Origin of the sequence: Pseudomonas syringae group sp. 26L6, assembly GCF_032587815.1 — a bacterium.
GTDB lineage: Bacteria > Pseudomonadota > Gammaproteobacteria > Pseudomonadales > Pseudomonadaceae > Aquipseudomonas > Aquipseudomonas amygdali.
In genome coordinates this window covers 385,956-498,308 of record NZ_JAWHPJ010000053.1, presented here as the reverse complement: position 1 = coordinate 498,308, position 112,353 = coordinate 385,956, and the positions used below count along the sequence as shown (strand labels likewise).

At 54.8% G+C, this 112,353-nt stretch carries 116 protein-coding genes, 2 tRNA genes, 6 pseudogenes and 1 riboswitch (2 of these 125 running past the window's edge); of the genes and pseudogenes, 92 read left to right on the top strand and 32 right to left on the bottom strand.

Translation table 11 applies throughout. The annotated features are described in order from the left end of the window. Window positions 1–1,173, top strand: partial view of a M48 family metalloprotease gene (locus RYA97_RS22615; RefSeq protein WP_005732870.1) — the 3' portion only. 261 nt of this gene lie to the left of the window's left edge; only the last 1,173 of its 1,434 coding nucleotides appear in the window; its start codon lies off the left edge, out of view; the stop codon is at window positions 1,171–1,173. Window positions 1,174–1,224: 51 nt separating this feature from the next. Here the strand turns inward: RYA97_RS22615 and nadA are convergent, their stop codons facing one another. Beyond that, window positions 1,225–2,283, bottom strand: a complete 1,059-nt coding sequence (gene nadA / locus RYA97_RS22610; RefSeq protein ID WP_316893131.1) for a quinolinate synthase NadA — start codon at window positions 2,281–2,283, stop codon at window positions 1,225–1,227. Between the two features lie 394 nt (window positions 2,284–2,677). Between nadA and RYA97_RS22605 the strand changes: the two genes are divergently transcribed. Beyond that, window positions 2,678–4,276: a glycoside hydrolase family 28 protein gene (locus tag RYA97_RS22605; protein ID WP_316893129.1), complete on the top strand. Its 1,599-nt coding sequence runs from the start codon at window positions 2,678–2,680 to the stop codon at window positions 4,274–4,276. A 178-nt stretch (window positions 4,277–4,454) separates the two neighbouring features. Here the strand turns inward: RYA97_RS22605 and RYA97_RS22600 are convergent. After that, window positions 4,455–4,529: transfer RNA gene (locus RYA97_RS22600), tRNA-Lys, on the bottom strand. A 63-nt stretch (window positions 4,530–4,592) separates the two neighbouring features. On the opposite strand from RYA97_RS22600, the gene RYA97_RS22595 reads away from it, so the two are divergent. The 30 genes and pseudogenes from RYA97_RS22595 (at window position 4,593) to pilM (ending at window position 31,725) form a co-directional block, all read left to right on the top strand. Next, a complete protein-coding gene (locus RYA97_RS22595; protein WP_017682938.1) occupies window positions 4,593–5,453 on the top strand; it encodes a ParA family protein in 861 nt (286 codons plus the stop codon). 1 nt (window position 5,454) lies between these two features. Beyond that, a complete protein-coding gene (locus tag RYA97_RS22590) occupies window positions 5,455–6,210 on the top strand; it encodes a hypothetical protein (protein WP_085741175.1) in 756 nt (251 codons plus the stop codon). Next, on the top strand, window positions 6,207–6,905 hold the full coding sequence (locus RYA97_RS22585) for a DUF2786 domain-containing protein (RefSeq protein ID WP_085741174.1): 699 nt from the start codon (window positions 6,207–6,209) through the stop codon (window positions 6,903–6,905). The genes RYA97_RS22590 and RYA97_RS22585 overlap by 4 nt, the downstream gene beginning before the upstream one ends. Further along, window positions 6,905–8,251: a replicative DNA helicase gene (gene dnaB, locus RYA97_RS22580; RefSeq protein WP_031313643.1), complete on the top strand. Its 1,347-nt coding sequence runs from the start codon at window positions 6,905–6,907 to the stop codon at window positions 8,249–8,251. The genes RYA97_RS22585 and dnaB overlap by 1 nt, the downstream gene beginning before the upstream one ends. Continuing rightward, a complete protein-coding gene (locus tag RYA97_RS22575; RefSeq protein ID WP_017682934.1) occupies window positions 8,248–8,589 on the top strand; it encodes a hypothetical protein in 342 nt (113 codons plus the stop codon). The genes dnaB and RYA97_RS22575 overlap by 4 nt, the downstream gene beginning before the upstream one ends. 1 nt (window position 8,590) lies before the next feature. Further along, window positions 8,591–8,992, top strand: a complete 402-nt coding sequence (locus tag RYA97_RS22570) for a hypothetical protein (RefSeq protein ID WP_085741173.1) — start codon at window positions 8,591–8,593, stop codon at window positions 8,990–8,992. Next, window positions 8,989–9,234: a hypothetical protein gene (locus tag RYA97_RS22565; RefSeq protein WP_074454535.1), complete on the top strand. Its 246-nt coding sequence runs from the start codon at window positions 8,989–8,991 to the stop codon at window positions 9,232–9,234. Before RYA97_RS22570 ends, RYA97_RS22565 begins: the two co-directional genes overlap by 4 nt. Continuing rightward, on the top strand, window positions 9,224–9,487 hold the full coding sequence (locus RYA97_RS22560) for an Arc family DNA-binding protein (protein WP_069143907.1): 264 nt from the start codon (window positions 9,224–9,226) through the stop codon (window positions 9,485–9,487). Before RYA97_RS22565 ends, RYA97_RS22560 begins: the two co-directional genes overlap by 11 nt. A 2-nt stretch (window positions 9,488–9,489) precedes the next feature. Continuing rightward, the gene (locus tag RYA97_RS22555; RefSeq protein WP_085741172.1) at window positions 9,490–11,238 is read left to right on the top strand and encodes a ParB family protein; all 1,749 of its coding nucleotides are present in this window, start codon (window positions 9,490–9,492) and stop codon (window positions 11,236–11,238) included. Between the two features lie 36 nt (window positions 11,239–11,274). After that, window positions 11,275–12,012, top strand: a complete 738-nt coding sequence (locus RYA97_RS22550; RefSeq protein ID WP_003368224.1) for a DUF2857 domain-containing protein — start codon at window positions 11,275–11,277, stop codon at window positions 12,010–12,012. Continuing rightward, complete coding sequence (locus RYA97_RS22545) at window positions 12,009–13,382, top strand: STY4528 family pathogenicity island replication protein (protein WP_179155689.1); 1,374 nt, start codon at window positions 12,009–12,011, stop codon at window positions 13,380–13,382. The genes RYA97_RS22550 and RYA97_RS22545 overlap by 4 nt, the downstream gene beginning before the upstream one ends. Then, a complete protein-coding gene (locus RYA97_RS22540; protein ID WP_158101960.1) occupies window positions 13,379–13,732 on the top strand; it encodes a hypothetical protein in 354 nt (117 codons plus the stop codon). The genes RYA97_RS22545 and RYA97_RS22540 overlap by 4 nt, the downstream gene beginning before the upstream one ends. A gap of 58 nt (window positions 13,733–13,790) precedes the next feature. Beyond that, the gene (locus tag RYA97_RS22535) at window positions 13,791–14,570 is read left to right on the top strand and encodes a PFL_4669 family integrating conjugative element protein (RefSeq protein WP_069143904.1); all 780 of its coding nucleotides are present in this window, start codon (window positions 13,791–13,793) and stop codon (window positions 14,568–14,570) included. After that, a complete protein-coding gene (locus tag RYA97_RS22530) occupies window positions 14,570–15,142 on the top strand; it encodes a DUF3158 family protein (protein WP_017682926.1) in 573 nt (190 codons plus the stop codon). Before RYA97_RS22535 ends, RYA97_RS22530 begins: the two co-directional genes overlap by 1 nt. A 1-nt stretch (window position 15,143) precedes the next feature. Further along, complete coding sequence (locus RYA97_RS22525) at window positions 15,144–15,614, top strand: single-stranded DNA-binding protein (RefSeq protein ID WP_085741170.1); 471 nt, start codon at window positions 15,144–15,146, stop codon at window positions 15,612–15,614. A 205-nt stretch (window positions 15,615–15,819) separates the two neighbouring features. Then, window positions 15,820–16,064, top strand: a pseudogene (locus RYA97_RS22520) (hypothetical protein). 62 nt (window positions 16,065–16,126) lie between these two features. After that, window positions 16,127–16,327, top strand: coding sequence for a CrpP family ICE-associated protein (locus RYA97_RS22515; protein WP_074294741.1), 201 nt, complete (start codon window positions 16,127–16,129; stop codon window positions 16,325–16,327). A gap of 104 nt (window positions 16,328–16,431) precedes the next feature. Then, the gene (locus RYA97_RS22510) at window positions 16,432–18,318 is read left to right on the top strand and encodes a hypothetical protein (RefSeq protein WP_085741169.1); all 1,887 of its coding nucleotides are present in this window, start codon (window positions 16,432–16,434) and stop codon (window positions 18,316–18,318) included. 2 nt (window positions 18,319–18,320) lie between these two features. After that, on the top strand, window positions 18,321–20,273 hold the full coding sequence (locus RYA97_RS22505) for a DEAD/DEAH box helicase (RefSeq protein WP_085741168.1): 1,953 nt from the start codon (window positions 18,321–18,323) through the stop codon (window positions 20,271–20,273). Between the two features lie 99 nt (window positions 20,274–20,372). Beyond that, the gene (locus RYA97_RS22500) at window positions 20,373–20,621 is read left to right on the top strand and encodes a hypothetical protein (protein WP_085741167.1); all 249 of its coding nucleotides are present in this window, start codon (window positions 20,373–20,375) and stop codon (window positions 20,619–20,621) included. Window positions 20,622–20,824: 203 nt separating this feature from the next. Next, the gene (locus RYA97_RS22495; RefSeq protein ID WP_004409808.1) at window positions 20,825–21,958 is read left to right on the top strand and encodes a TcpQ domain-containing protein; all 1,134 of its coding nucleotides are present in this window, start codon (window positions 20,825–20,827) and stop codon (window positions 21,956–21,958) included. Beyond that, the gene (locus tag RYA97_RS22490; protein WP_011267069.1) at window positions 21,955–23,691 is read left to right on the top strand and encodes a PilN family type IVB pilus formation outer membrane protein; all 1,737 of its coding nucleotides are present in this window, start codon (window positions 21,955–21,957) and stop codon (window positions 23,689–23,691) included. Before RYA97_RS22495 ends, RYA97_RS22490 begins: the two co-directional genes overlap by 4 nt. A 1-nt stretch (window position 23,692) precedes the next feature. After that, window positions 23,693–25,051 carry a type 4b pilus protein PilO2 gene (pilO2, locus tag RYA97_RS22485; RefSeq protein WP_316893118.1) on the top strand — a complete coding sequence of 453 codons (1,359 nt, stop codon included), beginning with the start codon at window positions 23,693–23,695 and terminating at the stop codon, window positions 25,049–25,051. Further along, the gene (gene pilP / locus RYA97_RS22480) at window positions 25,041–25,643 is read left to right on the top strand and encodes a type IV pilus biogenesis protein PilP (protein ID WP_085741165.1); all 603 of its coding nucleotides are present in this window, start codon (window positions 25,041–25,043) and stop codon (window positions 25,641–25,643) included. Before pilO2 ends, pilP begins: the two co-directional genes overlap by 11 nt. Continuing rightward, window positions 25,640–27,271, top strand: coding sequence for a GspE/PulE family protein (locus RYA97_RS22475; protein WP_011267067.1), 1,632 nt, complete (start codon window positions 25,640–25,642; stop codon window positions 27,269–27,271). Before pilP ends, RYA97_RS22475 begins: the two co-directional genes overlap by 4 nt. Beyond that, the gene (locus RYA97_RS22470) at window positions 27,261–28,352 is read left to right on the top strand and encodes a type II secretion system F family protein (RefSeq protein WP_003317567.1); all 1,092 of its coding nucleotides are present in this window, start codon (window positions 27,261–27,263) and stop codon (window positions 28,350–28,352) included. Before RYA97_RS22475 ends, RYA97_RS22470 begins: the two co-directional genes overlap by 11 nt. Window positions 28,353–28,390: 38 nt before the next feature. Further along, a complete protein-coding gene (locus RYA97_RS22465; protein ID WP_003317566.1) occupies window positions 28,391–28,915 on the top strand; it encodes a type 4 pilus major pilin in 525 nt (174 codons plus the stop codon). Window positions 28,916–28,917: 2 nt separating this feature from the next. Then, window positions 28,918–29,850: an ATPase, T2SS/T4P/T4SS family gene (locus RYA97_RS22460; protein WP_085741164.1), complete on the top strand. Its 933-nt coding sequence runs from the start codon at window positions 28,918–28,920 to the stop codon at window positions 29,848–29,850. Then, window positions 29,847–31,253, top strand: coding sequence for a shufflon system plasmid conjugative transfer pilus tip adhesin PilV (gene pilV, locus RYA97_RS22455; protein ID WP_074996481.1), 1,407 nt, complete (start codon window positions 29,847–29,849; stop codon window positions 31,251–31,253). Before RYA97_RS22460 ends, pilV begins: the two co-directional genes overlap by 4 nt. A gap of 31 nt (window positions 31,254–31,284) precedes the next feature. Next, window positions 31,285–31,725 (top strand): type IV pilus biogenesis protein PilM, encoded by a 441-nt coding sequence (gene pilM / locus RYA97_RS22450; RefSeq protein ID WP_003425016.1) that lies wholly within the window; start codon window positions 31,285–31,287, stop codon window positions 31,723–31,725. A 558-nt stretch (window positions 31,726–32,283) separates the two neighbouring features. On the opposite strand, the gene RYA97_RS22445 is transcribed toward pilM, so the two are convergent. Next, the gene (locus RYA97_RS22445; protein ID WP_058444032.1) at window positions 32,284–33,243 is read right to left on the bottom strand and encodes a tyrosine-type recombinase/integrase; all 960 of its coding nucleotides are present in this window, start codon (window positions 33,241–33,243) and stop codon (window positions 32,284–32,286) included. Continuing rightward, entirely contained in the window at window positions 33,228–33,788 is a 561-nt protein-coding gene (locus tag RYA97_RS22440) for a GNAT family N-acetyltransferase (protein WP_003425019.1), read from the bottom strand. The genes RYA97_RS22445 and RYA97_RS22440 overlap by 16 nt, the downstream gene beginning before the upstream one ends. 192 nt (window positions 33,789–33,980) lie before the next feature. Here RYA97_RS22440 and RYA97_RS26645 point away from each other — a divergent pair. Together RYA97_RS26645 and RYA97_RS26640 are read left to right on the top strand one after the other, a co-directional pair. Then, window positions 33,981–34,742 (top strand): annotated as a pseudogene (locus RYA97_RS26645) (MCP four helix bundle domain-containing protein); the annotation flags it as partial. Further along, entirely contained in the window at window positions 34,737–35,600 is an 864-nt protein-coding gene (locus RYA97_RS26640; protein ID WP_407316741.1) for a methyl-accepting chemotaxis protein, read from the top strand. The pseudogene RYA97_RS26645 and the gene RYA97_RS26640, both read left to right, overlap by 6 nt. Before the next feature lie 125 nt (window positions 35,601–35,725). Here the strand turns inward: RYA97_RS26640 and RYA97_RS22430 are convergent. Further along, window positions 35,726–36,061: pseudogene (locus RYA97_RS22430) on the bottom strand (DUF1264 domain-containing protein); the annotation flags it as partial. Between the two features lie 222 nt (window positions 36,062–36,283). Between RYA97_RS22430 and RYA97_RS22425 the strand changes: the two are divergent. Continuing rightward, window positions 36,284–36,508: a DUF6555 family protein gene (locus tag RYA97_RS22425; RefSeq protein ID WP_003425025.1), complete on the top strand. Its 225-nt coding sequence runs from the start codon at window positions 36,284–36,286 to the stop codon at window positions 36,506–36,508. 87 nt (window positions 36,509–36,595) lie between these two features. Here the strand turns inward: RYA97_RS22425 and RYA97_RS22420 are convergent. Next, window positions 36,596–36,804: pseudogene (locus RYA97_RS22420) on the bottom strand (hybrid sensor histidine kinase/response regulator); the annotation flags it as partial. 137 nt (window positions 36,805–36,941) lie between these two features. Further along, window positions 36,942–37,376 carry a MerR family transcriptional regulator gene (locus tag RYA97_RS22415; protein WP_003425026.1) on the bottom strand — a complete coding sequence of 145 codons (435 nt, stop codon included), beginning with the start codon at window positions 37,374–37,376 and terminating at the stop codon, window positions 36,942–36,944. Between the two features lie 91 nt (window positions 37,377–37,467). Here RYA97_RS22415 and RYA97_RS22410 point away from each other — a divergent pair. The 10 genes and pseudogenes from RYA97_RS22410 to RYA97_RS22365 form a co-directional block, all read left to right on the top strand. Further along, window positions 37,468–38,106: pseudogene (locus RYA97_RS22410) on the top strand (arsenic resistance protein); the annotation flags it as partial. A gap of 115 nt (window positions 38,107–38,221) precedes the next feature. Further along, the gene (locus RYA97_RS22405) at window positions 38,222–38,545 is read left to right on the top strand and encodes a DUF190 domain-containing protein (protein ID WP_003425054.1); all 324 of its coding nucleotides are present in this window, start codon (window positions 38,222–38,224) and stop codon (window positions 38,543–38,545) included. Between the two features lie 95 nt (window positions 38,546–38,640). Continuing rightward, window positions 38,641–38,713, top strand: a riboswitch (Fluoride riboswitch). A gap of 80 nt (window positions 38,714–38,793) precedes the next feature. Beyond that, a complete protein-coding gene (locus RYA97_RS22400; protein ID WP_011267047.1) occupies window positions 38,794–40,140 on the top strand; it encodes a voltage-gated chloride channel family protein in 1,347 nt (448 codons plus the stop codon). Beyond that, entirely contained in the window at window positions 40,137–40,502 is a 366-nt protein-coding gene (locus tag RYA97_RS22395) for a hypothetical protein (protein ID WP_003317538.1), read from the top strand. The genes RYA97_RS22400 and RYA97_RS22395 overlap by 4 nt, the downstream gene beginning before the upstream one ends. 80 nt (window positions 40,503–40,582) lie before the next feature. Continuing rightward, window positions 40,583–40,906, top strand: coding sequence for a DUF190 domain-containing protein (locus tag RYA97_RS22390; RefSeq protein WP_003425060.1), 324 nt, complete (start codon window positions 40,583–40,585; stop codon window positions 40,904–40,906). 42 nt (window positions 40,907–40,948) lie between these two features. Next, a complete protein-coding gene (locus RYA97_RS22385; protein ID WP_003317536.1) occupies window positions 40,949–41,215 on the top strand; it encodes a hypothetical protein in 267 nt (88 codons plus the stop codon). Between the two features lie 94 nt (window positions 41,216–41,309). Then, a complete protein-coding gene (locus tag RYA97_RS22380) occupies window positions 41,310–41,651 on the top strand; it encodes a hypothetical protein (protein WP_003317535.1) in 342 nt (113 codons plus the stop codon). 73 nt (window positions 41,652–41,724) lie between these two features. Next, window positions 41,725–43,008, top strand: a complete 1,284-nt coding sequence (eno, locus tag RYA97_RS22375; protein WP_003317534.1) for a phosphopyruvate hydratase — start codon at window positions 41,725–41,727, stop codon at window positions 43,006–43,008. A gap of 115 nt (window positions 43,009–43,123) precedes the next feature. Further along, window positions 43,124–43,669: an inorganic diphosphatase gene (ppa, locus tag RYA97_RS22370; protein ID WP_003317533.1), complete on the top strand. Its 546-nt coding sequence runs from the start codon at window positions 43,124–43,126 to the stop codon at window positions 43,667–43,669. Then, window positions 43,669–44,271, top strand: a complete 603-nt coding sequence (locus RYA97_RS22365; protein ID WP_003317532.1) for a uracil-DNA glycosylase — start codon at window positions 43,669–43,671, stop codon at window positions 44,269–44,271. Before ppa ends, RYA97_RS22365 begins: the two co-directional genes overlap by 1 nt. An 8-nt stretch (window positions 44,272–44,279) precedes the next feature. Here RYA97_RS22365 and RYA97_RS22360 read toward each other — a convergent pair whose 3' ends face one another. Beyond that, the gene (locus RYA97_RS22360; protein WP_010428856.1) at window positions 44,280–45,449 is read right to left on the bottom strand and encodes a TDT family transporter; all 1,170 of its coding nucleotides are present in this window, start codon (window positions 45,447–45,449) and stop codon (window positions 44,280–44,282) included. Between the two features lie 117 nt (window positions 45,450–45,566). Between RYA97_RS22360 and RYA97_RS22355 the strand changes: the two genes are divergently transcribed. From RYA97_RS22355 to RYA97_RS22345, 3 genes are all read left to right on the top strand, one after another. Continuing rightward, on the top strand, window positions 45,567–46,463 hold the full coding sequence (locus tag RYA97_RS22355; protein ID WP_003317531.1) for a LysR family transcriptional regulator: 897 nt from the start codon (window positions 45,567–45,569) through the stop codon (window positions 46,461–46,463). Window positions 46,464–46,620: 157 nt separating this feature from the next. Beyond that, window positions 46,621–47,613, top strand: coding sequence for a beta-propeller fold lactonase family protein (locus RYA97_RS22350; RefSeq protein WP_003317529.1), 993 nt, complete (start codon window positions 46,621–46,623; stop codon window positions 47,611–47,613). Window positions 47,614–47,942: 329 nt separating this feature from the next. Next, window positions 47,943–48,323: a hypothetical protein gene (locus RYA97_RS22345; RefSeq protein ID WP_003317528.1), complete on the top strand. Its 381-nt coding sequence runs from the start codon at window positions 47,943–47,945 to the stop codon at window positions 48,321–48,323. 714 nt (window positions 48,324–49,037) lie between these two features. Here the strand turns inward: RYA97_RS22345 and RYA97_RS22340 are convergent. Further along, complete coding sequence (locus RYA97_RS22340; RefSeq protein WP_003425065.1) at window positions 49,038–50,000, bottom strand: tyrosine-type recombinase/integrase; 963 nt, start codon at window positions 49,998–50,000, stop codon at window positions 49,038–49,040. 266 nt (window positions 50,001–50,266) lie between these two features. Here RYA97_RS22340 and RYA97_RS22335 point away from each other — a divergent pair, with 266 nt between their 5' ends. The 14 genes and pseudogenes from RYA97_RS22335 to RYA97_RS22270 all read left to right on the top strand — a co-directional run bounded on the left by RYA97_RS22335 (window position 50,267) and on the right by RYA97_RS22270 (window position 63,528). Further along, window positions 50,267–50,761 carry a hypothetical protein gene (locus RYA97_RS22335; protein WP_003425067.1) on the top strand — a complete coding sequence of 165 codons (495 nt, stop codon included), beginning with the start codon at window positions 50,267–50,269 and terminating at the stop codon, window positions 50,759–50,761. Window positions 50,762–50,893: 132 nt separating this feature from the next. After that, window positions 50,894–52,915, top strand: a complete 2,022-nt coding sequence (locus RYA97_RS22330) for a DNA topoisomerase III (RefSeq protein WP_003425069.1) — start codon at window positions 50,894–50,896, stop codon at window positions 52,913–52,915. 819 nt (window positions 52,916–53,734) lie between these two features. Next, a complete protein-coding gene (locus RYA97_RS22325; protein WP_017699420.1) occupies window positions 53,735–54,001 on the top strand; it encodes a hypothetical protein in 267 nt (88 codons plus the stop codon). A gap of 348 nt (window positions 54,002–54,349) precedes the next feature. Further along, window positions 54,350–54,898, top strand: coding sequence for a hypothetical protein (locus RYA97_RS22320; RefSeq protein ID WP_003425071.1), 549 nt, complete (start codon window positions 54,350–54,352; stop codon window positions 54,896–54,898). Between the two features lie 307 nt (window positions 54,899–55,205). Continuing rightward, window positions 55,206–55,448, top strand: a complete 243-nt coding sequence (locus RYA97_RS22315) for a hypothetical protein (protein WP_003317521.1) — start codon at window positions 55,206–55,208, stop codon at window positions 55,446–55,448. A gap of 304 nt (window positions 55,449–55,752) precedes the next feature. Continuing rightward, window positions 55,753–55,983, top strand: a pseudogene (locus tag RYA97_RS22310) (hypothetical protein). Between the two features lie 96 nt (window positions 55,984–56,079). Further along, the gene (locus tag RYA97_RS22305; RefSeq protein ID WP_004409789.1) at window positions 56,080–56,652 is read left to right on the top strand and encodes an STY4534 family ICE replication protein; all 573 of its coding nucleotides are present in this window, start codon (window positions 56,080–56,082) and stop codon (window positions 56,650–56,652) included. 70 nt (window positions 56,653–56,722) lie between these two features. Then, on the top strand, window positions 56,723–56,878 hold the full coding sequence (locus RYA97_RS22300) for a hypothetical protein (RefSeq protein ID WP_003317518.1): 156 nt from the start codon (window positions 56,723–56,725) through the stop codon (window positions 56,876–56,878). Between the two features lie 476 nt (window positions 56,879–57,354). Then, window positions 57,355–57,690, top strand: coding sequence for a hypothetical protein (locus RYA97_RS22295; RefSeq protein ID WP_005895441.1), 336 nt, complete (start codon window positions 57,355–57,357; stop codon window positions 57,688–57,690). Between the two features lie 95 nt (window positions 57,691–57,785). Next, window positions 57,786–58,397: a DUF3275 family protein gene (locus tag RYA97_RS22290; protein WP_085741162.1), complete on the top strand. Its 612-nt coding sequence runs from the start codon at window positions 57,786–57,788 to the stop codon at window positions 58,395–58,397. 88 nt (window positions 58,398–58,485) lie between these two features. Continuing rightward, complete coding sequence (locus RYA97_RS22285; protein ID WP_085741161.1) at window positions 58,486–59,010, top strand: hypothetical protein; 525 nt, start codon at window positions 58,486–58,488, stop codon at window positions 59,008–59,010. Between the two features lie 66 nt (window positions 59,011–59,076). Continuing rightward, complete coding sequence (locus RYA97_RS22280; protein ID WP_085741160.1) at window positions 59,077–59,676, top strand: hypothetical protein; 600 nt, start codon at window positions 59,077–59,079, stop codon at window positions 59,674–59,676. Window positions 59,677–59,705: 29 nt separating this feature from the next. Then, a complete protein-coding gene (locus RYA97_RS22275; RefSeq protein ID WP_003317513.1) occupies window positions 59,706–61,157 on the top strand; it encodes a DUF6094 domain-containing protein in 1,452 nt (483 codons plus the stop codon). A gap of 106 nt (window positions 61,158–61,263) precedes the next feature. Continuing rightward, window positions 61,264–63,528 (top strand): DEAD/DEAH box helicase, encoded by a 2,265-nt coding sequence (locus RYA97_RS22270; protein ID WP_085741159.1) that lies wholly within the window; start codon window positions 61,264–61,266, stop codon window positions 63,526–63,528. Window positions 63,529–63,866: 338 nt separating this feature from the next. On the opposite strand, the gene RYA97_RS22265 is transcribed toward RYA97_RS22270, so the two are convergent. Continuing rightward, on the bottom strand, window positions 63,867–64,316 hold the full coding sequence (locus tag RYA97_RS22265) for a hypothetical protein (RefSeq protein WP_017699419.1): 450 nt from the start codon (window positions 64,314–64,316) through the stop codon (window positions 63,867–63,869). A 234-nt stretch (window positions 64,317–64,550) separates the two neighbouring features. On the opposite strand from RYA97_RS22265, the gene RYA97_RS22260 reads away from it, so the two are divergent. From RYA97_RS22260 to RYA97_RS22230, 7 genes are read left to right on the top strand one after another with little or no spacing between them, the layout of a single operon-like run. Next, window positions 64,551–65,261, top strand: a complete 711-nt coding sequence (locus tag RYA97_RS22260) for a hypothetical protein (RefSeq protein ID WP_003425091.1) — start codon at window positions 64,551–64,553, stop codon at window positions 65,259–65,261. Window positions 65,262–65,269: 8 nt separating this feature from the next. After that, window positions 65,270–66,016 (top strand): TIGR03759 family integrating conjugative element protein, encoded by a 747-nt coding sequence (locus tag RYA97_RS22255; protein ID WP_003425092.1) that lies wholly within the window; start codon window positions 65,270–65,272, stop codon window positions 66,014–66,016. Further along, window positions 66,001–66,558, top strand: a complete 558-nt coding sequence (locus RYA97_RS22250) for a hypothetical protein (protein WP_003425094.1) — start codon at window positions 66,001–66,003, stop codon at window positions 66,556–66,558. The genes RYA97_RS22255 and RYA97_RS22250 overlap by 16 nt, the downstream gene beginning before the upstream one ends. After that, entirely contained in the window at window positions 66,555–67,061 is a 507-nt protein-coding gene (locus RYA97_RS22245) for an integrating conjugative element protein (protein WP_085741158.1), read from the top strand. Before RYA97_RS22250 ends, RYA97_RS22245 begins: the two co-directional genes overlap by 4 nt. Window positions 67,062–67,072: 11 nt before the next feature. Beyond that, window positions 67,073–69,232 carry a type IV conjugative transfer system coupling protein TraD gene (gene traD / locus RYA97_RS22240; RefSeq protein ID WP_003425099.1) on the top strand — a complete coding sequence of 720 codons (2,160 nt, stop codon included), beginning with the start codon at window positions 67,073–67,075 and terminating at the stop codon, window positions 69,230–69,232. A 39-nt stretch (window positions 69,233–69,271) separates the two neighbouring features. After that, window positions 69,272–70,021 carry a TIGR03747 family integrating conjugative element membrane protein gene (locus RYA97_RS22235; RefSeq protein ID WP_003317503.1) on the top strand — a complete coding sequence of 250 codons (750 nt, stop codon included), beginning with the start codon at window positions 69,272–69,274 and terminating at the stop codon, window positions 70,019–70,021. A 9-nt stretch (window positions 70,022–70,030) separates the two neighbouring features. After that, a complete protein-coding gene (locus tag RYA97_RS22230; RefSeq protein WP_085741157.1) occupies window positions 70,031–71,488 on the top strand; it encodes a UvrD-helicase domain-containing protein in 1,458 nt (485 codons plus the stop codon). Between the two features lie 23 nt (window positions 71,489–71,511). On the opposite strand, the gene RYA97_RS22225 is transcribed toward RYA97_RS22230, so the two are convergent. Beyond that, complete coding sequence (locus tag RYA97_RS22225) at window positions 71,512–71,943, bottom strand: hypothetical protein (RefSeq protein ID WP_017699417.1); 432 nt, start codon at window positions 71,941–71,943, stop codon at window positions 71,512–71,514. Between the two features lie 167 nt (window positions 71,944–72,110). Here RYA97_RS22225 and RYA97_RS22220 point away from each other — a divergent pair, with 167 nt between their 5' ends. Then, window positions 72,111–72,425: a DUF4177 domain-containing protein gene (locus RYA97_RS22220; protein ID WP_004409778.1), complete on the top strand. Its 315-nt coding sequence runs from the start codon at window positions 72,111–72,113 to the stop codon at window positions 72,423–72,425. A 57-nt stretch (window positions 72,426–72,482) separates the two neighbouring features. Here RYA97_RS22220 and RYA97_RS22215 read toward each other — a convergent pair whose 3' ends face one another. Then, entirely contained in the window at window positions 72,483–73,430 is a 948-nt protein-coding gene (locus RYA97_RS22215) for a DUF2971 domain-containing protein (RefSeq protein WP_237249609.1), read from the bottom strand. Window positions 73,431–73,680: 250 nt separating this feature from the next. On the opposite strand from RYA97_RS22215, the gene RYA97_RS22210 reads away from it, so the two are divergent. The 13 genes from RYA97_RS22210 (at window position 73,681) to RYA97_RS22150 (ending at window position 84,720) form a co-directional block, all read left to right on the top strand. After that, window positions 73,681–74,043, top strand: a complete 363-nt coding sequence (locus RYA97_RS22210; protein WP_025987077.1) for an RAQPRD family integrative conjugative element protein — start codon at window positions 73,681–73,683, stop codon at window positions 74,041–74,043. Beyond that, window positions 74,040–74,279 carry a TIGR03758 family integrating conjugative element protein gene (locus tag RYA97_RS22205; protein WP_085741155.1) on the top strand — a complete coding sequence of 80 codons (240 nt, stop codon included), beginning with the start codon at window positions 74,040–74,042 and terminating at the stop codon, window positions 74,277–74,279. Before RYA97_RS22210 ends, RYA97_RS22205 begins: the two co-directional genes overlap by 4 nt. A gap of 19 nt (window positions 74,280–74,298) precedes the next feature. Continuing rightward, complete coding sequence (locus RYA97_RS22200) at window positions 74,299–74,667, top strand: TIGR03745 family integrating conjugative element membrane protein (protein ID WP_085741154.1); 369 nt, start codon at window positions 74,299–74,301, stop codon at window positions 74,665–74,667. A 15-nt stretch (window positions 74,668–74,682) separates the two neighbouring features. Next, window positions 74,683–75,075 (top strand): TIGR03750 family conjugal transfer protein, encoded by a 393-nt coding sequence (locus tag RYA97_RS22195; protein ID WP_074845322.1) that lies wholly within the window; start codon window positions 74,683–74,685, stop codon window positions 75,073–75,075. Beyond that, window positions 75,072–75,740 (top strand): PFL_4703 family integrating conjugative element protein, encoded by a 669-nt coding sequence (locus RYA97_RS22190; protein WP_024960171.1) that lies wholly within the window; start codon window positions 75,072–75,074, stop codon window positions 75,738–75,740. The genes RYA97_RS22195 and RYA97_RS22190 overlap by 4 nt, the downstream gene beginning before the upstream one ends. Beyond that, the gene (locus tag RYA97_RS22185; protein ID WP_085741153.1) at window positions 75,737–76,660 is read left to right on the top strand and encodes a TIGR03749 family integrating conjugative element protein; all 924 of its coding nucleotides are present in this window, start codon (window positions 75,737–75,739) and stop codon (window positions 76,658–76,660) included. Before RYA97_RS22190 ends, RYA97_RS22185 begins: the two co-directional genes overlap by 4 nt. Next, entirely contained in the window at window positions 76,650–78,134 is a 1,485-nt protein-coding gene (locus RYA97_RS22180) for a TIGR03752 family integrating conjugative element protein (protein WP_003425118.1), read from the top strand. Before RYA97_RS22185 ends, RYA97_RS22180 begins: the two co-directional genes overlap by 11 nt. Further along, window positions 78,112–78,567: a TIGR03751 family conjugal transfer lipoprotein gene (locus tag RYA97_RS22175; protein WP_003425120.1), complete on the top strand. Its 456-nt coding sequence runs from the start codon at window positions 78,112–78,114 to the stop codon at window positions 78,565–78,567. The genes RYA97_RS22180 and RYA97_RS22175 overlap by 23 nt, the downstream gene beginning before the upstream one ends. Then, on the top strand, window positions 78,567–81,575 hold the full coding sequence (locus RYA97_RS22170) for a conjugative transfer ATPase (RefSeq protein ID WP_020342653.1): 3,009 nt from the start codon (window positions 78,567–78,569) through the stop codon (window positions 81,573–81,575). Before RYA97_RS22175 ends, RYA97_RS22170 begins: the two co-directional genes overlap by 1 nt. After that, on the top strand, window positions 81,572–81,871 hold the full coding sequence (locus RYA97_RS22165) for a hypothetical protein (protein WP_020342652.1): 300 nt from the start codon (window positions 81,572–81,574) through the stop codon (window positions 81,869–81,871). Before RYA97_RS22170 ends, RYA97_RS22165 begins: the two co-directional genes overlap by 4 nt. Next, window positions 81,868–82,566: a DsbA family protein gene (locus tag RYA97_RS22160; protein WP_085741152.1), complete on the top strand. Its 699-nt coding sequence runs from the start codon at window positions 81,868–81,870 to the stop codon at window positions 82,564–82,566. Before RYA97_RS22165 ends, RYA97_RS22160 begins: the two co-directional genes overlap by 4 nt. Then, window positions 82,563–82,979 (top strand): hypothetical protein, encoded by a 417-nt coding sequence (locus RYA97_RS22155; RefSeq protein WP_179155688.1) that lies wholly within the window; start codon window positions 82,563–82,565, stop codon window positions 82,977–82,979. The genes RYA97_RS22160 and RYA97_RS22155 overlap by 4 nt, the downstream gene beginning before the upstream one ends. Before the next feature lie 325 nt (window positions 82,980–83,304). Beyond that, window positions 83,305–84,720, top strand: coding sequence for a DNA cytosine methyltransferase (locus tag RYA97_RS22150; RefSeq protein WP_020342650.1), 1,416 nt, complete (start codon window positions 83,305–83,307; stop codon window positions 84,718–84,720). 274 nt (window positions 84,721–84,994) lie between these two features. On the opposite strand, the gene RYA97_RS22145 is transcribed toward RYA97_RS22150, so the two are convergent. From RYA97_RS22145 to RYA97_RS22120, 6 genes are all read right to left on the bottom strand, one after another. Next, a complete protein-coding gene (locus RYA97_RS22145; RefSeq protein ID WP_003317487.1) occupies window positions 84,995–85,246 on the bottom strand; it encodes a hypothetical protein in 252 nt (83 codons plus the stop codon). A gap of 53 nt (window positions 85,247–85,299) precedes the next feature. Next, on the bottom strand, window positions 85,300–85,524 hold the full coding sequence (locus RYA97_RS22140) for a hypothetical protein (RefSeq protein WP_083181167.1): 225 nt from the start codon (window positions 85,522–85,524) through the stop codon (window positions 85,300–85,302). A gap of 63 nt (window positions 85,525–85,587) precedes the next feature. Further along, on the bottom strand, window positions 85,588–85,776 hold the full coding sequence (locus RYA97_RS22135; protein WP_003317484.1) for a hypothetical protein: 189 nt from the start codon (window positions 85,774–85,776) through the stop codon (window positions 85,588–85,590). A gap of 134 nt (window positions 85,777–85,910) precedes the next feature. After that, entirely contained in the window at window positions 85,911–86,174 is a 264-nt protein-coding gene (locus RYA97_RS22130; RefSeq protein WP_003317483.1) for a hypothetical protein, read from the bottom strand. 102 nt (window positions 86,175–86,276) lie between these two features. Further along, window positions 86,277–86,468 (bottom strand): hypothetical protein, encoded by a 192-nt coding sequence (locus RYA97_RS22125; RefSeq protein WP_085741151.1) that lies wholly within the window; start codon window positions 86,466–86,468, stop codon window positions 86,277–86,279. 76 nt (window positions 86,469–86,544) lie between these two features. Then, window positions 86,545–86,796 carry a PapB/FocB family fimbrial expression transcriptional regulator gene (locus RYA97_RS22120; protein ID WP_005783306.1) on the bottom strand — a complete coding sequence of 84 codons (252 nt, stop codon included), beginning with the start codon at window positions 86,794–86,796 and terminating at the stop codon, window positions 86,545–86,547. A 289-nt stretch (window positions 86,797–87,085) separates the two neighbouring features. Between RYA97_RS22120 and RYA97_RS22115 the strand changes: the two genes are divergently transcribed. Genes RYA97_RS22115 through RYA97_RS22095 form a run of 5 tightly spaced genes read left to right on the top strand, consistent with a single transcriptional unit; the run spans window position 87,086 to window position 91,794 of the window. Next, window positions 87,086–87,559, top strand: a complete 474-nt coding sequence (locus RYA97_RS22115; protein WP_080337793.1) for a TIGR03757 family integrating conjugative element protein — start codon at window positions 87,086–87,088, stop codon at window positions 87,557–87,559. Continuing rightward, window positions 87,556–88,494 carry a TIGR03756 family integrating conjugative element protein gene (locus RYA97_RS22110; RefSeq protein ID WP_024960184.1) on the top strand — a complete coding sequence of 313 codons (939 nt, stop codon included), beginning with the start codon at window positions 87,556–87,558 and terminating at the stop codon, window positions 88,492–88,494. Before RYA97_RS22115 ends, RYA97_RS22110 begins: the two co-directional genes overlap by 4 nt. Next, window positions 88,491–89,882: an integrating conjugative element protein gene (locus tag RYA97_RS22105; protein WP_167377827.1), complete on the top strand. Its 1,392-nt coding sequence runs from the start codon at window positions 88,491–88,493 to the stop codon at window positions 89,880–89,882. The genes RYA97_RS22110 and RYA97_RS22105 overlap by 4 nt, the downstream gene beginning before the upstream one ends. A gap of 2 nt (window positions 89,883–89,884) precedes the next feature. Further along, window positions 89,885–90,259, top strand: coding sequence for a hypothetical protein (locus RYA97_RS22100; RefSeq protein WP_083181168.1), 375 nt, complete (start codon window positions 89,885–89,887; stop codon window positions 90,257–90,259). After that, window positions 90,256–91,794, top strand: a complete 1,539-nt coding sequence (locus tag RYA97_RS22095) for a conjugal transfer protein TraG N-terminal domain-containing protein (RefSeq protein ID WP_017682860.1) — start codon at window positions 90,256–90,258, stop codon at window positions 91,792–91,794. The genes RYA97_RS22100 and RYA97_RS22095 overlap by 4 nt, the downstream gene beginning before the upstream one ends. 48 nt (window positions 91,795–91,842) lie before the next feature. Here RYA97_RS22095 and RYA97_RS22090 read toward each other — a convergent pair whose 3' ends face one another. The 5 genes from RYA97_RS22090 to RYA97_RS22070 form a co-directional block, all read right to left on the bottom strand. After that, complete coding sequence (locus tag RYA97_RS22090) at window positions 91,843–92,223, bottom strand: DUF3742 family protein (RefSeq protein WP_017682859.1); 381 nt, start codon at window positions 92,221–92,223, stop codon at window positions 91,843–91,845. 158 nt (window positions 92,224–92,381) lie between these two features. Next, window positions 92,382–92,630 (bottom strand): hypothetical protein, encoded by a 249-nt coding sequence (locus RYA97_RS22085; protein WP_017682858.1) that lies wholly within the window; start codon window positions 92,628–92,630, stop codon window positions 92,382–92,384. Between the two features lie 153 nt (window positions 92,631–92,783). Continuing rightward, window positions 92,784–93,143 (bottom strand): hypothetical protein, encoded by a 360-nt coding sequence (locus RYA97_RS22080; protein WP_017682857.1) that lies wholly within the window; start codon window positions 93,141–93,143, stop codon window positions 92,784–92,786. A gap of 500 nt (window positions 93,144–93,643) precedes the next feature. After that, window positions 93,644–94,924: a translesion error-prone DNA polymerase V subunit UmuC gene (gene umuC, locus RYA97_RS22075; RefSeq protein ID WP_017682855.1), complete on the bottom strand. Its 1,281-nt coding sequence runs from the start codon at window positions 94,922–94,924 to the stop codon at window positions 93,644–93,646. Beyond that, window positions 94,911–95,345 (bottom strand): LexA family protein, encoded by a 435-nt coding sequence (locus tag RYA97_RS22070; protein WP_017682854.1) that lies wholly within the window; start codon window positions 95,343–95,345, stop codon window positions 94,911–94,913. The genes umuC and RYA97_RS22070 overlap by 14 nt, the downstream gene beginning before the upstream one ends. A gap of 113 nt (window positions 95,346–95,458) precedes the next feature. On the opposite strand from RYA97_RS22070, the gene RYA97_RS22065 reads away from it, so the two are divergent. Together RYA97_RS22065 and RYA97_RS22060 are read left to right on the top strand one after the other, a co-directional pair. After that, the gene (locus tag RYA97_RS22065) at window positions 95,459–96,151 is read left to right on the top strand and encodes an SOS response-associated peptidase family protein (protein ID WP_085741150.1); all 693 of its coding nucleotides are present in this window, start codon (window positions 95,459–95,461) and stop codon (window positions 96,149–96,151) included. Window positions 96,152–96,258: 107 nt separating this feature from the next. Beyond that, window positions 96,259–96,720 (top strand): hypothetical protein, encoded by a 462-nt coding sequence (locus RYA97_RS22060; protein WP_017682852.1) that lies wholly within the window; start codon window positions 96,259–96,261, stop codon window positions 96,718–96,720. A gap of 125 nt (window positions 96,721–96,845) precedes the next feature. Here the strand turns inward: RYA97_RS22060 and arsH are convergent, their stop codons facing one another. The 4 genes from arsH to RYA97_RS22040 form a co-directional block, all read right to left on the bottom strand. Beyond that, window positions 96,846–97,547 carry an arsenical resistance protein ArsH gene (arsH, locus tag RYA97_RS22055; protein WP_085741149.1) on the bottom strand — a complete coding sequence of 234 codons (702 nt, stop codon included), beginning with the start codon at window positions 97,545–97,547 and terminating at the stop codon, window positions 96,846–96,848. An 11-nt stretch (window positions 97,548–97,558) separates the two neighbouring features. Continuing rightward, a complete protein-coding gene (locus RYA97_RS22050; RefSeq protein WP_017682850.1) occupies window positions 97,559–98,029 on the bottom strand; it encodes an arsenate reductase ArsC in 471 nt (156 codons plus the stop codon). Between the two features lie 56 nt (window positions 98,030–98,085). Then, window positions 98,086–98,433 carry a metalloregulator ArsR/SmtB family transcription factor gene (locus tag RYA97_RS22045; RefSeq protein ID WP_017682849.1) on the bottom strand — a complete coding sequence of 116 codons (348 nt, stop codon included), beginning with the start codon at window positions 98,431–98,433 and terminating at the stop codon, window positions 98,086–98,088. 518 nt (window positions 98,434–98,951) lie between these two features. Further along, window positions 98,952–105,380: a hypothetical protein gene (locus RYA97_RS22040; protein ID WP_237249608.1), complete on the bottom strand. Its 6,429-nt coding sequence runs from the start codon at window positions 105,378–105,380 to the stop codon at window positions 98,952–98,954. Between the two features lie 573 nt (window positions 105,381–105,953). On the opposite strand from RYA97_RS22040, the gene mobH reads away from it, so the two are divergent. Next, window positions 105,954–107,891 carry a MobH family relaxase gene (gene mobH / locus RYA97_RS22035; RefSeq protein ID WP_085741147.1) on the top strand — a complete coding sequence of 646 codons (1,938 nt, stop codon included), beginning with the start codon at window positions 105,954–105,956 and terminating at the stop codon, window positions 107,889–107,891. After that, window positions 107,888–109,309 carry a tyrosine recombinase XerC gene (gene xerC, locus RYA97_RS22030; RefSeq protein ID WP_017682846.1) on the top strand — a complete coding sequence of 474 codons (1,422 nt, stop codon included), beginning with the start codon at window positions 107,888–107,890 and terminating at the stop codon, window positions 109,307–109,309. Before mobH ends, xerC begins: the two co-directional genes overlap by 4 nt. 394 nt (window positions 109,310–109,703) lie before the next feature. Here the strand turns inward: xerC and RYA97_RS22025 are convergent. From RYA97_RS22025 to pal, 5 genes are all read right to left on the bottom strand, one after another. Next, window positions 109,704–109,779 (bottom strand) — tRNA-Lys (locus RYA97_RS22025). A gap of 63 nt (window positions 109,780–109,842) precedes the next feature. Then, the gene (gene queC, locus RYA97_RS22020; RefSeq protein WP_002554648.1) at window positions 109,843–110,532 is read right to left on the bottom strand and encodes a 7-cyano-7-deazaguanine synthase QueC; all 690 of its coding nucleotides are present in this window, start codon (window positions 110,530–110,532) and stop codon (window positions 109,843–109,845) included. 1 nt (window position 110,533) lies between these two features. After that, complete coding sequence (queE, locus tag RYA97_RS22015) at window positions 110,534–111,181, bottom strand: 7-carboxy-7-deazaguanine synthase QueE (RefSeq protein WP_002554649.1); 648 nt, start codon at window positions 111,179–111,181, stop codon at window positions 110,534–110,536. A 171-nt stretch (window positions 111,182–111,352) separates the two neighbouring features. Next, entirely contained in the window at window positions 111,353–112,171 is an 819-nt protein-coding gene (gene ybgF, locus RYA97_RS22010; RefSeq protein WP_054991767.1) for a tol-pal system protein YbgF, read from the bottom strand. 6 nt (window positions 112,172–112,177) lie between these two features. Continuing rightward, window positions 112,178–112,353: the 3' end of a peptidoglycan-associated lipoprotein Pal gene (gene pal / locus RYA97_RS22005; protein WP_002554651.1), read on the bottom strand. It continues 325 nt past the right edge of the window; only the last 176 of its 501 coding nucleotides appear in the window; its start codon lies off the right edge, out of view; the stop codon is at window positions 112,178–112,180.

Sequence of the window (112,353 nt, the reverse complement as noted above, 5' to 3'; positions counted from 1 at the left end):
ATCCTGATCAACAGCCCGCAACTCAACGCCTTTGCCGCACCCGGCGGGATCATCGGTGTCAACGGCGGCCTGTTCCTCAACGCCCAGACCGAGGGCGAATACGCGTCGGTACTGGCCCACGAGCTGGCTCACTTGTCGCAACGCCACTTCGCCAGAGGCATGGAGGCCCAGCAGCGTATGCAGGTGCCGGTAATGGCCGCGATGCTGGCGGGTATTGTCATGGCTGCCGCAGGTGCCGGTGATGCCGGTATCGCCACCATCGCCGGCTCACAGGCGGCTGCAATCCAGGAGCAACGTCGCTTTTCGCGCCAGAACGAGCAGGAGGCCGACCGCATCGGCATTCTCAACCTGGAGAAGGCCGGTTATGACCCGCGTAACATGCCGACCATGTTCGAGCGCCTCATGCGCCAATATCGATTCGACGCCAGACCTCCGGAGTTTCTGCTGACTCACCCGGTCAGCGAATCGCGGATCGCCGACACACGCAACCGCGCCGAGCAGGCCAAGCCTGGCGGCAAGGAAGACAGTCTGCTGTATCAACTGATGCGTGCCCGCGTTGCGTTGATATACGAAGAAACACCAGGTATTGCCGCCAAGCGTTTTCGTGCGCAACTGGTTGAAAACCCGAAATCCGATCCGGCTCGCTATGGCCTGGCCATCGCGCAGATCAAGGGTGGGCAACTGAACGAAGCCAGAGAAACCCTCAAGCCATTACTCGAAAAAGCGCCAAACGACATCACCTACAATCTGACGCAGATCGACCTGGACATCACCAATAACCGCTTGGCCGATGCCCAGCAACGGGTCGATCGCATGCTGACGCTGTACCCCGGCAGCTACCCGCTCAATGACGTGCGCATTGACGTGCTGCTCAAGCAGAACCGCACCGCGGAAGCTGAAAAAAGCCTTGAAGCGCTGCTCAAGACCCGCCCGGATGATCCCGACATCTGGTACGTCGTGGCGGAAACCCGTGGCCTGAACGGCAACACCATAGGCCTGCATCAGGCGCGCGCCGAATATTTCGCACTGGTCGGCGATTTCCGTCAGGCAATCCAGCAACTGGACTTTGCCAAACGCCGTGCGGCCAACAACTTCCAGTTGGCGTCACGCATCGATGCACGGCAAAAGGATCTGATTGAACAAGAGCGGATGGTCAAGGACATGATGAACTGATGTCCGAATGAGAAAGCCCGACGCAAGCGTCGGGCTTTTTCATTACGGCTGTCAGGCATTGCCCGCTTGTCGCAAGCGCGCCGCCTGGGTGAAGTCCAGCATGCGCTGCAACGGGCGTACGGCGTTGGGGATCAGCGCCGGGTCAACGAATATCTCATTGCTACCCTCGCGCAGGCACTGCAAGGTGCGCTCAAGCGTATTCATCGCCATCCACGGACAATGTGCACAGCTTCGGCATGCAGCGCCATTACCGGCCGTAGGCGCCTCGATGAAGATCTTGTCCGGGCACAGCTGCTGCATCTTGTAGAAGATGCCCCGGTCGGTGGCCACAATGAACGTCTTGTTGGGCAAGCGCTGCGCGGCGGCAATCATCTGACTGGTGGAGCCGACCACGTCAGCCAGCTCGATCACTGCTTCCGGCGATTCCGGGTGAACCAGAATCGCAGCCTCGGGATACAAGGCTTTTATGTCTTCAAGCTGCTTGGATTTGAATTCTTCGTGGACAATGCAGGCACCGTCCCACAGCAACATATCGGCACCGGTTTCACGCTGGATATAGCGGCCCAGATGCTTGTCTGGAGCCCAGATGATTTTCTCGCCGTTGTCCATCAGGCTTTCGACGATCTCCAGCGCACAACCAGAGGTCACTACCCAGTCCGCACGGGCTTTGACCGCTGCCGAGGTGTTGGCATACACCACCACGGTACGCTCCGGGTGCTGATCGCAGAACGCGGAAAACTCATCGACCGGGCACCCTACGTCAAGCGAACAGGTGGCTTCGAGCGTGGGCATGAATACGCGTTTTTCCGGGTTGAGAATCTTCGCGGTTTCGCCCATGAAACGCACGCCTGCGACCAATACAGTACTGGCAGCGTGGTTATTGCTGAAGCGGGCCATTTCCAGAGAGTCGGCCACGCAACCGCCGGTTTCCTCGGCCAGGGCCTGAATGACCGGGTCGCAATAATAGTGAGCGACCAGCACGGCATCCTGCTTCTTGAGTTCGGCAGCAATGTCGGCTCGGTAACGCGCCTGCTCTGCCGGGCTCAGCGCTTTGGGCTGCTTCGCATCGAGATGAGCCTGCACCAGGAAACGTTCGGAGATCTGTGTCATGTTCGCGGGACCTGAAGGCGCTAGAGCGCGAAAGGCAAGTTTACACCCGAAATACAGGCAATAAAAAAGCCGGAAACCCTTATCAACCAAGGCCCTCCAGCTTTACGCATACATCGCCTGACAAAGGCTGCGCCATGTGCAATCAAGCATATGGCTGATATTCAGTAAATATCGGCCCGACTTCTGAAGGCGCGCCGATTCTAACGCCAAAAAACCGATTTACCAGAAGTTTCTGGCTTGCCCATAGCCGATGAGAATCGTTCTTGAAACCGTCTAGAGATCCATTAATAACGAAACATGACAAAGAAATAATTTGTAGCGACTTTCTATTTGACACATCTCTAAAATATCTTGGCCGACCCAACATGGTTACTCACTATCACAGGTCTCATAGATGCCAGGTCCCCTACACTTCGCCATGAACACTTTTCGGCAGACCTCCTGGATGGCCGCTTCCGCGGCTATGTCACTGACCCTCATACTGCCCGCGCAGGCGGCCAGTGAGGCAGCCGTGGTGACGCCATGGGGCACTATAAGCGAGCCAACCAGCCCACCAGTCTGTAAGCAACTTCAAGCGCACCTGACTCCCAGAGACGGCTCGCTGGACAGCGCTGACGGTTCGGCGCTCGACTCCAGGCCTGACCAGGAGAATATCCAGAATGCAATCAATGGGTGTGCTGCCGGACAAGCCGTAAAGCTTGTAAAAGGTGACGGCGACAACTCGGCATTCCTCAGCGGGCCGCTGCAATTGAAATCCGGCGTCACGCTCTGGATAGACGAGGGCGTAACGTTGTTTGCGTCACGTAACCCCAAGGACTACGACAACGGCAAAGGCACTTGCGGCGTGACTACAGTTGCCAATCAGGATGCCTGCAGTTCACTGATTTCGGCCAAAAACACCCACTCCAGCGGCGTCATAGGCAAAGGCGTTATCGATGGTCGCGGCGGCAGTCTGCTTACCGCCGGGGCGAATGCCAATCTGCGCAGCTGGTGGGACCTTGTTTATCAGAAGACCTTGTCCAACGTTTATCAACAAAAGCCGCGCCTTATACAGGTCAGTGGCGGAACGGACTTCGTTATCCAGGGGCTGACGCTGCAAAACGCTCCGGACTTCAACATTGTGACTGACGGCGTGACCGGGGTGACTGTATGGGGGATCAAGATTCTGAATCCAAGCCGGGTCTACAGCGTAGAGGGCTACCACTGCCCAAGCGGCTCGACGCCCGACCAGAAGACCCCAGGGACCTGCTTTACCCCGGAAACCGTGAAGAACACCGACGGCTTCGACCCCGGTCAATCGAACAAAGTATTGCTGGCCTATTCCTACATCAGCACAGGTGATGACAACGTAGCGATAAAGTCCAGCCGAATCTCCGGCAGTCGGGACCTGATGTTCGCGCACAATCATTTTTATTATGGCCACGGCCTGTCCATCGGCAGTGAAACCAACGGTGGCGTACACAATGTCAGCGTTGTGGATTTGGCGGCGGATGGTAGAGACAGCCAGGACGGCATCGGGCTGAGAATAAAGACGAGTGCCAAGAACGGTGGAAAGGTAGACGGTATCCGTTACGAAAACATATGCATGCGCAACGTCAAATTCCCGCTGGTGTTCGACACCAACTACGGCAGTGCCAGCGGAACCTCGTACCCCGATCTCAGCGACATCACCGTGAAGGGCTTCCACTACCTGAACAGTCCGCGATTCGGTGGCGGCAAGACGACCTTCGCCGGCTACAGCGACAATGGCCAGAAACGGCCGATTCTGATCACGCTGGATAACGTTGTCTTTGACGGCACTCAACCAGCCTTCACAGCGCTTACCGCCACCCACTTCACAATTGGCCCAGGGCCGTTAAGCTTCTTCAACAAACTGGTGCCTTCGATAAAAGACGACGTCACGGTGTCCGGCAGTCCAGGCGACGGCGCGCCAGTCGATTGCACGGCAGCGTTTGTACCGATGAAATCAGTAGTGCCTTGGGCTCCGTTTTAACGGGCGTTTGTTGTCGGACAGCACTGCGGGGGCTTGGAGTTCCCCGCAGATGGCTGCCCACTTAAAGGCACGGGATGGCGGGTCATTCCGGCTCGCGCTGATCTGGATACCTGAATAAAAGACAGGCAAAAAAAAACCTGGAAATCCGCATTTTCATGGGCCTTCCAGATTTTCGAAATGGTGGGTCGTGTGGGATTCGAACCTACGACCAATTGGTTAAAAGCCAATTGGTCGGAGAGCTGAACCAGGACCCCGCTTGAGATCGTTTCGTATCCCAAACCGCAGTCTCTAATGTCCCCATTAGAGGCTTAATATCATGTTTGTAACTTCGCTTTTGTCCACCAAAGGTGGTGTCGGGAAGACCACATTGGCCGCCAATCTGGGTGGTTTCTGCGCCGATTCCGGCTTGAAGGTTCTACTCATAGACATGGACCCGGTCCAGCCTTCGCTCTCGTCCTACTACCCCATGGCCGAGGAGGTCAGCGGGGGTATTTTTGATCTGATAGCACACAACCAGACAGATCCTGAAAAAATCGTCTCTCGGACCAGTATCCCCAACTTATCGCTGATCCTGTCGAACGACCCCAACAATCAGTTGATCAACCTCCTGCTCCAGGCACCGGACGGTCGGCTTCGACTGGCTCACTTGCTGAAAGCATTTTCGGATCAGTTTGACCTGATACTCATCGACACCCAAGGCGCTCGTAGTGTCATGCTGGAGATGGTGGTCCTGGCATCAGATCTGGCGGTCTCTCCTTTGCAGCCCAATATGCTGAGCGCCCGTGAGTTCAATCGTGGCACCTTGCACATGCTGGAAGGTCTCCGGCCTTACTCACGCCTCGGCCTGAACATACCGCCCATCAAAGTCGTGGTGAACTGCCTCGATCAGACTAATGACGCGCGGGCGATCCACAGCGCGATCAGGCAAACATTTGCCGAAAGCGATGAGATAGAGGTGATTCAAAGCACTGTTCCCGCCTCTGTAATTTTCCGTCAAGCGTCTACCTCGGGCATGTCCGCGCACAGGGTCGAGTACAAGCAGCCCAGCAACCGTCGCGCGCCAAGCGCCTTGCAGATAATCCGTGAGCTCGCTATCGAGCTACTTCCACAGTGGTCCGCACGATTCCAGGATATGACCGAGAGCGCGGTAGAAGCGCTCGTGAAAGGAGGCCAGTGAGATGGGAAAACCGAATCTCACCGAGGCAACCGGGATCACTCCTGAATTGGTGCGGAAGCTCAACGAGCAGTACAACTCAGCGCAGCTGCGCGCCGCGCAGACCAAGCTTACGAACACGTCACGTGAGCTCCGCAATTTGAGCTCCGGCCATAAGATGGGTCGCGGCTTGATTAGCCGACTGGGTGATTACCTGAGTGTGGAACAGCGTGAACTGCTCACACAGGCCGCGCAGCTCCTTGAGTCTGTGAATTGTCAGGTGGAGCACGCCAAAGAAAAACGTGTCCGTGATGAGAAAGCGGCCAAACGTCGGCAGGATGCTCGGAACGCAAGAGCAAAACAACTGATTGCTGCCACATATCCTCTGCCCACTGAGAGCCTGGACCAGAAACTTGATGTCCTCAAAACAGTGCTGTTATTCAACCGCATCGGCGCACATGACAGTTTCTACTCCGCAGTCGAGCTTAATAGCGAGATCCGAAGCACCTTACTGACGCCGTTCAGCAGACTGATAGGTTGGGGAAGCCTGACCGCTTATCGAGTCAGTTGCCTAGGCTCACTTCGTATCCGGCTCGTTGAGGCACTGACTAATGACATCTCTAACGACGATGGATCTGAGGTCGAGGATCGGCTAGCCGCTCTGCAGTCGAAAGTCCGTGAGGAGAATGCTAAAGCCGCGCTCACATCTGATGAACATGAAACCCTCAGGCTCTGGAAAGAGGCTCTGTCAGTTGAGGCAGCACCGGAGGTACGGCCATGACCATTGACCGCCAACGGATAATCGACAAAGTCATCAAATGCTTCGCTCTGGCACGCTCTGCGGGCGCATCGCCTAACGAGGCTGAGACCGCGTTGCGTCAGGGTCGCAAGCTCATGGAGCAGTACCAGCTCGATGAGCTGGAGGTCGACGCTCACTTGGCCTGCGAAGCCTCGGTTCCGACGGGTACGAAGCGAGCACCTCCCACCTGGCTACACAACCTGGCCAGCACATGCGCGAGCGCTTTCGACTGCGACTGCATCGCTGTGGGCTACTCAGCTGAGTGGCGATTCAAATTCATTGGCTTGGGCGTATCGCCAGATCTGGCCACCTATGCCTATTCGGCGCTTCATCAGCAACTGATTCTTGCTCGTCGACAACACGTGTCGAAGCTCAAACGCTGCAATCCGACCACAAAGAGACGTCGTGGCCGGATCTTTGCCGAAGCATGGGTCGAAGCAGTCGCAAGTAATGTCTATCAATTCGCGGGTAAACAAGACGACCAAACCCGTCAAACCATCAGTGCCTACCTCGACTTACATCACCCCACCGTGATCGAAAAAGAGCTTGAGCCGACCTCGGCCAAGGGTCATGACGTGAAATCGAAACACCAGGGATGGGAGCAAGGATCATCAGCCGCCCTGCACAGAGGGGTTAGTCAGCATGCAGCCTCCGCAGCAAGAATTGGAAGGGCATGATGAATATTTCAGACATGTCCCCGCCGCATTCGGTTGAGGCCGAGCAGGCGGTACTGGGCGGCCTCATGCTGGATAATGAAGCCTGGGACCTGATCGCGGATCGTGTCCACGCGGACGATTTTTTCAAACGCGAACACAAGCTGATATTTCAAAGCATCTCGGTGCTGGCCGAGGCGAACAAGCCGTTTGATGTGGTCACAGTCGCCGACTCAATGCCCAGCATCGAGGAGGCCGGTGGTTTGGCTTACTTGAGTGACATCGCCAGGAACACCCCATCGGTAGCCAATATCAAGACCTACTCCGATATCGTGAGCAATCGTGCTCACCTTCGGCGGCTGATCTCGCACGGCTATGCATGCGCTCGGGAGGCGTCTGACCCTCAAGCGGTTGCGTCCGTTGTCCAGGACGTCATCGAGCAGAACCTGTTTGCTTTGGGACAAGGCCAACAGACATCCGACTTTGTCGACGTCAACAAGATGCTTTTGCAGGTGGTCGACAAGATCGATCTGCGTTTCAACGCTGGCGAGTCGGTCGTTGGAGTACCTACAGGAATCGATGATCTCGACGAATTGACGGGCGGATTACAACCTGCGGACCTGATTATCGTTGCTGCCAGGCCATCGATGGGTAAGACCAGCTTGGCGCTGAACTTCGTCGATCCGGCGCTGCAGAAAGACGAACGTTCTACCGTCCAGATTTACAGCCTCGAAATGCCTGCTGAAGCGCTGATCTACCGCCTCTTGTCGATCCTTGGGCATCTGAACCTAGAGAAACTGATACGTGGTCAACTCGAAGATGAGGACTGGCCGAAACTTGCGATGGCGGTAGCCAAGCTCAATTCCTACGGTGACCGCCTTGTCATCGACGATCAAGCGGGGCTGACCCCGTCAGCCATACGAGCGCGTGCCCGCAGAGGCGCAAGACGGTTTGGGAAACCGGCTCTGATTTTGATCGACTATCTGCAGATGATGCAGTGCCCAGGCAGAGAAAACCGGGCCAATGAAATCAGCGAGATATCTCGGTCACTCAAAGCGCTGGCCAAGGAATTCCAGTGCCCGGTCGTAGCGCTCTCTCAACTCAATAGGGAACTTGAGAGGCGTCCGAACAAGCGGCCAATCAACGCAGACCTCCGCGATTCAGGTGCGATTGAGCAGGATGCAGATCTGATTCTGTTTGTGTACCGCGATGAGGTCTACAACAACGACACCGAGCACAAAGGCATCGCCGAGCTGATTCTTGGCAAGCACAGGAATGGCTCGCTCGGCACAGTCAGAACCGCCTTCATCCCCCAACACACCCGTTTTGCAAACCTGTCGGCCAGCACGTGGCAAGGAGCTCGAGTATGAGCACCCATAACACCCCTTTTTTGATCACCCATCAATGCTGCAACTGCGGCCACCACCTGCCTCGCACTGCGGTGCTCGCGACGCCAGGACACCAACCTGAGTGCCCGCGATGCCACTCCGGCGAGATCATTGAGTTGGAGCCGTTGGACGCAGAGTGGCGCGTCACTTCAATCAACAAAGCACCCCGCAGTAACGAATACACAGTGGTGTTTCGCATAAAACCGGCAGGTTCACAAAAAGCGTTCATGAAGATGCTGACAGACACATTCGTTGATCACGAGGTTGAAATCGTCGAGATGCAGTCAGGCAACAAGCTCACCGCGTCTGGAGGGAAGTGAAATGGAGTACTACCACCGCACCGATGAGGACCTTCCATTGCAGTCTGACCGTGAGCGCGAGCGGCTTCGTATTGAGCAGGCCATGGCCGAATTTCTCAGCCGTGGGGGCTCGATCCACACAGTCGCCCCCAACCAGCGTTCCACTGAGCCCAACTTCATCATCAACGCTGAGAAGACGGCTCAGCTGAAGGCAAATCCTGCATCCCAGGCAAAAAAGAAAGCCGATGTTTTCACTGATACCGAGCTGGCTCGCTTGTTGAGAGCCCACTGCACTGCGGGTGCGTCTCTCCAGTCCGCAGCCGGGACACTCAGTCAGACAATAAAACGCTGCGAGGTCATTGCCCGCAGGTATCAGATCCCCTTTCGTTCAGCCGCCTTCAGCAAATCGAGGGCACACAAATGAGCAATCCGAGCATCTCTTTGAAAGGGACCAAAAAGTCGTTACAGGAATTGGCTGTGTTCGCCATATCACAGGGATGGGCGATTCATCGCACTGGAAGCGGGCACATCAAGTTCACCAAGGGTGGATGCCCACCTATCTACACATCTTTCACACCCAGCGACCACAGGGCCAGCCTCAACGCTCGCGCTCAACTGCGCCGCGCACAATCCCTCAGCCTCGATGGAGAACACCATGCTGAATAAAGACGCTGTGAGTCTTAATGACGACGACAAAGACGAGAAATTCGTTATCCGCCTACCCACTGGAATGCGTGGTCGTGTACGCGGTGCTGCGAAACTCAACCGTCGCTCAATGAACTCCGAAATCGTGAGTAGGATTGAAGCGACTCTGCGTCACGAGCAGGAAATTGCGCGGCTGACGGCTGTGATCGATGTGTTGCTCAAAGGCGGCACTCCTGCCAGCAACGTGATTCAACTTCCTGAGGCGGGACAATAGACATGGCGACCAAACTCACTGCGGAAGAGATATCCGGCAAGTTGCTAACCGGTTCCTTCAGCCGGTCAGGCCCTAGCGTTGATCGTCTCCCCGATCCAATCGCAGATACTCCTATGGTTTTGACGCTGGATGAATTGTCGGCTTACGAGCGTAACCCTCGCACAGTTGCCAACGCCAAGTACCAGGAGATCAAGGACTCCATTCGAGTCAGGGGCCTGGATCAGCCACCCCAGGTGACACGTCGTCCGGGTGAGAAGAACTTCATCATCCGTAATGGCGGCAATACGCGGTTATCGATTCTGCGAGAGCTGTACAGCGAAACCGGGGACGAGCGTTTTTACAGGATCAGCGTGCTGTTCCGACCTTGGGATGGCGAGCGTGGGGAAATCATTGCCCTCACCGGCCACCTAGCAGAGAACGATCTGCGCGGTAACCTGATGTTCATCGAGCGAGCCGTGGGCATTGAAAACGCTCGTACGATCTATGAGCAAGAAATCGGCGAATCTATTTCTCAACGGGAATTGGCGAGGAGGCTTAAAGCAGATGGTTACCCAGTATCGCAGTCCCATATCAGTCGCATGCAGGAGACCGTACGTTGTCTTCTGCCGGTGATCCCCGCAGCACTCTATTCCGGTCTTGGCAAACATCAGGTTGAACGTTTGCTGGCTCTTCGCAAAGCCGCCGCTCAGACATGGCAGACGCATACTGAAGGGAGAGCGAACGTTACCGACTTCGAGGTGCTGTTTCAGGACGTGCTGTCATTGTTTGACGGCGATGCCAGCGAATTCGTCTTTGAGCGGGTTCAGGATGAACTCATCAGCCACATGAAGGACGGTACGGGACTGACGTACGAGCAGATTCTGCTTACCGTCAACGAAAACCAGACGCTGGCACGTCGCTCATCGGTGATCGAAACGCCACTGACATTACCTTCAACAATGCAGATACCCACCGGCGATGACCCAAGCCCGCCTCCGGGGGAGTTAGAGCAAACATCCCTGCCCCCCGACTCGCCCCCCCAGTCAACCACAATACGCGGCACAGGGAAAAGCACTCTATCTGCGCCGCCGACGGCGGACCAGAAAAGTGACCTAGCACTGCCACCGGAGCTCTCTGATGAAGACCGTGTCGCGCGGCTGGAAGGACATGTGGTCACTCCGGTTTCAACCACTGAACGTGTCTTGGAGATGAAGCGGCAGGTGGCTGCACTGGACGGCGAGGAGCTGCCGGATTTCAAGGCCAACGCCTTAGTATCAATTCCCGTACAAGCCGGTGGTCTTCATCCGATATCGGATGTTTGGTACATCGAGCGAATCATCGACCAACCCGATGAATTACGCCATGTCATTGCTCAGCTTGCTCATGAAGTGGCGCTCATCTGCGGCTTGAACCTCGACACTGTGGCAGAGGTGCCGGGAGGTCTGGGATTTCTGTGTCAGGAGCCTCCGGTGGACATCGAGCTTACAGAGCTTGCCAACAACACGTTGACCCTGCTCCAGGCCATCAGTGGGGTATACGCCATCGCCCTGACCAAACAGACCCCCGAAACACCATTAGACGTAGCGGAATTTCAATTCACGGCAGCACTGGGCCATTTGCTTCTGGGCAGCCCCAGATATGAAGACCGTGACGCAGTGCTTGAGGGACGCATGGACGATGCCTGCATCGTGAAGCTTTTCCGACTTATTCGACTCGGCCGCCGATTGGTTGAACTTGAGCTGGGGAGAGTGAGAGAGGTTCAGACCTCATGAGGCTTTTTTCCGACGTTGTTAGACAGGAGTTTGGTCATGTCGAAAAAACATAACCCCCTCAACGAAGCCATGGTTGCTCAGATCCTGCATCACCTGCGCAACGGAGAGTTTAGGCGTTGCATCGATATGGGTCTGGATCCGGAGATATTGGTCATGCTCCAACACCCTTCCTCTCAAAGCGTCCTGCTGAATTCTGCGGTGACTTGGTGCCGCGTGGCCGTCGATCCGGACATGGTCAAGCGCTTGCTTTCAAATAAGGAGCGCACGGATGAAGAAAATCGCATCGTTCAGCGTGCGCTTCGACTGGGAGCGACCACGCCCATGCTTCAAGAGTTTTTCGGGATGTCCCCACAAGAAGTGTCCCTTCAACGAGTGCTGGTAGGTGTTCCGGGCCGTCCAGGGCGATTCCGGGACATACCGGATGACGCTCCCTTATGGCACCGGTTCGTCCAACTGATGGATGAGTACCATGTCGATCACACCGACGGGGTGTCTTTGCTTGATATCGCGATGATGCTGACTGAGGAGGTCAACATTCCCCCCGAGGAGCCACAAAGTCAGCCATCAGATCCGATCACCTTGGGACTTGTGTGGAACAAGATTCAAAGCTGGTTGGCTCAGGACCTTTACCCCACTGGCCAGCAACGCAAGGCCTCCAGCCTTGTACTCCTAGGGGAGTCTCGTCAACAGTCGAAAGCCAACGCTAGCCGCAGAGCATCGACTCACAGTCAGACGGGTAAACCGGTAGGCAAGGTAGAAGGCGATCGGATGTGATGAGATCCAACCGGCGCCCCTCATTGGGGGGAGCAATCAACGCCGCTGCCGGGGCATTGCAAAACCACTTACTGCTCCAGCAGATGAGACTGGCGCAACAGCAGAACGCTGGCTCAAGTTCGATGCCTCCAGACACTGGGTCGTTACGCGATGAGCACTACGACGGCATCGTCTTCAGTGGCAATCCACACGAGACCGTGCCGCGCGGCCTGCTGCTCGATGATCGGCTGTCCCCGCTCGAACGTAATGCCTGGCAAATCTTCAGACTGCTCATCAATGGTGATGGCGTCACGGCCTTCCCGAGCTACGAAAAACTACGCCCCTACCTCGGTTCGTCACCAGGTAAATCTGCATCTAAAGAAACTGTGGCCAAGGCGTTGACCGTCCTTAGACTGACGCGCTGGCTCAGCCTGGGGCAACGGGTACGCGACTCGGCCAACGGTCGCGTTCAAGGCAACATCTACATTCTGCACGACGAACCTGTGGGATGTGCGGAGGCGATGGAAATCGACCGCAACTATATGCAACTCGTCGGCCACGCTCTTGAGCATGCCAACAAAGCCGTCAGAGTCGTCGCAGAGCATGCGTTCAAGGAATTTGCAGTCGACCCAAATTATTCGACAGGCGCTCTGCCCTCGCGGCTGGAAGTCATCGAGGATAGATGGCGGCAACAGGGCTGGCATGACGCCCCACAAGCGGTCGAGCACAGACAGGCTGAACCTGAGTTCGGATTCCGAACCAAGGGGTCAGACGAGTCAAATTCACTGAGTTCGGAATCCGAACTCAGTGAAAAAAGCACCGGAGCGAATTTAAAAACACCGAGTTCGGATTCCGAACTCAGTCTGAATTCGGCCTCTTTTGGCTCAGTTCGGATTCCGAACTCATATAGTACGTATACCAATACAAATACATCTGTATGTAAAAGCTCTGTACCGCGCGAAGGTCAGGACATTGCGCCGGACCTGCCCCCCGGGTTTGAACGGTTCACACAGGATCAACGTGAAAAGGCGATGATCGCCTTGCAGCGCGTAGAAGCTGAATTACGAAAACCCGTGCTCGATCAGTGGCAACATCGATGCAAAAGCGGATCCGTGAAGAACCCGTTCGGCTACCTGCTGAGTTGCACGCAGAAAGCCCTGAGTGGTGAATTCAACGCACAGTGGCAGGCCCCCTCAGCGCACGCCCAGAATCCGCAAGTTCCCACAAGTCACTCACGATCACCGAACAACCTCGCTAACCCACCAGCACAGGATCCCCCTCCTCCTGTCCCAAGGACTTCGCCGCAGGATCGAGATGTGTCATTACTCGCGACCGGGCGCAGCTCCATGCTCAGCATCAAGCAGCTGGTTCGACCGAGGACCCAGCGTTGAGCTCGTCCAATCATCCCGACCGCTTAGGCGTCAATCGGGACGTTGAACTGAGTGTTGCCCCGGGCATCACTGCGGACGCAGATCTGAGTGATGCCCCGGGCATCACTTCGAACACCGATCTGGGTGATGCCCCGGGCATCACTACGAGCACCGATCTGGGTGTGGCCCCGGGCAACACTCCAGACAAAGAACAGGTTGATTCCACCGGAATCATTTCAGGCACCGATCAGAGTGATGCCCCGGGCATCGCTCCGAACACCGATCTGGGTGATTCCCCGGGAATCACTCCCAGTACAGATCAGGCAAAACCCAATCGACCAAGAAACGGTTTGTTACTGACCGCACCTTAAGCGCGCGGGCAGTCTTGCTTCGCCTATTCAATTTCTTCTTATAAAGGAAGCGCTCAGCATGGCTGACAACTTTCAGCTCAACATCGGTTCGTTGCGTTCCAGTGTCAACTTGACCCTGCACACTCACCACGCGTCACGTCTGTGGTTCGGTCGTCAACGCACCGAGGGCAAACCGGGCATGATCGGCCTGAGCGGGTTTGCAAACATCCTCAATCGCATCAAGCGCGGGTGCGAGCAGGATGATCCATATTCAGACTGGTTCCTCCTGCTTATAGAAGAAAAGATCGAAAGCTCCGAGCAAGAGATGACGGACATCGACAACAGGCTGGACGAGGTAATGGCCTCGTTACCCGCGATGCTATCGATAGGCCAGAACCTTTCAGTCCAGCCGGTCACCCTGCCCCTCTTTCTCTCCACGCCTTTGGCTTTCAAAGCCGTGTACCTGCTAACCGCTTACGACGAGCTGGTACGACGCATCCTTTTGGCGAGCCACGTGGGCTTGATCGACAACCACGCAAAAGGGCAATGGCTGGATGAAGGCGCTGCCATTCTGCGCCGTCTGTTCGGCCTGAGCCAGCGCTACAAATTCTCAGGCGCAAGCCGAGGCGACTTCGCAGCGAAAAATGCCCGCTCTGAACTTGCACGCGAGATGTACGCACCTTTCGGTGAGATCCCACAGGACATCCTTGAAGGTACGCGCAAATCCAAGTTCGCCCCAGCGCTGAGCACAGGTCCGGCCTCGACTTTCAACGAGGATGATCAGGACGAGGGAGAGGATTTCATCTCGATGGACAAGGCTCCTGCAGCACCATTGCCGCGTACAGAGCCTGAAGAGTGATGCTCAATCCCAGTCACTCGGTCACGGGAGCCCATACCCTGCAACAGGGTGCCTTCCAGCCCCTACAACAGGATGCCTTCGCAGGGCTGCAACACGCGCCCTTCCTAAAAGGCCTTTTAAAACCTTTTAAAGGTAAGGGGGGGATGCTCCAGTTGGCCGAGCTTTGCCGTTCCCTTGAAGGTGATTTGAATGCGCTGGCAGAGGATCAAGTGCTGGCCCAGGCAAACCGACATCCATACACCCTCTTACCTGTTCGGATGGTTCGACAACGCACAAGCGCTGGCACAGTGTTTCTTCGCTGGCAAGAAATGGGGACGCGGCAGATGGGCGTCAACGTCTGGTCCAATTTGTTGACGGACCCCCGAACTCCAGAATCGCTGCTCCGGGACCTGCACTCCATGGAACAGCAACGCGTTGCACTGAACATGCAAATAAGTCTGGTACATACGATCGGCCGCCAGGCCGTGGATTGTGCCGAGAAGATGGCCCAGGCAGATGCCGTTTATGCAGAACGGCTGCAACAGATCTCACATTCCAGCGGCATAAACCCGCACACCGAGAAGGAGTCCTAATATGGGCACATCAGTAGATTGGGAAGGTAACATCGGCTCTGCTCCAGAATTCAAAGAGTTCCCCAATGGGAACAAGGATCCGCGTCGCCTGCTTCGGCTGAACGTGTACTTCGATAACTCCATTCCCAAAAGCGATGGCACGGGTTTTGAGGACAGGGGTGGGTTCTGGGCCAACGTCGAATATTGGCACCGCGATGCAGAACACTATGCCAACTTATTCCAAAAAGGCATGCGGGTCATGATCCAAGGTCGAGCGATCATTGATAACTGGACCAAGGACGAAAAAGAGTTCTCTGCGTTAAAGGTGCAGGCATCGCGGGTGGCCATTCTTCCGCACAGGGTGGAAATGGTCCAATTGGCCCCATCTAGGGTGACCAACCAGCAGCAGAACGATCAGGGTTCAAGTCAGAGCTACCAGGGATCAACCCAGAGTGATCCTGCTCTGGATTTTGACGACGACATTCCTGTGTAGCCAAACCCTCTGAAAAATCGCGCCCTCTGCGTGATGCTGCTGGTGGAAACGACACTGATCTTCGTTGTTCTCCATCAGCAGGCGGGTAATTCTGAATTGCTCAACCGCTGGAGCAAAAAAACGCCCTTCTCGTGGATCTACTGGTGAAATGAATCTACGAATCGGGAAGCTAACTTCACGACTATTCTCTTACAGGTCGAATCCAATGAGTGACATCAACAACTTCGTTACCTATGTCATCCGCATGCCGGACGACACCGCATCAAGGACCGCCCTGACTACTGAATTGAATGAGGCGGTTATCAGGAATGGTGGGGAGATGACAGGACATCACTAGAGGATGAAATCACGCTCAATGAGCTGTTTGAAGCACGTATGAACGACCTGGATGTCCAAGAAGCCCGGCGGGAAGCTAGGGAGCTGGCGGCAGCTGAATACCTTGAAGATTGAAAAATTCGCCTCGTTCGTGAAGCCTTGGATGTATCCGATCTACTCCACGGGAATCCTCAGTTGTGAGAACAGCCCCTACGGTGACGCACGAGACTTCGGATCGGCGTCGCCACAACAACCCTCACCGTGCCGTGATGCTCGCCGGGGCTGAAGCAGCGCGTAAGAGCATCCCTCTCCACGAATGCCCCTACCGGCATCCAGCCATGCGCGCATCGTGGCTAAAGGGGTTTGCCCAGGAGCAACAGCAAAGCTTCAAGTTTTGACTCAGGGCGATTAACCCACTCCCCCCACATTTACGGTTACGCATGGCGAGCGCACATCAGGTCTAGGACAGTGCTGCCTCAAGTCACTTTGAGCTCATTGATTCATGACTGCCGAGCCTATTTGCGAAACAACTTTCGTCCAAACTCTTCTCGACATTGCGAAATTCCCAGAGCGGCACCGGGCCGTTGCCAACACTTGGGCTGATCATTTCGACGTACCGGCGGAAGGACGTGACGAGTTCATACTGCACTACCTGACTCACACCTCATCAACTCGATGCTGGTGCGTTGCTCTCCATAACGATGACTCCGTTGCACGTCCAACTGTGGCGCGGCTCGGCAGGCAGCTGCAATACTTCGATGGCCAGCTGATTTCAGCTGTGCGATTTGATGAGAAGAGAAAAGTCCCCGGCCACGCACCAACTCCGAGCCAAGCTTTGAAGCTGGCTCATGAACTGATTACTCATGATAGTGCGAATGCACTTCTGACATCATTCTGCAAACCAGCACGGGACCTGGCGCGGGATGAAGCGGAACTTAGTATAAGACCGCTGGTGAAATTCAATATGGGCGCGCTTAGTTCAGAGGGCCGGAACAAACGTTTTTACGCGCCACGCGGCCGCTTTTACATCACCTGTATCGGCGCGGCAGTGAAGAGGTTTTGTCAGAGCCTCGACCAGGAGCTGTTGCATGCAGTGCGTTCCGTGCAGTGCCCTTCCGCCAAACTTTACAACTGGCTCGCTCAAGGCGATCGCACACGTCGACTACAGGCCTTGAAAGCACAACCGGTGTTGGTGCCGGTGTTGATCGTTGGGGTTGGAATGCCGTGGCCCATGATTGCAGGTGGACTGCTGGTGGAATGCCCATGGTTCGAACTTCAGGAGTTTTGCTGCTCCTGGGAGGGTGAAACCATCATGGACGGGGCCGGGTTCGTGGGAAGGGCAGTCGACACTGGCTTGCCGCTCAACAGGGTTCTGGCATGGCTGTTCTCGGTACCGACGTCCTCGATCCGTTTCCTTGGCCACCAGCGGGTCTACGACACCGGCAGCGCGCTCAGTCGTTTGAATTCCGAGGGCCTTGAGGCAGGCTGGGAGCATCTGATCGCGGGCTCTGTGCTAGGCAATCGTCGCCCGAGAACCAAAGCAGAATGGCGTTTTTTCTATGCGTTCAGATCAGCGATTCCATGGGATTTACTCCGCCCCTTGCGTGATATGAACAATCTTTTGGTGGGCTGCCCTACTGACTGGGCAGACCCTGCCTGGTCCGGCATGGCGGCCAAACTTGTTGATTTAAGAGAGCTGTTCGACAACCTAGAACGGGCTGGTAGTTGCGAGGCTCGTAACACCAAGCGGCGCCTGTACGCGTTTGTAAGCGATTTGAACTTCCGCCAAATATCAAATGTGGTCGATGCATTCCATGGAGCTCTCGCAGACATCAGAGCGGGGCTGGAGCGGGATTTCCCGCCTGAGCCATCTGATTGTTTCACAAGGTGGCCGGGGCTGCTGCTGGGCAGTGATCCAATCACCTGCAGTACGACCGGTTTGCAGATCTTCGAATTACGCTGCCCAGCAGACTTAGACCAGGAGCATCGCTCTCTGGGTCACTGCATCGACACATACGACTTCCGTGCATATTCGGGCAACTGCCGACTCTTATCCATCCGATCTGAAGGGCTGCCGCTGGCATCGGTCGAGCTCACACTCAGAACAGGCCGCAATGAGCGAGTGACTGGCGATTTTACACCTCAGCATTTGCATATCGCTCAGATTAGAGACCACGAAAACAAAACCCCAGATGCTCACTCGGCAGTGATGAACGCTTTTGAGTTATTCATGGCCGCAGTCAGAAGCGGTCGTATGCCCGTGCTCCTGGAATGGCCAAATATGGCGATGAAGATGGCGCGTTACGCTGATGAAAAATCGATGTTCAACATCCGCTTTGGGGAAGAGATCGTGGGCTGGGCTAACAGTTTGTTGGACAAGGGGCTCTGAAGATGGCATCGGCCCAATTGATGAACAAGCGTCCGGTATTGCTTCGCAAAGCCATTTTCGATGGCTACGACTTCGGGCTGTCCCTCAGTTACCTACAAGGTGCAAACAAGCTTTTGCTTCGCCGGAGGGGCTTTTTCATACGCAGGTCTGATCACCCACTGAACCAGTTTTGGCGTGTGCCCAAAGACAAGCTACTCGATGACCTCGATGTGCTCTATCGGGAGCTGGCAGAGCTCGCGGATGGCAAACACATCGAAAGCTGGCAAGCATTCAGAGACAGGATTACCTCTGCCCAGTCCGACGTGCACCGTGACGCATTCACCTGGGGGATGAAGTTCAGGCTCGCGCCGCTGGCGGAAGGCGGTGTGATCCTGTCGGGAGATTTTCATCCTGGTGCTGTAGCAATCGCCAAGCGCATGCGTGGGGTGTTCCTCTCGGCGGGCAAAGCCTGGCGAGTGCAGGGCACACCAGAATTGGTTCGTAGTAACCTGATTCTGGAACTGGGATTGGACGAAGATCAGTTCGAAATTCTGGACACGCTGCAGGAGTTGCTCGCTGACGGGTCGGTCAATGCGGTGAATGAGGTCACCAGTATCAGTCTGGGTGGCCACTCTCCGGAGTCGACCAAAAGCGAAGAGGAAGTTTCAGATTCAGGTATCTACCTGGCATCTGTCCCATCCATCAGAAACACCGAGTTGACCAGTGCCGATATCGATAAGGCGCTGGAAGAATTCTCGCTGATGGATCATCAGCCAGCAGGAATCAAGCACCTGCTGCAGCGCACGAGCGCGCTTTTGGCCGACGACATGGGACTGGGCAAAACTCGCCAGGCTGTGATCGCCGCTGGCATACGCGCGCAAGGTAAACCGGTTCTGGTGATTGTGCTCAACAGCCTGATCATCAACTGGCAGCGTGAGATCCTGATGGTGTTTCCTCAGGCTCAAATCGCAATGCAAACTTTTGATGCGAACGCTGGCTGGATCATCGTGAACTACGAGAGGCTGGGTGATTTTGTCATGCACGCGAATCGTTTCGCGGTGATGGTCATTGACGAGGCTCACCGACTCAAGGAACCCACTGCTGCATGGACACGCCACGGTTTCGACATCGCGGCTCAGGTACAAAACCGCTACTTGTTGACGGGCACGCCTGTGCTCAATCGCGAAGCCGAGCTGCACACACTCCTCAGGCTTTCAGGCCATCCAATCGGACAACTGCCCCTCAATGAGTTCTGCGAGCGATTCGCCGGCAGTCCTGAGTTTCGCAAGACGCTTAGAGATGAGATATCCGACTGGATGCTTCGTCGCCGCAAGGATGTGCTGCCCAACCTGAAGGGGAAGCAGCGGCAGACTGTGCCGGTGATACTCAGCCAGGTAGAACGTGACGAGTACAATCAGATCATGCGCAGCGACCAGCACCGATTCGCAAGGCTGGGCGCACTGCGTCAGCTGCTCGAGCGCGTGAAGGTAAGGATCCTTGCGGATCTGATGGCCGAGCTGGACGTCGACGACAAGGTGATCCTCTTCTGCGAGTATCAGGAATCCGTCGCCACGTTGCGCGAGCACTGCCTCAAGTTGGGCGTCGGGTGCGTGACGTTGGTGGGAAGTGACTCGCCCAAGAAGCGCCAGAAGGCGATTGATGCTTTCCAGCAGGACCCGGACTGCAGGGTGTTCATCGGGACCAGGTCGGCCGCCGGCACAGGTTACAACCTCACTGCTGCGAACTATGTCTTTTTTCTGGGGCTTCCATGGACACCGGGGCTGCAGGACCAAGCTGAGGATCGAGCCTATCGCAACGGGCAGTTGCGCATGGTTGTCGTCAAAATCCCTCTAGCTGAGGACACCATCGACCAGCAGCTGTGGCAGATGCTCATGGACAAGCGCGCCCTGGCCAGCGATCTGATCGATCCTGAAGCAGAAGAGTCCAGCAAGAAGGCTCTCGCTGAGATCATCTGAGTGATTCGTGCGGCACCATGACGGGCAATTCCAAAGCAGCTACGATTGCTTTAATCTTCGCCATTATGCCAATAGGTCAAGCTGCCGAGGGAGCTCCTCATGCTCAAATCGATTGTTTCAAATCTGGAACCTGTACTGCTCAGAATCTCTAGAGTTGGTAATGGATGCGGCTTTCTGCTCATCGTTGGTTACGTCCTGCTTTCCATGGTTTCGCTGATGCAGGACCCGAACTTCGACCAACCACGGTTGGCTCAAGAGTTCGCGCCCCTCATAGTTTGCGCATTTGGTGCCGGTACACTGAGCATGGTTCTGCAGATGATGATCAGATCAAACGCTCGTTCAAGCTGAAGCCTGGACCTCGTTGAAGAGCGTTGTGCTCTGATCAACTGACGGCCTGAACGATCAGGAGGGTTGCTACTGCTGCCCTCCCCACCTCCCTTATCCCCACGCCTGCTCGAATAACCTGAATCGATCCGTTAAGGGTTTAGCAGTGCTTTGCAACCTTAGCGCTGGCACCTTGGCCACCATCAAGAAATGGGGTCAAGGCACACATGATCAGGCAGCTTTCCACACTTTCCATACTCGCGCTGTTCGCCGGATGCACGTCTGTAGCGGACAAACCGGTTGGACCTGCTTTCGACAGCAGCCAGAATCCTGAGCTGCTCTCGCCAGACCTGTACTCAAGTGGCGCAAAGTCCGGTCAGGAGCCAATGGTCCGCTATGGTCGCTACGCCCTGGTGAATACCGCTCCGGAAGCGGAGCAACGCGATCTGATGGCCCAGATCATCGATGTCAGCATTCCCGCCAACATGCATCCGTCCGTCCAGGACGCGATGCAGTATGTGGTCAGCCGCTCAGGCTACACGTTGTGCCCACCGAGCACCGGTCACGTAAACATCTTGTTCACACGTCCTCTTCCGGCTGCCCAGTACAAGCTCGGCCCAATGAGCCTGCGCAACACGCTGCAGGTACTGGCCGGTCCGGCATGGCAGGTCAAGGTCAACGAAGTAACGCGCGGTGTGTGTTTTGTACTGCGGCCAGGTTACCAACTGCCAGAGACGTCTAAGCCCGTGGCACTGGCTCAACCTGCGCAACCGGCCAGCACTGGATCAACCTCGGTAGCCAGCACCTCCTCTGCCGTTACTGTTGTAACTGCCCCGGCAACCGGAACCCCATTCAGCAAGGACACATCGCCTGCAGGGCAACCGCAAACCACGGTCGTCACGCAGGCAAAAGCGCAACCAGCTGCATCCATCAGCACCCCAGCCAAGGAAGGCACCCCTACACAGCAAAAGCCGACTCCTGTGAGCGCGGCTCCGGCGAAGGCCACATCTCAGACCACCGTCACCAAGAGCATCGTTTCGACCAGCCAGGCTCCTATGAAGCCTGAACCAGCAGCGAAACCCGTAGCAACCGCTGCGCCACAGCAAACGTGGAATGCACCTGTGGGCAGTACCTTGCGTCAATCGGTTGAAGACTGGGCCAAGCGGGCCGGCTGGCAGGTTATCTGGGTACCGGAGGACCTGGACTACCCCATCGAAGCACCGCTGAGTTTTACAGGCTCCTTCAGTTCGGCGGTCAGGCAGATATTCCCGCTGTACGACAACGCCAAACGGTCCTTTGTGGTGGACGGTAATGAGGGCAATGGTCAGCAGGTTCTGCACGTATCGGAGAGGAAAAAATGAGCATGCCCTTCATGCGTCAGACCGCTCTGAGTCTCGCTGTTCTAACGGCATCAGCATGCTCAGTGCAACGGGTGGATGAAGCCGCTGCGCGGGCAGAGGCTACCGCCGATTCTGCCGGCCGTTACGCGGCTATCCAGCGTAACAAGCAGCAACAGGAACGTCGGGACACAGTGATATTCAGCGACAAACCCTGGGTTTCAACGCAGCCAGTTGTTGCGAGACGAGGCATCCCCACCAAGTATGACTGTGAGGTCGCATATAGGCCTGCTGGCAGTGTCGGAATTGCTGAAATTGCCCAGTACATTTCCAGACAGTGCGGGATCCCTGTCCTGGTCTCGCCGGATGCGCTCAATCCTGGCCTGCTGAACGCTAATGCACCTGCACAGGGCAACAATGCGCCTCCAATCAGCACGGCCCCCAACCCTGATAGCCTGGCCGGGTTGCTGCCTGCAGGTATTACGGGCGGCTCCAACCTGGCGCAGGCCTCTCAGGGGAGAAGTTCTGACTTCGCATCCATGCTGACACCGAACCTCGTCAGTGGGTTGCGCTTCACAGGGAAAGCCTCGGGTCTGCTGGATGAGGTCACCGCGCGGCTGGGACTCACCTATCGATTCAATCCCACCTCACGGTCAGTGCAGGTCAGCTATTTCGACACCAAGGTGTTTGACGTCTACGCATTTGGAGACGTGCAGGAAATCAAAAGCACCGTCAGATCCGGTATGACCACCTCCTCAGGTTCGGGAAGTGGTTCGTCGAGCGGATCATCGTCAGGTAGCAGTTCCTCAGGCGTTTCGGGTGACTCGGGCAGCAACCAGAGCACTACAGTCACTCTCAACACATCGATCCTGACTGACATCCAGAGCAACGTGAGGGCAATGCTGAGTACCTCGCCGCCTGGTCGCATGTATCTGTCACCGTCGACCGGGACGTTGACCGTGACTGACCGGCCCGACGTGCTTTCGAACGTTGAGACCTATCTGGCCAAGACCAACCACGCGATCACCCAACAAGTGCTGTTCAATGTGAAGGTGTTTGAGGCGACGCTGACCGACACCGATCAGCTGGCTTTGAACTGGGCGGCCGTCTACAACTCGCTGAGCACAAAGTGGGGCCTGTCTCTCTCGAATACTGTGCCAGGCATCAGCTCGAGCGCAATCTCGGGCTCTGTTGGCATTGTCGATACGGCCAACTCTGCCTGGGCAGGTTCGAACGCGATCATCCAGGCAATCGCAGAGCAGGCCCGGATCTCGAATGTTCGATCGCCGTCTGTGACCACATTGAATCTGCAGCCTGCTCCGCTGCAGATCGGCAACGTCCAAGGCTACATCCCATCGGTTCAGACCAACACCACGGCGTCAGTGGGCTCCAGCACGGCAATTACTCCGGGCACTATCACCTCCGGCTTCAACATGACACTGCAGCCTCGCTTGATGGACGATGACGAGATGTTGCTCATGGTATCGATCAATATGAGCTCCAAACCTACCTTCGAGCCATTCACGAGCAACGGCTCCAGCGTCCAGATCCCCAACTACGATGCGAAAAGTTTGTCACCGAAGGTGAAGCTGCGCAGCGGTCAGACATTGATCCTGTCGGGCTTTGAGGAGCTCAGCGACAACACGGACAAGATCGGCACAGGTTCCCCCGGATTCTTCGGGCTTGGAGGTGGGCGTAAGCGCACCTCGTCAAAAAGCGTTCTGGTAGTGCTGATCACCCCGATTGTGACCAACTGACATGGCGAACCTGTTCTCTCTGATACGAAAGCGCGCTACTCGCCCCCCAACGCCCAGCGATGGCAAAGTTCAGATTCTGACTTATCACGGACGATCTTTCGTTACAGGCCTGCTGTGGCACCCGTTGGGTAGCCTTACCGGCTACATGAAGGAAGCACGCCAGTTTGGTCGCACCCAGCAAATGGACATCGTGGCCATCAGGCATACCGAGTCGGTGATTCAGGCTGGATTTGTTTCGCAGAATGACGGTGCAGTCAAAGGTATGTATTCCCTTGCAGCTGCACTCGCCGGGCAGCTGGGCGCATCGTGGCTGGCTGCCTGGAAGATCGAGGACGCCGAGGATAGATACGCCTTGGTCGCAGTGTACCGAGGTGCGGTCATACCCGGTGCAGACCTGGTAGGCAGCAGTGAGGAAATAAAAAAGAAGGTGGCTCAGCAACTGAGCCGCTCGATGAGCTTCGACAAGATTTTTCTCCCCCCGGAGTTTGGTCGCGGTGGCGAACAATTCGACCCTGAAGCATTGTTGCAGCCATCAAATCTCAAGCGCGAATACAAACTGACACCGCTGGCATTCGGCCTGTCCAGACAGGAACTGCTGAAAGCCGGGGTGATTGGTGCCTTGGTCGTGGCCGGCCTGATTGGGTGGCACCAGTGGAATGAACATAAGCTGCAACTTGCTCGTCAGGCGCAGCAAGCGGCAGAAGCTGCAAGGCAAGCCGAATTGGATGCCCTGAACCAGCGAACAAACTCCCCAGTTGTGATCGAGGCGCTTGTACATCCGTGGGTAAAACAGCCTTCTGTCCCAGTATTTCTTAGAGGCTGTAGCGGCGCAATTGACCAGTTACCACCGGCAATCGAAGGATGGCTATTCGTTTCCGCTAAATGCGACGGAACGCTGATGTCGGCCAACTACAACCGCACCGGCAACAGCACCACGATGGCTTTCAGCGCAGCTACGGCGGGCTACTTTGCTGATACGCCAGCGTTTTACGACGAAGGCAACATGGCCGCGGTGAAGCTCACCTTCGAGCTGCCGCTGGCGGGTGATGACGTTCTGAACCCGGCAACGCAGGCCTTGGACAGCATCACTTCATGGCTGCAAGCCCAGAACGTCCAGCCCAAGATCACGGAAGTACCTGTGACGGTTGTCCAGCCACCAGCTTTGCCTGGCCAGCCAGCCCCTCCACCACCACCGCCTCCGGATTATCGACACTTCGAGATCCGCTACACGAGCCTGTTACCGCCAGCGACTGTTCTTCAAGGCGTGGAAAGCACGGGCATGCGCCTGCGTGAAATCAAAACCGACTTTCAAGACGGCAAATTAACCTGGAACGTCATAGGTGACCTCTATGTGCATTAACCCTCGCGCCTCCATTCTGATGACGTTTCTATTGTCCTGCGTGGCTGCCGGCAACATGGCCGTCGCTGCCGACCCATCTCCCACCGACCTGAGCCGGATCAACATTGGTGAGTTGTCCCAGGTGCAGAGTGAAACCCTGCTCTTCACAGCACAGGCGGCGCGGGCTCGTGCCAAGGAAGACATCGTAAACGGAGCCAAAACAACCACGTCTGTGCCGGTTCAGACTACGCAGAACGCTTACACGACCCCCGCCCCGGCCAGCAACAGCACACCGCAGTTGCCGGTGGTCAAGACCGTGTTCAGGATGAATAACGCTCTGTATGCAACGTTACTGTACAGAAGTGGTTTCGAGGTCGATGCATCTGTTGGTAATGCTGAGCTGCCAGGAGGATTCAAGGTAATCAGCGTGTCACTCGACAGCGTGGTACTGGGCCATGACGGACGCCGATATCCATTAGGTTTCTCGACCCGGGCACCAAGTGGCTCGGTTGACGCGCCCCAAATGTCACTGCAGACACTCAAGCCTGTAGCTCCGGGGCAGCCCTCGGCTATGAGTCCGCTGTCCAGCATGTCGCAGGAGTTTCAGCGATGAGCGGCGCGGTACGAATTGAGCCAGACATTGAGGCTGATCCGTTGGCACGCCAGGTCGCCCGGCCGACCGCAGTCGTGCAACCGATCACCATTGCCATGCAATCTGACGTGGTCGGAACCGTCCTGACTGCGGAGGGAAATCGGTGGGGGGACATCACCAGCGAGTTGCGTCAGCTCGTTGCCTTGTTAGCACCTGCCCCAGAGGCTGAAGAAGCAGAATTGCTCGTGTCGTCTCAGCACATGCACGACCCTTATGTGATGGCATTTATGGACCGCCTGGACCGAGCCGGCGTGCCGTTTCAGACCATCAGCAGCACGCTCAGCGACATCAAGTCTCTGTATCAGAATGCGGGTAAAGCTTTCGCCGGATCTATAGACAGTACCCAGCGTCAACAAGAGGTGATTCGTATCATCGGCGCGGCCCATGCACGACGTGCTTCCGACGTTCACTTCATCGTTGGCCACGAAATCACCTACATCAAGTTTCGTGAGGACGGTCTCTTGCGGGAGTACGGGCAGATCCAGAGCGCCGTAGGAAACGAGCTTTGTTCTTCACTTTTCAACTCAATGTGCGACGTCAAATCTGAGGGCTACTATCAACCGGAACTGAAACAAGATGCGCGCATGGCTCGCACCTTCCTCGATCAATTGGGACTGTCAGGGGCCCGTGTAGCAACCCGCCCTCTGGTCGAAGGGCCTTTGATGGTGCTGCGACTGATTTATGACGATCAGGAGAAACAGTCCGTCGACGATCTGGGATTTCTGCCAGAACAGAATTTGCTGTTCAAGCGGCTGAGAAGTCTTCCTTACGGCGTGATCATATTGACCGGTCCGACTGGATCAGGGAAATCGAAGTCGCTCCAGGTGCAGATCAACCTTCTGGCTGAAGAGTGCAAAGGCACAAAACATATCCTGACCGTTGAGGACCCGCCCGAATATCCGATGCGTGCAAATCAGTCCCCTCTTGGCAGCAATGAGTCATGGGGAGAATCCATTACAAACTCCGTGCGACTCGACCCCGACATACTGATGTATGGGGAGATTCGAGACCTTGAATCAGCTCAGGGGGCACTGCGAGGGGGGATGACCGGCCACCTGGTTTTATCGACTCTGCACACCAACAACGCTGTAGCAGCAATTCCTCGCCTGATCGACATGGGGGCTGATACAAGCCTGGTCACCGACCCTACACTCATTGTCGGCCTTATCAACCAGTCACTGCTGCCAACGCTGTGCAAGAAGTGTCGCGTGCCTGCGCGCAGCCAGATCAGTACCTTGGATCCGCAGCTGGTCGAGCGGCTCGAAAAGATGACCGTGCTGGATCAGGTCTATCTGGCTGGGCCGGGTTGCTCTCTATGCCGTGACGGGGTGAACGGCAGGGCCGCTGTCGCCGAGATTCTTCTCCCGACCCACCGGTTCATGGAGGAGATCCGAAAGAATGGCCCAAGCGCTGCGCGCCAGTATTGGGTCAAGCACATGGGTGGTATCACGAAGGTTGCCCACACGCTCATCAAGATAAATACAGGGCTGATTGACCCGCGCATGGCAGAGGCCGTAGTCGGTCCATTGGATTTTGACAGCTACATGCTGGATGCCGAAGCGCCTGAGGCAGAAGTCCATGCTCAGTAAGGTGATGGATGCCTGGTCTGGGCTTGTAGATGGCTTTTACAGGAACCAGTTTGGAGGCAATGAGCGGATCCGGCTTTACGAGAGCATGACCGCTCTGCTCGAGAACGGGGTGCCGCTCGACCTGGCTCTTGATCGTATTGGATCGATCTACAGTGATGGAGGCCGACGTGCTCGACATCCGATCGCGCTTGCCAGCTATGGCATAGGCAAAGCTGTGGACGGCGGCAAGACGCTGGCCCAGGCCTGCCTTAACTGGGTGCCTTATCAGGAGCACGCCGTTATCAGCGCCGGCGAGAAGTCAGGGAACTTGATCCAGGCATTCAGCGACTGCGTGCGGATCATCGAGGCTCGGCAAAAAGTGATGAGGCTGGTGGTCTCAACGGCCTCGTACCCGGTTTTTGTCTGGAGCCTGATGGCCTACTTGCTGAACGTAATCGCCACCCGGGTGGTGCCGGCCATGAGCCGCTCATCCAACCCAGAAGCCTGGTCCGGCGCACCCATGGTTCTGCACATGATCGCCACCTTTGTGACTAACTGGGGACTTCTGACTTTGTGCCTTGTGGTAGTCCTGGTTGTCACCAGTGTCGTCACTCTGCCTTACTTCCGTGGCCCTTGGCGGACAAGGCTGGAGATCTTGCCTCCCTGGTCAATCTACAAAGCGCTCCACGGCTCAACGTTCCTCCTCAATATCGCAGTCATGCTGCGAGCAAACATCGATCCGCTCGGAGCGTTGGACACGTTAAAGCGTGGGGCAAATCCGTGGCTGCGTGAACGCCTGGAAGCCGCCCACTACGGGGTTCGGATGGGTAAAAACTTTGGGGAGGCTTTAGATCTTTCCGGGCATGAATTCCCAGACCACGAAGCGATTCAATTTCTGATTGTTCTCTCCACTACGCAGAGCTTCTCGGCTGCAGTGCACCGCTACAGCCTTCGCTGGTTGGAGATATCACTGAAACAGGTCGAGCGTTACGCAAAGACACTGTCCCTCGTATCCATGGTTCTGATCGGCCTGTTGATGATTCTGGTCATGGTCGGGGCCTACAGCATGACCGGCAATGCCACACAAGGCATGACGCACTGAGCACTACACCCGTTACCCACATACCCAGGACCACACACATGCAAAACACCACTCACTCCGCTCGGGCGAACCAGATCGGTTATATCTCGATTGAATTGCTCTTCGTTCTCATCGTTATCCTGATCGGGATGGGCTACGCCCTTTACAACGGTTGGGGCGCGATGGGCAGTTCGGACGTCAACAACGAACAGGGTAACGTCGGTCAATTGATCGCGAACACTCGCAAGCTCAAAGGCAGTACCGGTTACGGAGCGTCAGGGACCGATCTGATCGCCCAGCTCAGCTCGATACGTGGCCTGCCCAATATGTCGTTCTCCAGCGGCAAGCTCTACAACGCCTGGAGTGGCCAGGTCACTGTGGTTGCCAACGGGATGACATTCACCGTGACCGAGGCCGGTTTGCCCCAAGATGCCTGTGTGACACTGGCCACGAAGATTGGACGCGGGCAGAAGGTCACCACCTCTATCAATGGCGGCACAGCTGTGAACGGCGAGGTGAGTTCAGCTGCTGCCACCAGTGGCTGCTCTACTGATAGCAACACGTTGGCTTGGACGGCCTACTGAGCATGAACCCAATTATCGACACGCCTTTTAGTGACCTCTACTTGGGGCCGGATTTTACGGACGTAAAAGGCCTGGATGGCCAGAGCGGACGTGTCGAGGCTCCGGAAAACTGGAAAGAAAGCGCCCTGCTATTACGGGAGGAATGCGCAAAGCATTTTGAAGTGCATCAGGATCCTGAGTTCTCGTTGATCAAAGAAGGAACGGTGCTTCGCGTCACTCAGATACCCGATGCCTTTGGCCAGGCCGTGTTCGTACTGCGCAGATCAAATGCGCAGGTCCGGCGGTTCGACCAATTGGGTTTTCCTGAAGACCTTGTCGAATCGCTGCTTACGAAGCAGGTGCGCGGCCTGGTGATTTTTTGCGGCGAGATTTGCACCGGTAAGACGTCAAGCGCAGCTTCGCTGATCATCGCCAGGCTAAATGCGTGCGGTGGGATCGCGTTGGCTGCAGAGGATCCAGCTGAGACAGATTTGAACGGTCGTCACGGACCTGGTCGTTGCATCCAGATGCAGGTTTCGAGACGCAATGGCGGGTATGAGGAGGCTTTGATGAGAGGCCTCCGCTCTGGCGCGGACATGATGCTTATCGGTGAGATCAGAGACACCCCCACGGCAGTTCAGGCAGTGCGAGCGGCAATCAATGGCCTGTTCATCATCACCACAGTTCACGCGGGAACAGTACCGCAGGCGATCGAGCGAGTAGCGACTCTTGCGGAGCCGGCCATCAGCAACGTCCGATCAATTCTGTCACAGGGTTTGGTAGCTGTAGCTGCGCTTGCCCTCGAAGGTGAAGGCGAAATGCGACATCTGAAGATCCAGAGCCTTTCACTGACTGGACCTGACGGCCCTGGTATTCGAGAGAAGATCCGATCAAATCAAATCGCAATGATTAGCCAGGATGTGGATCAACAATCGAACAGGAGCCTCTGGGGATGAATGTTCTCAAGCATAGCCAGACCAGAAAGAATGGTTTTGTGGTGATCGAGCTGCTCTTCGGCCTGATCATTTTCGCCATTGCGTCGGCCATAGGCGTCTCGCTGATGGCCGACAGGATGGATGCGCAGAACTATCAAATCGCAGCTCAGCAACAGCAGCAGATCGCAGAGGCCGCTTCTAAATACCTGAAGGACAATTTCGCAACGGTCTATGGATCGGCGGGCACAACCACGCCTGCGACGATTACCCCTCAGATGCTACGCAACACCAACTATCTGCCAGCCAGCTTCAGTGACACAAATGCATTCGGTCAGAGCTACGTGGTGCTTGCTCGAAGGGTCAACGTCAACCAGCTCGAATCCATCGTGATCACTACCGGTGGCCAGGCTATCGATGAGATCGGTACCCGGACGATTGCGGAAAATATGGGTGCGCCGGGTGGCTTCATCCCGTTCAACAACACCGGCGTTATCCAAGGAGTACGAGGCGGCTGGCAACTTGCGCTGAGCAACTATGGGATCAACCCAGGCGTTGGCCACACTGCAAGTGCCTTGTTTCTCCAGGATGGCACGCTCTCCAACGACTACCTGTACCGCAACGCCATCCCAGGAAAGCCTGAACTCAATCGCATGAACACGGCGCTCAGTATGGGAGGAAACAATGTCAACGATGTGGCTGCATTGAACGCCTCTGGAACAGTGACGGTTGGAGGTAATGTCGACACTGCTGGGTCAGTGAACGCCGTTGGCAACGTGAGTGCCTCGGGATCTGTCACAGCCCAGGGGAATGTGAGTGCGTCGGGGAGCGTCACAGCCCAGAGCAACGTCATCGCTGCAGGTGATGTATACGCGCAGTCGGTGAATGCCTCGGCCAACCTCACGGGGGCGGCTGCCCGCATATCAGGCGAGACTGTCACAGGCGGTTGGTTTCGCACTCAGGGCGACACCGGCTGGTACAGCGAAAAATGGGGTGGTGGCTGGTACATGAGTGACTCGGACTGGGTTCGGGTCTACGGCGACAAGAACCTCTACACAGCCGGGAACATCCGGGGTGGGACAGTGACTTCGGAAGGTCGCGCGACCGTCGGTGAATACCTGCAGCTGAATGGCGTTGCAACTGCCGGCACTGCCTGTGCTGCAAACGGTATGGTTGGTCGAACCAGTACGGGTCGATCCCTTTCTTGTGATAACCAGGTCTGGGTGGTGAACGGTTCCAGTGCCCCTACCTGCACGGCAAAAACCATCCCCGGCTACGACGCAAACGACGTCACTACCTACGCTTGCCCAGTCGGCTACACAAAAGTTGGTTGGGACACGGCCGGCTCAGGCCAACGATTCAGCAGTACCCCAGGAATCGTGGTCGGCCAGAACGATTACGCCACCATTTTCTGTTGTCAGTTCTGACCAGGCTCATAACTGTCATCGAGGACGTAGAGTGAACATTTACTGGCTTGCAATGGTGGTGATTACAGCAGTGCTCGGAATGGTTTATGAGAAGTCACACCAGGCAGAACAGAGCTCCCAGACCGTAGAAATCTCCTTGATTGCTCATAACGTCCTCGTCTACAGAAATGCCTTGGCCGAGTATGCCTACGCTCACAAAGCTGCATCAGGAACGGTGGCCGATAACCAGTTGGCACTGCCCACCTGGTACGCGCGTTACCCTGGGGTGGAGGGAGTGATCGATGCTGGACGAAGTTACGCGTTCGTCGGATCCCCTCCTCCCGGTCTTGTTTCAGAGATGATCAATTTGACTGGGGGGTCGCTGGCCATCGGAACGGCGTCGTCTGGCAGCCTTGTCACCCCGTCATCTGGTAACGTGGGGGTCGCACTGCCGGCGACAGTACCCAACGGCGCAGCCGTGGCGTACCAATGAGTCAATTGACGGATCGTCACAGATGCGAACAGAAAGGCAGCAGGGGCGCATGCCCCTGCTGGTGTTGCTTAGACTTGTTGAATTAGTCGAATCAGACGAATAGACCAGTAAACGGTCTGCAGCGCTCTAATCAACTCTTCAGGTATGAATCGCAGCATGGCGATGTCCTCGCAGAGTGAATGGGATCAGGATTAGGCTCCTGACATATCCACACGACAGCGAGTAAACCCCCTAGAGGAGTTGACGCAGAGGGTTACCAGCAATACTCTGAGATTTCCTAGGTCCCGTTGTATGCGTCATGTGTTGCACCGATGTTAAACGCAAGAAAATTGCATTGCCACCTGATAAAGACAGTGATGCACTCTGCCCCCGCCTCGCGCGGGGGTTTTTATGACTACGCGATTTTCGTAGAAATGGTGTTTTGAGGTATCTGGAAGCATCCGGGAGACCTCTACGAGCCTTTCCGTCAAATTTCGAGATTTGGAGTGAGCAGTAATTACCAACCTTAATTCTCCGACGAGTGGTAGTGGTTGAAGGGTGGCCCACAATCCGCGGTTCTCAGTATTTGACTTTAAACGTCGGAGAGTCTTCCGGTCGCTGGCCGCGTCGATCATACAAACGCGTCGTGCTGATGTTTGCGTGCCCCAGCCAGATCTGCACCTTGGCAATGTCCGCGTCATGCTCAAGCGCGTTTGTCGCCGCCGTGGCCCGCAAACCATGGACGCCCAGACCATCAACCTTGATGCCGGCAGACATCGCCCAATGACACACGATCTTATAAATGCCATCGGCGCTCAGCCCGGTACCAGAGGCGCGACCTCGTAGTGACCTAAACAGCGACCCATTCCCTGCTCCTCGCTCAAGATCCTTTTCCATATATGCGTAGATACGTTCGGCGGCCACGGGGTGCAGCGGTAGCCAGCGCAGCTTGCCGCCTTTGCCGTTCACCCGCAGGTGCTTAATGCCCCGTCGCTCCTGCAAGTCGCTGGTTTTCAACTGCGCGCCCTCCTCCCGGCGCAGGCCGTGGTACAGCAGCACGGCCAGCACAGCACGATCTCGTAGTCCCTTGAGGCTGTCAGCCGGCGGCGCATCGAGAAGCGCCTTGGCCTGGTGGTCCGCGAGCGCGGGCGTCTTCCCTTCGTTGCTTTCGATCCGGGGCCGCTTGACGCCGTGGACCGGATTGCCCCCTGCCACTGCATTGTTCTCGAGCAGATGATCAAACAGGCTGGCAAGCGCGGCGAGTTTACGCCGGATCGTTGCTCCGGCCAGACCACGCTGCTCCAACCGAGCGCGCCAGGCCAGGACATGTGCGCGCGTCACGGCCCGAAACTCTTCGGCCCCGGCCAAGCCGACGAAACTGCAGAAGTCTTGTAGGTCGATCTGATACGCCCGGCGGGTACGTGGATTATCGATATTGGCAAACCACTCCACGGCTGAGGGTACAGCCGTCAGTTGCTGGAACTCCGCCGCCGTAAGCCGACGTCCGCCATCCTCAATTGAGATCAATTCTCCCGGCATGGACCGTACTCCGCGTCCCATTTAGCCTTAATAGCAGGCCACTCATCCGATGCCATGAGCTCACGCTGCAAGCGCTCATGGATCGGCTCAGGCACTAGGTGCTGCCAGCGATCCATTTCGGCGATCATTTCCATGCTACGAATCTCATCTCCGATTACGGCTCCCACCGCCGCAAAACGTATCCGCGCCTTGTGCCAGAATCCATCTGATGTGCCAAATTGATACAGGGGCACTATGGGCAGGTGGTGCTTTTGCCAGAGTTGCCAGAGCGCGCTTAAGGCGAACCCGCGTCGTCGATAATCTGCGTCGATTTCGATCTTGTCGATGTAGAGCCGGTCCTGCAGCGGGTTGATGCAGTAATCAATGTGGCCCACTCGCTTGCCCTCGACCTCCAGCCTGGCCAAATAGTCCATCCCAGGGAAAACGAAGTTGCCTCGTGGCGCTGCTTGCTCCTGAACCAACAAACTCAACTTGTGCGCCACCTGAATCATCATTTCAGCTTCGCGTCTATGAAAATAATGCCGAACTGGCTCAATGATAGACATACGGTCAGCCCTCCTGAATTAGCGTGATAACGTATTTCTTACATTGGTAAGTAACGGCCATAACCGACAATGGTACGCATGCGCCGCCGGGGGACGTGGTGTCAACGAGCTGACGAACAGCCATAATCCTTCACGATTTCTAGCCGATAGCTTCAAGACCAGGCCTCTGGCCATCTTGCAGTGGGAAGTCCTATGCGGCTCAGAAATATAAACCTCGCTCCACGCGCCACCTTGTTTTTTTCGGCCATCATTTTGCTGGTCGTGGTCTTGGGCGTCATCGCCATACTGCAGATGGGCAAGCTTCGCGATACGGAAAAGGATGTCGAACTGAATTGGCTACCCAGTATTCGGCAAACCGCGATGATGAACTCCACCGTCCTTCGCGTCCGGTTGGAGACCCAGCGGGCCGTTGCCGATCCTCAAACCGTTCAGCAGACCATCGTCAAATTTCCTGCCTACCGGAAAGCCATGAAGGATGCGGTCTATAACTATGAGACCCTCATTGCGAGTGACCAGGAGCGACAGTTGTTCTTGGCCGTGAAAAAGTCCTACGACGATTACGCAAGCCAACTGGATCTGCTGGAACCTTTGTTGAAGGCAGGCGACACCGCTTCGATTGTCAAACTCGTCGCTACCGGTATACGTCCCCTCACGAACCAAATGGAAACTCAGGTCGAGGAATTAACACAATTCAATAACAAAGGCGCTGCGCTTGCCGGTGTTCAAGCGACGCAAGTTTATGATTCAGGTCTTTACATCGTCATCGGCCTGATTATCTTCGTCGCGCTCCTGACTCTTTGTTTGGCAACTCTTCTAACCAAAACGATTACGTCGCCCATCGGGAGCGCCCTTAGCGTCGCCGAACGCATTGCCTCAAGCGATCTGACGAAGGAGGTTGAGGTAAGCGGTACCGACGAGGCAGGCAGGCTTTTGAGCGCGTTGGCCACGATGCAGCAGAACCTTCGAAGCACGATCATGCAGATCGCTGACTCCTCATCCCAACTGGCTGCCGCCTCGGAAGAAATGACCGCGGTGACTGAGCAATCCAGCCTTGGCCTGGTGTCGCAGAATGATGAAGTAAATCAGGCTGCAACTGCTGTCACCGAGATGAGCGCTGCAGTGGACGAGGTAGCACGCAATGCCGAATCAGCTTCCGAAGAGTCCAGGAAAGGTCAGGGCTATACGGAGGTTGGTTTGGAGCGTGTATCGCAGACGCTTAAGTCCATCGAAAAGCTGTCGAGCAACGTGCGCGACACCAGCGAGCAGATCACTGGCTTGTCCAATCGTGCACAGAACATTTCCAAAGTGGTTGAGGTGATCAGAGCCATTGCTGAGCAGACCAATCTGCTTGCGCTCAATGCCGCGATCGAGGCCGCTAGGGCGGGTGAACAAGGCCGAGGCTTCGCAGTCGTTGCTGACGAAGTTCGAGCCCTCGCTCACCGCACGCAAGTGTCTACGCAAGAAATTGAGCAGATGATTCAGGCCATTCAGAACGATTCTGACCAGGCCGTGAAGGCGATGGCCACCAGCAGAGAACTGGCTGCAGAATCCCTAAGCGTCGCAGGCGATGCCAGCAGTTCGCTTGACCAGATCGCGACAGCTATTACGGGCATCAACGAGCGTAACATTCTCATCGCCACCGCTTCGGAAGAACAGGCGCACGTCGCCCGGGAAGTCGATCGCAATCTGGTTAGCATTCGCGAGCTGGCCTCCCAAAGTTCTGCAGGTGCAAGCCAGACTGCAAGCGCTTGCAACGAGATGTCGAAGCTTGCGGTTAGTCTGAATCAGCTGGTCAATCGTTTCAAGGTTTAAGGTATTCACGTACGTCAGCGGACTCGTCCGATGTCCTTGGATATCGGACCTAGACTGTCGACTGTGCCTTGGCGATATACCGTCCTCCCTGAGCGTGAGCCTGCAGGGATTGCACAGTCTATTGGCTATTGGGTTGATCGGCTGTTTGTGTTTTGTGGGGTGGGTGACGTTGCGGGCCCGTGAAGATGTCCCGTAGGATCGTTGATCTGAATTGTCTTCCCATGCTGCCATCCATCCGCACCTGGATCTGCTTTGGGGATCTGAATATCGGCTCGTTGAGCTTTGATTGCCGACTTGACGATTCCCAAGCGTTGGTTGCGTTGTTGCTGCATTGCGGGATCAGCCTGGCCGTCAGCTGTGAACCCCATCATCAGTTGTGGAACACCTAGGGGAAGTGTTTTGTCTTGATCGGTGTGCCAGGTGTGCCACGTCTTGCCATGGGTATGAGCCAGTCGCTCCACCCGGTCAGCAATCTGAGTGACTCCACAGCAATTGAGCTTCATGGCCTGAAGATTGGTTGATAACAGATCGGGGATTCGCCACTTGCCTTTAGGCCTCAGTGTGGACTAAACACTATGCCGCCATTGCCGGAGCTGGTGAGGTGATTCAAAGAGACGGAACTTAGGAACTTGGGGATTTTCCGAATAAGGGAACTTCGTCACATTCCGGGAAAGGAATTGCCCATGCCACACTCCGCTCATTATCGAATCGAGTACGTGCACAATGGTGCCGACAAGAGCTTTTACGTCAGCGCGGAAATCATGAGCAATGCTGAGGCCTGGCACTGGGCTGCAGTGGATTCGGGGGTAGCGCAGATCCCGAAATATCGCCGAGACAGGGTCCAGATCGTTAGCAAGCCACTCGCCAAGCGGCACGGTATTGTCCAGGTGCAGTGGTCGCACGCTTAGTAGTCAGCTCAGTCTCGCATGGTGTATCAATGCACCATTAGAGCAAGCTGGCGGGCTTTGACGGCTGCACTGAACAAGAACGAATAGTCATCTGACCCCGTTGGGCCCCTCCAGCACTTGCCTCACCTTCTTAGCCAGATCGATGGGCACGTAAGATTTGGATAACATCAAAATCCCCCCGCATCCGTAGGCTCTAGCGAGTTTTCGGAATAACCAGTTTTCAGCGACACCTTTGGAGTGGGGTAAAAGCGCTTGGCTTCCCGGGCCAGCGTCACGCCTTTCATTCCACCAGGAATTGATCAGGTCGTAAGCGTCTGCCGAACACATCTTGTACCAGCCCGTTTGGTGTAGACGGACGCTCGAAACACCCTGTCGAGGCTATCGCGCTATTCGGTTTCGATGGCAGCTTGCTCCCCCTATGCTCTTGACTCGTCTAGGAGCAGCAACCAGAGCGAACCCCAGCAGCAGGTTCAAAAAGTGACTCAACAATCGTGCAGTCTGGAGTGTTCGAACCTAAGCATGTTGACTCACACATACCTGCCATTGAGAGCAGCTCTACCCGGATTTGCTGAAGCTTTGCTACCTTCGACTCTACTTCCGCTAGGTGCTTCTTGACCACCGAAAGCGCGTCAGCGCACGGACGATCAGCATCTGCTGCGAGCGCGATGAGTTCTCGGATATCTTCGAGCGGGAAACCCAATTCACGATTCTGCCGGATGAAGACGAGTCTTGATCGATGCTTTTCAGTATAGATTCGATGACGCCCAGTCGACCGCAGGGCGGGAGGTAAAAGGCCTATTTTCTCGTAGTAGCGAATCGTTTCAATGTGGCAACCCGTTGATTTCGACAGCGCCCCGATTCCTGACATGCAAACTCCCCAAGCATTTTCTTGAACCTGTAGCAGCTACAGATATTAACCTGTCTTCAGAAAATAATTTCACGCGCTTGAAGGGCATTTTGTGGACAGAGAACAGCTAGAGACTAACCAGATTCCCATTTACTTCGTCGCGGTCATTGTCGCGGCCCTCGGAGGCCTGCTCGCCCCCAATGCGTCTGAAGCATTAGGGTCGACGGTGACACCCACCATCGCAGTGCTGATGTACGCCATGTTTCTACAGATCCCGTTCTTGGATCTCCGTAATGGCCTCGCAAATAAGCGTTTCATGGCGGCGCTGCTCACAGCCAACTTCGTGGCCATCCCCTTGCTGGTTTGGGCATTGACGATGGGGATAACCAATCACCCGGCGATTTTGGTGGGTGCCCTGTTGGTCTTGCTGACGCCTTGTATCGACTATGTGGTGGTTTTTACCCATATCGGTAAAGGCGACTCCAAACTCACTCTGGCGGCCACCCCATTGCTTCTTTTGATGCAGCTTGTACTGCTGCCGGTGTACCTGACCTTCATGCTGGGTAACGACTCAACAGTGGTCATTTCTATAGGCCCATTTGTTGAGGCCTTTGTGATGCTGATCGCTTTGCCTTTGGTCTTAGCGGTAGCAACAGCTGCCGGGGCAAAGAGATCACGCATCGTTGAAAGCTGGAACAACGCATGGGCCTGGATGCCTGTACCGGCTATGGCGGCTGTATTGGTCGTGATGGGTAGGCTGCCCTGGGCGCTAGGCTCAGTTTCACTACACGTCGTGGGCTCGCTGGTAATGACGGCTGCCGGGCTTCTGTCCTATCAAATAATCAACACGCGCTGAGGAGAGGAACATGAAAGCTTTTCTGGTGACCTTCTTTACTCAACAGAATCGTCGCTATCAGGGAAAGATGCTCGGCGACTGGGTCGTTGATTTGGCGAAAGAAATGGGACTGCGGGGTGCGACTCTGTCCACAGGTATCGAAGGCTTTGGGCATACCGGCCGGCTGCATTCCTCGCATTTTTTTGAACTAGCGGATCAGCCTACCGAAATTCGTATGGCCATTACCGAGGACGAATCTGAACAGTTATTCAAGCGATTGGAGCTTGAAGATATCTCGTTGTTTTACATAAAAACCCCAGTTGAGCTGGGCTTCGTCGGAACAGAGGTCACCTAGTTTGGCCCTCTTTCGTAAGCGGTGACTCGAAGACGCCTTCGCTTGCCTCGTACTCCGAAACACGATTTTACATTTTGGACAGACCTAGCTAAGATCGGCGCATTGGAGATGGCATTCCTCCATTAACAAACCGCTGCGCCCGTAGCAGCTGATGATGCCTACAGAAACCTGATCAAACCAGGTCTGTAGGCGTTCGCGCTTAGAATCCCTTCTTTGGTCAGGCCCACTTATTTTTTGTGGCTGGCCAAATGTCTAAATTTCGACGACCTGAACAACTCGACTTACTGCCCTATATAGCGAAATGGCTTGCGCTTGCTGGTCTTGTAGCTCTTTTGGCAGGCTCTGCTTCTGCGTTATTCCTGCTTTCTTTGGATCATGCCACCCAGTGGCGAGAAACCCATCCCTGGGTAATCTGGCTCCTGCCAGTGGCCGGCTTTGCTGTGGGACTTGCATATCACTTGATAGGCAAACCCGTTGATGCCGGAAACAACCTGATCATCGATGAGATCCATGATCCTAAGAAGATCGTGCCTTTGCGCATGGTGCCGATGGTGCTGATCGGAACCGTGGTTTCCCACCTTTTTGGTGCATCTGTGGGACGTGAGGGGACGGCGGTGCAAATGGGCGGTGCCCTTGCCGATCAACTGACGCATGTCTTCCGTCTGCGCCGCGAAGACCGTCGGGTGATTCTCATGGCCGGTATCAGTGCTGGCTTTGCGTCCGTCTTCGGCACCCCTCTTGCCGGGGCTTTATTCGGACTTGAAGTATTGGCCATTGGACGTATGCGTTACGACGCGCTTTTCCCTTGCGTGGTTGCGGCAATCGTTGCTGACCAGGTGGGGCAAGCCTGGGGCGTGGTTCACACGCATTACGTCATTGGCGAAGTGGTTCCGGTGCAGCTGTGGAGCGTCATGGCTGTGGTGGCAGCTGGGATTGTCTTTGGCCTTACCGGCCTGCTATTCGCGACTGCGACCCACAAGCTCGGAGCCTTCGTTAAGCGGCTTATCACCTATTCACCATTAAGACCCTTCGCCGGCGGCCTGCTGATCGCAGTCGCAGTGTGGGCGCTCGGTAGTAACCATTACATCGACGTTGATAAGTACATCGGGCTAGGCATTCCGAGCATCGTCCAATCCTTTCAAATGCCAATGGCCCCTTGGGACTGGCTTGGAAAGATGGTGTTCACCGTTGTCTCCCTGGGGACTGGATTCAAGGGCGGCGAAGTCACACCGCTGTTTTACATCGGTGCCACCTTGGGGAATGCGCTGGCTCCCCTCTTGCACCTTCCCTTCGGCATGCTGGCTGGTATCGGCTTTGTCGCCGTCTTTGCCGGTGCAGCTAATACGCCACTGGCAACCATCGTTATGGCCATGGAGCTCTTCGGGCCCGAAATTGCTCCGCTTGCAGCCATTGCCTGTATCGCAAGTTACCTCGTATCCGGACACACCGGGATCTATCACGCCCAGCGCGTCGGCCACAGCAAGCATCACCGTCCTCTTCCGGAGGAAATCCGGCTCTCTGATATCAAGCAATTTCATGCTCAAAGTGAATCCGCCAGCGAGCGGAAAGTGACTCTTGCGGGGGAAGAGAAATGATTGAACATCACCAAGATCGCCTGACAGCTTTGCAACTCTATTTTCCTGGCGCTAGCCGGGCTCGCGTGACCAGCTTCTGGCACCACCTAAGCGCACCTGCACTAGCCCAGCACCTCCTTAAAGTTGCTCAAAAAGCAAGAATTGAGCAGGTCATGCTCAAGACGATTTCTGCAGGTTATTTGCCAGGCCATCGCATCTCCCATCATCACCCGGAGCTTGGCGATATGCGTCATCCCCAGTGTCTGGAATTGCTAGATACAGAGGACAAGCTGCGCGCATACCTGCGCGACCACGCTGACGAGTTACGCAAGGTGCGAGCAGTTCTTCTCTTATGTGAGTTACCGCTCACTGACGCGTCGTAATTCAGTTTGAAAACAGCTCGGAAATGAAGAGGTAAGGCCGACCGAAGCGTCGGTCACTCGCGACATTAGAGGATGTAGCTATGAACGGCTTTCAACTGACGTTTTTCACCGAACAGAGTACCAACTACCAGCACCTTCCACTGGGAGAGTGGTTGGTCGAGTTCGCCAAGCGAGAGGGCGCGTTGGGTGCGACGTTGGTGAGCGGTACAGAGGGGCTAGATCATTTGGGGCATTTGCATACGGCGCATTTCCTCGGCGGTGCCGACCATCCCGTCACGGTGACTATATCCACTGATGAAATTGGGTGCGACAGGTTGCTGGAGGCATTGGCCAAGGAGTCGTTTTCACTGAGCTATATCAAATTGCCCATCGAATACGGTCGAGTGGGCCAGGCGAAAAACTAAAAAACGCACCTTGTTGGACAACCGATAAAAAGGATAAACGCCATGTACCGAGTTTATAACCTACGTCCACAGCCAGCCCCCGCTAACTGGGCTCATGACAACAGGCAGCTCCTCGTAGGACTGGTTTTTTGGTCGCTTTTTCTGGCGGGCATCGCAGACAATCAAAAGATTTCGAGCGAGGGGTGGTACGTCGTCACCCCGCTCGAAGGCGCATTAGTCACGATGCGTATGCCCAGTGAAAAGTCCTGCAAGGCCGACGTAGCCCAGACCTGCGTACCGGGCTACGAGCTGAGAGCACAGCAACATTGAGCGCGATGGCGGTTGGCAATCCAAAGATGAGATCGCGAAATGGAGCTCACCGACGTCGGCTCATCAAAATCATTTTAGAGAATTGGGAGACCACATGAGCGCAGTGACGCTGAGCATCGTATTCGGGCTTGTGATGGGCAGGTTTTTCACAGGATCCGTCTATGAGTTCGCCGCGCTTTTCATCGTAAGCGTTGGAGTGTCCTTGCTGACCTTTCATCTGCTAAATCAAAGGCGCGTCAGGCTACAAGCCCAGACGGCGTATTGCTGCTCTGTAATGGTTGCTTCAAACCAAATGATGGAGCTTTTCCAGATGGCAAAAAGAGGGCAGTTCATGCCCTTGGTGGGAGAGATTCCTGAACTAATTATTGGAGGCTTCTTGGTTCCCGCAATTGCGGTGTCGGCAGTGCAGCTGTTCAGGATACTCATGGAGAGCTGACGTCCGACATAGAGGCCTCTCAACGGATTCAAATGGTTAATGACGCTCCCGAATCGTTACTTGGAGAAGATCAATGAAAACGCAAATCCAGGCCATTCATGCACGTGAAATTCTCGATTCACGCGGTAACCCTACCGTTGAAGTCGACGTCACCTTGGAGTGCGGCGCCATGGGCCGGGCTTCAGTACCGTCCGGTGCCTCTACAGGCGCTCACGAAGCAGTTGAGTTGCGTGACAAAGATACACAGCGGTACTCCGGCAAGGGAGTGTTAAAGGCCGTTAGCAATGTGAATACCGAAATACTTGAGTCTCTGAGGGGCATGAATGCGATTGACCAGGAACAAATTGATCATTTGATGATTAAGCTGGATGGAACCTCTGATAAATCCAGGCTTGGAGGAAACGCGATCTTGGGCGTGAGCCTCGCCGTTGCCAGAGCGGCGGCTTCTGCGCTGAACTTGCCCTTGTTCCAATATCTGGGCGGCGAGCAAGCAGCAAGAATGCCCGTCCCGATGTTCAATATTCTCAATGGCGGTGTTCACGCCAACTGGCAAGGCCCTGACTTTCAGGAATTCATGATTGCACCTACAGGGGCTGGCAGTTTCAAGGAAGCCTTGCGATGGGGCTCCGAGGTGTACCACGAGCTGAAAGCGGTGCTTAAGGACGCCGGCTATTCAACAGCGGTCGGAGATGAGGGCGGCTTTGCGCCGGCACTCAAGAAAAACTCAGACGCCATTGAGCTGATCATCAAGGCAATCGAGAGGGCTGGTTACACCCCTGGATCTCAGATCGAGATCGCTATCGATCCAGCATCCAGCGGCTTCTATGAAAACGGCCTTTACCATCTGCGCTCTGAGGGTCGTAAGGTCGATGCTCAAGAGCTGATTAATCTCTATTCCTCCTGGGTCGACAAGTATCCGATTGCGGTACTGGAAGATGGACTCGCGGAAGACGATTGGTCAGGCTGGAAGCTATTGAATGCAGCTCTGGGTGACCGGATCGAGTTGGTTGGAGATGACCTATTTGTCACCAATGTCGAACGGATTCAGCGAGGCATCACAGAAAACGTCGCCAATGCCGTATTGATCAAACCTAATCAAATCGGAACGCTGACTGAGACCAAAGCCGCCATCGAAATGGCCTATGGGGCAAATTGGGGGGCGATGGTTTCTCATCGTAGCGGGGAGACGGTGGACAGCTCCATCGCTGATCTGACTGTCGCGATGGGGACTGGCCATCTCAAGACAGGAGCTCCATGCCGGGGGGAGCGGGTCGAGAAATACAATCAGTTTCTGCGAATAGAAGAGGATCTTGGCAGCCGTGCGTTTTATGCAGGACATGATGCATTCGTGCGCTGACGGCCTATCGCCGGTAAACCTGTTGGACTGGTTACCGTAAAAAAACGAACCACGTATAGCTGTTGGCAAAAACGTCAGTGGCATTGGCCTTTCCTAGACGCTTGGAGATATGAGCATGAGCTACACGGATATTCCAGCTGGTAACGCGATCCCCGATGACTTCTTCACCGTTATCGAGATTCCTGCAAACCACTCGCCGATCAAGTACGAGGTGGACAAGCCAAGTGGACAGATCTTCGTTGATCGCTTCCTCAGCACGCCGATGTTCTACCCGGCTAACTACGGGTTCATTCCAAATACCTTGAGCGATGACGGCGATCCTTTGGACGTCCTCGTGATTTGCCCTTACCCGGTATCACCTGGCGTTGTCATCCGCAGTCGCCCAGTAGGTGTGATGTACATGACGGACGAAGCTGGTGCGGATGCCAAGGTAATCGCAGTGCCTCATGAAAAACTCAGCTCTATGTACAGCAATGTAAAGGAATGCTCTGACCTCCCTGCGTTACTCCTCGCACAGATTCAGCACTTCTTCGAAAACTACAAAGCGTTAGAGCCGGGTAAGTGGGTGAAAATGGGCCGCTGGGGGAGCGCAGACGAAGCGCGGGAAGATATTCGTAAATCGGTAGCGGCCTATAACCTGAAGAAGGAGGCTTCCAAGTAGTGTTACTCAATCAGAAAAGCGCAGAGCAGGAAATTTCTCTTAAGGTAAGAGAAGACTTTTTGCTGCTGCCGAAAACTGCTGAATTGACGCGCTGGGTAATGGCCCAGTCCACGGGCGAAAGAACATTACCGTATTTCGATCCACTGGATGGCGGCGTCTTCGCAAGGGTATTGATCTTGTTGGAATCGCCCGCTCGAACGGTCAGTCTTCCACGGTATGTCTCAAGAGACAATCCGGGGCCTGCACAACGCAACCTGAAAGGTTTCATTGAGCAGGTTGGACTGGCACGTCACAAAACCGTCCTTTGGAATTTGTACCCTTGGTTACCAGATCTCGATAAGCCCAAGGGTCCGCTCCGCAGAGCGCAAATTGAGGAAGGTATCGAGATGCTGATCACGCTACTGACGCTTTTCCCTGATCTCGTCACTATCGTGTTTGCCGGACGTGTTGCCCAGAAAGCCATACCGCGTGTTCGGCTCGCCTTCCCTAATTTTTCATTGCTGGAAATGCCACACCCAAGCCCCCTTTCCGTTTGCACTCACCCGAATGTTAGGCAGCGCATTTTGTCCACACTGCGTCACGCCAAACAGTCGATCAAGTAGCCAAAGGCTCAGGTTTTGCTCGCCTTGCTCAGCGAGTGGATACACGGCGAGACGAACAAGTTGCCGCGATAGGCACCAGCCAGGGTTTTAGCCGCGACGATCATCCACATGACAGTCAGCATCAACACCAGCACCACGCCAAAGAAGCTAAAGAACGTGAGGTGCAGCATAGAGCCCAATTTGAGGGTTGTTACGGCGTACACTCCCAGCGGAAAGGTGAAGCCCCACCAGCCGAGGTTGAAGGGAATGCCCTCCCTGAAGTAGCGCCCGGTAATTAGCAGCGCCAATACCATCCACCACAATCCCAGCCCCCAGAACAGCACACCACCGATCAAGCCAATGCCCTCGGCTACGCCGCCGATGCTTGCCATTCCATGGGCAGCAAAGATTGCTGGAGCATCGTTGCCCAGCAGCAACATCCCCAAAGCCCCGGTACCGATCGGCCCTAAAGACAGCCAGCTCGATGCTGCCATGCTTTCATGAGGTAGTTTGTGCAGAGCCATGCGCAGTAACAGGATCACCAGTATGCTCAAGGCGACGGGCACCGAGTAGGCCCACAGCACGTAGCTGGTGATGAGCATGGTGAACTGTGCGCTCGCATCAGCGAGGTGCGGAGCCAATAGACCGCCACTGGCGGCAGCCACCTCAGCCGCAACTACTGGCAGCAGCCATACCGCTGTCATCTGATCAATGCTGTGCTGCTGGCGAGTAAACATCATATACGGGATCAGCACCCCGCAGGCCAATGCCATGGTGACATCGATCCACCACAACACTTCGGCTAAAGCGACTACCCCACCCCCCCAGCGTGGCAAACCATAAAGGAGAAAACCGTTGATGATGGTCGCCAATCCCATGGGGATAGTTCCAAAAAACATCGATACAGTGGAGTGGCCGAAGATCTGTTTGGCCTCATCGAAGAACAATACCCAACGGCTCGCGTACATCAGCGTAAACAGGCAAAACAGCACGATATTAAAAAACCACAAGGCTTCCCCTAACGCTTTGGGCCACTGCGCAACAAAGGGCAGTTGGCCCAGAGCCAGCGCCAGAATCCCGGTGCCCATCGTGGCGGCGAACCAGTTGGGTGTGAACTGCCGGATCGCTTCTCGTGGATTGGACAAAGCCGCCAGTGGATGGCTGCCGCCCATTATAGCTGCGAGTCGTGTCTCACTCATTTTCGCGCTCCCGCTTCAGTGTGCCTTCGATATGACATGGTTGAAGTATAGCTTGATGGGAATAGCGGTAAAAACGGATAGTATAGGTTTATATGACCTATAAAGAAGGTAGATTACATGAAGCTAAGCCTACGCCAGCTACAAATTTTCTGCGCCGTCGCGCAGCACGGTAGCACCACCAGCGCCGCCATTTCGGTGTCACTGTCCCAATCTGCAACCAGCGCCGCACTGAACGAGTTGGAAAGCGCCTTGGATACCAGGCTGTTCGACCGTGTAGGCAAGCGTTTAGTGCTGAACGATAACGGCCATGCCTTACTGCCTCAAGCCAGAAGGATGCTTGAGAATGCACAACAGATAGAGGCCAGTTTCTTACCCGGCCATGCCGGGCTGAAGACACGCTTGCGGGTAGGATGCAGTACCACGATAGGCAATTATGTTCTGCCATTGATTCTCGGTGAGCTACGTCAATCAACACCACATTTGAGGGTCGATGTCGACATGGCCAACAGCATGGCTATCGCAAGAAGAGTCGCTGATTTCGAGATTGATATGGGCCTGATCGAGGGGCCTTGCCACCTGCCCGAACTCAGTGCCGAGCCTTGGCTAATTGATGAGTTGCTTATTGCCGCAGGCCAACGGCACCCCTTGGCACTAAAGCAGCAGGTCACACTTGATGATCTTCGTACCGCTGAATGGCTACTGCGCGAGCCAGGTTCTGGTACCCGTGAAGAAGTCGAACAATTGCTGCTGCGTCATTTGCACGATCTCGCCGAAACGCGCCAGATCGGCAGTTCAGAGGCCATCAAGCATACCCTCGCACAAGGCATCGGCATCAGTTGCCTGTCCCGCTGGGTCGTTCGGGATCTACTGGCCTCTGAAGTCTTGGTTGAACTGCCGCACGCGTTGCCTGCACTGACCCGACGTTTTTTTCTGATCCGTCACCGGGACAAATACATCTCGCCTGGGCTTGAGCGATTCTGGGAAAAATGCAGTCAATTCGTGAGCCAGGAGTAGCTAGACCTATTTATAAAACAGGTAAGAGCTACCAAAACAAGTTGTTTGCGGAATTTATCAACGACGCATAAAGTCAACTCATTGCCCTGCAGCGATGAACGAGTTGTATATGCCAAGGCGCGACTGGGTGCCTTGCTTACCCTATGAGGAAATTCTGATGAATGTGATAAAGAAAACCGTCACAGCCCTGACGTTGGGTGTTGCGTTGGCCGCATCGATGAGCGCGTGGGCCGCGCAAGATCGCTGGACGTTTGACGGCGATATTCACAACAACTCGCTGGCCGTCAGCCCTGATGAAACGACGGCGGTGGTCTCTTACAGTCAGCGTCCAGATGTAGTGGTTTATGATTTGAAAACCGGTAAGGTTCGCCAGGTTCTCACCGGCTACGTCACGCCGCGAAATATTGTGTTTTCGCCAACTGGCGATGTGTTCTACCTCTCCGACAGCAGTTTGGGGGTCGTGCGCAAGATTGACACCAAGACTTTAAAAGTGATCGCAGATATTCCGTTGGGCGCAGGTGCTTTTGGTACCACACTCAGCAAGGACGGAAGCCTGCTCTACGTCAACAATGAAGCGGCCAGCACGCTGTCGGTCATTGACCTTGATCACCAGCGGCCAGTAGCTGTGGTACCTGGCTTCTCCCAACCGCGCCAGGGCATCCGAGTAAGTCCTGACGGCAAAACCGTCTATGTCACCAACTTTCTTGGGGACAAAATTACCTTGGTCGACAGCAAGACCAATACGATTGAAGGTGAGATCACTGGCTTCAACAAGTTGCGCGCCATCTCCATATCGGCGGACGGCAATACGCTGTACGCGGCTAACAGCGGCAGTAACAGCATCGCAGTTGTCGACACTCAAAAACGCGCCATCACAACCACCGTCATTGTTGGCAAAGACCCCTACGGCGCAGCCCTCACTCCAGACGGGCTGCACGTCTACTCGGGTAACCTCGGTGACAACAGCCTTTCAGTGATCGACACCAAAACGCTGAAAGTGACCACCACTGTGACCGGTTTGAAGGCACCCCGCCAGGCCATTGTCTTCACCAAAGACAAGTCGAAGGCGTATGTCCTCAATGAGGACTTGAGTATCTCCACAGTCGATCTCGCCAGCAACAAGGTGGTGTCGACGCTCAAGGCCGACTGATTGAACAGCGCAGGCCTTCATGGGGGCCTGCTGATACTCCACGACCAAGTGAATAATAATGAGTGAAAATGATGAGTCCTGGATGATGGATCGCCGTCGCTCATTGAGATGAGCCAATGATGCTTGACCGTGAGCGTCGCTTTGCTCAATTGAGGAAGGCACAGGGTCCGGGGGGGGGGAGAGCCCAGCATTCCAGCAAAAAATGATATCGGGACGTTTTTTCTATGGAGTCGAATTAACCTGTTTGTGGCTCGTCTATTGTCTGATCGCTTGCCGTTTCAGAGGCAGGTGGGTCTTCTAAAAATTAAAAATGACCAAAGGAAATACATATGTTCAAAAAGATGATTCTCACCGTCGCTGTTGCCGCCAGCTGCATGTCGGGTTTGGCGCTCGCCGATGCGCCAGTCAAGCTTGCTGAAACGGACAAGGGAAAAGTACTCGTAGACGCAAAAGGTATGACTCTTTATACCTTCGGTAAGGACACCTCGGGCAAGTCGGTCTGCAATGGGCCATGCGCTTCAAACTGGCCACCTCTACCGGTATCCGCAGACGCGAAAGCGGGTCATGATTACTCTGTCATCACTCGAGACGATGGCACAAAACAATGGGCATACAAAGGCATGCCACTTTACAGCTGGGTCAAAGATACCAAGCCAGGGGATACAACCGGTGACGGCGTCAACCAAGTCTGGCACGTTGCCAAGCCGTAACGTCAAATAATTAATAGGCTGGCTTACGCCACTGGCTTTGTCAGTGGCGCAAACCAGAAGAATACACACCTGATATTTTCGCCAACATACAGCCGCCGCGCCTCATAAATCTTTGATGGATCATTTCAACGAAAAATGGGGCCGAGGTACGGTACACCTTGGACGTATTCCCGTAACGCCAGCCTGAGGATTTCGTTTGGCCGGGAGTCTGTGACGATGCGCATGGTGGTTCCATCCAGCCGCTAGTGGACCGATATTCTGAGGCAACGCCAATTAGAACGGTAGGGCATCGTAAATATGCGGGCGAAGGTCTGCTTATGGCCGAAAGCTGCCGTTAATAAGCCGACCAACAGGCGTCGCTTTGTTGGTTGGTGCGCATGGCTTACAACTCAAACAAGGGTATGGTTTTGGGCGTATCAAATCGGCCCGCACAGCGCTACCTTCAGCATCTAACAAACGTACGCTGAGGAGTCGAAACAGTGGAGACTGAACGAGGTGTTGAGGAACGGAACGGTCGATGGTCGATCGTTGCCGGACGTGCTGTATGCACTGGCTGCATGGAAAGCCAAGCGCTGGAAGACTGCGAAAGCCCCTTTCTACATGCCGACACCTGTCCAGCCAGCGATGTGGAAGGTCATCATCCATGGGCAGCGTTGCACCACATCCTTGGCAGTGCGCGTGGGTGAGCTGCCGCTTAGGCCTCGATCACTTCAATTAATACTTCACTTTATAGGTGGGTGAATCCTCCGGCCGGTTCTCCCGCCGATCGTAGATCTTGGTCGTGCTGATGTTGGCATGACCCAGCCAGGCCTGGACCTTGGCGATATCGGCTTCATGCTCCAAGGCGTTGGTGGCTGCCGTTGCTCGGAGTCCATGAACCCCAAGGCCGTCGACCTCAATCCCGGCCTTTTTCGCGTAGGCCGTGACGACGGCATAGATGCCGTTTGCCGTGATACCGGCGCCGGTCAATTTACCTCGCAGCGGCATGAACAGTGGCACCTTCCGTTCGGCCAGATGATGCTCTGAGTTTTCCAGGTACTGATGAATACGCCCGGCTGCGATCGGGTGCAACGGGAGGTATCGCACCTTGCCGCCCTTGCCGTGAACCTTCAGATGCTGAATACCGCGGCGCTCCTGAATGTCGCTCACCTGCAGCAGCGCCGCTTCTTCACGGCGCAGTCCGTGATAGAGAAGAACAGCCAATAGCGCCCGGTCGCGCTGCCCTTTAAGTGTTGTTTCATCCGGCGCCTCGAGCAGCGCCTTCGCCTGGTGGTCACCCAACGCCGGCGTCTTGCCTTCATTGCTTTCTATCCTGGGACGTTTTACCCCATGCACTGGATTGCCGCCGGCGATCGCATTGTTCTCCAGGAGGTGATCAAAGAGGCTGGCCAGCGCGGCCAATTTGCGCCGGATCGTGGCTCCGGCCAAACCGCGATGCTCGAGGTGGGCTCGCCAGGCTAAAACATGCGATCGGGTCACGACCCGAAATTCATCGGCCGAAGCCAAGCCGATAAAACTACAGAAGTCTTCCAGGTCGTTTTGGTAAGCACGTCGTGTTCGAGGGTTGTCCAGGTTGGCAAACCACTCGACCGCGGCTGGAACCTTGGCCAGCGTCTGAAATTCGACCGCCGTGAGCCGACGCTGATCATTCGTATGGTTTTTCGTCAGTTCCTGCATATCGTTCTCATCATTGGCTATCCTGCAATCGCTCTCAAAGCTTTCGGTCACAAAATCATCGCTATATCAGTCCGCCGTTGCTAAAACCGATAAACGGCAATAAGTGGTGATAACCTATTTTATCACCCTAAATTAGCTTTCGCTTGGATCGGAGGTTCTCTGGAAGCGCACCTCCTACCGATCATCAAAAGTGCAGAGCCATCAGGCTTGCTATCAGGAATCTCACTGCTATTATCAAATCGCCACTATCAAAAGGAATTGCGTCAATGACTGGACCAAGAGTTTACGTTATCCAATATGATGAAAAGAATGAGTACCCCTATGGATTTGTTTCAGTTCCAGATTGGGAGATGAAGCTTCCAGAAAAGATTCAGGACGAGGATGCACTTCGCATTCAATATGTAGTTGAATATAATAAAGATGGGGACGCAGAACTTTACAAAGTTACAGGATGGGACCGGAGGATAGTAAACCGATCGCAAGGAAAGATGATTGACTGGACTCTGAGAATAGGGGGGACAGTTGGATTATCCAAGGAGCAGGTAAATTACTTGTTGGATACTTACCGTCCAGGTACGGAACTGACATCTTCTCAAGTGACAGACTTTGACGCCTTTCTAAATAGATCTCGTAAACCTCCAGAGGTCTTCGACCTAGACGGAGTTTTAAGGAAGGCAATGTCGTTGGAGGATGCAAAGCTTGCGGTTTCGAAATTCTACCATGTTAGACCTGAGCAGGTTCAAATCAACATCATAGGATAAATGACGGCATTCGGTGGACGCGTGAGGCGCTTCAGATAACCCTGTTGGACCAGTATAGGGTTTTCTAAGGCGCATAACTTCTCAAGCAGGCAATGTTTCTCCTTTGAGTAAAACGACCTCATCGGAGTCCTTATGCGTTTGTATCTGTGCGAGAAGCCCAGCCAGGGTAAAGACATCGCCGCCGTACTCGGGGCCAAGACACGAGGTGACGGCTGCATCAAGGGCAATGGTGTGGCCGTGACCTGGGGAATTGGGCACTTGCTGGAAACGGCTCCACCGGATGCCTATGGCGATCACCTGAAAAACTGGAGCCTGGATACACTTCCAATCCTGCCTGTTGAATGGAAAGTGCTCGTAAAGCCGAAAACCTCCAGTCAGTTCAAGATCGTCAAGCAGCTTCTCAAGCAGGCTACCGAGCTCGTCATTGCGACAGACGCTGACCGCGAGGGGGAGATGATCGCGCGCGAACTGATCGAGTATTGTGGGTACCGAGGACCGATTCAGAGGCTATGGCTGTCTGCGCTCAATGAAGCATCCATCCGCCAAGCGCTCAACACCGTCAAGCAAGGCTCAGAAACCTACCCGTTGTACCTCTCGGCGCTCGCTCGCTCCAGAGCGGACTGGCTCATCGGTATGAATTTTTCGCGGCTATTCACCCTGCTCGGCCGACAGGCCGGGTACACCGGTGTGCTCTCCGTGGGCCGTGTCCAAACACCGACCCTTCGCCTGGTGGTCGACCGCGACCGGGATATCTCGAACTTCATACCCAAACCGTTCTGGAGTGTCGAGGTTCAGCTCTGGACGGCAGGACAATCGTTCTTGGCGAAATGGGTCGCCGATGAGTACGTGGTAGATGAGGAAGGCCGTTGCCTTGATCAAGCTGCTGCAGCTGCTGCACTGGCCGCGCTGAAAAGTAGTCAGGCTGCCTCAACAGTTTCTGTTGATACAAAGCGTGGCAAGGATCCAGCTCCGCTCCCGTTCGATCTGAGCACCCTGCAGGAGGTGTGCTCTGCAAAGTTTGGGATGGGTGTGCAAGAGACGCTGGACGTAGCACAGTCACTTTACGAAACTCACAAGGCGACGACCTACCCAAGGACCGATTGCGGGTACCTGCCGGAGAGCATGTTTGACGAAGTGCCGATGGTCCTCGATGCTCTGAATCGAACGGATCCATCCATCGGCAAGACGCTGCAACTGATCGACCCGGAGCAACGTTCCCGGGCATGGAATGACAAAAAAATCACTGGTCCCCACCACGGGATAATCCCCACGCTTGAACCTGCAAACCTTTCAGCAATGTCTGAGAAGGAACGCAAGGTCTATGAATTGATCCGCGCCCACTTCCTTGCGCAGTTCCTGCCTACCCATGAGTACGACCGGACCGTGGCCACCTTCGAATGCAATGCCGTTCTACTGCAAGCAGTGGGCAAGCGAATCGTGGTCCCAGGCTGGAAGGTTCTTTTTTCTGCATCGTCCGAAGAAGAGGCTGATGACAGTGGCGGCCGCTCTCAGATCCTGCCAGTGCTGCAAATTGGCACTCGGTGTGACGTTCAGGACCTGCATCTCAAATCGCTGAAAACTGAGCCGCCCAAGGCTTACACCGAAGGTACATTGATCAAAGCGATGAAAACCATTGCCAAGCTGGTGAAGGATCCACGACTGGCTCAAAAGCTCAAGGAAACCACCGGTATTGGTACTGAAGCAACTCGCGCAGGCACGATTCAGGGCTTGATAGACCGAGGGTCACTCATCAAGAAAGGTAGCGCGCTGCGAGCAACTGAAGCAGCATTCTCGCTAATTGATGCGGTCCCTCCTGCTGTGGCCGATCCCGGCACAACTGCGATATGGGAGCAAGCGCTTACGATGATCGAGCAAGGCACCTTGACGCTCGATGATTTTATCGCCAGACAATCGAGCTGGATCACCAGGCTCGTCGAACAATACAAAGGCACCACCTTGTCGATCAAAGTGCCCGAAGGTCCCAAGTGCCCTTTGTGCAGTGCGAAAACCTCGCAGCGTAAAGGATCCTCAGGCGTTTTCTGGGCGTGTTCCCGCTACCCCGAATGCAAAGGTACGGTGAACATTGGTACAGGGAAGAAAAAATCACCTGGCAAGTCAGCCAAGCCCCGAGCCGCTACTGTCAAGAGCAGCTGAGAGGCTGGTGATAGCGGGGTTACAAATGATGTGCCACAATGGGGCTACTACCAGTTCCACCCCGCTGGTCACTGACGGTCATCAGTGACACCCTGGAGAAGTCGGCCTTGCCTTCATTCTCCTCCCCCAAAGTACGCAAAGCATCGGGAGGGGCGTACAGATCTTGTTGTGAATTCTCCCTGTGTCTCCCTGTTCAGTAGCAGACACGCAGCCGTCTAACTCGTGAAAGCGGGTTCATAGGCACACAGAGTTCACAGAAGGTTCGATGCATAGTCGTCTCAGGGCCGCACTGGTGTTGCGGTCCACTTTTTTTTAAAAACGCTTCCGACTCTCTCGGCAGGTAACCTGGTCATCTCGCAACGCTGGATGACCAGGTTACCTTCCGAGGTAGCCACTTTTCGCTGCCGGCGCCCACCGGTGAAAAAACGGGTTCCCTTTGTGCGCGAATGCGTGCCTTTTGATAACTGGCCCAAGCCACGACAACGGGCCGGGTGATGTCGATGTAGCAATGCGTGCGATCAATGCCCAGGGATCCTCGCTGAGCTAGCGCTCACAGGTGGCAAACTTTACAAGTTGTTGCAAAGTACACATCGGCTGAGAGCTAGCGTCTTCAATGAGATAGCTCTCAGCACGATTCCCATTGAGTCAGCGTTAGAACAACATTGTTTCTCCAGCCAGATAAAGCGTCTGTTCGCGTGAAATTCCTCCAACAGGTTGTTCTTTCGCGTGAATAAAACAAGCTCTAATTACGCCTCGCTTTTGCGGGGCTGAGTCAGTAAGGAACGCTGTATTTTGCGTTCATCAATATTAGGAATTAACATGAGTGTGCTGAAGGGAGTGCTTGACTGGATGATCACTAAACTTGCGTCTAAGCAATCTCCAGTAAGACCAGAAACAGTTGAGAACCAAGCGGCTCAGGCAGCCTTAGAACTCGCTGCGATTCTGAGAGTAGGGGGAGCCTTGGAGCATGATGAGATCCCGATGATCACACGTCGACTGCAGTCCGTGATTGATGCGACAAATGCCGTGGTTGCTGCCTGCGAACCAAGTCAAGCAGAAGGAAGATACTGTCGTAGAGAGCTCTGACACAAGCATCTCACGCTGGTCGTGGCCAAACCCGACAGCTCGTGCTTGACAAGCCTTCAAAGAATTCACATTCTCAAGACATGTACCGCTGACGTTGTCAGCAACATGCCCGGGTAGTCAGGATCTCACGACTACGATGCGTCCCACGCATTGATCCCGCCCAAAGTTCGCAAAGCTTCCGGAGGCGCGAACGATCGGTATTGGTTACCGATGGATGCATATTTCACATCGCCCGCAACGCTGCACTCGGCTTGGCTGAGTCATGTCATACAACTCACCTGCCCTCGGGGAATACTTTCCCTTAGGGACAAGTTTCTCCGTTTTCTACTATTTGAACGGAGACTGACCATGTCGAATCACACGGCTATGCACTCAGCATCTCAGAATGTTGAAATCACGAAACGCGTTGATATGCTTTATGGCGAGGCATGCCGTCAATTTCCGACATACGAAACGATGGTCTTTGAGCATTTCTGCTCTCAGATGATTGAGACTTTCGGCGATGACGAACTGGCGCTTGAAGCAGCAGATGCGTTTACCTATGCACGCTTGGACTATGATTATCTTTCCCCGTCAGAAATCAAGGCGGCAAGGGAAATTAATCGAAGCCATGGAATCTGCAGTCACGGTCTTACTGAAGACACCTGCCCATGCGGTTGTTTTGAGTTCACTGGGCCAGAGGTTTATGAGCACTATGGACCTGAAGATTGTGACCTTACTGATGCTGAAGTCTTTGAAATAAGTGATCCAGCCCTCGCGATGAGTGATGAGGAATGGGAGCTTATGAATGAACAATGGCGTCAACAAGAAATGTTATACGCAAGCAAACCTATCCGTAACCTCCTCAAAGCTTTGTGGATTAAGGCGTTGGAGTTATCAACTATTCGTCGAAGGTAGTCTGGATCTCACGACTACGATGCGTTCTACGCATTGATCCAACCTAAAGTTCGCAAAGCTTCCGGAGGCGCGAACGATCGGTGTTTCAAACGCCGATGGATGCACATTAAACGCGTCACTCACCCAGCGGGGAATCACTCCCCTCTCGGGCGGTGTTCTCCGCAATTTTCCCTGGAGAAACATCATGAGTACAGCAAGCTTTCGTTTTGGCGTTATGGTTGGTACAGCATTGCGTGAATGCATCCGTGCAGTCACTCATAAGCCTAATCCTGAACCAGTGCAAGTCGCACCACAGCAAGTCAGGACAATGCCAGAACCTGTGATGTCCAACGAACAGTGGGAACAATACCGCCTGCCGGCATTGGCTCGATGCAAACACGTCGATCTTGCTGGCTGGTATGATCACCACATGCAAGAAATTCAAGCCAAACCCGTAAAGAAACCCCGGAAATCTCGCGCATCGAAGGCGCTTGAAACATCCCAAAAGCAGGATGCTGAACCACCAGTCAAGGCCCCTGTGATGGGTCCTTTGGACCAGCTCATTGCCTAATACTCCCCACCCTTGGCAAGCCCCTCATGTATTGAGGGGCTTTTTTCATTTGGAGGGTTGACAAACGAATCGCCCTTAAAGGATTCTAAAGCCATGTACCGCTGACGTTGTCAGCAACATGCCCGAGGTAGTCTGGATTTCATGACTACGATGCGTTTTTCGCATTAATCCAACCCCCAGTTCGCAAAGCATTCGGAAGCGCGAACGGTTGATCAGTTTATCTGGTTGATGGATGCACAATGATTCTCTCACCCCATCGGGACCTTTCCCGTAGGGTTGGTCTCGTGCCCAGCAGGAGACCTTCATGAAAAGCAGTATTGCGCTGTACCAAGCATTGATTTCAATCGATGTTCCGGAAGACCGCGCCGCTGCAGTCGTCGATGCTCTGGAGTCGGATATGCAAACGCAACTCGCGACAAAAGCCGACATCGACACTCTCTAGTCTAGACTCGAACTGAAACTCACCATTCGTATGGCCGTCATGCTGACTGCTGCTGTAGGCGTTATGCTTACTGCGTTCAGATTCATGCATTGATTGTCGTAAAATTTCGCTTTACCACCCATGCGGGGAATACCTTCCCCCTGAGCGAAGTGTATCTCCGCTTTGAACACTCAAAACTGGAGATACATCATGAGCAATTCTACCAACGAAACCAAATACTTCGACCTGCACACCGTCGGCATTGGCTATCTCAACCGCATTCGTGAAGTGAAGCCTCGTAAGGGCGCTCCTTTCATGGCTGTGACAGTAGCTGCCCTCAAAGGCACATCTGAGAAACCTGAGTACGCCTACATTGACTGCAACGTGGTTGGTGCTGAAGCTGACAAGCTGATTCGCCGTTGCCAGGAAGCTGTTGCTGCCGAGAAGAAGGTTCTTGTCTCTTTCCGGATCGGCGATATCTGGGCTGATGTTTTTACTTACAGCAGTGGTGCTAAGCAGGGCCAAGCAGGTGTCAGCCTCAAAGGCCGTCTCTTGTACCTTGCCTGGATCAAAGTTGAAGGTGAATACGTCTATCAGGCTCCGCAGAAAGAAGAAGCACCTGCCTCTTCTGAAAGTTCAGAGTCCGAAGCTACCCCAGTCGTTCAATCCGAGGCGTCTGCCTCCAGCGAACCAACTGATGTGGCTACTCCAGCTGCTACTCCCCCTAAGCCAACACGAGCAAAACCAGCTCGCGCAGGACGAGGAGAGAAACAAGCCGCTTGATAGATTTTTTACAACCTCAAGGCGCCCTGCAGGCGCCTTTTCTTTTCTCCACAAAGTAGGTAACGACTTCATGAAATTCGCTATCGCTACACTCGTGCTTACAGTGCTAAGCATATTTTTTCTGGAATTTGGACAACAGCTCTCCGCTCAACTACTGACACAGATCGGCGCAGGAGGACTGGTCGCCACTTTTCTTGCAATGACAGGTATGGTGATCACTTCTTGACACTAAACCTTCTACTTTACCCTTAAGGCCCCCACCCTTAAGGGTCCGGGGCCCTTATATTGGAGCTCCTATGGACAGTAATACTAATAGACTTACCTTGCGACTTGAGCTCGCTTTGCTGATCTCAAAAGCACACACTCAAGATAGTATCTATCAACAGGTTTTGAACAAAGATACGCCTCCGGATCGCTTTTCCAGTTTGTATTGGGAGGATGTCCTGGACAAGCTCGAAGACTTGGCCCTATTGGACCACGTTGAGAATTTCACACCGGACCACAGCTCGTATATTGAAGATGCTGCACTCCTCAGGTCTTACTGGACTCTTCGGGAATGGTGCGGGATAGATATATATCCTGATAGCCCATCCGCTGTAACAGAAAGACTCTAACCAAACGTTCTCAAGAACGAAAACCAACCTGACCGGGTAATTCACCACCCGGTCGGGCCAGGTGGTTACCCGCACCTGGAGAACTACTATGTCCACCGCCATAAACCACTTGCCATCCACTTTGCTGAAATTGCCAGTTGTGCTGACGCCTTCCGCATGGAATGAATCTGTTCACCTGGAAGCCCCATCACATATTGCAGAAGTCGGCACTCGCCTAGGCGACGTCGTACTCGAAGCGTATCGTGAACTCCACCTGCAACCCGATGAAACCCAGATAGACTTCGGTATCTATCGTTTCCCACCTAACGGTGACCGCTCAGGGCGTGAATGGCTGGAGCTAAAACTCCATCGCATTGATGCAGTACACGGTAATTCGTACCTGTGTATTTCGCTGAGGGATGAAAAGCCGCTCTATCTTTGCTGACCCAGTTAGCAACCTGCAACCACGAACAAGCCCGAATATTCGGGCTTTTTTTCGGGCTCCCATATTAGTGGCCTGCCCGATAATCCGGAGTAGTCATGATCAACCTGCCCGGCTATTTGGCCATACGCACCATCAGCGGTCGCAACGGCGCTTTCAACGTTGGGCGACTTTCGACGTCCATCGGTGAGTTCGTTATCAAGGACGCGCTGCTGGACCAGTACCACGAGGGCAAATATCGAGGTGATTTTGTTATCACCGAAATTCGTCCCTCCTACTACACAAACGGCGGCAGATTAGTGGTCGAAGTCCGCGCCAGGCTGGACAGCATGTCTTTGGACGATGTGGCCAACCTGAGCGCAGACGAGGCTGAGAGGCTGTCCAACAACGAAACTGACCCACTCGACGAAGAAGCCTCGGGAGGCTCGTCGTCAAGCAAACCTCGCCCGACTATTCAAACAACTCCGAGAAGATCAGTTTCTGCTGGCAGTGACGCACCGTTCGGGATGTCGAGATCCGAGCCTGAGAAACAGGTCACCGCACATGAGGCTGATGCAGAGCTGTTCGGCACGATCTGGCCGATTGGACGTTCAGTCAAGCTGGACACAACTGTAGACCGTAAGCGTCTGCGGCAACAATGTGTTCGCCTTGGCGAGCTCGGGTATGAGCTTGACTTCAAGCTGCAGATTTGGAATCTCAGCACTTATTGACCTTGCTCAGAACTGAGCGTTTTCTACTTTTACATCCCCTGAGGGCTCCCTCATGGGTGCTCCTCATTACTAACTGAAGGAGCATCACATGCATCCGCTTTTCATAAATATCAAGAAAGCGATCCTGGATATCATTGAGGATCAACTCACCAACAACGAAGAAGCGCCTGACTCTGAAATCTGGAACATTCTGGTCGACGAACTTGACTTGACCGTAGAACAGGCAGACGCGGCCATAGCAATGCGACCGCGCTTCCGATGCGAGATATTCATTGCTGGGCAAAGCCCGTTGTATCAAACAAACACCGTAACCTTCGATCCGCTTGAGAAAAAACTCGTGGCTGCTGAGCCTTTGAGTTTCGATCAGATCCTAGAGATATACACGATGCTGCTGAAGAGTCGACCGGGTTACCGACTCAAACTGGGGACTCACTGGGCAGCCGGTTTGAATTCAGAGGGTGAGCTGTATTGCACCCATCTAAACCCATGCGACAAAAACGTCATGTTTGAAGTTTACGACTTCGACCGCGATGCGTTCGTTGATGGTCGCTGGCAGTACGAGACAGAAGAACAAACTCGGGCGGCAATCGATAAACCCGAATTTATCCGCTAAACACATTGAATCCCGAGGGGCATCACCGCCACTCAGGGCGGTTCCCCTCGTGTTTTGGAGGACCTAATGCCGAACCGCACTCAACTCTTTCACATCGAAGAATGCCCGGATCTGTACGTCGACGCGTGCGTCTGTGACGAGCAGCGAAACCTGATATTTCTATCAGCCTGGGGCCGCGACACGGCCATGCAGGAGTTTCTGGCCAGACTCACACTCGGTACCACCGAGAACGGCCTGGACCAGTTCCACATCGTCATGAATGACCAACGCATCCCGGTGTTCCCTGATACGGATCTTTTGGATAAACGCACCACTCGCCAGCTTCGCGGAACGCTCTTCGGCAGCCTGCTGCACTTATGGCTGTTCGATCAGCGTTGCTCGCAGCCGGATAGAGCAAACCATTCTGCTTACGCGCTCATCAATCAAGCCCAAGACCCGTTCGATAGGTTGTGGCCGCTGATCGTAGACACTTGCCCTCTTCCGTTCCTTCCACATTGGCGTGAGCCGGTGATGGAGGTCCTTACTGCGCACAACATGTTGCACCCGCTACCGGGAGCTATTGGCTCGGTGACAGCCTGGCGTTTGTCGCTGCAGATGGACGTGCTCGAAAAAGCTCTCGGCGAACTCATTCGCGCAGGGAAGCTCACCACTGAAGTTACGGCGTAGTTCACGCCCACCAGTCCAAGGAGCCAACCATGGCTTTGATGTTCTCACGGCTTGCCCGTAATTTTGCACGCAACGGCTATTACCCGACTGACGAACTGACTCTGGAGCGCACTCTGCAGGCATTGTTGCCGGCGACCTCGGGACGGATGCGGATTCTTGATCCGTGCTCGGGAGAAGGAGTGGCTTTGGCTGAGGTCGCACACCGGCTGGAGCGAGACCGAACAGAGACGTATGCGGTTGAGTACGACAAAGAGCGCGCTGATCACTCGAAAACGTTGCTGGACCGAGTGCTGCAGGGTGACTTGATGGACACCATGATCTCTCGACAGTCCTTCGGACTGCTCTGGCTCAACCCTCCTTACGGGGATCTGGTCGCTGATCACTCTGGCGCTTCACAGTACCAGGGTAGCGGCCGCAAAAGGCTGGAGAAGGCATTTTACCAACGGTCACTGCCGTTGCTTCAGTACGGAGGGGTGATGGTATTCATCGTTCCTCACTACGTGCTGGACGACGAGCTGTGTGGCTGGCTCACCAATCACTTTACCGGGCTGCGGATCTGCGCCGCGGTAGACCGGACGTTCAAACAGGTCGTGATATTCGGAATCAGGGTACGGCGTCAGGATCTGGCAAGATCCCGGGAACTGGCGGCGATGCGTGAGTATCTGCGGGCAATCGGATCCGGGGAAGAAGCTGCTGATCTGCTACCGGCCACTTGGCCATGGGAGCAATACGCTGTCCTACCGATCGCTAATGACCTGGAACACTTCTACCGAATCACTCTTGAACCCGAGCAATTCAGTGAAGAGGTTCTTCGTCTGAGAGGCCTATGGCCTGATTTCACGCTGCACTTTGGCCAGACTGGCGCTCAACCGCGGGCCCCGGTGAAGGCACTTTCACGGTGGCACTTGGCACTGGCACTCGCTGCTGGAGCCATAACTGGTGTAGTGACCTCTCGTTCCGGGCGTGTCCTGGTGCTCAAGGGCGACACTTACAAGGATAAGGTTCCCAAGACCGAATTCACTGAGGACGAGGACGGCAACGTGTTTGAGACACGGATCTTGACTGATCGTTTTGTGCCCAGGATTCGGGCATGGGATATGACGCCAGGCTCATCCTATCTAGGGTACGCACTGACCATCAGCTCGGATGCGACAACACCAGCTACACACGAAACCACCTCAAACACTGCTGCAAGTAGTCAGAACGCTTCAATTGAACTGGGCCGTGTGATGGTCACGCACAGCGTTCAAAGTCTGCTTCAAAATAGCTCTCTCGACGTGAGGCAGTACCTGCGGCGTCACGCGACGGGCGATTGGGGCGAGATTTCGAACGACGACTGGGACAGCAACCAGCAAGCACTGAGTGCTGATGGCCGATTGTTTTCCGGGTATGACATCGACGCAGAGGATGAGACCAGACTCTGGATCATTACCGAGTCTGATCGCTCAGCAACAACAGTCATGTTGCCATCTGACTACTAAGAAACTTTACCAACACCTTTCAATCATCTAACCGCACCTCAGGGTATGAACAATACCCTTGGTGGTGTCGTGCATGCCCTGTTTAACCCAATAGTGGAGAAACATCATGAACGACCTGCCTTTGGCTGCGCCTGCAGGCCACCCTTGTGTGCCAACTTTGAACATCGGGCTCACTGAGTTTATCGAAGAGTTTGGCGACGAACTCCTGGAGTCACTCAACCGCTCCAACCCACCGGTTTACGCCGGCATCGACAATCCGGCTCGGCAGTGGGTGCTGGACGGCCTCAAACGACAGCCCTTCCCTGCCCAGGCTCAAGTGGTCCAGGCAATTGCCGCGCTTTTGCTCGATCAGAATGAGCAGGCTGGCATCATCAATGCCGAGATGGGGACAGGCAAAACAATGATGGCCATCGCTCTCGCTGCAGTCATGCATGGAGCTGGTTATCGCAGGACGATGGTCATCGCGCCTCCGCACCTGGTCTACAAGTGGCGGCGCGAAATCCTCGAAACCATCCCAGACGCTCGCGTCTGGGTGCTCAACGGACCGGATACCCTGGTCAAGCTGCTGAAGCTGCGCGATCAACTGGGTGATACCTACGACGGACGTCAGGAGTTCTTTATTCTCGGCCGTGTGCGGATGCGGATGGGGTTCCACTGGCGTCTGGCCTTTTGGCAGCGACGTACCGGCGGTGGAAGGAGCCTGGCAGCGTGTCCAGATTGTGGGCGTCTGCTCCAGGACCAGGAAGGCAATCTGATCACCGCTGAGGAATTTCAGCGTGAAGAGCGACGTCGACGCTGCGAACACTGTGATGCCGCTTTATGGACGCTGATGCGCCCGGGCAAATCGGATGGCGGCAGCCGCCGTAACACGATCCTAAAGTCGATGTGTCGCATCCCTACAATCGGACCTGTTCGTGCAGAACGGCTTCTATCTGACTTCGGCGAGGACTTTCTCGCCTCGATGCTCCTGGACAATGTCTCTGAGTTCATCAACCTGATGGACGCCAAAGGCAACTTCATCTTCAGCGACCGCCAGGCCAAGCGCATGGAGCGTGCGATGGCGAACATCGAGTTCGGGTTCGGCGAAGGGGGTTACCAACCCACCGAGTTCATCAAGCGCTACCTACCTTATGGGTGCTTCGACCTACTGGTCGTGGACGAGGGGCACGAGTACAAAAACAGTGGATCGGCACAAGGTCAGGCTATGGGCGTGCTCGCAGCCAAAGCACGAAAGACTGTGCTGCTGACCGGCACTCTGATGGGCGGGTATGCAGACGATCTGTTCTACCTCCTGTTCCGAATCCTCACCAGACGTATGATCGAGGACGGCTATCAGCCCAACGCGCGAGGAAGCATGGCGCCGGCGGCGATGTCTTTTATGCGGGATCACGGGGTATTGAAGGATATCTACACCGAGCGTGATGGCAGTTCTCACAAGACTGCCAAAGGTAAGAAACTCTCAGTGCGGACGGTCAAAGCTCCGGGGTTCGGCCCGAAAGGCATTCACCGCTTCGTTCTACCCTTCACTGTGTTCCTGAAACTCAAGGATATCGGCGGCAACGTGCTACCTGGTTACCGGGAGGAGTTCATTGACGTACCGATGTCTCCAGACCAGGAGGCGGCTCACCGTAAGCTTGCCCAGACATTGACCGCCGAGCTTCGGCAGGCGCTGGCCCGTAGAGATACGACGCTGTTAGGGGTGGTGTTGAACGTGCTGTTGGCATGGCCGGACTGCTGCTTTCGACCTGAGGTGGTGAAACATCCTCGATCCAGAGACACGTTGGCTTTCGTGCCGTCGGTCTTCGATGATGACGAGCTCATGCCGAAGGAACAGGCCCTTCTGGACCTATGTCTTGCTGAAAAAGCCCGGAACCGCAAGGTTCTGGCCTACTCGGTTTACACGGGTACCAGAGACACCACGAGCCGCATGAAGCGGGTGCTCGAGCAATCGGGACTGAAGGTGGCAGTGCTGCGTGCATCGGTGGACACCGCCAGGCGCGAGGACTGGATCCTTGACCAGGTTGATCGAGGCGTCGACGTACTGATCACCAACCCGGAGCTCGTAAAAACAGGTCTGGACCTGCTGGACTTTCCGACCATTGCGTTCATGCAGACGGGTTACAACGTCTACACGGTGCAACAGGCGGCAAGGCGCTCATGGAGGATCGGACAGAAGCAGGACGTCCGAGTGATCTTTTTCGGCTACATCGGCAGCTCTCAGATCACCTGCCTGCAGCTGATGGCCAAGAAGATCGCTGTATCACAGAGCACTTCAGGAGATGTTCCAGAGTCTGGATTGGACTCACTGAACCAGGATGGTGATTCCGTCGAAATGGCTCTGGCAAAGCAGCTCATTGGCCTCGGTGGATAGGGCCGCGATACAACAATACGTTGAATAAAAGCTTAGCGGTTGCTAAGCTTTGCACAGAGGTCTGCAACTGCGCATTCGTCGGGCATGGGTACCAGTTTATAACCCCCCCGCATTTTTGGCAGCAGAGAAGCTGGTTTCTCTGATAGTAGTGACGGTCAACACGCAATGGACAGGAAGTTCAATTGGAGTGCTTGAGTAAGTCTAGGGACGTACTGACGTGTTGAATCGGATTCTGACACCAAGGCCGTAAGGCTGGGAGCTAAAGAATCGCTGCGACTACTCCTCTGTAAATTCAAAAGACGCCTGATGGCGTCTTTTTTTTTGACACCGTCAGACCATCAAAATTTGCCCACGACCTGCCCAACCAATGTCCCACTGGCATTGCGCTTTGGGTACCAGGTCACAACATAGTAACCAAATCCTCGCCTATCATCACGCCCCTCTAGCACCAGAGATCCAGCCGGTGTTTTCATGACCGTGAGCCTATGGTGCCCACGCACCTCACGAAACTCGCAATAAATGGGTGCCTTGTGCACCACCATGTTCGCGATATGTTGTGGAATTTGGTCAGCAGAAACGCATCCATACCTAGCCAAATCAGATTTATGGGCTTCCCAGATATGCATAATCCCAAACCCCTGATTATTACCTAGATGTATACCGACACGCAGGTAGATCTCGCCGCCCCGTAGACCAAATTTTGGCATGCTTGGAATCGTTCCGAAGCTTTCCGATCCGCTGGGGTGAGGGATCAAAACGTTCTTTTTGAGGGTGGTCAGTAAAGACAAGGCACGTTCCTAGCCAAGATGATATGGGATCTGGTGGCCGCATTGTGCCATGTATAGCACTTCCGCGACTTGGCGTTTTGGATCCAGAACGTTTAGAGCTCCAATCTACAACCGTGATGTCGGCTTCACGCTCGCGCACTCTCGCTCAAAACCCTTTCCGACTGAAAAACGGTTTCCTACTGCTTCTGATCAAGCTTTTTGCGAACGTGCCTCACATCTTGAGTGAGGTCCTCCATGAAGCTGCCACTGCGCCCTTCTCTTTCCCGCGCCACCGTCCTGCAAATCCTGGCCCTGATCGTCCTGATCGGCATGCTGGTTTACCAGCAGTGGCAGATTCTCCACCTGAAAACAGGTTTTGAATCAGCTGCGAACCTGGAAACCGTCAACGCCATCACCCAACGCATCAATGGCGTTGATGACCGGCTCGATGCTGCCAGCCAGCTGAAGTCCGTGACCATCGATGACTTCAGGGCCGGCCAGCAGGCTCTGTCAAACCGCATCGATGCCGTTCAAGCCCTCCTGAAGCAGGTGCAGGAGGCGGCGAAGGACGCTGCCCAACAGGGTGCCTCCATGCAAGAAGTTGTGGTCATGGGCGCTCGGATCGAGGAGCTGCAGGTGAAACTCCAAGACCTGCGTGCGGCTAAACCAGCATCTGTTCAAATCACGGCAGCCAAGCCAAAGACTCCACCCCCCTCCCGCAAAACAACAGCACAAACCAAAGCTGCAGAGGCAACTCCACCGTTTTCGGTCGTGGGTGTGGAGTATCGCGGAGGGGAACGTTTCTTGTCAGTTGCCCCGCCGGGCAGCACTCAACTGAGTCAACTGAACCTGATACGCCCGGGCGACATGGTCGCGGGGAGCAACTGGCAGCTCAACAGCCTGGATGACTCGCGCGCCCTGTTCAGCATCAACGGCTCAACCCGCATTCTGCCCCTGCGCCCTTAGAGGTTCACATGACCGATTACAACCTGCGAATGTTCACACTGACGGGAGTCATCCTGATCACAGCGGCTGGTATGGCCAACGCTGCAACAAACAGCTCTGCACAGTCCACCAGTAGAGAGCAACAGAGCACCGTGCTGGACAGCCAGTCGCAATCGAGCGACGAGATGCTTGCACGAGACTGGAACCTCAGTCCTCAGGAATGGCAGCGCTACCAAACGCTGATGCAGAGTTCACGAGGTGTGTATTCCCCCGGGCTGGATCCGCTGACAGCATTGGGTATCGAAGCCCGCAATGATGAAGAGCGCCGGCGGTATGCAGAGCTCCAGGTCAAAGCCGAGGCGCAGCGCACGGCAAAAGAGTTAGCGTATCAACGCGCCTATGACGATGCCTTCAAACGCGTCTACCCGAACCTGATGCCCATCGCCAGCTCTGCGCCCCAAGGGACGGCCGCGAGCCCAGCTAACCAGGGCAACGGCCGATTGGCAGTGTTTGTTAAGGACGACTGCCCGGAATGCTCGATACGAGTGAAGGCCCTTCAAGCTCAGAAGCAGCCGTTTGACGTGTACATGGTGGGTAGCCAGAACGACGACGAGCGAATTCGCAACTGGGCGATTGTCTCGGGGATCGACCCTGCGAATGTCAGAACCCGACAAATCACCCTCAACCATGACGGTGGACGTTGGCTTGGCCTGAGCTTGGGTGGCGAGTTACCGGCCGTTGTGCGAGAGGTGAACGGGCAATGGCTGCGTCAGTGACGTGGGCAGGCCTTGCCCTGCTGTGCTTCGCGTTGACAAGCCATGCAGCCGAGCTTCCGCCGCCGGCTTATCAGCTGGCTGCCCAAGCCGCGAGTATTCCGTCGGAAGTGCTCTATTCAGTGGCACTGCAGGAAAGCGGGGCGAAGTTGCGTGGTCAGCTTGTGCCGTGGCCTTGGACGCTGAACGTTGCCGGCGCGGGTTACCGTTTTGCAACTCGCGCGGATGCATGCACTGCCTTACTCATAGCCCTCGTCCAGGCAGGCCCTAAGCGTGTAGACGTGGGTTTGGGACAGGTGAACATGGGCTGGAACGGCCATCGTTTCCATTCCAGTAATCCATGCGACTCGCTCAATCCCTACAAGAACCTGGACGTGACCGCGCAGATCCTGGCTGAACAGCGAGCGCTCGGCGGTGACTGGATCACCGTAGCCGGGCGCTATCACCGGCCTGCCGGCGGCGCTCCAGCCGCGAATTACCGTAAGGCTTTTGCCAAACATCTCAGCCGGGTAACCGGCATCCAAATGCTGGTGACCAATCCATGAACCGTTCAGTGATCCTCGGCGCAGCGCTCTGCCTGCCATTTATGATCTGCCAGGCTGCAGAGCTCATCGTGGTAGAAGACAAAGGTGGTGACTCAGCGCTGCCTTACTATCGATCTCTCAATCCCGAGCCATCCTCTTCTGTCTCAAATGACCTGACCTCGCAACTGGATCCTGTAGCAGCACAGGGATTGCCGGTACGCACCACTCGAATGACTCCAGGGACAGTTGAGGGCCGAATCATCAACGCGCCAGGCCTGCAGCCTTTGTTCCTGATCGGGGACGATGAAACATCACGCCGATGGCTACAAGAGCGCGGTGCGGTGCTGAAGCAGATGCAGGCCGTAGGACTGGTGGTCAACGTGGCCACACAAGAACGACTTGCCGTAGTCAGGAGTTGGTTGCCCGACGCGCTCGTGTCCCCCGCATCTGGTGACGAGCTTTCTCAACGTCTCGGTCTGAATCACTATCCGGTGTTGATCACCCCAACCGCCATCGAGCAATAGGAGGTCGGGATATGGCTCACGATTACGCCATCGAATCACTGCTCAGGCCCGCCGTTGAGCTCTACACAGTATATGTGTGCGCTGCAGGTGCATTCCTATGCGTGTTCGCGCCCTGGGCATTTGCGCTTACTCCGCTGTTCGGCATCGTGACCTCCGCGGGCTTTCTCGCTCTGGGTTTAGTGCGTCTGAAACAAGCATGGCAGGTGCTGCGCTATCGCCGAAACATCCGTCGACTGCCTCATTACACGATGACCAGTAAAGAAGTGCCGGTCAGCAATCAACGTCTGTTCATCGGTCTTGGCTTTCGCTGGCAGCAGCGCCATACCCAGCGGCTGATGGACACTTACCTGCCGAAGTACTCCAGCTACGTTGAAGCCACCACACTGTTCCGCGCAGCGCGTCGTTTTGAGGAAAGAGCGGAGTTTGCTCCATACCCTGTCCGACTTCTGGCCAGAGCCACATCATGGGACGTGCCCATCAATCCTGTGCGACCTCTACCACCCGTCGGTGGCTTGCCACGGCTGCACGGCATCGAGCCATACGAGGAGAACGTCTCTCTCCCTTTGGGCGAGCGAGTAGGCCATTCGATTGTTCTGGGCACCACCCGTGTCGGAAAAACGCGCCTGGCTGAATTGTTCATCACTCAGGACATTCGGCGGAAAAAGCACGGCCAGCACGAGGTCGTCATCGTCTTTGATCCAAAGGGCGATGCAGATTTGCTCAAGCGCATGTATCTCGAAGCCAAACGCGCCGGCCGCCTGAACGAATTTTATGTGTTCCACCTGGGCTGGCCAGACCACTCGGCACGCTACAACGCCGTTGGGCGTTTTGGGCGGATTTCAGAAGTGGCCACCAGGATCGCTGGGCAACTCTCCGGGGAAGGTAACTCAGCAGCATTCCGTGAATTCGCTTGGCGATTCGTGAACATCATCGCAAGAGCCCTCGTCGCGCTGGGCCGTCGACCTGACTACCTGCAGATCCAGCAGCACGTGATCAACATCGAAGGGATCTTCCAGGAGTATGCCTCCAAATACTTTGATGAATATGATCCAAAGGCCTGGGAGGCGATCGTCGCTATTGAAGGCAAGCTCAACGAAAAAAACGTACCGTTCAACATGAAGGGCCGGCCGTTCCGTGTGGTGGCAATCGATCAATACCTGTCTCAGACGCGCGTGGCAGATCCAGTGATGGATGGACTGCGCAGCGCGGTCCGCTACGACAAGACCTATTTCGACAAGATCGTCGCCTCGCTGCTGCCACTGCTTGAGAAGCTGACAACAGGCCGCATGGCGGAACTGATCTCGCCGGACTATCAGGACGTGAACGATCCTCGACCGATCTTTGACTGGATGCAGGTGGTCCGCAAAAAGGCCGTGGTTTATATCGGCCTGGACGCCTTGTCGGACACAGAGGTCGCCGCTGCCGTCGGCAACTCTATGTTCTCCGACCTGGTCTCGGTCGCTGGCCATATCTACAAGTTCGGTGTCGACGACGGACTACCGGGCGGCGTCCCTGGCACCAAAGTGCCTATCAACCTCCATGCCGATGAGTTCAACGAGCTGATGGGTGAGGAATTCATTCCGATGATCAACAAGGGCGGCGGTGCCGGCATGCAGGTGACTGCCTACACCCAGACAATGAGCGATATCGAAGCGAAGATCGGCAACAAGGCCAAGGCTGGCCAGGTGATCGGTAACTTCAACAACGTGTTCATGCTGCGCGTCCGCGAAACGTCCACCGCCGAGCTGCTGACAAACCAGTTGCCTAAGGTTCAGGTTTTCACATCCACCCCGGCCAGCTCGGCGAATGACAGTGCAACGGGCAATACCGCGTTCACATCATCCAGTCATGACCAGGTGCAGCAGGTCAGCGTGCCAATGATTGAGCCAGCGCATGTCGTCGGCCTGCCCAAGGGACAATGCTTTGCGCTCATGGAAGGCGGCAATCTGTGGAAAATCAGAATGCCTTTGCCTGGCCATGATCCTGATGAAGTAATGCCGGCAGATCTGCAGGCCTTGGCGGAAAGCATGCGTCAGACGTATCAGGTGGGCAAGGTCGACGACACTGGCTGGTGGTCAGCGCCCGGTTATCAGACGCTAAACGAGTCGCTGCCTGCAGATCTGCTCGACGACTTCAAAAAAATCGCTGTTGCACCTGAGGATGCGGCATGACTCTCGGCGGGTTGAGCGATCGGCAAGGGGGCATCTGATATGGCGGACGTTGCCGATCGCGCGAAACAGCAGCAAGACCACGAACAGTCGTTCATAGGATCTCTCTTCACCCTGCCATTCCGATTCGCTGCAGTGATGTTCCTCTCTCTGGGGGGAGCCATCATCGTCGAATGGATCTGCATGTACTTCTTCTGGCCGGAGGCCGGTTGGCAGCATGCTCGTGCAATGCTCGATCATGAACTCAGCTGGCTCTCCAAGGGGTTCCTGCAGAGTGTGGTTGTTCAAGAGCCAGGCCGAACGGCGACATGGCTGGTTCAAACCACATATGACTGGCTGGTGGTCAAGACTGGGCTTCAGGACTGGGTTCAACACACCTCTGATTATGCTGCGACAGGACAACGATCACGCGGTTTCGATATGCGCTACATGCTCGGCGTGGGAGTCAGCAAGTTTCAGGATTACGGCCTTGCGGCGCTCTACACGACACTGGTGTTTTGCGTGCGTCTGGTGATCCTGACCCTCGCAATCCCGTTATTTGTGATGACGGCATTTGTTGGTTTTGTGGACGGGCTGGTGCGCAGAGACTTGCGGCGGTTCGGTGCCGGCCGCGAGTCCAGCTACCTCTATCACAAAGCTCGAGCAACGATGGTGCCGCTGGTGATAGTCCCCTGGAGCCTTTACCTGGCTCTGCCATTCAGCGTGAGCCCTTTGCTAGTGCTCCTGCCATGCGCGGCACTGCTCGGCCTGGCGGTCAGCATTACGGCGTCCAGCTTCAAAAAATACCTTTAGGTGCCCTCCATGCAATGGACAGAAGAACAACTGCCAGCTATTCACTCCTTCGCAAAGAAGCTACTGGTCCAGGCGTTTGCCGGTACCGGGAAGACAACGACACTCGTCGGTTACGCCACGCACAACTCGTCGGTCAAAATGCTGTACCTCTGCTACAACAAAGCCGTTGAGATCGCGGCAAAGAATCGTTTTCCACGCAATGTGACCTGCAAAACAGCTCACGGCCTCGCCTACGCTGTCTATGGCAGCCAGTACAAACACAAGCAGGCTGGCAATCTGCGTTTGACCGACATCGCGAGGACGATCAATACCCAGGATTGGGAGCTGGCCAAAGATATCGTTTCTACCCTCAATGCCTTCATGGCCAGCAAGGATCTGGAGCTGCTGGAAGACCACTTTGTGCGATTCCAGAGCAACCGCACACTGACCTCGGTCCAGCAGCAGTACATGAGTAAAGCGCTCAACCTGACCAGAGACGTTTGGCAGAAGATGGTCGATATCAACGATCGCTCAGTCCCCATGACGCACGATGGCTATCTGAAGCTGTACCAGATGAGCCAGCCAGATCTGAGCCAGCGTTTCGGTGCGATTTTGCTCGACGAAGGGCAGGACGTGAACCCGGTCATCGCGAATCTGGTCCAGATCCAAACAATAACTCAAGTCACTGTAGGTGATCGGCATCAGCAGCTGTATCGGTTCAGAGGCGCTGTGGATGCTTTAAACAGCCCGGCGATGAAGGACGCCGAGAAGCACTTCCTGACTCAGAGCTTCAGATTTGGACCGGCTGTTGCCTACGTGGCCAACGTCATCCTTTCCTTCAAGGGTGAAAAGATCCCCCTGCAAGGCCTGGGACAGCCGACGCTGGTGAAACGAGCCTTACCGGACGATCTTCCTCACCGCACCTACCTGCACCGTACTGTGAGCGGTGTGATCGAGAACGCGCTGCGCCTGGTCAACCAAAACCACCGCATGCAGTGGATCGGAGGGATCGACAGCTATTCCTTGCGCGATCTGGAGGACCTGTTCTATTTCAGCCGGCATATGAATGACCAGGTCCAGCAGCGCAAATTGCTGACCGACTATGCCGATTACGACCAGTATGTCGTGATCGCGAAGGCCACGCAGGATCCTGAGATGCTGCGCTCGATCAAAATCATCGAAAACTATGCGGATCTGCCCCAACGAATCGAGCAGTTGCGTGCTGCATCTGTCACGTCGGAGCTCGATGCAACCGTGACCCTTACCACTGCGCACAGAGCCAAAGGTCTGGAGTGGGACTTCGTTGGGCTTTATGACGACTTTTCAGCAGATCCGCTTTCCCCTGACATCGATGCCGGCAAACGCGACGATGAGCTGAACCTTCTGTACGTAGCTGTCACACGAGCCATGAAGATTCTGGCCGTCAACTCTCTTGTGATCGACATCATGCAGCGCTTCAAAGACATGAAGCAGCGCTCGAAACCTTGATGCGCTGCCCCATTCCCAATCAACTACCTCTTATGACGCAAGTCTTCTTCGGTCAGATCTAAGAAGGCGGGTTCTACACCGCAATGAGCTACTACGCTTTGAAAGCTCGCGTGTGTCCAATCCGGTTTACGTTCGGAATCAAGGGTAACGATTGCCCACGAACCGTCTGGTGAGATGCCAAGACCGGGGGCATATCGTTCGATCCAAACAGAACGTTCAAGAATTTTATCCATTGACGAAAGCGCCTTGGGAAGGGCTTTTTCAGAATCAAGACGCTTAACAACACCATACATGATGTCCTCAATAACGTTTGTAACGGACGTGCCGTTGTAGTCACGAAGTTGAGCTATCAGACAGACAAGGGATCCGTCATCCTTGATACGCACACGAACAAAACATGCTCCCATGGAGTGGAAGCCTTTGTACTCAAAATTGCGGTAGTCCAGCGTCTGCATCCCTACGTTTCCTTTGAAAATAACTGCGTGGACCGGCTCATCACCGGCGTAGTAAATATCTCACTACCTATACCATTTTCCAAATGGAATAGGTTTGGCGCTTCGCCCAGCGCTTAGAGACTGCAAAAATGACCTGCCCTTCCCCATCTGCTTGCAGTAGGTATCCGATGACACTCTATGAATACACCCAGACCTTCGTCCCCCTGCCCTACAAAACCGTTACCAGCGGCATGTTGATGTTCAAGTCGATAGATGAGACGACCCAGCCGGATGTTGAGAGGTATATGAGCGACCCAGAAACTCTGGCCGTATTGAATCGACATGGCAGAGAAGGATGGGAGCTGGTGAGCGTTCAGCAGATAAATCGTGGCCGTGAACAGATTGGCAACCAAAACGCACAGGGCTGGGCGCTTGGCTACACACTCAGTACGGGCTTCCTTTTCTTCTTCAAACGCTGCGTGAGAATTCAGCAAGTCGAATAATGGGACTTCGACCTGCTTTCTGGCGATAAATGACTTGAAGGGAGTGTCGCTGGCCTCCTAAACGTCATGAGCATCGTCCAAGTCGTCAAGAAGCCATGAATAATCTTGATCAAGCATAGGTCTCATCGAGTCGTCGAAATGAATTCTCGCGCGTTTGAGCTTAAAGTTGGACGTAGGCTCGGTTATTTTCCAAAATTTTATGGTCGATTTTTCCCCTCCCAGCATCGACATGGTCGACTCAAAAATTGCTGAAGGACAGTTCATACCAAATGTGACGGATTTGACAGGGAATGGGCTACGGTCTAACCCGATGGGAGCGAGTAACCTCCATTCTTTCTCGTATCTCCACTCGCCCGACTTTGTGAGTAGAGAGGCCCTCTCGACCTCGAGCTGCGACTGTACGTCGCCATCCTGCAACCACCGGACAATTGAGTCGGCTAGTATTTCACGGCTCTGGCCATACACCACTTTATGGATACGCGTCGATTTGAGATCCGAAGTGTCATACTCAATGCACACACCTCGATGCTGCTGCCCATAGTGTGACCACATCAATGGGCTTGTCGCATTCGCACTGAGACAAAGAACGCCCGTGGCAAGTGTGTCTTTTACTTCACTCTGAATCAGCGTTAACAGCTCACGTTGATAATAGCCTGCCTGATCGGTGATCTCTGGATCCGTCGCCATGTACTCTATTCCACGGATAGCATCCTGTACCTCGGTCTCCCCGAGTCGAGCTCGGTGCAAGTCGAGTTTCTGCCCCTTCAACTTTAAGCGTTTCAGCGCTGCAGAGGACTCCTTCTCTACGCGCCTAATGACCATTAACTTTAGAAGCAATTTCAGTCTTTCAATGCTTTGGTCACCAGCGATTACGACAGGCCGGCAATCTAATGGGTCGTTGAACGTCCCTGGATCAGCGTAAAAAACTTTTCCGTGGTACAGCTGCTCTACCATACGATCACTGAAACTTAAATATTTGTACAAGCTTGCTGGTGCTTTACCCATCACATCAATAACTCCAATCCTTCCCTATGAAGCTCTCAGCAGCATGTCTGCTCCGACCCACCATTGAGAGCGCTGCATGCTGTGCATTAAAGCCTCGCCAAACGACTTTCTTCAATGAATCTCTGACCGGATGAGCAGTTAGCACGCCAACCTAAACCCCCTCAGACCTAAAAAGGGTTTCGTACTGATTCCTTCCGGGCCGTTGGTCATGCTGTGCACACAGATTCCTACAGCTTCCAAGGCCCGCGACGTGAAAATCAAACTCCACGCGATCAAACCAGCGTTTTCAAGCATGCAGATCTGCCTGTCTGCAGTCCTCATATGCACACCGCTGCTTTCCTCACATGCCCGAGCAGCCGGCACGGCTTCCGAGCAAGCCAACGTGGAAGTAATGATTCGCCAGCTCAATGCGGTTGAGGCCGTCGCCCAGCGCAGCGCTGACCTGCCCAGTGAATCAGCCCAGCGCTATCACCTGGATTACTCCAGGTTAGTCAGCGATATCGCACGCATTCGCCAGGGCCTGCAGGATTATCTGACTCCCTCCCGGGCACAGCCCCGAGACCCCGTCGAGATATCAGGCCAATACAACGTCAGCGGTGATCACACGCCATGACGATGTCCTCCACCCAGAACAGTGCCTTTCAGGCCGCTGCCGGCTTTTCGCCGGCCAACAGCAACACGCTGTGGACCGGAATTGCGGCGGGCATCCTCCTTTTGTGGGGCGTCTGGGTACTTCTAAGCATTTATCGCGGCTGGGCAACCCGAAACCTTGACAGATCGGCTGCTGCCGCTTCTGCCGCTCGTTGGGCCGTGCTGTTCATGGTTATGACTTTCATGCTGTTGAGTTGATTTTTCCAAGGAGATAAAGATGACGCTGTATTCATTGTTCACTCAGGCACGTGCCTTTTTGAAACGCCGGCTTTTTTCGGTCCTGCTGACGGCTGCCACACCTGGCACTAGTTTCGCGGCTCTACCGGGCGCACAAGCCCCCACACGCGGCACTGGGACCAGCTTTCTGCAGACCTTCCAAAACTATGCCTTCGACGGCTTCACGCTGCTGGGTCTATGTATGTGCGCATTCGGGATCATTTTGGTGGGGCGACATGCGCTGGGCGTCTACCACGAGATCCATATGGGCAAAGCCAAATGGGCTGACCTGGGCAGTACCGCTGTAGTCGGTGTTTGCTTGATCGGCGTCACGATCTACCTGGTCACCACCGCTACCAACATTCTTTGAGTCCTAGAGGCTTCCATGACTGAGCTCCAGCAAGATCAGCATGAAGACGGCACCCTGCGTTTTCTGCCCAGTCGCTTGAACAATCAGCCCGTGGTGATTGGTGGCCTTACGGCGGATGAGATGTGGGCGACCGTATTCGGCTGCAGCGGCATAGGCTTTGTGATTGGTCTGCCGCTGGCCTTCATCATCACACCATCAATGCCGGTGGTGTGCGCTCTGATAGGAGGAGTATTGGGACTGCTCATCGCATCTCGGGTCTTGCGACGCCTCAAACGCGGTAGACCGGAGACATGGCTCTACCGCAGGTTGCAGCTGCAGACGGCAATGCTCGGCCCGACCTCATTCAACAAAGCCAACCTGGTCCTTCGATCGGGCAACTGGACTTGCCGCCGGAGCGAGCAACAATGAGCCGTTTCTTGAAATTGGCCGACTCCCAACGTGCCCACATCAACAGCTTGAGGATAGCGATTGTCTTGATCGCGCTGGTGGCAGCAGGCCTTGGTTTCGGCTGGTGGAGTGCGCCGAAGCAATTGACCGTTCACGTTCCGCCAGATCTGCGGTCTGGAAGCACGCGAATGTGGTGGGATGTCCCTCCCCAATCTGTATACACATTCGGCCTGTACATCTTTCAGCAGATGAACCGGTGGCCTGTCGACGGCGAGCAGGATTACCAGGCAAATATCACCCGTCTGGATGCTTACATCACGCCATCTTGCAAGCATTACCTGCAGAGTGATTTTGAACTGCGCAGGTCTAGCGGTGAGCTACGCAAGCGCGTCCGGGGCGTGTACGAAATTCCAGGTCGAGGCTATGGAGATTCGCCAGAGATCAGGACGGTGACCAACTCTATCGACGATTGGACTGTGACGCTCGATATAACAGCAGACGAGTATTACGGCGGGCAGTTGGTCAAGCGTGCCCTCGCGAGATATCCACTCCACGTTGTACGTATGGACGTCGACCCTGAAACCAATCCCTTCGGTTTGGCTTGGGACTGCTACAACGGCGCACCACAACGCATCGAAGGCAATGTTGAAGCTCCGGCAACTCCGTCGAAAGGAGTCTTCAAATGAATGTTTTGCGAGTAATCACATGCTCGACATTACTGGCGGTGTTGGCTGGCAACGCCCAAATCGCCTCGGCGGTCGAGATTCTCCGCTGGGAGCGGTTGCCACTGGCTATTCCACTGCGCATCAATCAGGAACGCATCGTCTTCGTTGATCAGAATGTTCGTGTTGGACTCCCGCGTTCGCTGACTGAAAAGCTGCGGGTGCAGAGTACGGGGGGCGCGATCTACCTATATGCGAAGGAAGCAATAGAGCCAACTCGACTTCAGCTGCAGAACGCCAAGACCGGTGAGATCATTCTGGTCGACATCGCTGCTACAGAGGCATCTACGGATCAAACGCCGCTCGAGCCGGTGAAGATAGTCGAAGGTGAAACATCATCAGCACGCTATGGAGGGGCTGCTACAGCACGCTCAGCCAAGGCCACTACGAAGAACTCGGACTCAACCAGCCGTTCAAGCGATGAAGACGATGAACCAGAGGAAGTAGTCAAGCGAGAAACGCCCGTCCCAGTCGTCCTCACCCGCTATGCAGCCCAGATGCTCTATGCGCCGTTGCGCACCGTTGAGCCTGTAGACGGCATCGCCCAGGTGAAGGTTGAGCGCAGCCTTGATCTGGCGACCTTGCTTCCCACTCTACCTGTGAAGTCCACACCCTTAGGCGCATGGCGTCTGGATGATTTTTGGGTGACTGCCGTGAAGCTGCAGAATCAGACGGCGCAGCGGATCACGCTTGATCCTCGAGAGCTCATGGGTGAATTCGTCACTGCAGCGTTCCAACATCCTTATCTTGGATCACGCGGCGATGCCAGTGACACCACGACCTTGTACCTGGTCACGCGGGGACACGGGCTGACACAGGCGGCCGTATTCTCGGCGACCCAAGCAGATCCGCGTGCAGCGCAAGGAGCGAAGCATGAAAGGTAATCCGCTGCTCAAGTACCTGGTGATTCCATTCCTCCTGCTTGTGATTTTCGTCGGCATCAAATCACTGGGAAGTGCCCCCGCACCAAGTACCGAAACCCCTGCTCCAAAACTGACGGCTGAGCAAGCCAAAGCCCTGGGTGTGGAAGGCGACACGCCGAGCGATACGCTGCGCACGGTCGTCGCTGAAGGACGCGAGCTCAAGCAACAGATCACCGACGTCATCGCACAGAACACTGCGGTCAAACAGGATAACGAGACCCTCAAACAACGACTGGCAAACATTGATCAGACAGTCGACCAGCGCCTTAAAAACGCCCAGGAACAGTTCAAGCTGGATAGTCAGCAGCAACAGCAGAGCGTGTTGGAGGGCTTGCGCAAACAGATGGATGAACTGACCCGAATGGGACAAAACAATAATTCCAATTCGGATTTACCGATTGGGTTAGGTGTTCAGCCTGGTGATGGCCAACAGTTCAAATCGGAAACAAACGGTTCAGACATCGTGTGGATCGATCCACAGGACGCGACGGCCCTGGATAGCAATGGCAAACCGATCACTGCCGGCAATAGCGTCCCCGCGAGCGCCTACAGCTTTCCTACAGCCTTCGGCGAGTCCGTAGACCGAGGACAGAAAGCGCTCACGACAGGTGCTCAGTCTGTCCGCGATGACATGGGTGGCCAGCAACAGGAGCGTAAGAAGGTAAGACGTGCCTACACCCTCCCTCAAAACTCGACGTTGATGGGCTCGGTGGCCATGTCCGCGTTGATCGGCCGGGTTCCTGTTGACGGGACGGTTAATGACCCCTACCCGTTCAAGGTGCTGATCGGTCCGGACAACCTGACTGCCAATGGCATCGACCTTCCTGACGTAGCCGGTGCGGTGGCCAGCGGTACAGCGTCCGGCGACTGGACCCTCTCATGCGTGCGGGGGCAGATCAAAAGTCTGACCTTCGTGTTTACCGACGGCACTGTCCGCACGTTGCCGGCACCGGTTCAGGGTGGCAATCAACAGAACAACAACCAGAACAACTCTGGAGACCAACAACCCATCCAGGGTGGCCTTGGCTGGATCAGTGATCCATACGGCATTCCATGTATTGCGGGCGAGCGACGCAGCAATGCGCAGCAGTACATCGGTTCACAAGCCCTCATCACCGCAGCAGGCGCTGGAGCAGCATCGTTGATCAAGACCGAGGGAAGCACCTCCTCATACGTCTCGAACGCTTCTGGGACGCTTGGTAGCACCGGTTTGTCTGGTAACGAGGCGATGGGGAAGATCCTGACCCAAGGAGTCACGGACGTTTCGAGCTGGGTTAACAAACTCTACGGACAAGCGTTCGCGGCCATTTATGTCCTGCCTGGTGCGCAAGTCTCACTGCACATCGATCAAGAGCTGGAAATTGACTACGAACTCAAAGGCCGCAAGGTCAAGTACGCCTCAGGAGCGAACCATGCCAATGCCAACCTGGATTGATCACTTGGGCTCAGCGCGCAGCGCGCTGATGTATTGCCTTCTCACGGCGGGCTTGCTGGCTGGATGCTCGACAAACAAAGAGCAAATGCTGCCGCATGGTCAAAACACCATGATGGACGTTTGGAACCAAGGAACGACCGGTTCGGCGGGAAGCGCTAGTGGCCGGCAGTTGCTCGATGCGCGCTCGGAGTTGCGCCGTCCAATCGATGTACGTGCTACCCAGCCCTTGCAGGACAGCGCGGCCTACACCCGTACCGCTCAAAACGAGATCTACAGCCAGTTCAAACGACTACCCAATCCGGATCTTGTCATGTACGTGTTTCCGCACCTTGCGGGCTCCGATCCAGCACCAGTCCCTGGCTACACCACTGTTTTCCCGCTCTATCAGCGTGTGCAGTACGCCATGCCTGGCGAGCGGGTTGAGGACTACTGATGACTCTTTTTCAACGGCTCAAAAGCCGCGCGTCCCTCAATTCAGCTACGCAGACGGATATAGCGGGCGACCCTCTGCTGAGCGAGCCTGCAGCGGTCGAACTTGAACAGCCTGAAGATGATCTGGTTGAGGATTTGAAAGCCTCAGATCAAAACGATGTGGATGCGGCACTTGAGCGTTACCTAAAGCGACTTGAGGATCAGGGCATACCCGCGCCTGGCGATTGGAGAAACCCGAAGCAGAAGCCTGCCACGGTTGGCGACGTCGCCGCGCTGTACGACGTCAAGCCGAGCTTTGTAGACCTCCTTCCATGGATTGAGTACCTGCCAGCGGAGCAAGCGATGCTGCTTGAGGATGGCAAATCCTTGGCAGCATTCTTCGAACTGACTCCGATCGGCACTGAAGGCCGTGATCCCGAATGGCTTCGCAAGGTGCGCGATGCCCTGGAGAACGCGCTGCAAAATAGTTTTGACGAGCTCGATACCTCACCTTGGGTTGTGCAGTTCTACGCGAAGGACGAAACCAGCTGGGATGACTACCTTCGGAACCTGCGTGAATACATCCGACCACAGGCTAAAGGCAGCCCGTTCTCGGAGCTGTATCTGGATCTGTTCAAGCATCACCTCGATGCAATCGCCAAACCTGGTGGTCTTTTTGAAGACACCACAGTTTCAAAATTGCCTTGGCGTGGCCAGCAGCGCCGAGTGCGGGTAGTCGTGTATCGCCGGGTAGTCGGTGATGCAGCGTTCCGTGGCCAAACCCCTGCCATGCACCTGGACAACATTTGTCAGCGCTTCACTGGAGGTCTGGCCAACGCCGGCATTAAAAGCAAACGGATGGACGGTTACGACATCCGACACTGGCTCCTGCAGTGGTTCAACCCTCACCCCGATCACCTGGGAACGACGCTCAAAGACTTTGATCGCTTCTTTCAACTGGTGAACAAACGCACAGAGGATGCCGGCGAGGATCTCCCACTGGTCACTGGCGACGACTTCGCACAGGGACTCTTTTATCGAGAGCCAAAATCCGACAGTCAAAAAGGCTTGTGGTACTTCGATGGCCAGCCTCACAGAGTCATCATGCTGGATCGGCTGCGCGAAGCCCCGAAGACCGGCCACCTGACTGGCGAAACACGTAAAGGCGGTGATGCCTTGCATGCCCTGTTCGACAAGTTGCCTGAGGACACTGTGTTGGCCATCACCCTGGTCATCACCCCTCAGGACGTGCTGGAGGCTCATCTTGAGAAGCTGGCACGCAAGTCGGTGGGTGACAACCAAGCTTCACTACTGACCCGCGAAGCGGTAAACGATGCCAGGAAACTGATCGGTCGTGAGCACAAGCTGTACCGAGGCAGCATCGCCTTTTACCTCAAGGGAAATGACGAAGCACAGCTCACCGCGCGCAGCATGCAGTTGACCAACGCATTGCTGGGTGCCGGTATGGAACCCGTAGCATCTGACGACGAGGTGGCCCCACTCAACAGCTACCTCCGTTGGCTTCCCGGGAACTTCGACGTAAATCAAAAGCGAGCCATGGACTGGTACGTGCAGATGATGCTCGCCCAGCATGTTGCAAACCTGTGCCCTGTGTGGGGTCGCTCCAGTGGTACCGGGCATCCTGGCATCACGCTATTCAACCGTGGTGGGGCTCCACTGACATTTGATCCATTCAACAAGCTGGATCGTCAGATGAATGCCCACATGTTTCTGTTCGGCCCCACAGGGGCAGGTAAGTCCGCCACGTTGAATAACCTGCTCAACCAGCTCATTGCGGTTTACGCTCCCCGCCTGTTCATCGTCGAGGCGGGTAACAGTTTCGGTCTACTCGGGGATTTCGCGAAAAAGCTTGGGTTGACAGTCAACAGGATCAAGCTGGCCCCGAACTCAGGCGTTAGCCTGGCTCCGTTCGCCGACGCTATTCGCTTGGTAAACACACCGAGCCAGGTCAAGACCTTGGACGCTGATGACTTAGAGAGCTCTGACGAGGACATGAATGCCAAGCCCGATGAAGACGATGATGAACGGGATGTCCTCGGCGAGATGGAAATCGTAGCCCGTTTGATGATCACCGGCGGTGAGGAAAAAGAGGAAGCTCGGCTGACCCGGGCTGACCGCAGCGTAATCCGACAGTGCATCCTTGCAGCGGCCAGAATTTGCTCCGACGCCGATCGCACCGTCCTGACGGAAGATGTCCGTAATGCGTTGCGCGCGGCCGGGGAAGACACCTCCATCCCGGAGGGCAGACGCAATCGGATGCTTGAAATGGCCGAAGCCATGGACATGTTTTGCATGGGCGCCGACGGGGAGATGTTCAACCGTACCGGTACGCCTTGGCCTGAGGCAGATCTGACCATCGTCGACTTGGCCACCTACGCACGTGAGGGTTACAACGCCCAGTTGTCGATCGCTTACATCTCGCTGATCAACACCGTGAACAACATAGCGGAGCGTGATCAGTACAAGGGCCGTCCTCTGGTCAACGTGACAGACGAAGGCCACATCATTACCAAAAACCCCCTCCTCGCCCCTTACATTATGAAGATCACCAAAATGTGGCGAAAGCTCGGGGCCTGGTTCTGGCTGGCAACACAGAACATGGATGACTTTCCTCCCTCAACTGCACCAATGCTCAACATGATCGAGTGGTGGATCTGCTTGAACATGCCGCCTGACGAAGTGGAGAAGATCTCCCGTTTCCGTGAGCTCACACCTGCACAGAAGGGCTTGATGCTGTCAGCACGCAAAGAGAGCGGTAAATACACCGAAGGCGTGGTTCTTTCGAAATCGATGGAAGTCCTGTTTCGCGCTGTTCCGCCGAGCCTGTACCTGGCATTGGCCATGACCGAGCCTGAAGAGAAAAAACAGCGTTACGACCTGATGCAGTCCATGGGTGTCGACGAGTTGGGAGCTGCCCTGGAAGTAGCTGCAGATCTCGACCGGAAACGAGGTATTGAGCCCCTGAACATTACATTCCCAACACCCCGTGCATTGGAGAACCTGGCATGAGAGCCATGGATGCCCTGACTCAAAATCTGATCGACAGTCTGACTCAAATTCTTACGAACCCGCAGGAAGAATCCCTGATTGCATTGAAGATCTGCGCGCCGGTACTGATCGAGCACCTACAAGTCGTCAAACATGTAGCGGTTGATCGTCGAGAGATCCAATCCCAACTGCACAAAGCTCTGGACCAGTGGCTTGAGCATCACCCTCAGCCCGAAAGCGCCCAGAAAGCTCTTCTGACGCTGCTGGATCAGGAGCTGCTGGCAAAACAGCTTCTCGACAAAGAGGCCTCCGCATGAAGCGACCGACGCGCCGGAAAATCCTCTACTGCATCGGTGCGGTCGCCTTGGCTATCTCACCTTTTCTGCTGACCGAGGTGATGCAGTATCAGCCTGGCGTCACAGGTGACCCCGTGGCGCCGGCAGCCGATCAGAAGAGACATAGTGGCGGATGGGTATACGGGAGCCGTGGCGCCCGTTTCACCATCGTCGAATATGCAGATCTGGAATGCCCCTACTGCAAGGATTACTTCCCACATCTCAAAGCCTGGGTTGATCAGCATCCAGACGTGAATCTTCAGTGGCACCATCTGCCCCTACCTATGCATGAGCCTGCAGCGAGCTATGAGGCTCGGTGGGCTGAGTGCGCGGGGATTGAGAGAGGCAATGACGCTTTTTGGCTCGCAGTCGAGCTCATTTATCAGCGTACTCGGTCGAACGGTGCTGGAACTGCTGGCAATCCGCAGATCCCTGGCCTCGAAGATCGACAGCACTTCATTGATAACTGCGCTGCGAGTAACCCGTCTGTGCAACAGGCCGTCATTAGCCAGGCTCACAAGGCGAGCCAGGACGGCATCACAGCCACCCCTACGCTGGTCATCAAGGACAAACAATCTGGCCGCTCGATCAAGCTGCAGGGAGCACCTGACGGTGACGTGCTGCTCTCCGCAATGGACTGGCTGGCTTCGAGGCCGACCGCTGGGGATCACCAGTGAATGCAAACGTCTTTAAAAGCGAGGTATTGGTCAGCTCATGCCACCCGGTCTTAGGTAGGGTGTACTGGAGCTTCGTCTGGAACGGCGACTGCAACTACCCCGACTATTATGGAATCACAGACAGTCGCGATTTCGCAATGCGACTGCCCCATGGATGGCGCGATCATGATTACCTTAACTGGGCGCACAGATCGCACGTATACAAGGTGTTCGATCCCGACAGCTTCAATAGTGACTACGTGTTGGAGTGGCGCGAGGAAGATCCAGATAACGAGGATCAGCCGGCGCAGTGCCAGCGTTTGACGGGACGGTTGGCCAACCTCCAATCAAGAAGTGGTCAAAGCATCGAAGAGTTCAGATACTGGATGTTCCACGCAGATTGGCAGGACATTCCATACCTGCAGGTGGTTTGATACCTCCTGATAAAACTCCTGCGAAACTACTAACTCGATACAGTCGATAAAGCGCGATGCCCTCCTCCAGCCTCATGTGTCAATTTCTCCCATTGACACAACTGGCGAACTTGTAAGAACCTGGATATGTAACTTCAGCTTCAAACCCGTAATGAGGGCTACCTACTAGTGGCCTCGACGCAGCTAGCTGCGTGAACGTCCCCAAAGCTCGCAAAGCAACCGGAAGCGCGAGCAGCCAACTGACGTTGGTGGCTGCACACTCCTCACTTCATCTACCCAATGGGAATCCTCCCATTGGGCCGGGTTCCCGTTTCGAGAACCCTACATGAATACCTTCTCACTGCTCATCACCCCTAAAATTGGGGAAGCCCGCGGCGTCCCACGTATTTGGCTTGAGGGCCAAAAACTATTGAATGCCGGCATCGAAATAGGAACTCGCTTTTCACTCATCCGCCCAGAAGGACAGACCAGGCTGGAACTCGTGCCTGCCACATCACCAGAGCTCAACACAGGCGATGTCACGGTCTCCAGGCGGGTTAAAAATGGAATCACGACGCCTCTCATCGAGATCCGGACAGCCCTACTCAGAAGCTTGTTCAAGACCGCAGAGAAAGTCCGAGTTGTCATTCGTTTGGGAAGGATCGTCATCACCCCCCTCGACAATGACAAGAGGATTGAAGAGCGCCTGGCGCGACTGAAGCGCAAGCTCGATGCACAAGAACCACTGGCGGTATGCAGTCTGTTCCACGGTGGAGGCGTGCTGGATCGTGCGATACACGCCGGCCTGGCACGCTCTGGAATTGATACTTTTGTCAGGATTGGTATTGAGGTTGAAGATCAGTACCTGGACGCCAGCTTGCGCAACAACCCGATGCTTTGGCGAGACACTTCATTCGCAATCTGTGCAGATGTTCGGGACGTGCAACGCGGCACGGGTACCCCGGAATGTGACTTGGTTGTTGCGGGCATTCCTTGTACTGGAGCCTCCCGTGCAGGCAAGGCCAAAAACAAACTCAGTTCAGCCGAACAACATCCGTCCGCAGGCTCGTTATTCATAGACTTTCTGGACTTTGTCCGGTACTCCAACCCAGTCATGGCAATCGTCGAAAATGTACCTGATTACCAGACCAGCACTTCGATGGAAGTGATCAGATCTGTGTTGAAGTCATTGGGCTACCGGCTGTTCGAGTGCATCCTCGACGGAGCAGTGTTCGGGGCATTCGAAAGCAGGTCCAGGATGGCTTTGGTTGCATACACGGAGGGGGCTTTTGAGCCTTTGACACTGGATCAGATCACCCCTCTTCGCACAAAAGAGCGCTCACTCAAGGATCTCATGGACGCTGTGCCAGAAACTGATGAAAGCTGGAAGTGCTATGACTACCTGGGACGTAAAGAGGAGCGCGATATCGCCAGCGGCAAGGGCTTTCGCAGGCAACTACTGACACCTGAAGCAACCTCATGCGGTTGTATTGGGCGTGGGTACGCGAAGGCAAGATCGACAGAACCATTTATTCGACACCCAAGAAACCCGGCGCTCAGCAGGCTTCTGACGGTAAGCGAACATGCTCGCGTCAAAACCATACCGGTTGAGATCGTTGAAGGAGTATCCAACACCACAGGCCACGAAATACTGGGCCAATCTGTCATCTATACCGCTTTCGAAGCGATAGCGGCCGCTGTAGGAAAGTTGATAACGAAGCTGCACAGAACTGCCAGTCCGGCAAGTGCGATGGCGGCTTGAAAACGTCCGGCCTACCTTACGGGTAGCGCCGGCCTATACTCGATGGGTTTCAACGCCGGCCATAGAGCTTGTTGAGTTTCCGAACTTGTACTATGCATACAACCGCAAATACAGCGCAGATGGCCAAGAATACAAGCTCCGGGGTCCCTGTATTGTCCCAGCCGGTCATTGCGCTAAACGAGTCATACCCCAATGCTACCGCACCGGCCACGACAGCAGCCGTCCCCCCAAAAATGAGCACTAAATAAAGCAGAAACGTTTTCATCGTATCACCCTACTGTTTGTCCAGGTCAGCCGCCACCCAGCCTTTTGCACCATTATAGTCATCACCTCCAGCGGCGATGAAAATGTGGCCAGTTTCATCCACTGCGAATACACCTGGGCGCTCATGGCTCGCGTCGCGCAATGAATCCTTCCAACCGTACACAGTGCCTTGCCAGATCATCACTATGCCGCCACGGTGATCCTGGTTGATCTTTCGCCACTTATTGGCAGTTGCGCGCAAGGCTTCATAGAGATTGGTCATGCCTGAATTTCCTGTTCGGATAGGACCTTGCGGCAATAGTCGGTCCAGATTACTTACTCTGGACCACCATCCCACTTTGAAACGGCCACTTTCAATTCTGCATCAAGCATTTCGCATTGCTCATTACCCAGCAAATTCTCTGCCTGCAAAGCCCCTATCCAACCCTGAGCTTCAGCCGCACTGTGGAACATCACCTCACGGTCGCCAGCTATGGCCACCTGCTCGATGCGCTGACGGGCCCGTTCCAAGATTTGGGCAATCGGGTCAATGTCTTTCATCGTCTATTTTCCGCTCTGAGTGGGGCTATCGACAGCCGAATCGTTGATAGGCAGTCCTGCGTATCATACCAATGACTTTTCACGCAGCACTTCAAAGACCTCGCGCGCAAAGGCTGCCATCATCAGAATTGTTCCCAAGAGCAGAGCGATAATACCTGCCTCGGTGTATGCCAGATCTGCAGTGCGCTGCCCTGCTTCCCCCAGACCTATTGAAGCCAAAACCGCAATCAATTGAGTCAATGCTAATTTCATAAGACGTTCCTTCTGTCTTTTTGGTGTAAAAGTCTTGTGTTTCTACCGGCCAGGCCCCGCACGAAGCGAGGCTTGGAGTGAAGCTGAGCGGCAGCCAGGCCGGCGGTAGGTACTGAGTGCGATAAGGTCTTTTCCTATGCAACTGCGTGCCCTGCAACAACAGTGCAGTGGTCAAGGGATACAGCACCCGAAACATCCTCCACCATGATAACCGGCTCGCAGCACATGACGTATGCCTTGCCGCGGGTTTTGGTCTTGATTTTTTCACCAGAGCCCAACAGCTCCTCGTAAAATACGGCCGCCCCTTCAGGGTGCGTGGTGTTCCAGTCGTGGCACTGGGCCTTAGCAGCGGTTTCCTGCTCACGCAGGGTCATGTTTTTGCGTTTCGGTAGAGGCATCGGGTCAGCCCTTCAAGGAGTTGGATGCCAAAGGGGCATCCTTCTACGGCCTCTGCCCCGCTTTTGATGGCAGGGCTAGTGGTGTAGATGGACGATATTTGCTCAAAGAATGAAGGGCTCGTTGTTGCCCCATTCCTGAAAGTAATGCTGGAAGGTCTTGCGGTCAGTACCGATGTACCCCAACTTCACGCCCGGCCAGCGTGCATGAGCAACTTCAAATGCCACTTCCAGCGATAGGTGACAGAGTATGTGCTCTAGTGCAGGACGCTTGATTTTATTCGGCTTGGAACTCACTTGCTGCCCCCAGTGATTCGATTGAATGAGGACACATTACCGTATTCGGAAATACTCTGGAAGCTTTTTATTTCCGTTATCGGTAATACTTTGATGCATCCTCAAGACGCCCACTCATGACCTGTAACGCTGCAGCCTTCCGAGACAGCAAGCTCTGATTCACGCCAGTCTGTTGGATTGCATCCCGCTGAGACAGGCCGTCGACGAAATGCGCACGCAGCGCTGCCTCAAGCATCTTCCCTCTGATTCCGGTAAACGACAGCAGCACGTCGAAGTGCTGAGACGTGACCTTGCCTGGGATCAACCCTGACTCTTTGAGCTGCGACATCGAAACTCCAGACAAACAATGGACCAGCAACTTTACCGTAATCGGAAATCTTAAGCACGGCGATTGCGGAGGTGTCTGGACCTATACGCCACCACAAAACATCTCCATTAAGATTACAGGCCCGCTTGCAGTGCTGTTTACCTAAACACTACCGCGCCTGCTGCTCGATGGCGGCCGCTCGGCCCTCGCAGGCGCCATCAAACCCCAACCGTCCCGATAACGGTTTCCTACAGACGACAGTTCATTAATCGCGTTTTCTGTACCTGACACCACCTGCAGGTAATGCCTAATGCCCCCCTCCAGCCCCTATCGCTTCAGCTGCAAGAACCGCATGACCTTCCTGATCTTGATTGCGGCCATTCAGGTCCCCTTCGTTAACGCAGAGACGTGGATCGTTACTGACCGGAACCACCCAGTCCAGGCACCGGCACGTGTCCGGTTGATCCTCCTGGACGAATCAGAAAGGCTTGAGGCCAAGCTCTCTGAAGGACTACCGGCTAATCAGCAACAATCCATCGCAATCATGCAGCAACGCCTCAAGAGCAGCGATGCGCAGCGCTTGCAACGAGATCTGGCTTTAGCTCAACAAGACCTCGTAGACGCTTGGAGCATGGGGGTAACGAAGGTGCCTGCAGTGGTGGTCGACCGCAAGTTTGTTGTGTACGGGGAAACCAACGCTACAGCGGCTGAAAATCGCATTGCCCAGTGGCGCGCCGCCGCCAATCATCAGAACGCATCTGGCCAGGGAGATGCCCCGCGATGAACCTGCGAAAGCCTCCAGCGTGGGCAGCCTTGGCCTTGTCGATCTCAACCTGGCCGGCAGCAGCGGGCACGGTGACATCTGCCACCCTGGTCGCCTCAACCCTGTCGCCTGACTGCCTGGAGTACAAGGTGGTTGGAATCTGCTACTGGCTGCTCTGCACCCCGTTTGGATGCAAGGTAAAGACGTCGACCAAGGTTCGTCACTTCGTTCCAGACGCCGTGGTCTCAAGCTACTCGAATACCGGTGAAAACCCGTGGGTTGAGGTCTCTTCGTTAAGCTCATCAACTTCGTACGCCCAAGATGGCGGTGACGGAACCACCAATCACAACAACGAAGATAGCCTGGCTAAATTCAAAAACGCTGACGTCATAGGCCACCCCGGAGGAGCAACATTCAGTAAGTTTGCCAGCGCCTCGGGCTATGCCTGCCAGGGTGCTGCCACGCCCTACATGCCCTACCTGCTGAGCACTTTGGACACTGTCGCCTGGCGTTACGGCGTTCCAGAATCAGTGTATCCAGAAGCACTGATTCCCGGACGTCGAGAGGTGGGTGGTCTGACGTCGGGGGACATGTGGGGAAGCGTCTACCCTCGCAGTGGTTTTATCCATCAAGCCGACGATTACAAGGCGGCATCCGTGATCGCGCAGCGTGCAGGTGACGTGGTCACTCGCAGCGGTCAGGTTCATGTCTATCAACCGCTTCTGGCACAGCCGCAACCAGGCTACTGGCCGGCAGGAGAATTGATCGAGACCGACGCCACCACCGGTAAGTGGCAAGAGCTCACGCCGACCCTCAGTCAAAGCTGCGCGGTATTTCCAAACTCCCAGCCCCGTGTGCAGGCAACAGATGGTGGCTACGCCTGGGCGTTATGGCGCCCGTATTCCTGCTGCAAGCGGGAAGGACAAACCTTTCTTGGCAGTACGGACTTTCAATGATGATCAAGAGGACTTCAACTATGCGCCGCGCTGCCTTTCTGACTATTGCATTCATGAGCACCCTGACAGCCCATACTGCTCTCGCCGAAATCCCGGGAATCAATGCAAGCTCATCGGGCAGCGTGATCGGTGACGACGTGCTCTACAGCGTTGGAGGCGGCAACGCTGTGACGATGGGTACGGCGGGGAATATGGATAGCATCAGCATCGGCGGAGGTTGGAACAGCAACCTGGTCTGCGGAAACATGAGTATGAATAACACGCTCCAGAATCAGTTGAATGGAGCAACTTCCGGATTTCAGACGATCATGGGGTCGATGATCTCGAACGCTACCAGCGCCGTTTCATCACTACCAGGACTGATTATCCAGCGGGCTAACCCGGCTTTGTACAACCTGCTCACCAACGGCATTCTGCAGGGTCGTCTTGACTTCGACCGCTCCAAAGGCACTTGTCGTGCCATTGCTGACAAGATGCTCGATGTCGCTGGAGGACAGATGGGCTGGAACAAGATCGCCGAGGGCCAGGCTATGAGTCAGGCGGTGAAAAACGGGAACACAGATGCTGTCTCAGCCGTTGCACAGGTCGAAAAGCAGGGAGGGAATGACGGTATCACCTGGCTCGGAGGAAATAAGGCCGGCGGATCTGGCCAGCAACCTATCAAGGTCGTAGGTGACGTTACTCGTGCGGGATACAACTTGCTGAACGGACGCGGCGCCGCCGATACATCGTCCATTAGTCCGTCGGCCTGCAACAACGGCATGGTGTGTTCCACCTGGTCCTCGCCTCAGGCAGCCACCACGTTCGCCAATCGTGTACTGGGAGAGCAACAACAACGCACTTGTGAGGACTGTACCAAAACAACCTCCACCGCCGGCGTCGGGCTCACTCCTCTCATCCAGGAATCCTACGACTCCAAGCTCAAGACCCTGCAGGAATTGATCTCGGGCAGCAAGTCCCTCACTTCAGAAAACTTGACTGCAGCGAGCAGCGATTCTCTGCCTGTCACCCGTGGAGTGGTCGAGGCACTCAGGACTGAGCATGACCAGGATATTCTCGCAAAACGTCTTGCTTCAGAGGTCGCTTTATCTGAGGTTCTCGGCAAGGCACTACTGCTTCAGCGCACCATGTTTACCGGCAGCAAAGAGCCGAACATTGCCGCCAACGATGTGGCCCTGCAGGCGGTCAGTCAGCAAAACAGCAGCCTGCAACAGGAAATTGACAACCTGAAGACCGAGCTGGATATGCGTCGCAGCTTGGCCAGCAACTCACCGACAGCCATTCTACAGAGGGCTCAGAGCCGGAAAGACAGCTCCAAAGGCATATTTCAAGGCGATCCAACGCCCGACCGCCTCGATCAGCTGCAGAATCCTTCTAAAGGTAACTGACCATGAGCTCATTGCCGGTTGCCAAGGGATGGCTACGTAGGGGCGCGAAAGCGCTAGTGTCACTCACCTGGCCGGTCTTGCTGACCATTGTTCTGGCTGTGATTTTCATGACAGCCATCGCGCATTTCTTTGGAGATATTGAGCAGTTCAGGGAATGGCAAAAAGCGCACTACAACTACATGCTGGTCTGGCGGTTGTCGCTTTACGCAGCGATAGGGCTCGGCTGGTACAGGCTCAGGCGCACCCTCAAACAGCGAGCATCAGACACAAATCTATTCCCCTCGGGACTTCGGCGCTGCGAGGTCATGGCCATCTTCGTCGTTCTCCTTTTCGAGCTTCGCCGCGCCGCCACTGTAGCGGGAGTTGACCTGCCATGATCTTGCACACGAATGACTACCTTGAGTATTACCTGACTCTTGTTGGATGGCTCATAAACGGCGGCATCTGGAACATGATCGAGGACAGCGGATTATTCGCAGCCCCCTTCGCCGCCATTGTCATCAGCGAATGGCTCAGAGCCCGCGGTGAGGGAGCTGATGAGGGCAACAAGGGAGTCCTCTCGTTGGCCCGAGTAGAAAACCGGTTCTATACGGCAATCTTAGTCATCATCCTGGCTTGCATGCCTCTGGTAAACGTCAGCATTGATACCATCCAGTTCGACCGAAGCCGCTCAGACCAATGCCAGTACTCGATACCCAATCCGACCGACACAGGGTGGGAAACATCGTTCAGCACGCTCAACGGCAAAAGCGCTACTGTGCCAATCTGGTGGCTATTTGTGCACGCGATGTCCAAGGCTGCGACTGCAGCATCAGTCGCAGGCATTCCCTGTGGCGTGGATCTGCAACAGGTCCGGATGGATGTTAACAAGGCCAGGATCAACGATCCGCTTCTCGCCCAAGAGGTCGCTGACTTCACAAACGATTGCTACGCTCGAGCACGCGCGAAGCTTTTCATGACCCAACCCACCCTTAGCAAAGACCAACTGAACGACGTCAACTGGATTGGCTCGCAATTCTTCCTTCAGGCATCCGGATACTACGGCGATGGTTTCTCTGGTTTTCGCTCCCACACTCCACGGACCAAATGGCCGTACGACTCAACACGCGACGCTGGCTTGCCACAAACGACCGGAGGGGGTGGATTTCCTACATGTACACAATGGTGGTCTGATGGGAGCGTTGGTCTGAGAGCCAGGCTACTGGAACAAGTCAGCCCAGATCTGCTGAGCAAGCTAGCTCAGTGGGCACAATTCATGACCCAGACAGAGGTGAATGACTCCGTCATCCGCGACCTGGTCTCTCCCAGGAAACAGCAACTGACCCAAGGGCAGGTGTATTCCGACTACGGTGGCCAGGTAGGAGGATCGGTGCTAAATGACGTCACTCGTCTCACAGCCACAATCGGTCAGGCTGCAGGGTCTCTCGTCATGTACCCAGCGATGGACAGCGTCAGGCAAGCAGCGCCCATGGTGATGGCCTTCCTGAAGATGGCTCTCATCATCTGCATACCGTTTGTGCTTTTGATCGGGATGTTTGACCTGAAGGTCGTTATGACCATAACTTTTGCTGCGTTCGCTTTGATCTTTGTCGACTTCTGGTTCCAGCTGGCCAGGTGGGTTGACAGCACAATTCTCGACGCACTTTACGGAAATGGGATAGGAAGCAACGTCCCGCATACAAATTTTGACCCGGTGTTCGGTGCCAGCAATGCTCAAGGTGACTTGCTGCTGGACTTCGTAATGGGTGCGATGTTCATAGTACTACCCAGCTTTTGGGTGCTAGCGTTAGGCTGGAGCGGAATGCAACTGGGCTCGCTGATGAGTGGCCTAACGATCGGAACAAACGGAGCGAAAGAAGCTGGAGGGAAAGGTGCTGACGTAGCGATGGGGATCGCTAAAGGAAAGATCTAAGCTCACCGGTCGATCCGCGTTGATTGCAACAATCGATCAACGCGGCACTCAGTCTACGCGTACACCATCAACGTAAAGACCATACCCCTCTAAACCATCCTGCAGCTCAGTTTGAGAGGATTTTGACTGCAACACTCCTGACCTGGTTCTATCACCTGCACCGCCGCTAACCAGTCCAAACGCAATCGCAGCAACTGCGAAAATGCCTGCAGCGTATACAAGTCCCCAAGCCGCGAGGATGAAAGCTGCTGCAATTGCAGCAGCTCGCGCAAACCACTTAACCGGAGCAACAAGCAGAGTTGGTGCCCCAGTTCGCTCAAGAGCAGCCCAAAGAGATCTTTCAGAGCGCAGCATTTTACCAACGCCACGGCCGAGAATGTGCCCTATACGCATAGCCACCCCTCCGTTTTTCTGAGCGTTGATAGTCATACGTCACCCATTAAAATAAACTCAACATGTCGTTCTGACATCATTTATAGACCTATATATCTCCATATTCAACCAACTTTCCCTGTGAAATCAACCTTCCGACGAATGCCTTGGGAACTGAAACAGACCATTCCTATAGCATCTGGTGTGTTCGTCATTCAAGCCGCCAACGCTGTGCGCAAGCGCTCCATCCACTCTCGCTGCTCGGGGCTTGGCTCATCCACGTTAGCTGCTGCATCAAGCACGTCCAGCAGCTCGGTGGCAGCGTCGACAATCGCAGCAGTGCGGAGGCTTACCACCTCATGCATCTGCTTGGCGTCCAGGCAATTTTCGCAAAGATTGAATGCGACCTGCTCAGGTGTCTCGCAGTAGACGCCGCAGTTATTGTGGAACTGGCATTCGGTCATAGTTTTTTTCCCGAGTTAATTGGGCGTCTAAGCCCCCGCATCGGCGTAAATCACCTGAGCGTGGGCAGTGAGACGGGATGACTTCTCGCTCTGACTAGCTTCCGTAAGCAAGCACGTGGCGTTAACCGATACTGACATTGCCGCGTCGGTAAGCTAGTCCGGCACCTCGTCCCACTCTGAAATTGCCTGTCTCAGCTCTCCGTCAAGCTTTTCGTATTGCTCTTTGCCGAGTAGACCTTCGACGTGCAGTGCACCGAACCAGCCGTCAGCAATTGCCGCATCCTGGAGCATCACCTCCCGATCGCCAGCCTTAGCCAACGCCTCAATACGCTGACGCGCACGACGCAACGTAGCAGGGTGATCTTTGTCGCGGTGAAGCGCGAAATTAACATTACCGTCTGGTGCGTACTGCCGCTCAATGTCACTTGAATCCAGTGCGGCAGAAACAATCATCGTTGGATGGCTATCAGCTGATGAGTCAGCCGTATTGGCGAAAATGTCTTTCTCATTCATGTATTTTCCTCAAACAGATTACTGGTCGGCAGGGAAAGCGTTAAGAGTCAATGCGAACACCTCACCAGTCCCGATAAGCAGGGCTAACGGCCTACCCGGCGCTTCTACTGATTTAGCCCGCGCTGGGCGGGCTCGTGGGTATAGCGACTTTCACTTCCTATTTGCCTGAGTGCCACTGTCCTATGCCACCGGCCTCAATCAACATGGCTTTGACTTGATCGTACGTGGCTGGCTCATCCGCGTTGACTATGTAGGTGTTCAAGTCCGTAGCCGTAACCCAGTTGTTGCCCACGATCAACGTGATAGGAAATAGTCGTCCTTCAACATAATGCCAGACGAACTGAGCAACCGGCTCAGTGATACAAGGAGAAATCGTCAAAGCGTATTTCCGTGATTAGTTGTACTTTGTGGCAACGTCCAAATCCTGCATGTCCGATTCATACTGGCTGAATCGAGACCATCCAAGGATCTGAAGGTCTACGCATGACCCAACCGTGAATTCACTGGCTTCTGACGGTCCACAGCTGATCAAGCTTAGTCGTATAGCTCTGACTCATTAAATCACGACGCATAGCCCACTGAGGATCTGCAGGGACGCTTCCAGCCCTTAGCGTCCCCCTACCCCAGCGCGAGTTAATTTCATCCAGGACCCCCATCACCTTCTCAGCTGCCGCTGGCTGACAGGCTGCAAATAAGTCATCGGTGAACTCGCCAGGTTGTCGCAGATCCAGGAGCAGGACCTCGGCTTTGCTGTATTTGAAGCCAGGTCGGAATAGACGACTCACGGCCTCTGTCGCAGCTTTGGTCATCAATCGGACGTCGTTGGTTGGGTAAGGCAACTCAACCAACGCGCCGTTGGCGTATTTGGCCTCGTCTGGATTGAACATCCCAGTACGAATACTTACTCGGATCTTCTTGCACAATGAGTTTTGCGAGCGAAGCTTTTCGGCCGCGCGCTGGGTGTATGTGGCAACTGCCTCCTTGATCGGCTCGATGGTCGTGAGCCGTTTGCCGAACATCCTGCTACAGCAGATCTCCTGCTTGGGCGGTGCAGCCTCTCCCAGCTCCAGGCACGAAACGCCGGCGAGCTCGCGTGCAGTTTTCTCGATGACAACGCTGAACCGATCTCTCAAGGTCCGGGCATCGGCACGGGCGAGATCCATCGCGGTGCGGATGTTCATGGCCTCCAAGTGGACCTTCATTTTTCTGCCAACTCCCCAGACCTCAGACACAGCCGTGTTGCGCAGTACCCAGTTGCGATTATGGAGATCGCAGATATCCACCACACCGCCTGTGTGTGAAAGCAATCGCTTGGCAGTGTAGTTAGCAAGCTTGGAGAGAGTTTTGGTAGGCCCAATGCCAACGCCGACGGGTATGCCTGTGCATTTGAAGATGGTTGCCCGGATATGACGCCCGAATGCGGTCAAATTGCCTGGGACACCCGTGAGATCGGCAAACGCCTCATCGATGCTGTAGACCTCGGAGGCTGGCACCATGGACTCGATGATGGACATCACGCGCTCGCTCATGTCTCCGTAAAGCGCATAGTTGCTGCTGAAAACCTTGATGCCGTTTCGCTTCAGTACATTCTTGATCTGAAAATAGGGCGCGCCCATTTTCACAAACGGTTTGGCGTCGTAGCTCCGTGCGATCACGCACCCGTCGTTGTTGCTGAGAACCACGATAGGGGTCTTTTCGAGGTCTGGGCGAAAGACGCGTTCGCAGCTGGCATAGAAGCAATTGCAGTCGATCAGCGCGAATACCGGCTTATGCTTTTCCATGGCGATGCAGGTTGTAAGTGACGATGCCCCAGATGACCAAGTTGTCACCCTCCAAAATGTGGCGTGTCGGATAGGCGCTGTTCTCCGACTGAAGTTTCACTACCCCATTCATCATGTAGAGGCGCTTGCATATCGGATCAGAGTTGTTCAGAGCCGCCACCACGACTTCGCCGTGCTCTGCATTACGACTGCGATCCACCACGATCAGATCCTTATCGTATATGCCTGCCCCAACCATGCTATCTCCGAGAATCTTGGCGAGATACACGTGAGGCGCTCGTACCTCGGTCATCTCATCCAACGAAACATGCTTTTCGATGTAATCAACAGCGGGAGATGCAAATCCCGCTGGCACCTGGAATGAGTAAAGCGGGAGCTTGCAACCCCCTTCAGACAACGGGCCGAGAATGACTACGCTCATGGTAAACACCTGATTGGGAAAATAGCTGTACGAATATACAGTAAACCCTTTGCCCCACACGCGGTCAATCGAACAGGCTGCGGTTTTCGACGAGTGACATAACGGGTGAAATCATGTGCGGACGCTATTCGATCTATGAAGCGATGGACCATTACCTCAAGGAGCTTGCCCCAGAGCAGTTGATCATCAATGGGTATGACATTTGGCCTATCCAGAGGTACAACGTTGCCCCAAGCACTAAAGTTGAGATCATCCGGTCCACTGAAAAGGGCCTAAGCGTCGACAAGGTTCGGTGGGGTTGGGAACCGTTCTGGGCGAAAGGCAAGCGTCCAGCGCCTATCAACGCACGCGTTGAGACCGTAATGACCGGAAAGTTTTTCAAAGAATTGTGGCCGACTGGTCGAGTCATTGCCCCTGCGAACGGCTGGTTTGAATGGGTGAAAGACCCAACTGATCCGAAGAAAAAGCAGCCGTATTTCATCAGATTGAAGAGTCAGAAACCCATGTTTTTCGCGGCACTGGCCCAGGTGCATTCCGGACTAGAAGCGCACGACGGTGACGGTTTCGTGATTATCACTGCTGCGAGCGATTCGGGAATGGTCGACATCCATGATCGTCGGCCTGTGGTGCTGTCTGCCGAAGATGCAAGAGCCTGGCTTGATCTTGAAAACACACCTCAGACAGCAGAAACACTGGCGAAGGAGCGCTGCAGGCCTGTCGATGATTTTGAGTGGTTCCCCGTCGACCGGGCGGTGGGTAACGTAAAAAATCAAGGCACCACATTGATTCAGCCTCTGAATACATGATTGGTATCTGCAGCAAATAAAACCTGCAGCAGGCTCCTGGCCATCCGCGGCTCGGACCAACATGGAAAAGGGAAATGGACTGAAGCAAATGGAGGAGCAAGGGTTCAATGGAATGGGGAATAAGGGTAAGTGCCTTACCCGAAAAGGCCGGCGGGTCCGCCGGAAATGGGCAGCAACAAAAGGTCACCGAAGGCAGCCATCAAAAATTGTCCACACTTGGAAAAACATACGTCGCTTTACAAGAGACTGCATCTCCGTTCAAAAGCTACGTAGGAGAAGTCCAGCATCTTCTCACATCAGAGCAAAACTACCCGCGCAAGGCGCCATCCTTAGGCATGATGCGCGACATTTTTGTGATCCATGATGAATCAATGCTCCCAGTCAAAAGGCCGCAGGATGCTGGCAAAGGCCTGCCAGGGGCTATGTTTTTTTTGCAACACATGCCACATGCAGGACCGCCGGTGCGAGAAGACTTCATGCCCACAGACCAAGCGCCGCCGATCGCACATGCGGCACACGACATCATTGCCTTGAATCACCCACTGCTGACGCCATTCTTCCATCAATAGATCTGCCTCTACCGAGGCGTCCATCGCCCGCAAAAAAGCCCACCGAGGTGGGCTTTGCTGTGGGGCCGATTGAACATAGGACGCGATACGTACACCAGAATGCTTAGACACTAAGAGTGTTGGCCTCAAATCGAGCGCTGATTTACGCGGGCCATGAGTTGTTCGGCGGTTTCCTTGCGTTCGGAATAACGGTCGACCAGGAAATCCTGACGGGCGCGCAGCAGCAAGGTGAACTTCACCAGTTCTTCCATCACGTCGACGACTCGGTCGTAAAGTGCCGACGGCTTCATCCGGCCTGCTTCATCGAACTCCATGTATGCCTTTGGCACCGAAGACTGATTGGGTATGGTGAACATCCGCATCCAGCGCCCCAGCACACGCAATTGATTGACCACATTGAAAGACTGCGAGCCGCCGCAAACCTGCATTACTGCAAGTGTCTTGCCCTGCGTAGGGCGGACGGCTCCAAGTTCCAAGGGAATCCAATCGATCTGCGCCTTGAACACAGCAGACATTGCACCGTGTCGCTCCGGGGAACACCAGACCTGACCTTCCGACCACAACACCATCTCGCGCAGTTTCTGCACTTTAGGGTGATCCACCGGGACATCGTCGGGCAGGGGCAATCCCGAGGGATTGAAGATTCGCGTTTCCGCCCCAAGGTGTTCAAGCAGACGCGCAGCCTCTTCAACCAATAGGCGGCTGAAGGATCGCTCGCGAGTTGACCCATAAAGCAGCAGGATGCGCGGCTTGTGATTAATCGGCTCGGGAGCGATTCGTGTGCTGTCGAACAGTGAGTAATCGAGGTTAGGAAGTTGCTCTGACATATGTACTCCTGTCAAAGAGCGCCAACGCGGTCGAGCTCGGATTTGAGCTCATCACGGCTGAGACTATCAAAGGGAAGAGCGAGAAACGCTTTGCAGCGTTGTTCAATGCGCACGAGTGTGGCCCGGAACGCAGCGTCAACGGTTGATTCGTCACCTATCACGTCGGAGGGATCCTCCAGACCCCAATGGGATTTGAGCGCAGAGCCGAAATAAACGGGGCAGGTTTCACCGGCCGCTCTGTCGCAAACGGTAATTACGATATCCGGCAGGTCGTTCTCAAAGGCATCATTCCCCTTGCTGTATAAACCCTCGGTGGGAATGCCTGCCTGCTGCAAAGTGGTCAGGCTACGCGGCAGAACCTGCCCCTTGGGAAAGCTTCCAGAACTCACCGCTACGAATCCCTCCGGCGCGAAGTGGTTGAACGTTGCTTCTGAAAGGATGCTACGGCAGCTATTGGCCGTACACATGAACAGGACTCGCATATATTGCTCCGTCAGCTTATTGATTGGTGCCGAGCCAAAAGTGTGGCCCGCAGAGGTCAGTTACAGGCCACATCACTTACAGGACGACCTTTCATGTTTAGAAGGCGGGAAGTGTTGTCCTGCAGCCAATTAGCACTGGCTTGCAAAGTCGTCTCCAGCATCTCTTTCACCCATGCTGGGAGATTCGGGTTTAAACGGTAGTAGACCCACTGCCCCTGGCGGCGATCCAGCAAAAGTCCGCTGCTGCGCAGTTGCGCAAGATGTCGACTGATCTTTGGCTGGCTATCCGCGAGAGCACACATCAATTCGCAGACGCAGAGCTCACCATGACTGGCAATCAGCAAGGTGGCACGGGCGCGTGTTTCATCGGCCAGGCTTTTGAACACTTCAGGGGGTGTGATCATGACGGACACCAGTTACATACGAATAAACGAATATACGGATATCCGCATGTAAAGGGAAGTCTTTCATTGGCAGCTGCCCGCCATCTACGGGCTCGTCTCACCAACAGGCCCACTCACTTCGGTCGCCCTGCCTTGCCCACGTAATAAAGGGGATCGTCGTTGCGCTGGGTGCGGCCTGCAGGGATATGGCACGTAATAAGGAAATCTGTAACCCTATGATTTACATAATAAAAGCAACTTCCTTGTAATCAGCTGTTCGGGGGGTCGGCTTATGATGCGGATCAACCGCTGCCACCGATTAAATGCAGGCATGATCTTAGGCCAGCTCCGCTTGGCGCGGATGTCAGCAATCGGCCAAAAGCGGACGCTCAAAGGTATCTCGAATTTAGTCGCAATTCGATATCTCGGCCGAAACATCTGGCTCAAGCCCCGCCGGGCCAGTCAGGATCTCGCAGGTTTCGTCTGTCGGAGCCGCGAGAACCGGGGTAATTGCACCGGCGTAACGTGACTTGACTCCATCAATAAACACTTTTCGAAGCCTTCCTTGCCGGCCAAAGCCTTAACGAGCCGTCATCGGAGCGCAGTCCTACTAGGATTGATCTGAGGTCGTTTGAAGGATTGTAGTCGCGCGATGACTTGGATTTCCAAAGCTTTACGGTGAAAACGAGTTGTCGATTGAGAGCGGGCAATGTCGTTGCAAGCCATGCGGGCGTAGCCCATAAGATCGCGCCATCATCCTGATGGTGCGCACGGCCGCCATCGGGATCCGGTTTCCAACTGCCCCATACCTGGCTTCTCAAAGCCAATCGTCCAGTTCTCGTGCGCCACTCATTACTGTGTAACTGATTCTCCAGCCCCAAGCTATTTGTGAGGTTGACGCCAAGTCGCGGTCTTCTCCCCGCCCCCTGAGCAGCGATTTCTTCTCCTACATCGATACCAAGACTGTGGATTTCAGGTGCCCACACAAATGGCGCGAAAGGGGTCTCCTGGCGAATCCGGCGGTCGTAATACCCTTCATCCCAGAACTCAGGTAGCCAAAGATCATGGCTAGGCTGTTTGGCTAATGCCATGCACTTACCTATCGCTCCCCGTCTTTCAGTCAGCGCCGAAGTAATGCTTACCGACACTCCATCAGGCGATGACCAGCGGCCATATAGTGGGAAAAACGCGTCGCTATCATCGGTCACATAGCCTAATTTTCGCAGCAATGTTCCCTGCTCCTGCAGCACCTCCTGCCGACCCGCCCTTTCACCTAACAGGTTTTCTTTCGCCTGCTGAGGTACAGAGTCCTTACGGTCTGACAGCCATATACCATCCTCGAACGTGACATCGTAACGATCACGCCATTCCTTCCACGGTGATTCACCGTCAGCGTCATAGCTCCGAATAACTACCGGTAGAGCCTTTGATAGGCTTGTAGCGGCACTAAGCAATGCGTGCCTTTGAACATGTTCCCGATACAGCTCATATCGACTCCCATGATCCCAATGGTGCCGTTCCCGGCCCGGGAAGTAATCCATCGAGTCTGCCTCCGGCCATCGGAGCGTAATCTCCGAAGCGAGAGCATCTTGAACTACTCCCTTTGACACATTAAAAAGTCGAGCAAGACCGCTGATCTCGTGCTTAGTAAATTCGTAGTCGAATTCAAATCCTGATGTAGGTTTTACGGCAGCCGGGTAACCGTCACTAGTAAGAAAACCGAGGGGGGGATTGTCGATCTGCTCGCGCAACGCAGCTAAATCTGCGTCATCGGCATTGTCCCCATCGATATTCCGAAGACACCTGGCGACGTGAACCTTGTGTATGACATGTAAGTCGTTTCGCTGAGCAAGAGCCACCAGCTTGGGCCTAAGTGGTTCGAGTATTTTTCCATGTTGTGCAGCAACCCGCGCGAGTCCCATAAGCAACCACTGCTGAGAGTTTTGAAAGGAGAGCTTCAACTCTGCGGAGGCAAGGAATCCCACTTCTCTTTGATCAAAGCGATCGAGCAACAAACTGAGCTCATTGTTGAGCCCTAGCTCGACAAGTGTATTCAGCCCTCTCGCGGCGGCCCAGCGGACGTAAGCATCTTCGTTCCCAAGGCGATGCCAAATGAGGTCAGACACGAACTCTGCTTCGCTGCAACTGATTTCTTGCTCAGGCCGTAGCTGGCCCTCTCCTATCTCATCAGCGATGCGGGCAGCTGGCCCGGACAAGAGCAACTCAAGCGAATCGAGGCTAGCTTGACCTGATGCCACGTCACACAGCGCAGTAGAAAGTTGAATCCATTCATCACCACCTAGCTCCACCTCATCCGCAGCGACCTTTCGAAGAATGAGCCTCAATACAAACCGCTTGTCACCACAGAAGTCCGACAGCTGGCGGATGTCACGTGTAATGTTAGAGAACTGATCCTCGAACAACTCGACACTCTTGTTCTCAAACAACCGCTCAACTAGCGCTGCCTTATTAGAAGTAAGATGGGCGGATGAGCCACTCCATGCCGTGAAACGCTCTGCGAGGATTTCCAGCGACTGAGTAAAACCTAGCTCGGCCGCATCGCAAACTGCGAACAAAAAAGCCAAGCGTCTTGGATAGGGACAGGCATCGCTCACTCTACTGATAAAACTTTGCCTATCCGAGTACGGAAGATTGTCGTTCTTCTTGATGATCTTCAATATTTTGTCGATAGAATTTGCCGAGGTTGGATCGCAAGCCGCTACCAGCGCTGCAATGAGATCATCAATCTCTGCCTCGCTTGGCTTCGGGGTTTGAACAGCTCGGAATGCCGGCGACGAGCTATTGCGACTGTTAAATTCCTCCTGGCTGCGTTTAGACTCAACCCATAGCAGCTGGATCTCCTCACGCTCTTCTGAAGTAACTACGTTCGGAAATTGATTGCCTGTTTCGAGAAAGCCTTCCCAAAGTGAGGGCCAGCCACCGAAAGGGTATTCTGCCTTCAGTTTGGCGACGATAGCCTGATAAATCTTTTGTTGAACCGAAGGGGCAGTTAGTTTAAGTAGATCAGCAACCCCATCTCCGGAACGCCAATCCCACCAACCATGATCCTCACAAAGCATTAGGATGAGAGCCGCGCGACGGGGATCAAGATTTCTATTTTTGGCAAGAAAGCATGCAAGCTGTGGCATTCCATATGAAAGATCCGCCACATCCTGGTCGTGCCAACGCACGAGCTTTGCCATCGCCGGAAATCCTATGGATTGGGCTGCGGCACGCGCAAATACCGTCCACCCGAACTTTCTAGGCTCGCTACTCGCGATAGTCTGACAGAGATTCATCAGTCGCTGAGCCAACACAGGCTTGAGAAAGCCGCCTTTCTGGGCACTTGCAAGCTCAAGAAGTGAGTAGATTAGTTCATAGCTCTCTCCGCCCAACTGATCCAACTGAGCAAGACCTTGCCGATAGTATTCTCGCGCCTCATCAATACTCATCGGCACAAGAGAAGCAGCAAGTGTTACGTAGGTATCCCCACGCTGTTCGATATTGTCATCTTGACGGATAACCTCTGCGACATGCTGTGCAAATTCACCTGCAAGAGCGTGGAGGTTAGATCGATGTGCGAGCTGGCCTAACAAGTCGATTTTTTGCTGGACGAAGAACCGCCCAGTAGAAACCAATTCAAGCATGGTCGCAGCCTGCTCGGCAGATACCGAAGGTGCCTGCTCTAGCAAGATATGCATGCAACCGAAACCGACTGAGCGAGCAAGCGAATCCACTGCGCTTTCAGCTCGCCAGTGAATATCATTCCGCAAGTGCTTGCGCCACGCCTGCAAAAACTCGTTGACACTGGTTTCCGTGAGAGACGTCCGACAGAGAACGGCATCCTCAATTGGCCGAGTAAGCTCTCGCGCCAGCTCGACTCCTCTACTTATCTCTTCGCATTCTCGGTCGCTGAACCTCGCTCTCAGTTTGTTTTTATCACCCTTCTCACGCGCGTGCTCTGGAATGGGCTGGCGAAGAGCTTTCAAGAACCCCTGCAACTCTTTCTTGGTCGAGACAGCTTTCGCCTGCCTGGTGACCTTCACTTCCCTAGGAAGCAAGTCATGATAGGCAACCCTTCTTCCAGCCGACCACGCAACAATACAGGCGCTAAGAATGGAGCCCCAAATACTCGAGTGTCCGAAACGCTCGTTGTATTCGAATGCTGCAGGACGAGTTACTGGTGTGTGGCGAATGATAGCCGCAGCTGCGGCTCGCGAACTGTGGAAGAGAGTCGTTATAGCTGCATCCACAACGTAACTTCTGCTTCGCTCGAGCCCCGCCGGAAAGCGCTCGACATCTTCGTTTATGGGAGAAGCCGAAGTTACAATCGCATTCGCTAGTAACTTCACCTGCTGTTTTCGAAGGTAACGGGGCTGCGATAACAGCTGCAGCTTAAGCGCCTGCGACGTGCACTCGTTGCTTACGGCAAACGAGACAAAATCAGAGAGTACCGAAGTGCCGCTTGCCTGATCGAGCAGCTGTAGCAGCTGGAAAAGCTCGTCGCTTGCCGACATTGAGAAGCGATCATTCCAGCGAGCAAGGTTGTAATCGGCCCTGCTGAACTCCCCCTGAGCAACATGGTGAAATAGCACCGCCAAGTAGTCACCAACTTCCGGGCCGGCCAAGTCTCGATGTGTTTCGTCACGCAGCTGAGCGGAATGCCAGTTAATCCACCGGATTGTGCTCTCACATTGGATTTGTGCCTCTTGCGAGTCACCCGCAAACCGATGCGCAACCGTCAACCGAGCGCTTCGAGCACCACGCCATCCTGAGCGATCAGCAAAGAGGCGACGATAGGAGTCAGAGTCTCCTAGCACAATTGCCAGAGCAGGCGAACGGCGAATGAACTCGTCGCCTCGCATGTTGGCCGTAGCAACCTGCCCTAACCTCATACTGAGGCCAAGCACTCGGTCAAAGTCGTCCTCTGCCACAGCCAGTCTGAACGCCGCACGAAGCCGGGCTAGTGTAAGCCTGCGCCGGCCAAACTCCGACTGCACCGAACTCGGGAAGCTGACTGAGTCAGCGAGTGCGAAGGCTCGATCGCTATCTTTGATCACGACAAGAAAGTGCGGTAACGCTTCAGCGGAATAGGTTGAGATCGATTGTGACGCTAGAAGGCGGTCTGCAATAGCTCTTTGTGCATCAGGCCGCTCAGAAAATGTCTCCCGAATATAAGACTCCGTGGGCTCGTCTCTGAAGATCGCACCGTGCGATGTGACCTCAAGCATTGGAGCCAAATCAGATGCGGCGGTGTTCACCTGGACCACTGGCCACCCAAGTGCGCGCGCCAGTTCCTCAAGTGGGATGGGGGGAGGTAGTAGTGACAGAGCGACGAAAAATTCGGTTATTTCTGAATTCGGCCATCCAGCGATATGCAGATCCGAGATGATCTTGCTGCAACGCTGAGCAATGATCTCTGGGACCGTGATATTAGCTCTCGAAGCTTCACCCAGAACATTCATGTCCCAGGTTTGAACGAGGTAGTCAAGGACTCGTGCGTTTCGACCAGATCGAACCAAGGCAGTGGCTATTGCCACCTCGGAAGCATCTGGCTTCCGGCTTTTCAAAAACTCACGGGCCTCTGGATCGGTAAATGGTCCTAGCTCGATCTCGCTTACCTTGGTGCAGTTAATGACCTTATCCTTACGGTAGGGGCGGGCCGTAAGAAGCAGCTTCACTCCATCAATCGGTTCCTCGTGTAAAGCGGCGAGAAGACGCTTCGGAAACGACTCCTCATGGCGGTCTTCCGCTTCGAGTTGAGCGTTATCAGCAGCATCAATGATGATAAGCAAACCTAGTTTGCTCGACTGAGCCCGAATCGCTGTCGCTGCCTGTGAAAGTCGTTTGCACGCCGCCTTGATGACTTTGCGACTGTCATCCCCTCCAGGCAGCATCGGATCACATAGAGTCCGCGAGGCCAATTCGTTGACGATTTGCACCAGCCCGATCTTTGGGAGATGCCGGGCATGATTGTCCGAGCGATATGAGCCACCACCGAAGCAATCAAAAACGACAACCTCGAATTCGCTTGCCATGATTGCTGCGAGACTTTGGACAAATACTGTTTTACCTACCCCTCCTTCCGCGTGAACAAAGACGGGTAGATTTGACTCCTTGACCAGATTGCTGGTGATCGAAAGTTCAACTCTCTCAACGACCTCACCCACGTCGATGAAGCGGGTCTCAGCCGGAAAGAGATCCTCCGACTCGCAGTCGAGGGCGTCCAAGACATCTTCGCGATGAATCAGATTCTTACCTTGACCACTTGGGCCAGCTTTCTTTAGAACGAGCTCCTGAAGGCCGAAAATACGCCCTCTAGCCTCCAAGTCAGCACCTGCCGACCAGTCGGTGAGTGTGCGCTTGAGGGCATTATCTTGAGCCGCAAGACTCTTTTCTCCAGCTCGAAAAACTATCCTTGTGAAGAGACGGCTTGCATCTGAAAGACCACGCTTTGCGCACCACTTCTTAAGGTTTCGAAATTGAGTGGCTGCGTCGGAGGATGAAGGGTTCGTTCCCTCAATGAGGGACTTTATCGCTTCCCAGAGGCTGTCCTTAAACTCAGCGCTCGTGACAAAGATGAATGACGTCTTTTTGTCGACTTCGGCAGCTGAGAAATCCTTCTCATAGCCGAGTATCGTGTCTGAAAACTTCTCGATGGTCTTTTTGAGATACGACGCAGTGACAGCTTCTTCGCGAACCTTGTACTTGAATTGAACGGTCTCGAGTCGCTCACAGGCCTGAAAATTGTCCCCACGACCATAATAGAGGACAAGGTCAGCAACCTCTTCGGCCTGGGATCCAGGTCTTGCCGTCTCAGTTGATGAAATTCCTTCGACGGCGATCGCATAAAGATCATCGTTCGGAAAGACGAGTTGCAGCGCTCGTCTAGCAGCCCATCGCTCATGGAAGGTGTGGCCTGCACGAGATGCGCGTACGGTTTCGATGTCGTAATCAATATTCAGCATTGTCGTTATGTCCTTTGCCAACAGTGCTCATTCGGGATCTCGTCGATCGTGTAAGCCGAGCGTGACTGTAACGCTAACACGCCACTCGCCCCCTAGACCGCTAGTGAATAACCCCGGTTTATGTAGACATCTGATAACCGCTGTTGGCCGGTAGCTGCCGTTCAATTTCCTAAGCGTCGCCCCTTTGATCTCGAGGCATACCGGGCGCATACGATTCAGCCCCCAAAACGCAACCGACATTCGCCGGTCCTCGGCCGAGGGCGCTACTGCAAATACGACTTGGGCTGAAGTAATGGAAATAACGGTAAGTCTCTTATCTTATTCCGCCAAAATAGTCAGCAAATGATTTCTGGAGGGTGCTCGGACGGACTTTTCGCTCTTCGGGCACCATAGAACTCCTATTAGAGAGGCTACATCTTCTCTTGTAGTCGTGGCACCATGGCTCTGGGCGTGCAGGGTTGGATCCCAAACCTCGAAGTGTTAATTTATCTACATAACCTTTCCGGGATGGATATGGGTTTCGGCTTGTTATGCCGAGCCAGGTAGAGCAAAAGGCCCACCAATGACTCCATCATGGGTGCCTCAATGCTCAATTTTTTGTTGCGAAGAAAAGCGTCTCCGACCAAACCATCCAACTCCATTGCGGGCTTTTTCAAACCAGAGTCACCCGACGCATTACTCTCCACTCCCCGTCGGCGCCAGCTCATTGAGAATATCTGGCAACGAACGTCGCTCCCTCGCGAGCAGTTCGAAACGCTCTATGTGCAAGCCTTCAAAGGCTACGCGGCGTTGGTACAACATCTTCCCGCTTCAGAGAACCACCACCATGCTTACCATGGAGGCATGCTGGATCACGGCCTGGAAATCGTCGCGTATGCTCTGAAAATCCGGCAGATGTATCTGTTGCCGATTGGAGCGCCACCAGAGTCCCAAGCAGCCCAGTCTGAGGCGTGGTCTGCCGCATCGGCCTACGGAGCGTTGGTCCACGACTTGGGGAAGATTGCGGTAGACGTAAAAGTAGAACTCACCGATGGCACCATCTGGCACCCATGGCACGGGCCTCTGGATCAACCATATCGTTTTAAGTATGTGAAGGGTCGCGACTACAGACTGCATGGTGCCGCATCCTCTCTGATCTACTGCAGCGTGATTCCGGCAAAAGCCTTGGACTGGCTCAGCGGCTTTCCAGAACTATGGGCGCAGCTGGTGTTCGCGTTCGCGGGCCAGTATGAGCACGCCGATATCCTTGGTGAAATCGTGTCGCAAGCTGACCAAGCGTCCGTGGCTCAGGAATTGGGCGGCAACCCCGGCCGCGCAATGTCCGCTCCCAAGCAATCTATTCAGAGGCAACTGGCTGAAGGCCTGCGGATGCTTGTAGCTGAGAAATTCAAGCTGAACCAGCCTGATGGGCCCTCGGACGGCTGGCTGACTCAGGATGGCTTGTGGCTTGTCAGCAAGCCGGCAGTAGATCAGCTGCGAGCTCATTTACTGTCCCAAGGGATTGAGCACATACCCACCTCGAATGCTCCAATGTTCAATCTGCTCCAAGACCAGGCAATCATTCAACCAAACGGTGATGGTAAGGCGATCTGGAAGGCCAGCATCGACAATGGCCGTGGCTGGAAGAATACTTTCACAGTGCTGAAAATAGCGCCGGCACTGATCTGGCCGAACGCAACCGATCGACCCGAGAGCTATACCGGTACGCTCACCGTGGAGTCTGCTGCAGCGGCAGAGGATGTGGTACAGGTCAGTCCAGGAGCCGCAGAAACTGAGCCAGCCGCATCCAAAAAGTTACCTAAGTCTGTCGACCAGGCTGCAGCGCAACCAACTGCCAGACCGGCACCGGCACCGACAAAAGACTTTGATGCGTTGGATGAGCTGCTGGACCTATTCCCAGACACTGTTCCAACTGCTCCAGTCGCTCCAGCAGGTCCGGTACAAAGCTTGGACGACGACCAAGGGGCGGACGAGATCCCCTTCTCCCCCCATATCAAAACACCCACACGGCTTAGCCAACCCAAGCGACCTGCCGAAGACACCCGCCCCAGCGGAGCTGCTCCAGGACCAGATACCGCGAACAGCTCGGCTGACTCGGCCCCAAACCACGGCACTAACTTTCTGACTTGGTTGAAGGGTGGCGTCATTTCTCACCGAATCATAATCAACGACGCCAAAGCACGTGTTCATACCGTGGAAAGCACCGCGTTTCTGGTCAGTCCTGACATTTTCAAACGTTACGCGCTTGAGCATCCGGCGATCGAGCGAGAGGCCAAAGAGCGTGACCTCGAAGCTTGGCAGGTAGTCCAGCGGGCATTTGAGAAGCTGAAAAAACACCGCAAAACTCCTGCAGGTTTGAACATCTGGACCTGCTTAGTGAAAGGCCCGCGCAAAAGCAAGCAGTTGAGGGGCTATCTGCTCCTGGAGCCTACCGACGTATTCAGCGAAGTACCCTATGACAACCCGGTTATAACCTTGGCTGACTTGGCAGATAAGGAAACATCTGAATGAACACGATGACGCTTCCGGAGCTGACCCAGGAGTACATCCTTACCCATGACCTACGTCCTGACACAGTGAAGATTTATAGGGCAGCCACTAAAGCGTACGTGAACTTTTTTGGAGAATGTCTTGCCTGTGAAACCACTCATAGAGACATGCTGGACTGGCGCAGATCGGAACTGGAAAGGATCTCCAAGCGGAGCTGGAACACTTACTCAAGCCATCTACGAACAGTTTACAGATACGCGATGGAACACGGACTTGTTGAACTGAAGGTGAACCCGCTTAAAGATACTCGTGTGATGCCAACAAAACGTCCGAAGAAGACGATTGGAAACGACACCATTGTCCGGGCACGGAACTGGCTAAGGTTTCTCGTACAGGAAGAACTGTCTACTGGAAAACGTTCTGAAATCACCCCGGCGTGGTTTTGGCTGGCAGTGTTTGAAACTTTTTACTACACGGGCATAAGACTTAACGCTTTGCTCTGTTTGAGGTATGAAAACGTAGACCTCAGTCAGCGACTGATCAGAGTCAGGGGCGAAACCGAAAAAACGCATCGGGAGTTCATGATTCCTATCCCTGATGGGCTAATGCCGCATCTGGTACTCGTCATGGATACCGCCAAAAAGGTTGGCTTTTCTGCGACCGATCAGATTTTCAATATCAACCGATTCTCTGGTCACTATAAGCGCGCCCACATGAATTCTGACCAAGTGGAAGCCATGTACAAAAAACTTACTGCCATGACTGGAACGCGTATGACACCGCATCGGTTTAGGCACACGATAGCCAGCGAGCTAATGAGGCAGCCGGAGCGCAACATTCATATCACCAAAAACCTACTCAATCACTCCAACATAGCCACGACCATGGAGTACATAGAGCCAGACTACGAACTGATGCGAGACGTCATGAATGAAAGAGGTCAAAAGCAGGCCAAGATTAACTATCTAATCAGACCTATACTGCCGAAGACCTCGGGACCTGGGGCTGCGAGCGCAGGACCGTCGGTTAGCTTGGTAACTGAAGCAGAATTGCCAGACGCAATGGGCGAATCTTGTGAAGCACTAAGAACGGAGGATGCTGACTCAGAGATCGCTGTGACGCAGCCTTACGCACTGACGCGGCATTCACCAGAGGCAGACAACGTTACCTCAGCACCGGTCTCTGGCTACCGCACGCCTGGCAGCTTCTTCGACCACAAAGCGCAAGGTGCGACTCTGAGCACAGACGCATCGGACATGGAATATGAGTTCGGCGAGTTGGAGGATATTGCGCGCTGGATCAGAGAAAACGCTGCAGGTGAAATGGCTGTTCAGGATCCGGCCCAGGCAGACATATCAGCTGTTAGTGAAGACAAGATATCGACTCAAGCAGCTGATAGCTTCTACAGGATCCCTTGGATCGGCAGATCCGCACAGTGAGCCCATGGCGTCAGAATATGCCCAATGCCGTCATCGTTTCCAGTCGACTCAGCAGACATTCGACCTCAGCAAACCCCTGCTATCGCCGATAACAGCCACTTGCTGCAACAGGGTGAACAAAACGCGTGACGTTGGGTAACCTTGAGCAGGCACTCCGCCCCGCAATTTGACATCACTACTTTCCAGCGCTATGTTTCGCGACAGACGGCTGCTTGTCTGGGCGCATTACGCTCGATCGGTACTACTGCCTTCAGCTTCGAAAGACTTGCCAACTGCCTTACAGATCGTCGCTTTACTCATGACGGGAGCTCAATCAGCTCTCCGACCTGAAGATCTGCAACGCAAAAAAAAATCTGGAAATCCGCATTTTCATGGGCCTTCCAGATTTTCGAAATGGTGGGTCGTGTGGGATTCGAACCTACGACCAATTGGTTAAAAGCCAACTGCTCTACCAACTGAGCTAACGACCCTCTGTTGTGTGGCGCGTATATTACTGATTTTTATCAGTAATTCAACACCTTTTTCAAAAAACTTTAAAAATAACGTGTCGGGTCTGCCATGCCTGCGGCTGTGAAGCCCTCGGCGCGCAGGCGACAGCTGTCGCATTTGCCACAGGCTCGGCCCTGGTCATCAGCCTGATAGCAGGAAACCGTCAGTGAGTAATCGACCCCCAAAGCAGCGCCTGCCTTGACGATGTCCGACTTGCTCAGGTTCTGCAGCGGCGCTCTGATTGTGAACCCCTGCCCTTCCACACCAGCCTTGGTCGCGAGATTGGCCATGCGCTCGAACGACTCGACAAACTCGGGACGGCAGTCGGGATAGCCTGAATAGTCCACGGCATTGACGCCGATGAAGATATCCCGTGCCCCCAGCACCTCTGCCCAGCCCAGCGCCAGCGACAGGAACACCGTGTTGCGTGCCGGTACGTAAGTTATCGGAATACCTTCAGAGGGCGACTCCGGCACGGCGATAGAGCTATCGGTCAATGCCGAGCCGCCAATGCCGTTGAGGTTCAGGCCAATGACCTTGTGCTCGACTGCACCCAGATCGCGGGCAACGCGCGCTGCGGCATCCAGTTCGGCGCGATGACGCTGGCCGTAGTCGAAGCTCATGGTGTAGCAGGCGTAGCCTTCTGCGCGGGCCATGGCGACGACGGTTGCAGAATCCAGCCCACCGGACAGCAGGATCACGGCTCTTTTTTCGGTATTGGTCAATTCACTCATGTCAGCGCCCCGGCTCGTCATCCCAAAGAATTTTATGCAACTGCATCTGCAACCGTACCGGCAGATTGTCGGCAACGATCCAGTCCGCCAGATCACGACCTTTAAGCTCGTGGTGACTGGCAGAGAACAGGACTTCGCCCGCACGGCGTTCAAGACCGTACTGAATCAGCTTGGAGACGGCCCAGTCATAATCTTCGCGCGAGCAAATCACGAATTTCACCTGGTCATTTCTCGTCAGCAGCTCGATGTTCTCGTAACGGTTACGCGAGACTTCCTTTGACCCAGGGGTCTTGAGGTCCACAACGCGACTTACACGAGGATCGACTGCCGAGATATCCAGCGCGCCGCTGGTCTCCAGTGAGACCTCATAGCCAGCATCACAAAGACGCTTGAGCAACGGAATGGCATTGGGCTGAGCGAGCGGCTCACCGCCGGTCACACAGACATAGCGAGGACGATAGGCCGCCACTTGCCCAACGATGTCATCCAGCGTCTGGATGGTCCCACCGCTGAATGCGTAGGCACTGTCGCAATACTGACAGCGCAATGGGCAGCCGGTCAGGCGGACGAATACGGTAGGCAGGCCAGCCGTACGGGTTTCACCCTGCAACGAGTGAAAGATTTCGGTGATGCGTAATGTGTCTTGCATATCAGCCACGGGCGTAACAGCTAAACAGGCCGTCCGCCTCCGTCAGGCACTTCAAAGGACCCTGCAATCGCAGAATCCGGAAAAGCGTAGGGTGTACCGGAATTTCGGGTGCGAGATTCTAACGAAAAAAGCCGCGACTAGCGCGGCTTTCTTGATCAGCGGGTCAGAACATCAAAGACGCTGAAGATCTCGTTGCGCCAATTGTGCAGCTGAGGTGCCCGGATACTGGGCGACTACTTGCTGCAATATGCCTTTGACCTTATCGGTATGACCGAGACGACGCTCGACGTCAGCCAGCTTGTACAGCGAGTCAGGCACCTTGGCATGCTTCGGATACTGCTGACTGACCTTGGCGAACGCCTGACCGGCACCCTGAAGGTCACCTTTGGCCAGATTCACTTCACCCAGCCAGTATTGGGCGTTGCCCGCGTACGAGCTGTTCGGGTATTTGCGCAGGAAAGCGGTAAAGGCCTGACTGGCCTTGTCGAAATCCTTTGCCTTGATCAAATCGAAGGCCGCTTCGTAATAAAGCTTTTCCTTCGCCGGGTCAGGAGGCTCGGTGCCTGCTGCCGGTGCCTGCTGAGCCGCTGAGGCCGAAGGCGTCCCACTGGCATCGATAGCGCCACCAGAAGGTTGAGAATTATTGGTAGCCGGAGCGGCTGCGCCACTGGCTATGCGTTGATCGAGTTCCTGATAACGCTCCAGAGCTTCCTGCTTCATGCGCTGGATATCATTCTGCTGGACCTCGACAACACCGCGCAAACGCGCGATTTCGTCCTGCATTTGCTGCAATTGCATGAACAGCTGACCTTGTGCCGAGGCAGGGGCCGTAACCCCTCCCCCGGCATAGGCGCCGGACGTGCCATAACCCGCTGGCGGATAACTGCTGCTGCCAGAGCCAGAATTGTTATCGACCACAGGTGCCGCACCCAACGCTGAAAGCGGAAGGGCGAGGGCCAAAACGGTTAGAGCACGTCGGCACGTTCGCATGTCAAATTACTTACGCAGTTCGACGCGACGGTTTTGAGCCCAGGACTGCTCGTCGTTGCCGGTAGCAACTGGACGCTCTTCGCCGTAGGAAACCAGTTCCAGCTGAGCTGGGGAAACACCTTGCAGAACCAGGTAGCGTTGAACGGCTTTCGCACGACGCTCGCCCAGTGCCATGTTGTACT

Bases quoted from the DNA above. Each gene is read 5' to 3' on its own strand.
- traD (WP_003425099.1), top strand. From the start codon at position 67,073: ATGGCTCACGATTACGCCATCGAATCACTGCTCAGGCCCGCCGTTGAG.
- RYA97_RS22360 (WP_010428856.1), bottom strand. From the start codon at position 45,449: ATGAGTGAGACACGACTCGCAGCTATAATGGGCGGCAGCCATCCACTG.
- RYA97_RS22570 (WP_085741173.1), top strand. From the start codon at position 8,591: ATGGAGTACTACCACCGCACCGATGAGGACCTTCCATTGCAGTCTGAC.
- RYA97_RS22340 (WP_003425065.1), bottom strand. From the start codon at position 50,000: ATGCAGGAACTGACGAAAAACCATACGAATGATCAGCGTCGGCTCACG.
- queE (WP_002554649.1), bottom strand. From the start codon at position 111,181: ATGCAAGACACATTACGCATCACCGAAATCTTTCACTCGTTGCAGGGT.
- queC (WP_002554648.1), bottom strand. From the start codon at position 110,532: ATGAGTGAATTGACCAATACCGAAAAAAGAGCCGTGATCCTGCTGTCC.
- RYA97_RS22260 (WP_003425091.1), top strand. From the start codon at position 64,551: ATGAAGCTGCCACTGCGCCCTTCTCTTTCCCGCGCCACCGTCCTGCAA.
- RYA97_RS22090 (WP_017682859.1), bottom strand. From the start codon at position 92,223: ATGACTATCAACGCTCAGAAAAACGGAGGGGTGGCTATGCGTATAGGG.
- RYA97_RS22465 (WP_003317566.1), top strand. From the start codon at position 28,391: ATGCAAAACACCACTCACTCCGCTCGGGCGAACCAGATCGGTTATATC.
- RYA97_RS22145 (WP_003317487.1), bottom strand. From the start codon at position 85,246: ATGACCAATCTCTATGAAGCCTTGCGCGCAACTGCCAATAAGTGGCGA.
- RYA97_RS22550 (WP_003368224.1), top strand. From the start codon at position 11,275: ATGTCGAAAAAACATAACCCCCTCAACGAAGCCATGGTTGCTCAGATC.
- RYA97_RS22070 (WP_017682854.1), bottom strand. From the start codon at position 95,345: ATGAGCGTAGTCATTCTCGGCCCGTTGTCTGAAGGGGGTTGCAAGCTC.
- xerC (WP_017682846.1), top strand. From the start codon at position 107,888: ATGAACACGATGACGCTTCCGGAGCTGACCCAGGAGTACATCCTTACC.
- RYA97_RS22445 (WP_058444032.1), bottom strand. From the start codon at position 33,243: ATGCCGGGAGAATTGATCTCAATTGAGGATGGCGGACGTCGGCTTACG.
- RYA97_RS22280 (WP_085741160.1), top strand. From the start codon at position 59,077: ATGCCGAACCGCACTCAACTCTTTCACATCGAAGAATGCCCGGATCTG.
- RYA97_RS22060 (WP_017682852.1), top strand. From the start codon at position 96,259: ATGGAATGGGGAATAAGGGTAAGTGCCTTACCCGAAAAGGCCGGCGGG.
- RYA97_RS22575 (WP_017682934.1), top strand. From the start codon at position 8,248: ATGAGCACCCATAACACCCCTTTTTTGATCACCCATCAATGCTGCAAC.
- RYA97_RS26640 (WP_407316741.1), top strand. From the start codon at position 34,737: ATGCAGCAGAACCTTCGAAGCACGATCATGCAGATCGCTGACTCCTCA.
- RYA97_RS22335 (WP_003425067.1), top strand. From the start codon at position 50,267: ATGACTGGACCAAGAGTTTACGTTATCCAATATGATGAAAAGAATGAG.
- RYA97_RS22195 (WP_074845322.1), top strand. From the start codon at position 74,683: ATGACTGAGCTCCAGCAAGATCAGCATGAAGACGGCACCCTGCGTTTT.
- RYA97_RS22390 (WP_003425060.1), top strand. From the start codon at position 40,583: ATGAACGGCTTTCAACTGACGTTTTTCACCGAACAGAGTACCAACTAC.
- RYA97_RS22230 (WP_085741157.1), top strand. From the start codon at position 70,031: ATGCAATGGACAGAAGAACAACTGCCAGCTATTCACTCCTTCGCAAAG.
- RYA97_RS22045 (WP_017682849.1), bottom strand. From the start codon at position 98,433: ATGATCACACCCCCTGAAGTGTTCAAAAGCCTGGCCGATGAAACACGC.
- umuC (WP_017682855.1), bottom strand. From the start codon at position 94,924: ATGGAAAAGCATAAGCCGGTATTCGCGCTGATCGACTGCAATTGCTTC.
- RYA97_RS22495 (WP_004409808.1), top strand. From the start codon at position 20,825: ATGATCAGGCAGCTTTCCACACTTTCCATACTCGCGCTGTTCGCCGGA.
- RYA97_RS22200 (WP_085741154.1), top strand. From the start codon at position 74,299: ATGACGCTGTATTCATTGTTCACTCAGGCACGTGCCTTTTTGAAACGC.
- nadA (WP_316893131.1), bottom strand. From the start codon at position 2,283: ATGACACAGATCTCCGAACGTTTCCTGGTGCAGGCTCATCTCGATGCG.
- ybgF (WP_054991767.1), bottom strand. From the start codon at position 112,171: ATGCGAACGTGCCGACGTGCTCTAACCGTTTTGGCCCTCGCCCTTCCG.
- RYA97_RS22530 (WP_017682926.1), top strand. From the start codon at position 14,570: ATGCTCAATCCCAGTCACTCGGTCACGGGAGCCCATACCCTGCAACAG.
- RYA97_RS22475 (WP_011267067.1), top strand. From the start codon at position 25,640: ATGAGCGGCGCGGTACGAATTGAGCCAGACATTGAGGCTGATCCGTTG.
- RYA97_RS22290 (WP_085741162.1), top strand. From the start codon at position 57,786: ATGATCAACCTGCCCGGCTATTTGGCCATACGCACCATCAGCGGTCGC.
- RYA97_RS22595 (WP_017682938.1), top strand. From the start codon at position 4,593: ATGTTTGTAACTTCGCTTTTGTCCACCAAAGGTGGTGTCGGGAAGACC.
- RYA97_RS22275 (WP_003317513.1), top strand. From the start codon at position 59,706: ATGGCTTTGATGTTCTCACGGCTTGCCCGTAATTTTGCACGCAACGGC.
- RYA97_RS22150 (WP_020342650.1), top strand. From the start codon at position 83,305: ATGAATACCTTCTCACTGCTCATCACCCCTAAAATTGGGGAAGCCCGC.
- RYA97_RS22115 (WP_080337793.1), top strand. From the start codon at position 87,086: ATGCCCCCCTCCAGCCCCTATCGCTTCAGCTGCAAGAACCGCATGACC.
- RYA97_RS22250 (WP_003425094.1), top strand. From the start codon at position 66,001: ATGGCTGCGTCAGTGACGTGGGCAGGCCTTGCCCTGCTGTGCTTCGCG.
- eno (WP_003317534.1), top strand. From the start codon at position 41,725: ATGAAAACGCAAATCCAGGCCATTCATGCACGTGAAATTCTCGATTCA.
- RYA97_RS22140 (WP_083181167.1), bottom strand. From the start codon at position 85,524: ATGAAAGACATTGACCCGATTGCCCAAATCTTGGAACGGGCCCGTCAG.
- RYA97_RS22135 (WP_003317484.1), bottom strand. From the start codon at position 85,776: ATGAAATTAGCATTGACTCAATTGATTGCGGTTTTGGCTTCAATAGGT.
- pilV (WP_074996481.1), top strand. From the start codon at position 29,847: ATGAATGTTCTCAAGCATAGCCAGACCAGAAAGAATGGTTTTGTGGTG.
- RYA97_RS22130 (WP_003317483.1), bottom strand. From the start codon at position 86,174: ATGCCTCTACCGAAACGCAAAAACATGACCCTGCGTGAGCAGGAAACC.
- RYA97_RS22425 (WP_003425025.1), top strand. From the start codon at position 36,284: ATGCCACACTCCGCTCATTATCGAATCGAGTACGTGCACAATGGTGCC.
- RYA97_RS22190 (WP_024960171.1), top strand. From the start codon at position 75,072: ATGAGCCGTTTCTTGAAATTGGCCGACTCCCAACGTGCCCACATCAAC.
- RYA97_RS22245 (WP_085741158.1), top strand. From the start codon at position 66,555: ATGAACCGTTCAGTGATCCTCGGCGCAGCGCTCTGCCTGCCATTTATG.
- RYA97_RS22460 (WP_085741164.1), top strand. From the start codon at position 28,918: ATGAACCCAATTATCGACACGCCTTTTAGTGACCTCTACTTGGGGCCG.
- RYA97_RS22510 (WP_085741169.1), top strand. From the start codon at position 16,432: ATGACTGCCGAGCCTATTTGCGAAACAACTTTCGTCCAAACTCTTCTC.
- RYA97_RS22165 (WP_020342652.1), top strand. From the start codon at position 81,572: ATGAGAGCCATGGATGCCCTGACTCAAAATCTGATCGACAGTCTGACT.
- RYA97_RS22065 (WP_085741150.1), top strand. From the start codon at position 95,459: ATGTGCGGACGCTATTCGATCTATGAAGCGATGGACCATTACCTCAAG.
- RYA97_RS22395 (WP_003317538.1), top strand. From the start codon at position 40,137: ATGATTGAACATCACCAAGATCGCCTGACAGCTTTGCAACTCTATTTT.
- RYA97_RS22180 (WP_003425118.1), top strand. From the start codon at position 76,650: ATGAAAGGTAATCCGCTGCTCAAGTACCTGGTGATTCCATTCCTCCTG.
- RYA97_RS22405 (WP_003425054.1), top strand. From the start codon at position 38,222: ATGAAAGCTTTTCTGGTGACCTTCTTTACTCAACAGAATCGTCGCTAT.
- RYA97_RS22270 (WP_085741159.1), top strand. From the start codon at position 61,264: ATGAACGACCTGCCTTTGGCTGCGCCTGCAGGCCACCCTTGTGTGCCA.
- RYA97_RS22050 (WP_017682850.1), bottom strand. From the start codon at position 98,029: ATGCGAGTCCTGTTCATGTGTACGGCCAATAGCTGCCGTAGCATCCTT.
- RYA97_RS22305 (WP_004409789.1), top strand. From the start codon at position 56,080: ATGAGCAATTCTACCAACGAAACCAAATACTTCGACCTGCACACCGTC.
- RYA97_RS22110 (WP_024960184.1), top strand. From the start codon at position 87,556: ATGAACCTGCGAAAGCCTCCAGCGTGGGCAGCCTTGGCCTTGTCGATC.
- RYA97_RS22120 (WP_005783306.1), bottom strand. From the start codon at position 86,796: ATGTCGCAGCTCAAAGAGTCAGGGTTGATCCCAGGCAAGGTCACGTCT.
- RYA97_RS22355 (WP_003317531.1), top strand. From the start codon at position 45,567: ATGAAGCTAAGCCTACGCCAGCTACAAATTTTCTGCGCCGTCGCGCAG.
- RYA97_RS22560 (WP_069143907.1), top strand. From the start codon at position 9,224: ATGCTGAATAAAGACGCTGTGAGTCTTAATGACGACGACAAAGACGAG.
- RYA97_RS22255 (WP_003425092.1), top strand. From the start codon at position 65,270: ATGACCGATTACAACCTGCGAATGTTCACACTGACGGGAGTCATCCTG.
- RYA97_RS22345 (WP_003317528.1), top strand. From the start codon at position 47,943: ATGTTCAAAAAGATGATTCTCACCGTCGCTGTTGCCGCCAGCTGCATG.
- RYA97_RS22095 (WP_017682860.1), top strand. From the start codon at position 90,256: ATGATCTTGCACACGAATGACTACCTTGAGTATTACCTGACTCTTGTT.
- pilO2 (WP_316893118.1), top strand. From the start codon at position 23,693: ATGGCGAACCTGTTCTCTCTGATACGAAAGCGCGCTACTCGCCCCCCA.
- RYA97_RS22505 (WP_085741168.1), top strand. From the start codon at position 18,321: ATGGCATCGGCCCAATTGATGAACAAGCGTCCGGTATTGCTTCGCAAA.
- RYA97_RS22085 (WP_017682858.1), bottom strand. From the start codon at position 92,630: ATGACCGAATGCCAGTTCCACAATAACTGCGGCGTCTACTGCGAGACA.
- dnaB (WP_031313643.1), top strand. From the start codon at position 6,905: ATGAATATTTCAGACATGTCCCCGCCGCATTCGGTTGAGGCCGAGCAG.
- arsH (WP_085741149.1), bottom strand. From the start codon at position 97,547: ATGTCAGAGCAACTTCCTAACCTCGATTACTCACTGTTCGACAGCACA.
- RYA97_RS22500 (WP_085741167.1), top strand. From the start codon at position 20,373: ATGCTCAAATCGATTGTTTCAAATCTGGAACCTGTACTGCTCAGAATC.
- RYA97_RS22315 (WP_003317521.1), top strand. From the start codon at position 55,206: ATGCCAGAACCTGTGATGTCCAACGAACAGTGGGAACAATACCGCCTG.
- RYA97_RS22175 (WP_003425120.1), top strand. From the start codon at position 78,112: ATGCCAATGCCAACCTGGATTGATCACTTGGGCTCAGCGCGCAGCGCG.
- RYA97_RS22605 (WP_316893129.1), top strand. From the start codon at position 2,678: ATGCCAGGTCCCCTACACTTCGCCATGAACACTTTTCGGCAGACCTCC.
- RYA97_RS22565 (WP_074454535.1), top strand. From the start codon at position 8,989: ATGAGCAATCCGAGCATCTCTTTGAAAGGGACCAAAAAGTCGTTACAG.
- RYA97_RS22080 (WP_017682857.1), bottom strand. From the start codon at position 93,143: ATGAATGAGAAAGACATTTTCGCCAATACGGCTGACTCATCAGCTGAT.
- RYA97_RS22385 (WP_003317536.1), top strand. From the start codon at position 40,949: ATGTACCGAGTTTATAACCTACGTCCACAGCCAGCCCCCGCTAACTGG.
- RYA97_RS22470 (WP_003317567.1), top strand. From the start codon at position 27,261: ATGCTCAGTAAGGTGATGGATGCCTGGTCTGGGCTTGTAGATGGCTTT.
- RYA97_RS22285 (WP_085741161.1), top strand. From the start codon at position 58,486: ATGCATCCGCTTTTCATAAATATCAAGAAAGCGATCCTGGATATCATT.
- RYA97_RS22170 (WP_020342653.1), top strand. From the start codon at position 78,567: ATGACTCTTTTTCAACGGCTCAAAAGCCGCGCGTCCCTCAATTCAGCT.
- RYA97_RS22555 (WP_085741172.1), top strand. From the start codon at position 9,490: ATGGCGACCAAACTCACTGCGGAAGAGATATCCGGCAAGTTGCTAACC.
- RYA97_RS22105 (WP_167377827.1), top strand. From the start codon at position 88,491: ATGATGATCAAGAGGACTTCAACTATGCGCCGCGCTGCCTTTCTGACT.
- RYA97_RS22215 (WP_237249609.1), bottom strand. From the start codon at position 73,430: ATGGGTAAAGCACCAGCAAGCTTGTACAAATATTTAAGTTTCAGTGAT.
- RYA97_RS22300 (WP_003317518.1), top strand. From the start codon at position 56,723: ATGAAATTCGCTATCGCTACACTCGTGCTTACAGTGCTAAGCATATTT.
- mobH (WP_085741147.1), top strand. From the start codon at position 105,954: ATGGGTGCCTCAATGCTCAATTTTTTGTTGCGAAGAAAAGCGTCTCCG.
- RYA97_RS22440 (WP_003425019.1), bottom strand. From the start codon at position 33,788: ATGTCTATCATTGAGCCAGTTCGGCATTATTTTCATAGACGCGAAGCT.
- RYA97_RS22400 (WP_011267047.1), top strand. From the start codon at position 38,794: ATGTCTAAATTTCGACGACCTGAACAACTCGACTTACTGCCCTATATA.
- pilP (WP_085741165.1), top strand. From the start codon at position 25,041: ATGTGCATTAACCCTCGCGCCTCCATTCTGATGACGTTTCTATTGTCC.
- RYA97_RS22525 (WP_085741170.1), top strand. From the start codon at position 15,144: ATGGGCACATCAGTAGATTGGGAAGGTAACATCGGCTCTGCTCCAGAA.
- RYA97_RS22220 (WP_004409778.1), top strand. From the start codon at position 72,111: ATGACACTCTATGAATACACCCAGACCTTCGTCCCCCTGCCCTACAAA.
- RYA97_RS22415 (WP_003425026.1), bottom strand. From the start codon at position 37,376: ATGTCAGGAATCGGGGCGCTGTCGAAATCAACGGGTTGCCACATTGAA.
- RYA97_RS22235 (WP_003317503.1), top strand. From the start codon at position 69,272: ATGGCGGACGTTGCCGATCGCGCGAAACAGCAGCAAGACCACGAACAG.
- RYA97_RS22585 (WP_085741174.1), top strand. From the start codon at position 6,207: ATGACCATTGACCGCCAACGGATAATCGACAAAGTCATCAAATGCTTC.
- RYA97_RS22490 (WP_011267069.1), top strand. From the start codon at position 21,955: ATGAGCATGCCCTTCATGCGTCAGACCGCTCTGAGTCTCGCTGTTCTA.
- RYA97_RS22590 (WP_085741175.1), top strand. From the start codon at position 5,455: ATGGGAAAACCGAATCTCACCGAGGCAACCGGGATCACTCCTGAATTG.
- RYA97_RS22325 (WP_017699420.1), top strand. From the start codon at position 53,735: ATGAGTGTGCTGAAGGGAGTGCTTGACTGGATGATCACTAAACTTGCG.
- RYA97_RS22295 (WP_005895441.1), top strand. From the start codon at position 57,355: ATGTCCACCGCCATAAACCACTTGCCATCCACTTTGCTGAAATTGCCA.
- RYA97_RS22380 (WP_003317535.1), top strand. From the start codon at position 41,310: ATGAGCGCAGTGACGCTGAGCATCGTATTCGGGCTTGTGATGGGCAGG.
- ppa (WP_003317533.1), top strand. From the start codon at position 43,124: ATGAGCTACACGGATATTCCAGCTGGTAACGCGATCCCCGATGACTTC.
- RYA97_RS22185 (WP_085741153.1), top strand. From the start codon at position 75,737: ATGAATGTTTTGCGAGTAATCACATGCTCGACATTACTGGCGGTGTTG.
- RYA97_RS22100 (WP_083181168.1), top strand. From the start codon at position 89,885: ATGAGCTCATTGCCGGTTGCCAAGGGATGGCTACGTAGGGGCGCGAAA.
- RYA97_RS22040 (WP_237249608.1), bottom strand. From the start codon at position 105,380: ATGCTGAATATTGATTACGACATCGAAACCGTACGCGCATCTCGTGCA.
- RYA97_RS22225 (WP_017699417.1), bottom strand. From the start codon at position 71,943: ATGCAGACGCTGGACTACCGCAATTTTGAGTACAAAGGCTTCCACTCC.
- RYA97_RS22320 (WP_003425071.1), top strand. From the start codon at position 54,350: ATGTCGAATCACACGGCTATGCACTCAGCATCTCAGAATGTTGAAATC.
- RYA97_RS22160 (WP_085741152.1), top strand. From the start codon at position 81,868: ATGAAGCGACCGACGCGCCGGAAAATCCTCTACTGCATCGGTGCGGTC.
- RYA97_RS22350 (WP_003317529.1), top strand. From the start codon at position 46,621: ATGAATGTGATAAAGAAAACCGTCACAGCCCTGACGTTGGGTGTTGCG.
- RYA97_RS22535 (WP_069143904.1), top strand. From the start codon at position 13,791: ATGGCTGACAACTTTCAGCTCAACATCGGTTCGTTGCGTTCCAGTGTC.
- RYA97_RS22205 (WP_085741155.1), top strand. From the start codon at position 74,040: ATGACGATGTCCTCCACCCAGAACAGTGCCTTTCAGGCCGCTGCCGGC.
- RYA97_RS22330 (WP_003425069.1), top strand. From the start codon at position 50,894: ATGCGTTTGTATCTGTGCGAGAAGCCCAGCCAGGGTAAAGACATCGCC.